This is a genomic window from Streptomyces sp. NPDC028910, from assembly GCF_055564955.1.
The window spans coordinates 55,677-166,915 of sequence record NZ_JBVHVF010000014.1; the positions used below are offsets into that span (position 1 = coordinate 55,677).

A 111,239-nucleotide genomic window follows, 5' to 3' on the forward strand; every position below is an offset into this window, starting at 1 on the left:
CTCCACCGCCTCACATGCGCCGCGTCACCACCGACAGCCGGTCCCGCGCCTCGAACAGCGCCGCCTTGATGACCTGTTCGTGCCCCGCCGTCAGCCGGGCCACCGGCACCGAGCAGCTCACCGCGTCCCGGGCCGGCGTCCGGTACGGCACGGACACCCCGAAGCAGCGCAGCCCGAGCGTGTTCTCCTCCCGGTCCACCGCGTACCCCTGCTCCCGCACCAGCGCCAGCTCCTCGATGAGCTGCTCCCGGTCGGTGATGGTGTGCTCGGTCACCGCCTCCAACCGCCGCGGCAGCAGCCCCCGTACCTCCTCGTCCGTGTGCGTGGCCAGCAGCGCCTTGCCGAGCGCGGTCGAGTGCACGGGCAGCCGCCGCCCGACCCTGGTGAAGGGCCGCAGGTAGTGCTGGGACTGCCGGGTGGCGAGGTACACCACGCTCGTGCCGTCCATCCGGGCCAGGTGGATGGTCTCGGTCGTGTCGTCGGAGAGCCGGTCCAGGGTGGGCCGGGCGGCGGCGACCACCTCGTCGCCGTCGATGTACGAGCTGCCGACCAGCAGGGCCCGTACGCCGATGCCGTACCGCGTGCCCGTCCCGTCCGTCTCCACCCACCCCAGGTTCACCAGCGTCCGCAGCAGCATGTAGAGGCTGGACTTGGGCAGGGAGAGGTCGTTCTGGATGTCGGCCAGGCTGTGCAGCCCCGGCCGCGCCGCGAAGTGCTCCAGCAACAGGACGGTCCGCACCGCCGATTTGACCGGCGCCGCCGCAACCGGGCTCCCCGACTCGGTCGTCGTCATACGCCTGCTTCCCCTCTGGTCGCCTCTTGTCACGCGGAGGACGCGGAAATAGAGTCCACAGCAGATGTGATCATTCATCCACCGGAACCGCGTTCAGAATACTGAACGATCCAGGAGGCAGTGGGCCATGACAACGACACCAGTCTGGAGTGTGGACCCCCGCACCGGGAAGCAGCGCGAGCAGGTTGCGGTGGAGGCCACGTCCCAGGAGGTGGACGAAGCCGTACGGGCGGCCCACGCGGCCCGTGGCCCGCTCGCCGACGCCGCCGCCCGCGCCGCCTTCCTGCGCGCCGCCGCCGCCCTGCTCGACGAGGCCGCCGCCCACATCATCGAGGCCGCGGACGCCGAGACCGCGCTCGGCCCGGGCCGGCTCACCGGCGAACTGGCTCGCACCACCGGCCAGTTGCGCGCCTTCGCCGATGCCGTGGACGAGGGGGCCTACCTCGACATCCGGATCGACCGCGCCGATCCCTCCCTCAGCCCGCCGCGTCCCGAACTGCGCCGTTACAAGGTCCCGCTCGGCGTGGTCGCCGTGTACGCCGCCTCCAACTTCCCGCTCGCCTTCTCCGTTCCCGGCGGGGACACCGCGAGCGCGCTGGCCGCCGGCTGCCCGGTGGTCGTCAAGGCGCACCCCGACCACCCGGCCACCTCCGAGCTGTGCGCCTCACTGCTGCGCCGCGCGGCGCTCGCCGTCGGACTCCCGGCCGAAGTCGTCGGCGTGGTCCACGGGTTCGACGCCGGCCTGGAGCTGATCCGCCACCCGCTCGTGGCAGCCGCCGGATTCACCGGCTCCATCCGGGGCGGGCGGGCCCTGTTCGACGCGGCGGCCGCCCGGCCCGTGCCCATCCCCTTCCACGGCGAACTGGGATCCCTCAACCCCGTCGTGATCACTCCGGCCGCGGCCGCCGAGCGCGCCGAGGAGATCGGCAGCGGGCTCGCGGGCGCGGTCACCCTCGGCGTCGGCCAGTTCTGCGTGAAGCCCGGCCTGGTGCTGGTCCCCCAGGGCCGGGACGGCGACCGGGTCACCGACGAGCTCACCAAGGCGCTCGGTGAGACCGAGCCGGGGGTGCTGCTCGACCACCGGATGCGGGAGAACTTCATCTCCGGGGTACGCGAGCGGGCCGCGCTGCCCGGGGTCGACGCGCCCGTCACCCCCGGTTCCGGCGGGGAGCACACCGTCGGCGCGGGCTACCTGACCGTGCGGGCCGGGGACCTCCTCGACGGCGGCGCGTACGACGTCCTGCTGGAGGAGTGCTTCGGCCCGGTCACCGTCGTCGTGCGGTACGCCGACCAGCGCGAGGCGAGCGCGGTCCTCGGGCGGCTCCCCGGGAACCTGAGCGCCACCCTCCAGCTGTCGGCCGCCGAGAGCGACGGCGCGCCGGGCCCGGCCACCGAGCTGATCGGGCAGGTCACGGGGCTGGCGGGGCGGATCGTGGTCAACGGCTGGCCGACCGGGGTCGCGGTGGCCCCGGCCCAGCACCACGGCGGCCCGTACCCGGCCGCGACCTCGCATTCGACCTCGGTGGGCGGGACCGCGATCGAGCGCTGGCTGCGGCCGGTGGCCTACCAGTCGGTACCGGACGCGCTCCTTCCGGCGGAGCTGCGCGAGGCCAACCCGCTGGGGCTGCCGCGCCGGGTGACGGGCGGCTGAGGGGGGACCCCGGAGCTGAAACTGGGCCGAGGTGGAGTCCGGCGACCCGCAGCCGGCGCTGAAATATCGCGGCAGGGCAGGGAACGGCACGGCACCTCCGGTCGTTCTCCGGGCATGACCGCTATGACCCCTGGATCCAACCTGCCGCTCAATGCCGTCCGTGTGACGGTGGACGTGGCTGCGCCGGTACGGCTCGACGTATCGGCCCTGCTCCTGACGGCGGACGGCAAGGTGCGCTCCGACGCCGACTTCATCTTCTTCAACCAGCCCTCCGGGCCCGGTGTCAGCTACCGGTCCGGCGGGGGGTCGGCGCCGGACTCGATCACCGTGGACACCGGCGCGCTGCCGCCCGGCATCGAGCGGATCGTGGTCACGGCCAGCCCCGACGCCGCCGGGCAGACCTTCCAGGGCATCGAGCCCACCGCCACCGTGCGCAACGCCGACGGCGGGGCGGTGATCGCCGCCTTCACCCCGCCGCAGCTGGGCTCCGAGACCGCGCTCGTCGTCGTGGAGATCTACCAGCGCGGCGGCCAGTGGAAGGTGCGCGCGGTCGGCCAGGGATACGCGAACGGCCTCGCCGGCATCGCCACCGACTTCGGGGTCTCGGTGGAGGAGGAGCCGGCGCCCGCGGTCGGCGCCGTCACCCCGCCGACGCCCCCGGCACCGCCCGCGCCCCCCGCGCCCCCGGCCCCGCCCGTCTCCTACCCGGCCTCCCCCTGGCTCGGCGGCGCCACGACGCCCACCCCGGCCGCGCCGGTCCCCGCGGCGGCGCCCGCCGCGCCCCCGGCCGCCCCGCCGGGCACCGGGAAGATCAACCTCGACAAGGGCCGGGTCACCCTCCAGAAGAACCAGACCGTCTCCCTGGTCAAGGGCGGCCGCCCGCTGCTCTCCCAGGTGAAGATGGGCCTGGGCTGGGAGCCCGCGTTCCGCGGCCGGGACATCGACCTCGACGCCTCCGTCATCGCGTACGGCCCGCAGCGCAACCACATCGACAGCTGCTACTTCGGCAAGCTGACCATCCTCGGCGGCGCCATCAAGCACTCGGGGGACAACCTCACCGGTGAGGGCGCGGGCGACGACGAGGTGATCGTCGTGGACCTCGGCCGGCTCCCCGCCGACGCCACCGGCCTGGTCTTCACGGTCAATTCCTTCTCGGGCCAGAAGTTCACCGAGGTGGCCAAGGCCTACTGCCGCCTGATGGACGCGGCGACCGGCGAGGAGCTGGTGCGCTTCGACCTCACCGGCGCCGAGCCCCAGACGGGCGTGATGATGGCGAAGTTGATCAAGCAGTTCTCGGGCGAATGGGAGATGACGGCCATGGGCGACTTTGTGAAGTCCCGCACAGTGCGCGGCATGGTCAAGCCCGCCTCGCAGGCACTCTGAGCAGGTGGGCGGGCCCGCGCAGCCACCCGGGCACATCCCGGGTGATGGATGCCACGCGTAATGCGGGGGTGGCTGTCCGTGCCCGCCCGTAGCCTTGAAACCATGCACGAGACACTCAGACCCGCGGGGCCCGCCCGCCCGTCCGCCTCCGAGGCGAACGAGGCGATACGGCACCTTGTCGAGACTCGGGTGGACGGCGAGTGGCCCTCGGAGGCGTATGAGTTCCTGCTCGCCGAGTGGGCCGAGGCCTCCCACGAGGAGGCTTCCCCGGCCCCGTCCCAGTGAGGCGCGCGGGCGCCCGTACGCCCCTTCGAGCGATCCCTCGCGCCCCTTCGGGCGGCGGCCGTCAGTGTGCGCGCCGCCACGGCCCGGTGACGGCCAGCATCACGCCCGGGTCCTGGATGCTGACGTACAGCGTGCGCCCGTCCGGGGAGAAGCAGACGCCGGCAAATTCGGAGTACTCCGGCTCCTCGGCCGACCCGATGTTCAGCTCGTTGCGCGCGAGCGGGTAGGTGCGGCCCGATTCGGTCGCGCCGAAGAGGTGCTGCAGCCCCGAGCCGTCCTCCGCCAGGATCAGGCCGCCGTACGGGGACACGGTGATGTTGTCGGGGCCGTCGTAGCCGGATCCCGCCGACGGGTCCGCGTTGACCCCGATGAGGACGGTCAGCCGGATCGTGCGCCGCTTGGGGTCGTAGAACCAGACCTGACCGTCGTGGGCCGCGCCCGGGCTCTCCTCACGGGCGTAGGAGGAGACGAAATACGCGCCGCCGTCGGCCCACCACATGCCCTCCAGCTTGCGTCCGCGCGTCACGACGCCGTCCGCGAACTGCTTGCGCACCGGAACGGTCCGCGCGTCGCGGTCCGCCACGTCCACCCAGTCGACCCCGTAGACGGTGCCGATCTTCGTCGCGCGCGAGAGGTCGTCGACGAACCGGCCGTGGCTGTCGATGCACTTGGCGGCCTGGAGCACGCCGGCGTCGGCCGCGAGCGTACGGAGCTTGCCGCGCCCGTGGCGGAAGCCGCGGGGCGGGGTCCAGCGGTAGAGCAGCCCGTTGGGGCCGGAGGCGTCCTCGGTCAGGTACGCGTGGCCCTGGCGCGGGTCGATGACCACGGCCTCGTGGTCATAGCGACCGAAGGCCTTGACGGGCTGCGGGTCGCGGTTGGCGCGGCGGTCGTGCGGGTCGACCTCGAAGACGTAGCCGTGGTCCTTGGTCATGCCGTTCTTGCCGGCGAGGTCCGAGTTCTCCTCGCAGGTCAGCCACGTGTCCCATGGCGTGGCGCCGCCCGCGCAGTTGGTCGACGTACCGGCGACGCCCACCCATTCGGCGACCTCACCGCCGCGCCGGACCTCGACGACCGTGCAACCGCCGGCCGCGGCCGGATCGTAGACGAGGCCCTCGGCGAGCGGGACGGGGTGGGCCCAGTTCGCCCGCCTGCCCTTGAGCTCGTGGTTGTTGACGAGGAGGGTGACCCCGCGGTGGCCCTCGAAGGCGGCGGTCCCGTCGTGGTTGGACGGGGTGCTCTCGCCGGACTCCAGCGTGGTGACCCCGCTGTGCGTGATCACCCGGTAGCTGAATCCGGCGGGGAGGGCGAGGATCCCGGCCGGGTCGGGGACGAGCGGGCCGTAGCCGGGCTCGCAGGGCCGCCCGTGCTCGTCGCGGTGCGCGCTGTCGTCGGCGGCGAGGGCCCCCGGGGCGGTGGCGAGGGCGCCGACCGTCCCGGTGAGAGCGACTCCCGCGCCGGCGATGACGGTACGGGCGGTGAAGTCTCTGCGGCTGAGCGGCATCGGGTCTCCAGGGGTGGGGAGGTGGCGCGCCTGTCGTGCGGTCGTCGGCGCACACGCTCTCGCCCGCACGTGAACGGCGGCTGAATTACCCACGAAGAGGAACCGTCCCCTTGCGGGGGGACGGAATGGCCAACTCCGGCCCTGGAACGGCGCATTGTCGACGTCGGTCCGCCCCCGGCCGGCTCGCACCTGCGCAGCCGGCCCGGGCCCTGCCCGCCCACCCGGACGGGCAGACGGACAGACGGACAGACGGACAGACGGGCAGACGGACAGGCGGACAGGCGGACAGGCGGGCAGGCGGTCCTAGGACCGCCGGGACCGCGCCTTGAACGCGGCCTTGCGGGCCTCCTTCGCTGCCTTCTTGTCAGGGTGCAGCCGTCCCATCGCCTCCAGGACGTACGCCGTCGCCGGGTGCTCCACCCGCCACACCCGGTCGAAGAACCCCGCATGATGAGCGGTCAGGGTCTCCATCAGCAGCGGCAGTTCCTCCGTCTCCCCGTCGGCGGCGAGCTGCGCCGCGATCGTGTCGACCGTCAGCCAGAACACCATCTCCGGGTCGGGCGCCGGTACGTCGCCGACCCCGCGCTCCGCCAGCCAGACCCGGGCGAGCCCGCCGAGCTCCGGGTCGTCCAGCACCGAGCGGACCGCCGGCTCGGCCTCCGGCCCGGCCTGCGCCAGGGCCTGCTGGCACCGCAGCCGGCGCAGCGGGCCGCCCTCGTCGGCCCCGCGCGCGGCGGCCAGCAGTTCGGCGGCCGCGGCGGGCAGTTCACGGCCGGCCAGCCACTGTTCGATCTCGGCCTGGGCGGCGTCCTCGGGGTAGAAGGAGACCGCGTCGAGCAGTGCGTCGGCGCCCTTGTCGGCCAGTTCGCCCACGGCGGGGGCCTCGACCCCGGCCTCCAGCATCCGGGCGCGGACCCCGTACAGGCCGAGCGGGGTCAGGCGGACCATGCCGTAGCGGGTGATGTCCTCGTCGTCCGGGCCGCCCGCCCGCGCACCGGCGGCGACCTCTGATCCGAGCGGGTCCCGGTCCCCGTCCCCGTCCCCGTCCCCATCCTCCGCCATCAGCTCCTCGTCGACGGGCCGGAACTCGACCAGCCCGATCGGCTCCAGCTGCCTGAACTGGACGTCGAGGCGCATCATCGCGTCCGAGACCTGCTCCAGCACGGCGTCGGTCGGCTCGCCCATGTCGTCGGGCACGACCATCGACGCGGCGAGCACCGGCAGCGGAACCGGTCCGTCCGCGGCCCCGCCCTCGGTGACGGTCAAGAGGTAGAGGTTGGCGAGGACCCCGTCGAGGAAGTCCGCCTCGAAGCCCGGGTTCCAGTCCAGCCGGTCGAAGTCGATCTCGCCGCCCGCGTCCAGCGCGTCGACGAGGTCGTCCAGGTCGGGCACCGCCGCGTCGGCGAGCACCGTGTCCAGGGCCGCCAGCCAGAGGTCGAGTACGTCGCCGGGCGCACCGCTCGTCACCAGCGCCAGGTCCTCACCGGGCGCGGCCGTGCCGAACCGCTCCTCGCCGTCCTCCCCGCCGCCCGCACCGTCTCCCGCGTTCTCTCCGTCCTCCTCCGGCTCGGTCACGTCGACCAGCCCGGTGTCCACGGCCACCCGCCAGGCCTGGCTCGCGTATCCGGCCGCGTCCCCGTCGGCGGCGTCGAGCCCGAGCACCGCCGCGGCCTCGGGCAGCTGGTCGGCGGCGAGTTCACCGCCGACGCCGACGCGGGTGTCCGGTCCGGCCCAGCGGGCGAGGCGTACGGCGCGCGCGAACAGCGGGGCGCCGAGGGCGTCGCGGGCCAGTTCCGCATCGGAGTGCAGCCGTACCGGCGGCAGCGTGGGGTGAGACTTCGCGGACATGGGGCGGTTCTCCTCGCGGGCGCGGTGGGACGGGGCGGGCCGGGCCGTGACGGGCGACCGGTCCGTCATGCCCGCCCGGATATCGGCGACATGGCCGACATGCCGGGCAGCGCGGGCATGGCAGATGTGGCGCAGATGACAGCGGTGGCCGTCGTACGGCGCCCCAGCGTAGACGCAATTCGGGCGCCTCCGGCGGGTCATCCCCTTTGGTTCATCCCACAGTCAGCTGCCGTATCCCCTGGAGGGCTTGACAACTTTGCTGGTCACCCAGGAAATTGACGCGCGTAGATGTATCGGGAGCGGCAAGCCTCCCGCAGACCTCGCTGCCGCGTCCCTCCGTACCCCTCTCCCACACCGGAGTTCCTGCCCATGCGCTCCTCGCATCCCCGTTCCGCCGCCGTCGCGGCCCTCGTCGCCACCGCGCTGGCCACCGGCCTGCTCGCGGGCTCCGCCGACGCGGCCGAAGGCGCCGTGTCCGCCGATCCGATACGCATCCACGACATCCAGGGCACCACCCGGATATCCCCGCTCGTCGGCAAGCAGGTCACCGGCGTCGAGGGCATCGTGACGGGCGTGCGTACGTACGGCTCGCGCGGTTTCTGGATTCAGGACCCGGACGCCGACGACAACGCCGCCACCAGCGAGGGCGTGTTCGTCTTCACCGGCTCGGCCCCGACCGTCGCCGTGGGCGACGCGGTCCAGGTCTCCGGCACGGTCGGCGAGTACGTCCCCGGCGGCTCCAACTCCGGCAACCAGTCGGTGACCCAGATCTCCAAGCCCACGGTGACCGTGGTCTCCTCGGGCAACGCGCTGCCCGAGGCCGCCGCGATCAACGAGTACACCGTGCCCGCCGAGTACGCCCCGGCCGGCGACCCGGCCGCCGGCGGCAGCATCAACGGCCTGGCACTGGAGCCCTCCCGTTACGCCCTGGACTTCTACGAGTCCCTGGAGGGCATGGACGTCCGCATCGGCACCTCGCGCGTGGTCGGCGCCACCGACCCGTACGCGGAGCTGTGGGTCACGGTGAAGGGCTGGGAGAACGCCGCCAAGCGCGGTGGCACGGTCTACGGCTCCTACGAGTCGCAGAACACCGGCCGCCTCCAGATCCAGCAGCTCGCGCCCCTCGCGCAGCAGCCCTTCCCGGTGGCCAATGTCGGCGACAAGCTGACCGGCACCACCGAGGGCCCCCTGGACTTCAACCAGTTCGGCGGCTACACGCTGGTGGCCCGCACCCTCGGCACCGTCACGGCGGGCACCCTCGCCCCCGAGAAGACCAAGCCGCAGGGCGAGCACGAGCTCGCGGTGGCCACGTACAACGTCGAGAACCTCGACCCGACGGACCCGCAGGCGAAGTTCGACGCGCTGGCGAAGGCGGTCGTCGAGAACCTGGCCTCCCCCGACATCCTCGCCCTGGAGGAGATCCAGGACGACAACGGCGCCAAGAACGACGGCACCGTCTCGGCCGAGCAGACGCTGACGAAGTTCACCGCGGCGATCACGGCGGCGGGCGGCCCGGCCTACCAGTGGCGCACCATCAACCCGGAGGACAAGAAGGACGGCGGCGAGCCCGGCGGCAACATCCGCCAGGTGTTCCTCTTCAACCCGGCGCGGGTCTCCTTCACCGAGCGCGCCCCGGGTGACGCGGCGACCGCGACCGGCGTGGTCCAGGAGAACGGCAAGGCCGCCCTGACCCACTCCCCGGGGCGCGTCGACCCCGCGAACCCGGCGTGGTCGGACAGCCGCAAGCCCCTCGCGGGCGAGTTCGTCTTCCGCGGCAAGACGGTCTTCGTGATCGCCAACCACTTCGGCTCCAAGGGCGGCGACGAGGGCCTGACCTCGCACCACCAGCCGCCGGTGCGCAAGTCGGAGGAGAAGCGACTGCTCCAGGCGCAGGCCGTGAACGGCTTCGTGAAGGAGATCCTGGCGGCGGAGAAGAACGCCAACGTCCTGGTCCTCGGTGACATCAACGACTTCGAGTTCTCGGCGACGACCAACGCGCTGGCGGACGGCGGGGCGCTGTACCCGGCGATCAAGTCGCTGCCGAAGTCGGAGCGGTACTCGTACGTCTTCCAGGGCAACTCACAGGTGCTGGACCAGATCCTGACCAGCCCGGCGATCAAGAAGTTCACGTACGACAGCGTGCACATCAACGCGGAGTTCGCGGAGCAGAACAGCGATCACGACCCGCAGGTGCTGCGCTTCCGCCCGTAACTCCTCGGGCCGCGAGCCGCAGGGGGGTCCGGCCGCCGTCCCGGCCGGACCCCCCTGCCACAATCCCGGCATGATCTTCCGTGAGGCCACGCGCCAGGACCTGCCCGCCGTACTCGCCCTGCTCGCCGACGAGGACCGGGTGCTGGATCCGGCCTCGATCCCGGTCGGCGAGGCGCACGAGCGCGCCTTCGCCGCCATCGCGTCGGACCCGCGCAACGAGATGCTGGTCCTCACGGACGGCGGGGTCGTCCTCGGCTGCCTCCAGCTGACGTACATCCCGGGGCTGGGCCAGAACGGGCGGGAGCGGGCGCTCGTGGAAGCCGTACGGATACGCGCGGACCGGCGGGGCGGCGGCCTGGGCGCGGAGCTGATGAAGCTGGCCGTGGACCGGGCCCGGGAGCGCGGCTGCGGCCTGGTCCAGCTGACGAGCGGCAAGCGGCGCGCGGGCGCCCACCGCTTCTACGAGCGGCTGGGCTTCGCGCGCAGCCACGAGGGCTTCAAGCTGCACCTGGAGCCGTAGGGGCTTTTCCGGCCAAGGTGGGGACTTTCGACTCTGGCGTGACGCTCGACACATCCCTACCGAATCGACCGCGCGTGGTGTTGAGTGTCCACACGCCCGATCTTGCGCCGTCTTGTACCCCGCACCCCCGGAGGACCGCGTGTTCCCCTCCATCTCGCTCGTCCAGGAAATCGGCCTCGCCGTCCTGCTCGTGGCCGCACTCGTCGGGGTCGTCGGCCTCGGCCACGTGCTGTGGGACAGCCGCTTCCGGCATCCGGACCCGGCCGCCGCCTTCGAGGGCCTGCCGGTGATTCCAGCCCAGCGCAGCGCGGCCTCGCACCCGCTGGAGTCGGTGGAGCTTACCGAGGCGGAGAAGCAGGCCTTCGCGGGCCTGATCCGCACGATCGCCCCGCGCTGATCCGCGCACACCCCAGCCTCCGCCCCTGCCCCGCCCCCTGCCCACGTCAACGCCCCTCACTCCCGTCCGGGAGTGAGGGGCGTTCGCGTGTGACCGGTCCGGAAGGAAGCCGGAGCGGGTCAGTCGTTGCTGTGCAGGACCTCGTTCAGGCCGCCCCAGGTCGCCTTGTACGGGCGGGCCTCGACGGCGCCGGTGACCGAGTTGCGGCGGAAGAGGATGTTGCTGGCGCCGGAGAGCTCCAGGGCCTTGACGATCTGGCCGTCCGGCAGGGTGACGCGGGTGCCCGCGGTCACGTACAGGCCGGCCTCGACGACGCACTCGTCGCCCAGCGCGATGCCGACGCCGGCCTCGGCGCCGACCAGGGTGCGCTCGCCGATCGAGATGATCTGCTTGCCGCCGCCCGACAGGGTGCCCATGGTGGAGGCGCCGCCGCCGATGTCGGAGCCGTCACCGACCACGACGCCCGCGGAGATGCGGCCCTCGACCATGGAGGTGCCGAGGGTGCCCGCGTTGAAGTTGACGAAGCCCTCGTGCATGACGGTGGTGCCCTCGGCGAGGTGCGCGCCGAGGCGGACGCGGTCCGCGTCGGCGATGCGCACGCCCTTGGGGGCGACGTAGTCCGTCATCCGCGGGAACTTGTCGATCGAGGTGACCTGGAGGTGCAGGCCTTCGGCGCGCGCGTTGAGGCGGACGGTCTCGACCTGGTCGACCGCGACCGGGCCCAGCGAGGTCCAGGCGACGTTGGTCAGCAGGCCGAAGACGCCGTCGAGGTTCTGGCCGTGCGGCTTGACCAGGCGGTGGCTGAGCAGGTGCAGGCGCAGGTACGCGTCGTGCGCGTCCAGCGGCTTGTCGTCCAGGGAGGCGATGACCGTGCGGACGGCTACGACCTCGACGCCGCGGACCACGTCCGTACGGATCGCCTTGACCGCGGCGGCGCCGAGGAGCTCCACGGCCTGCTCGGCGGTGAGGCGCTCGGTGCCGGCCGGGCCGGGCTCGGCGACCAGCTCGGGGGCGGGGAACCAGGTGTCGAGGACGGTGCCGTCGGCGGTGAGGGTGGCAAGTCCGGCGGCGACGGCGCCGGTGGTACGCGTAGCAGTCATATCCGAAACCTAACCGGCGACGGCCTTCGGTCGCGAACCGGTCTCATGTGCCGGTCGTGCCGCTCGCGCCGCGTGTCGTCGCTGCCTGGCGTGTACGTGGAGCAACGCCCCGCCGGCCCCCGCCGCGAGCACCGCGCACAGCGGCCACAACAGCCCGGGCGCGGCGGAATACAGCGCTCCGCCCAGCGGCGGACCGAGCACGACACCGCTGATCGAGACCCCCGCGTACAGGCTCTGGAACCGCCCGATGGCGTGCTCGGGCGCCTGGTCGGCCACGTAGGCGGTGGCGGTGGTCTTGTAGAGGATCTCCCCGAGGCTCAGCAGGATCATCATGGCCACGGCGGTCGCGATCCCGGCCCCGAGCAGCAGCGCCCCGTACCCGGCCCCGACCAGCACCAGCCCGGTACCGATGACCGGCAGCGCCGGCCGCTGGCGCAGTGCGACGGCGGCGGGCAGTTCCAGCAGCAGGATCATCCCTCCGTTGAGGGCGATGACGAGCCCGAAGACACGGGCGTCCAGGCCGTGGTCGGCGAGGAAGACGGAGAAGGTGGCGTACTGCTGGCGGTAGACGAGGTCGGTCACCAGGATCGCGCCGAGCAGCACGAGCAGGGCGGGCCGGGCCCGCAGTGCGCGCCAGAGGCCGTGCTCGCCGCGGCCCAGGCCCCCGTCCGGGGCCGCGGCGGGAGTGCGGGAGGCGCCGCGCGGCGGGACGACGCGCGCGGTCCAGAGGGCGAAGAAGAGGGTGCCGACTCCGTCGGCGACGAAGAGCCAGTCGTAGGAGAGCCCCGTCGCCACCAGGGCGCCCAGCGGCGGCCCGAGGGTGAATCCGCCGTTGGAGACGCAGCGTACGACGGCGAAGGCCTGGCGGCGGGCTCCCTCCGGGACGGTGACCGCGACCAGCGCGGCGTTGGCGGCCCGGATCACGCCGGCGGCGTACTCGGCCAGCGGCAGCGCCGCGTAGAGCAGCGGGGTGGGCAGCAGCGGGAGGGCCGTCAGGGCGAGGCCTCCCAGGGTGGCGGCGGCGACGAGCACCCGGCGGTGGCCGAAGCGGTCGCCGTACCAGCCGCCGGTGAAGTTGCCGGCGACCAGGCCGATGCCGCCGATTCCGGTGACGAGGCCGGCCTCGGCGGCGCCGAGGCCGCGCGGGCCGGTCAGGTAGAGGAAGACGAAGACGAAGGTGAAGCTGACGACGGCATTGACGAAGACCCCCGCAGCCAGCAGCCACACGACCCGCGGTATGTCCTTGAACCCCTGCAGCACACCTGTGTCCCCCACATCCTCTGAGTAAGTTCCCTTTGGGAACGGACTATGGCAGCATGACAGCCTTGGGTCAACGGACAAAGGAGCTCCCATGGCCCAGCGCACTCACCTCGGCGACGCGGACTGCGCCATCGCCCAGGCCCTCGACGTGGTGGGCGACTGGTGGACCCTGCTGATCGTGCGCGACGCCGCGCGCGGCCTGCACCGCTTCGACGAGCTCCAGCGCGAGCTGGGGATGTCCCGCAAGGTGCTGGCGGAACGGCTGAAGCTGCTCGTCGACGCCGGGGTGCTGTCGCGCGAGCCGTACCAGGAGCGCCCGGTGCGGCACGAGTACCGGCTGACCCCGCGCGGGCGGGGGCTGCTGCCCGTCCTGGTGGCCCTCCAGGACTGGGGAGACACCTGGGTCCTGGGAGAGGGAGAGATGACGGCGACGACCGAGGAGGCCTCGCGGGAGGCGGAGCGCGTGCACGGGCTGCGCGGCACGCGGGTGCCGGAACTGCTCCTGCCGGACCGTTTCGGCGAGCTCAGCGACCCGGTGGCGGACACCCCGTTCACCGTCCTGTACTGCTTCCCGGGCGCGTACGCGCGCGCCGAGTCCTACCCGCCCGGCTGGGCCGGGATCCCGGGCGCCAAGGGCTGTACGTTCGAGTCGTGCACGTATCGCGACCAGCTCGCGGAGTTCACCGCGGCCGGCGCCACCGTGCACGGGGTGTCGACCCAGCGGCCGGACGAACAGCGGGAGTTCGCGGAGCAGGAGGGGCTGCGGTTCCCGCTCCTCTCGGACGCGGACCTGGCGCTCACGGCCGCGCTGCGCCTGCCGACGTTCCGCGCGGCGGGCGTGAGCCGGATCAAGCGGCTGACCCTGGTCCTGGACCGGGACCGCACGGTGCGCGAGGTGTTCTACCCGATCCGCGACATCGAGGCGAGCGTGACCAGCGCCTTGGCCGCGGTACGCGCCGCGGGCTAGGCCGTCTCTTTCGCAGGCCGCAGCACCCGGCCCAGGATCTCGCGCGCGTACGACTCGTCGTACTCCGCGTCCGTCAGCAGGACCTGCAGGCTGATTCCGTCCATGACCGCCACCAGCGCCCGCGCCGTCACCGGGTCGGTGCGCGGGGTCAGCGCCGCGGTCGCGGCCTCGCACCACTGCGCCGCCACCGGTCGCAGCGCCGGGAGGCGCAGCGCCGCGAGGTAGAGCTCGTACTCCAGCTCCGCCCGGCCCCGGTCCGCCGCGAGGAACTCTCCCAGCAGGCGGGCCAGGGCCCCGGCGAGGTCCGCGTCCGGATCGGCCAGCGCCGCGGAGTCCGTCATCGCCCGCGCGAAGCCCTCGTTGACCTGGCGCAGCGCCGCGACCAGCAGATCGTGCAGCGTCTTGAAGTGGTACGTCGTCGAGCCCAGCGGTACGTCGGCCTCCGCGGCCGCGCTGCGGTGGCTCAGCCCCGCGATGCCCTTGGCGCCCACCACCCTGATCGCCGCGTCGATGATCCGCTGGCGCCGGTCCGGGTCGTAGCGCCGCACGCCCGGGGACATCAGTGCGCCCCGCCGAGGTTCAGCAGGACCACTCCGCCGATCACCAGGGCGATGCCGGCGATCTTCGCGGCGGTGGCCGCCTCGCCCATGAACACCATGCCTATGGCGGCGATGGCAGCCGTACCGACGCCGGCCCATATCGCGCACGCCGTGCCGACCGGCATCGACTTCAGCGTCTGCGAGAGCAGGGTGAAGGCGATGACGTAGCCCAGCACGGTGCCCAGCGAGGGCCACAGCCTGGTGAAGCCGTCGCTGTACTTCATCGCGGTGGTTCCGGCGACTTCGGCGGCGATGGCCGCGGCCAGCATGACGTAGGGCAACATGCGTACAACAGTACACAGCGATGCGTACACCCGTACACAGCGCCCGCAGGAACTGACTGTCATGCCCCTGACTAGGTGAGATACGTTGTGCCTCCCATCGGGGGGACGAAAACGGAGCATGCACATGACGCACAACACAGGGTGGGGACCAGCGGGAGCGCCTGGGCCGGCGGGCCACAGCGGTGGCCGGGGCGGCCCCCCGCCATGGGGTGGCTGGGCGCCCCAGCCCCCGCGGCCGCCCCAGCCCGGGGTGATACCCCTGCGGCCGTTGAACCTGGGAGAGGTACTCGGCGGAGCGTTCTCCACCATCGGCCGCCACCGGAAGCCGCTGGTCGGTGTCATGCTGGCCGTACAGGGCATCTGCCTGCTGGTGATGGCCCTCGTGGCGGGCATCGCCGTGGCCGCGGTGTACGACCACATCGAGCCGGTCCTCGACCCGCCCTACGGGCAGAATCCGGCGTCCGAACACCTCACGCCGTTCCTCGTCGCCGCCGTCACCCTGTTCGTGCTGCTGTTCGCCGTGGGGCTGCTGGCCATGGCGGCGCTCGCCTCGCTCTGCCAGGCGGTTCTCCGGGAGGCCGTCATGGGCCGGCCCACCACCTTCCGCGCGATGTGGCGTACGGCCCTGGGGCGGACGCCCGCCGTCGCCGGAACGCTGGTCCTCACGGGACTGATCGCGGGTTCCCCGGTGTTCGCCGTCATGGCGGTGTGGATTCCGCTGGTGGTCTCCTCCGCCGCCAGCGGCGACCCGTCGCCCACGGCCGTCCTCCTGCTGCCCGCGTTCCTGCTGGTCGCCCTCCCGGTCGCCGTCTGGCTCGGCACCCGGCTCAGCCTGGCGCCCGCCGCGGCGGTCATGGAGGGCGCCGGCCCGATCACCGCGCTGCGCCGCTCGGCCGCGCTGGTCAAGGGCGCGTGGTGGCGCGTCTTCGGCAACACTCTCGTCGGCGGGTTCATCGCGGCGGCGATCTCCTACGTCATCCAGATGCCGTTCCAGTTCGTCGGAATGTTCGCGGTGATCCCGGTGATGGCCGAGCTGCCCGAGGGAGCCGGGCCTTCGGCCGGCGTGATCGTCGGCCTGGTGTTCGCCTTCGTGTGCGTGCTGGTCGGCGGGGTCACCAGCCAGATGTTCCAGATCGGGTACTCGCAGCTGATCAGCGGTGTGCTGTACGTGGACCAGCGGATCCGGCGCGAGGACCTCGCCGCCGGCATCCTCGCCGAACTCCCCGCGGGGACACCCGGCACCAGCACCAGCACCGCGCCCGTTCCCCCGGCTGCGCCGGCGCAGCCGCAGCCGCAGCCGCAAGGGCAGCCGGACAGCTGACGGCCGACGGCGCGACGGCCCACACGCGAAAGGCCCCCGGCACGATGCCGGGGGCCCTTCCTCGTTCACAGCGGCTCAGACGTTGAAGCCGAGCGCGCGAAGCTGCTCGCGACCGTCGTCCGTGATCTTGTCCGGACCCCACGGCGGCATCCAGACCCAGTTGATCCGGAGTTCGTTGACGATGCCGTCCGTCGCCGACTTCGCCTGGTCCTCGATGACGTCCGTCAGCGGGCAGGCCGCCGAGGTCAGCGTCATGTCCAGGGTGGCGATGTTCGCGTCGTCGATGTGGATCCCGTAGATCAGGCCCAGGTTGACGACATCGATGCCCAGCTCCGGGTCGACCACGTCGTAGAGGGCCTCGCGGACCTCTTCCTCGGTGGCCGGCTTGCTCGACGCCTCGGGCGTCGCGTTCTCGGTCATGCCGTCTTCCTCTCCGCGTCGCCCAGAGCCTGGGCCGTCGCGTCCTTCCACGCCATCCAGCTCAGCAGAGCGCACTTCACACGCGCGGGGTACTTGGAGACGCCGGCGAACGCGATCGCGTCCTCCAGCACCTCCTCCATCGCCTCGTCGGGCTCGACCTTGCCCTTGGACTGCATCAGCTCCAGGAACACGCCCTGGATCTTCTGCGCCTCGGCCAGTTCCTTGCCCACGAGCAGCTCGTTCAGTACGGACGCGCTGGCCTGGCTGATGGAGCAGCCCTGGCCCTCGTACGAGACATCGATCAGCGTCTCGCCGTCGTACTTCACGCGCAGCGTGATCTCGTCGCCGCACGTCGGGTTGACGTGGTGCACCTCGGCGTCGCCGTCGCGCAGGCCACGCCCGTGCGGGTGCTTGTAGTGGTCCAGGATCAGTTCCTGGTACATCGAATCGAGCTTCACTGCGTCCTCGTCGCCTCGTCCGTCAGCCGAAGAAGTTCCGTACGTGCTCCAGACCCTCGACGAGCGCGTCGACGTCGGCCGGAGAGGAGTACAGATAGAAAGACGCTCGCGTCGTCGCCGGAATTCCGTAGCGCAGGCAGACGGGGCGCGCGCAGTGGTGTCCCACGCGGACCGCGATGCCCTGCTCGTCCAGCACCTGGCCGACGTCGTGCGGGTGGATGTCGCCAAGTACGAAGGAGATCGCGGCGCCGCGGTCCTCGGCCGTCGTCGGGCCGATGATCCGCAGGTCGGGCACCTCGGCGAGGCGCTTGATCGCGTACTCGGTGATCGCGTGCTCGTGCGCGGCGATCTTGTCCATGCCGATCGCGGTCAGGTAGTCCACGGCCGCGCCGAGGCCGACGGCCTGGGCGATCGGGGGCGTACCCGCCTCGAACTTGTGGGGCGCCGGGGCGTAGGTCGAGGCGTGCATCGACACGGTCTCGATCATCTCGCCGCCGCCGAGGAACGGAGGCAGGTCCTCCAGGAGCTCCTGGCGGCCCCAGAGGACGCCGATGCCCGTCGGACCGCACATCTTGTGGCCGGTGAAGGCCACGAAGTCGGCGCCGAGCGCCTGCACATCCAGGGGCATGTGCGGAGCGGCCTGGGAGGCGTCGATCAGCACCAGGGCGCCGACGTCCTGGGCGCGCCGCACGATCGCCTCGACCGGGTTGACCGTGCCCATGATGTTGGAGACCAGCGTGAAGGAGACGATCTTCGTCTTCTCCGTGATGACCTCTTCGATGTTGGAGAGGTCGAGCCGGCCGTCGTCGGTGAGGCCGAACCACTTCAGCTTCGCGCCGGTGCGCTGCGAGAGCAGCTGCCACGGCACGATGTTGGAGTGGTGCTCCATCTCCGTGATGGCGATCTCGGTGTCCTGGTCGACCCGGTAGGGCTCGTCAGCCCAGCCGAGCATGTTCGCGACCAGGTTGAGCGACTCCGAGGCGTTCTTGGTGAAGATCACCTCGTCGCGGCTCGGCGCGTTGATGAAGGCGGCGACCTTGTCGCGAGCGCCCTCGTACAGCGCCGTGGCCTCCTCGGCGAGCACGTGCACGCCACGGTGGACGTTGGCGTTGTGCTGCTCGTAGTACTCGTTCAGCGCGTCGAGCACCTGGCGCGGCTTCTGCGAAGTCGCCGCGTTGTCCAGGTAAACGATCTTCTTCCCGTCGTGGACCACACGATCCAGCAGGGGGAAGTCCTTGCGGATCGCCTCGGTGTCGAGGAGGCCAGGCAGCTGTGTCACGCGGTCGCGCCACCCTTCACGTACTTGTCGTAACCCTCGGCCTCCAGCTGGTCGGCGAGCTCGGCGCCACCGGACTCGGCGATGCGGCCGTTCGCGAACACGTGCACGAAGTCGGGCTTGATGTAGCGCAGGATGCGCGTGTAGTGCGTGATCAGCAGGGTGCCGACCTCACCGGTCTCGCGGACGCGGTTGACGCCCTCGGAGACGATGCGCAGGGCGTCGACGTCGAGGCCGGAGTCGGTCTCGTCGAGGATCGCGATCTTCGGCTTCAGGAGCTCCAGCTGCAGGATCTCGTGGCGCTTCTTCTCACCGCCGGAGAAGCCCTCGTTGACGTTGCGGTCGGCGAAGGCCGGGTCCATGTGGAGCTGCTCCATCGCGGACTTGACCTCCTTCACCCAGGTACGCAGCTTCGGCGCCTCGCCGCGGATGGCGGTGGCCGAGGTGCGCAGGAAGTTGGAGACCGAGACGCCGGGGACCTCGACCGGGTACTGCATGGCGAGGAAGACGCCGGCGCGGGCACGCTCGTCGACGGACATCTCCAGGACGTCTTCGCCGTCGAGCGTCACGGTGCCACCGGTGATGGTGTACTTCGGGTGACCGGCGAGCGAGTACGCCAGAGTGGACTTGCCGGAGCCGTTCGGACCCATGATGGCGTGCGTCTCACCCTGCTTGACGGTGAGGTCGACGCCCTTGAGGATCTCGCGGGCGCCGTTCTCGGCCTCGACGGAGACGTGCAGGTCGTGGATTTCAAGCGTTGCCATGGATACCTCAGGACTCCTGGGTGAGGGAGACGAGCACGTCGTCCCCTTCGATCTTTACGGGGTATACGGGTACGGGGCGCGTCGCGGGCAGACCGGAGGGCTTGCCGGTGCGCAGGTCGAAGGCCGACCCGTGCAGCCAGCACTCGATCATGCAGTCCTCGACCTCGCCCTCCGAGAGCGAGACGTTCGCGTGCGAGCAGATGTCGTTGATCGCGAACACCTCCCCCTCGGTGGAGACGATGGACACCGGCGTGCCGTCGAGTTCCACCCGCTTCGGGGTGTTCTCCTCCAGCTCGCTCAGCGTGCAGGCCTTGACGTAATTCATCAGACGGAACCCTGGAGCTCGGTCTCGATCTTGCCGAGCAGTCGCTCCTCGATGTCCGGGACACCGATCTGCTGGACGAGCTCGGCGAAGAAGCCGCGGACGACCAGGCGACGGGCCTCGTCGGCGGGGATGCCGCGGGCCTGCAGGTAGAAGAGCTGCTCGTCGTCGAAACGACCGGTCGCGGAGGCGTGTCCGGCGCCGACGATCTCGCCGGTCTCGATCTCCAGGTTCGGCACCGAGTCGACCCGCGCGCCGTCCGTGAGGACGAGGTTGCGGTTCATCTCGTAGGTGTCGGTGCCCTCGGCGGTCTTCTCGATGAGCACGTCACCGATCCACACCGCGTGGGCGTCCTGGCCCTGGAGCGCACCCTTGTAGACCACGTGCGACTTGCAGTGCGGCGCGTCGTGCGTGACCAGGAGGCGGTGCTCCTGGTGCTGGCCTGCGTCCGTGAAGTACAGGCCGAGGAGCTCGGCCTCGCCGCCGGGGCCGGCGTAGCTGACGCGCGGGTGGATGCGGACGACGTCGCCGCCGAAGGTGACCACGATCGACTTGAAGGACGCGTCCCGGCCGAGCAGCGCGTTGTGCTGCGAGCAGTGGACGGCGGTGTCGTCCCAGTCCTGCACGGACACGACGGTGAGCTTGGCGCCGTCGCCGACCAGGAAGTCGACGTTGGCGGCGCGCACGCCGTCACCGGTGTGGTCGATGACGATGACGGCCTCGGCGAAGGCCTGCACGTCGAAGACGGTGTGCCCGAAGGTGGTGCCGCCCTCGCCGTGCAGCGTGACGCGCACCGGCTCGTCCAGGACCGCTTCCTTGGGCACGGTGACGACCGTGGCCTTGGCGAAGGACGAGAACGCCTGGGCGGCGATCCGGTCCACCGGGGTGCCGGCCTTGCCGACGCGCGCGTCCGTGCGCTCCACCGACTCGACCGTGACGCCCTCGGGCGCGTCGACCTGGGCCTTCATCGTGCCGTTGGCGACCGCGGTGCCGTCGTGCAGACCGCGGAGGCGTGCCAGCGGGGTGAACCGCCACTCCTCCTCGCGGCCGTGCGGTACCGGGAAGTCGGCCACGTCGAAGGACGGGGGCGCACTCATGCGGGTGGCGACGGTGGACTCGGCGGCCACCGCGATCGCGCCGGCGGTGGTCGACCCCGCCGGAATGTTCTGAGCCTCAGCCATGGCTGTCGTTTTGCTCACTCTCTTAGTTACGGTCCTCGGTCCGCAGGGCACACGGACCGCGAGCTGGTGGTGGTGGGCGGTCGGGGACTAACCGACCGAACCCTCCATCTGCAGCTCGATCAGCCGGTTGAGCTCCAGGGCGTACTCCATGGGCAACTCACGCGCGATGGGCTCGACGAAGCCGCGCACGATCATGGCCATCGCCTCGAACTCCGTCAGGCCGCGGCTCATCAGGTAGAAGAGCTGGTCGTCGGAGACCTTGGAGACGGTGGCCTCGTGGCCCATGGAGACGTCGTCCTCCCGGACGTCCACGTAGGGGTACGTGTCCGAGCGGGAGATGGTGTCGACCAGGAGCGCGTCACACAGCACGTTGGACTTCGAACCGTGGGCGCCCTCACCGATCTCGACCAGGCCTCGGTACGAGGTGCGGCCGCCGCCCCGGGCCACCGACTTGGAGACGATGTTCGAGGAGGTGTTCGGCGCCATGTGGACCATCTTGGAGCCGGCGTCCTGGTGCTGGCCCTCGCCCGCGAAGGCGATGGACAGGGTCTCGCCCTTGGCGTGCTCGCCCATCAGGTAGACGGCCGGGTACTTCATGGTGACCTTGGAACCGATGTTGCCGTCGATCCACTCCATGGTCGCGCCCTCGTACGCCACGGCGCGCTTGGTGACCAGGTTGTAGACGTTGTTCGACCAGTTCTGGATCGTCGTGTAGCGGCAGCGGCCGCCCTTCTTGACGATGATCTCGACCACGGCGCTGTGCAGCGAGTCCGAGGAGTAGATCGGGGCGGTGCAGCCCTCGACGTAGTGGACATAGGCGTCCTCGTCGACGATGATCAGCGTCCGCTCGAACTGGCCCATGTTCTCCGTGTTGATACGGAAGTAGGCCTGGAGCGGGATGTCGACCTTGACGCCCTTGGGCACGTAGATGAACGACCCGCCGGACCACACCGCGGTGTTCAGCGACGCGAACTTGTTGTCGCCGACCGGGATGACCGTGCCGAAGTACTCCTGGAAGAGCTCCGGGTGCTCCTTGAGCGCGGTGTCCGTGTCGAGGAAGATGACGCCCTGCTCCTCCAGGTCCTCGCGGATCTGGTGGTAGACGACCTCGGACTCGTACTGGGCCGCGACACCGGCGACGAGGCGCTGCTTCTCCGCCTCCGGGATGCCGAGCTTGTCGTACGTGTTCTTGATGTCCTCCGGCAGGTCCTCCCACGAAGCGGCCTGCTTCTCGGTGGAACGCACGAAGTACTTGATGTTGTCGAAGTCGATGCCCGAGAGGTCGGAACCCCAGTTCGGCATGGGCTTCTTGTCGAACAGCTTGAGACCCTTGAGACGGAGCTTCAGCATCCACTCCGGCTCGGACTTCTTCGCCGAGATGTCGCGGACGACATCCTCGGACAGACCCCGCTTGGCAGCGGCGCCGGCCGCGTCGGAGTCGGCCCAGCCGTATTCGTAGGTGCCCAGGCCATCGAGCTCAGGGTGAGCAGTCTCCGTGGTCATGCGGGGTTCCTCCCGGCCGTACTTGCAGATACTGATGTGTCGGTCTGTGTGGTGCTCGCGCTTCGCGGAATGAACGTCGTGCACACCCCGTCGCCGTGGGCGATCGTGGCGAGGCGCTGCACATGGGTCCCGAGCAGGCGCGAGAAGACCTCGGTCTCCGCCTCGCAGAGCTGCGGGAACTGCTCGGCCACATGGGCGACCGGGCAGTGGTGCTGGCAGAGCTGTTCACCGCTGTGCGGACCGGGAGCGCTCTTCGCCGTAGCAGCGTACCCGTCGGCGGTCAACGCCTTGGCGAGGGCCTCCGTACGGTCCCCGGGCGCAGCCGCCTCGACGGCTTCCCGATAGGTCCGCGCCTGCGCTTCCATCCGCGCCCTGGCGAAGGCGGCGACGGCCGCCTCGCCCTGCTCGCCGCCGCCGACCGACTGCGCGATCCAGCGCAGGGCGTCCGCGGCGAGCGTGTCGTAGGACTGGTCGAAGGCGTCGCGGCCGCAGTCGGTGAGCGCGAAGACCTTGGCGGGCCGACCCCGGGTGCGCGCACCGTACACACGCTGCTCACGGGCTTCGACCACGTCGTCGGCGACGAGCGTGTCGAGGTGGCGGCGTACGGCGGCCTGGGTGAGGCCGAGGCGCTGCGCGAGGTCGGCGACGGTGGACGGACCGTGGTCCAGGATCGAGCGCGCCACTCGGTTGCGGGTTGACCGCTCCCCGGTGGCGAGCTCCCCCTGGGGGGCCTCGTTCTGCCGTTCGCCGTATTTCACAACGCCATTGTTGCGTAATTAGTCGAGGGCCGACAAGCCGTGACGGAGGCCACTCCTGGTGGCCTCTATCACTAAGGGTTACCTAATCTGTCGACGCAGAGTTATTCGGAGGGAGACATTCCGCTATCTCGCCGCGCGCCCAGGACGCACCGATAAACGGCTCCCACCAGCACACCTCCACCTGCGGCGGTCCCCAGCGCGGTAATGATCGGGTTCCGGAAAGGATCACTGAAATCGAAGGGGACCTCCAGGACCGCCCGAATGAAAAGAGCCGGATTCCCGCCGCGACGAGCGGGCGCGTAAGCCCTCACCCCGGGACCCGGGACCCCTCCCCGGGCTCCGTAGACTCAACCCCCATGAGCAACGACCCCGCCGTGGAGATCCGCGGACTGGTGAAGCGGTACGGCGCCAAGACCGCGGTGGACGGCCTGGACCTCACCGTCCGCAGGGGCTCCGTCACCGCGGTCCTCGGTCCCAACGGCGCGGGCAAGACGACCACGGTGGAAACCTGCGAGGGCTACCACCGGCCCGACGCCGGAACCGTCCGCGTCCTCGGCCTCGACCCGGTAGCCCGGGCCGAGGCGCTGCGCCCGCGGATCGGCGTGATGCTCCAGTCCGGAGGCGTCTACTCCGGAGCCCGCGCCGTCGAGATGCTGCGCCACATGGCCAAGCTGTACGCCGACCCGCTCGACGTCGACACCCTGGTGGACCGCCTCGGACTCGGCGGCTGCGGCCGCACCGTCTACCGCCGGCTCTCCGGCGGCCAGCAGCAGCGCCTGGCCCTGGCCATGGCCGTGGTGGGCCGCCCCGAGCTGGTCTTCCTGGACGAGCCCACCGCGGGCCTGGACCCGCAGGCCCGCCGCGCGACCTGGGACCTCGTACGGGAGCTGCGCACGGACGGGGTCACCGTCGTCCTCACCACCCACCACATGGACGAGGCCGAGCAGCTCGCCGACGAGGTCGCCATCGTGGACGCGGGCAAGGTCATCGTCCACGGCAGCCCCGAGCAGCTGTGCCGGGGCGGTGCCGAGAACACCCTGCGCTTCACCGGCCGCCCCTCCCTCGACCTCGCCTCGCTGCTGAAGGCGCTGCCCGACGGCACCCAGGCCGCCGAGCTCACCCCGGGCGTCTACCGGGTCACCGGCGACGTCCACCCGCAGCTGCTGGCGACCGTCGCCTCCTGGTGCGCGCAGCACGGCGTGATGCCGGACAGCCTCTCGGTGGAGCGGCACACCCTCGAAGACGTGTTCCTGGAGCTCACCGGTAAGGAGCTGCGCGCATGAGCGCCGGTACGTTCACCCCCAACCCGGGGGCCGCACCCGTGTCCCGCATGATCCTCGCGCAGACGGCACTGGAGACCCGGATGCTGCTGCGCAACGGGGAGCAGCTGCTGCTGACCGTGATCATCCCGGCGCTGCTGCTGACCCTCTTCTCCGCCGTGGACATCGTCACCGTTCCTGTCCGAGAGGACGGCGCGCAGGAGTCCGTGGACTTCCTGGCCCCCGGCATCCTGGCCCTCGCCGTGATGTCCACCGCCTTCACCGGCCAGGCCATCGCCACCGGCTTCGACCGCCGCTACGGAGTCCTCAAGCGGCTCGGGGCCTCCCCGCTGCCGCGCTGGGCCCTGATGGCCGCCAAGACCCTGTCGGTGCTGGTCACCGAGGTGCTCCAGATCGCCCTGCTGACGGTGATCGCCTTCGCGCTGGGCTGGTCCCCGCAGGGGAACCCGCTGTCGGTGGCCGCGCTGATCCTGCTGGGCACCGCCGCGTTCTCCGGGCTGGGCCTGCTGATGGCGGGCACCCTCAAGGCCGAGATGACCCTGGCCGCGGCCAACCTGGTCTTCCTGCTCCTGCTGGTCGGCGGCGGAGTGATCGTGCCGATGGAGAAGTTCCCGGACGCCGTGCAGTCCGTACTGCGGCTGCTGCCCATCTCGGCCCTGTCCGACGGGCTGCGCGAGGTGCTCCAGCACGGCGCCGCGCCGCCGTGGGGCGACGTGGCCGTGCTCGCCGGCTGGGCCGCACTCGGTCTGGGCGCCGCCGCGCGGCTCTTCCGCTGGGAATGAAACTCTTCCCCTCGCGGTGACACAGCCGCGAGGATGGGCGCCTCCACACATGAAGCCGGGGGGCGGACATGGTGCAGCGGGAGGCCGTTCTTCGGCTGGACGATCAATGGGCACGGGTGCGGTCGGGGGCGGCGCACGCGGAGCCGCCGGAGCGCGAGCGGCTCCTCGACGAGCTGATCGGCGCCCTGCGCACCGTTACCGACGACCCCGAGTGCACCGCCCTGCTGGGGCTGCGCCTGGCCGACCGGGCCGCCCTGCGGTTCGCCGCGGGGGACCGCGCGTCCGCCCTCGCCACGATCGAGGAGGGGCTGCGCAGCTCCGAGCGCGCGGCCGGGCACTCCCCCGAGTTCGCCCGCTGGTACGCCCGCGGGCTGATCAACCACGGGGTCTGGCTGGCCTGGCCGCTGAGCGACGCGGACCGGCTGCCGAAGCACCCGCTGGGGCCGGCGGCCGACGCGGGTCCCAGCGCCATGGAGCGGGCGGCCGGTGAGCGCGCCCGGGACCTGACCCGGACCGCGGTGGAGGTGTGGGCGGGACTGGACCAGCAGGATCCGGTCAACCGGCGGGGCCTCGCCCAGGCCAAGGTGTTCCTCGGGGACCGCCTCGCGGAGCTGGGGTTCGCCGAGGACGCGGTCGCCTGGGCCGTGGACGCCGAGTCCGGCTTCCGGCAGCTACTGCTCGCGGACCCCGCGGCGCAGGAGGCCGAGGAGGCGGAGGAGGCCGAGGAGGCCCTGGACCACATCGGCCGCCAGCTGGAACTGCGCCTGCGCTTCCTCACCTTCGACTCCCTGGTCAGCCTGCGCACGCGGGGGCTGCTGCCCGAACGGCTGCTGCCCCAGGCCGTGGTGGCCGCCCGCGTCCAGGGGGTGGAGGAGCCCGAGATCGCGCTCCGGCTGCACCTCGGCGCCGAGCAGGTGCGGACGATGCTGGAGGTCACGCCCTGGCTCGCGGTGTGGCGCGTGGAGGTGCGCGGCCCTGACGGACTGTGGAACGTACTCCCTCATCCGTGGCACAGCGCCACAGAAGTAAGAAACAGGACAGCTGAGGACGTAGCGGGCGAAGTGATACGCGGGTTCACGGGCTCCGCCGACTACCCGGGCGACGGCGCCCCTTGGCGCATCCGCGTGTGGTGGCACGAGGAGGGCGACCCCGCCGGGGCGCGGTTCCGGCTGGCCGTCGGGCCCGACGCGCCGGCGACACGGCAGTGAGGCACCAGTGACCACCCCCTCGTGAAACTTTGCACAAGGGGCCGCCTACGATGGGGGGCGTGTTGAACCCCCTCGCCTCCATCGCCAGCCGCTGGACTCCGTCACCCCGGATCGTCCGGCGGGCCGCGCTCGCCGCGCTCGTCATGAGCGTGGCCATCGTCGTCACCGGCGGCGCGGTGCGGCTGACCGGATCCGGTCTCGGCTGCGACACCTGGCCCAAGTGCACCGACGACAGCCTGATCGCGACGCAGGCCCAGGGCTTCCACGGCGCCATCGAGTTCGGCAACCGGATGCTGACCTACGTGCTGAGCGCGGCCGTCGGCTGGTTCATCATCGCGGCGCGCTCCGCCAAGCCCTGGCGCCACGCGTTGACGAAGCTCGGCTGGATCCAGTTCGTCATCGTGATGGCCAACGCCGTCCTCGGCGGCATCACCGTCATGACGGGCCTCAACCCCTACAGCGTGGCAGGGCACTTCCTGCTCGCCACCTCCCTGATCGCCGTGACGACCATCGCCTGGCAGCGCACCGGCGAGGGCGACACCGCTCCCCGCCCGCGCGTACCGGGCCCGGTGCGCAAGCTGTCGTGGGCACTGATCGCCACCACCCTCGTGCTGATCGCGGCGGGCACGGTGGTCACCGGTTCCGGACCGCACGCCGGCGACAGCAGCGAGATCAGGCGGATGCCGTTCGACTGGTCGGCCACCGCCCATGTGCACGCCGTCGCCGCCTGGCTGGTGTGCGCGCTGGCCGTCGCGATGTGGCTGGTGCTGCGCGTGGTCGACGCCCCCGCCGACACCCGGGCCCGCGCCCGCGACCTGCTGATCGTGCTCCTCGCCCAGGGCGCCATCGGCTACGTGCAGTTCTTCACCGAGCTGCCCGAGGTCCTCGTCGCCGCTCACATGCTGGGCTCCTGCCTGGTGTGGATCGCCGTGCTCCGGGTCGCGCTGAGCCTGCGCGAGCGGCCGGCCGAGCAGGCGCAGATCCCGGCCCAGGGCGACCCGCGGCTCTCCACCGTCTGAGCGGGCCGGGCCGGGCCGTCGGCGCCGGCCGCGCTCAGGTCCTGTCCAGCCGGTAGACGCGGTGGGCGTTGTCCGCCGCGACCAGGGCGGCCACCCGGTCCGCGTCCCGCCAGGACCAGGACCCCTCGGCGACCCAGCCGCCCAGTACCCGGCCCAGCGCCTCCCGGAACACCAGCGCGCCCACCGCGTGCAGTTCGGGCAGTCGCCCACCGCCGCTGGAGAACAGCAGCTTCCCGAACGGCGCGAGCTCCAGCAGCTCGGCCAGGACCGCCGCGGCCCGCGCCCCGCTCTGCCCGAGGGCCGCGCCGGTATCGGCGTACACGTGCGGGAAGAGCGCCGCGAGCCGCGCCGTGTGCCGGTGGTGCGGATATCCGCCGAGCAGCACCAGCCGCGTACCCAGGCCCGCGGTGGCCCGTACGAAGTCGGTCAGCGCCGCCGGATCCCCCGCGCCCGTGTGCAGCTGGAGCGGCAGCCCGGACGCCACCGCGCTCCACAGCAGGTGCCGCAGGAGTACGGGGTCCCGTACGGCTCCGCCCCTGGGCCGCCCGGCCAGCCACCGTCCGGCCGCCCCGCGCACCTCGCCCGGACCGGGCGGCTCGGCCTCGAAGCCCGGGGCGCCGGCGACGTCGAAGGCCGCGGCGCAGGTGAAGGACGTGGCCCCGGACGCGGCGTGGTGGACGGCCTCGGCGAGATTGACGAGGAAGGCGGCCACCGTGCCGGAGGTGTCGGCGACCTGCTCGGCCAGTACCTCCAGCCGGACCGCCTCGAAGGCTTCGGCGTCCGCGGCGAGCGCCAGCTCCTTGGGCGCGGTCAGATCCCCGGCCACCCCGGTGTCGACCAGGTAGGCGGCGACCCCGGAGCCCCTCAGCAGCCGCCGCGCGGACTCGGCCGGGCCCAGCTCGCGCCGCCGGGCCAGATAGCGGACGGGGGTGGCGTGCGGCTCCAGCCCCAGCAGCGGCGGGCACCAGCGGCGCACCGCGAAACCGGTCTGGGTGTCGAAGAAGGTGGTGCCCGCGGCGGGCGGGCCGGCGGAGCGGACCAGCTGGGCCTCGAAGGTGCCCAGGCCCAGCTCCGTACGGAGTACTCCGTGGCAGTACTGGTCCACCAGGGGCGGCGTTTCGATCATCCGGGCATCCCGTTGCGGACGTGAGGAAGGGGCTTCCACACGTCCTAACGGGTGAGCGGTGTGTGAGGTGTTGCTCGGGCTGTTGACCGAGACGGCACCCGGGGGTCCCCGGACGGTGTGCCGGAGGTCAGGCCGCCGGGTTCTCGGGTCCGGCCGTGTTCTGGGGTCCCGCCGGGTTCTCGGGTCCGCCGAGCTGGAGGCCGGCCATCCGCGTCCACTCGTACGGGCCGGTCCGCACGCGCGCGGCGAACTCCCCGTCGAACTCCTCGTGGAGGGTCAGCCCGGCCTTCTCCGCTGCCAGCTGCGCCACCGTGAAGGTCGGTGCCACCAGGTCGCCCCAGGCGCCGTCGGTGCCCACGAGCACGATCCGGGTGCCGGCCTGGCCCATGTGGGCGAGCTGGCCCTCGGCGCCGCCGTGCTGCTTGGCGAACGCGCCGATCTGCTTGGCCAGCTTCGCCGCCGTACGGTCCTGCTTCTTGTCCGCGGCGCCTGCGGGGTCTGCGGCGGCGGTGTCTGCGGTGTCTCCCATGGACAGCATGCTACCGGTGAGTAATCAGCGGAGGAAGGGATCCACGGCCACCGCCACGAACAGCAGCGACACATAGGTGATGGACCAGTGGAACAGGCGCATCTCCTTGAGCTTCGCGCCCGTCACGCCCGCCTTGGCCCGTGCGTGCAGCGTGTGCGCCTCCCACAGCCACCAGCCGCCCGCGACCAGCGCGACCGCGGTGTAGAACCAGCCGGTGTACCCCAGCGGGGTGAGCAGCAGCGAGACGGCCACCATCACCCAGCTGTAGAGGACGATCTGGCGGGCCACGACCCTGTTGCCGGCCACGACCGGGAGCATCGGCACGCCGGCGCGCGCGTAGTCGTCCTTCACCTTCATCGACAGCGGCCAGTAGTGCGGCGGCGTCCAGAAGAAGATGACGAGGAAGAGGATGACCGCGGCCCAGGAGACCTCGTTGGTGACGGACGACCAGCCGATGAGCACCGGCATGCAGCCCGCGATGCCGCCCCAGACGATGTTCTGGGTGGTGCGCCGCTTCAGCAGCATCGTGTAGACCACGACGTAGAAGAGGAGCGCGCCGAGCGACAGCGCCGCTGACAGCCAGTTGACGAGCAGGCCGAAGAACAGCGTCGAGACCACCCCGAGGGTGATGCCGAAGACCAGGCACTCCCGGGGGCTGACCATCCCGGTCACCAGCGGACGCTGCGAGGTGCGGTCCATCAGCGCGTCGATGTCGCGGTCGATGTACATGTTCAGCGCGTTGGCGCCGCCCGCTGACAAGTAGCCGCCGAAGCAGGTCACGAGGACCAGCCACAGGGAGGGCACGCCCTGCTCGGCGAGGAACATCACCGGCACTGTGGTGATCAGCAGAAGTTCGATGATCCGCGGCTTGGTCAATGCCACGAAAGCCATGACGCGGGTCCCGAACGGCCGGTGACCGGGGCTCGTCCCGAGCACCCCCGCTGGACGGGATTCGACGGCCGTCACGCACACCCCTGAGAGAGAATCCAGCAAGCTCCCACTCGGACCGCCCAGAACTTGAAGGCCCGGTAAAGGCTTGCGCGTACCACGCCACTGTAGACGTTGCCCTTCCGTCGCCCCGCGCCGGGGTCGCTTCGTGTTGGGCCGATCGGACCGTGCATACATACGGGGGACAGCACGGAGCGGGCACCCGTGGGCGGGTGAACAGGGGTCGACGGCACGGTGACGGACTGCCTGCACTCGAATAGCTGCACGCCGTCGCGGGGGTAGGCTCGGATGCGCGCCGGTGCACCGTTCGTCACCGGGAACAGACATGTGGAGAGGAGCCCTGACCCACGGTGAGCACCAAGCCGACCACCACAGAGCTCGAGTGGACCGAACTGGACCAGCGGGCCGTCGACACCGCCCGCATCCTGGCCGCTGACGCGGTCCAGAAGGTCGGAAACGGCCACCCGGGTACGGCGATGAGCCTGGCCCCCGCCGCGTACACCCTCTTCCAGAAGGTGATGCGGCACGACCCGGCGGACCATGAGTGGGTCGGCCGCGACCGCTTCGTGCTCTCCGCGGGGCACTCGTCCCTCACCCTTTACACCCAGCTCTACCTCGGTGGCTTCGGCCTGGAGCTGGATGACCTCAAGGCCTTCCGCACCTGGGGCTCCAAGACCCCCGGTCACCCGGAGTACGGCCACACGGCCGCCGTCGAGACCACCACCGGCCCGCTCGGCCAGGGCATCGCCAACGCGGTGGGCATGGCCATGGCCGCCCGCTACGAGCGCGGCCTGTTCGACCCGGAGGCCGCCCCGGGCACCTCCCCGTTCGACCACATGATCTACGCGATCGCGGGCGACGGCTGCCTCCAGGAGGGCATCTCCCACGAGGCGTCCGCGCTGGCCGGCCACCAGAAGCTCGGCAACCTGGTGCTGCTCTGGGACGACAACCACATCTCCATCGAGGGTGACACGGAGACGGCCGTCTCCGAGGACACCCTGAAGCGCTACGAGTCGTACGGCTGGCACGTCCAGCGCGTCGCGCAGCAGGAGAACGGCGACCTCGACCCGAAGGCGCTGTTCGCCGCCCTCCAGGCCGCCAAGGCCGAGACGGAGCGCCCGTCCTTCATCGCGGCCCGCTCGATCATCGCCTGGCCCGCGCCGCACGCCCAGGGCACCGAGGCCTCGCACGGCTCCGCACTCGGCGACGACGAGGTCGCGGCCACCAAGCGCGTCCTCGGCTTCGACCCGGAGCAGACCTTCGAGGTCTCCGACGAGGTCATCGCGCACACCCGCAAGGCGCTCGACCGCGGCCGCGAGGCCAAGGCCGCCTGGGAGAAGGACTTCTCCGCCTGGCGCACCGCCAACCCGGAGCGCGCCGCCGAGTTCGACCGCATCAACGCCAACGAGCTGCCCGCGGGCTGGGAGGACGAGCTCCCCGTCTTCGAGGCCGGCAAGGGCGTCGCCACCCGCGCCGCCTCCGGCAAGGTGCTCCAGGCGCTCGGCGCGGTCATCCCCGAGCTGTGGGGCGGCTCGGCCGACCTGGCCGGCTCCAACAACACCACCATCGACAAGAACTCCTCGTTCCTGCCGAAGGGCAACCCGCTGCCGGAGGCCGACCCGTACGGCCGCACCATCCACTTCGGCATCCGCGAGCACGCCATGGCCGCGACCATGAACGGCATCGCCCTGCACGGCCACACCCGCGTCTACGGCGGCACCTTCCTGGTGTTCTCCGACTACATGCGCAACGCCGTCCGCCTCTCCGCGCTGATGCACGTGCCCGTGACGTACGTGTGGACGCACGACTCCATCGGTCTCGGCGAGGACGGCCCGACCCACCAGCCCGTCGAGCACCTCGCCTCGCTGCGCGCCATCCCGGGCCTGAACCTGGTCCGTCCCGCCGACGCGAACGAGACCGCCATCGCCTGGCGCGAGATCCTCAAGCGCCACACGAAGGTGTTCGGCAAGGGCGCCCCGCACGGCCTCGCGCTCACCCGCCAGGGCGTGCCGACCTACGAGCGCAACGAGGACGCCGCCAAGGGCGGTTACGTGATGTTCGAGGCCGAGGGCGGCCCGGCGCAGGTCGTCCTCATCGGTACCGGCTCCGAGGTGCACCTGGCCGTCGAGGCCCGCGAGCAGCTCCAGGCCGAGGGCATCCCCACCCGGGTCGTCTCCATGCCGTCCGTCGAGTGGTTCGAGGAGCAGGACCAGGAGTACAAGGACAGCGTCCTGCCCTCCTCGGTGAAGGCCCGCGTCGCGGTCGAGGCCGGCATCGGCCTGACCTGGCACCGCTACGTCGGCGACGCCGGCCGGATCGTGTCGCTGGAGCACTTCGGTGCCTCCGCCGACGCGAAGGTGCTGTTCCGGGAGTTCGGCTTCACCGCCGAGGCCGTCACCGCCGCCGCCAAGGCCAGCATCGAATCGGCACGCCCCGCCGCAGCCGCGCGCTGACGCCCACGCCCGTACAAGACCAGTAGGAGATGCAATTCCCATGACAGACGCACTCAAGCGCCTCTCCGACGAGGGCGTGGCGATCTGGCTGGACGACCTGTCCCGCAAGCGCATCACGTCCGGCAACCTGGCCGAGCTCATCGACCAGTCGCACGTGGTCGGTGTCACCACCAACCCGGCGATCTTCCAGAAGGCGATCAGCGGCGGCGAGGGCTACGAGCAGCAGCTCACCGACCTCGCGACCCGCAAGGTCACCGTGGAAGAGGCCCTGCGCATGATCACGACGGCGGACGTCCGCGACGCCGCCGACATCCTGCGCCCGGTCTACGACCGCACCGACGGCCAGGACGGCCGCGTGTCCATCGAGGTCGACCCCCGGCTGGCCCACAACACCCCGGCGACCATCGCCGAGGCCAAGCAGCTGGCCTGGCTGGTGGACCGCCCGAACACGCTCATCAAGATCCCGGCGACCAAGGCCGGCCTGCCGGCGATCACCGAGGTCATCGGCAAGGGCATCAGCGTCAACGTCACGCTGATCTTCTCGCTGGCGCGCTACCGCGAGGTCATGGACGCGTACCTGGCCGGTCTGGAGAAGGCCAAGGCCGCGGGCCTGGACCTCTCCCTGATCCACTCGGTCGCCTCCTTCTTCGTGTCCCGCGTGGACAGCGAGATCGACAAGCGCCTGGACGCGGTGGGCACCGACGAGGCCAAGGGCCTCAAGGGCAAGGCGGCGCTCGCCAACGCCCGTCTGGCGTACGAGGCGTACGAGGAGGTCTTCTCCTCCGACCGGTGGAACGCCCTGGAGCGGGCCGGCGCCAACAAGCAGCGTCCGCTGTGGGCCTCGACGGGCGTCAAGGACCCGGCGTACAAGGACACCCTGTACGTGGACGACCTGGTCGCCCCGAACACGGTGAACACCATGCCGGAGGCCACCCTGGAGGCCACCGCCGACCACGGGAACATCACGGGTGACACCGTGCGCGGCAGCTACGCGCAGGCGCGCGCCGAGCTCGACGCGGTCGCGAAGCTGGGCATCTCGTACGACGATGTGGTGCAGCTGCTCGAGGACGAGGGCGTCGAGAAGTTCGAGGCGTCCTGGAACGACCTGCTGAAGTCGACGGAGGCGGAGCTCGAGCGCCTCGCCCCCACGGAGGCCTGAACACCTTGTCTGTGAACGGAGCGAACCCGCTTCGTGACGCACAGGACCGGCGGCTCCCGCGCATCGCGGGGCCGTCCGGCCTGGTCATTTTCGGCGTTACGGGTGACCTGTCGCGCAAGAAGCTGATGCCTGCCGTCTACGACCTGGCCAACCGCGGCCTGCTCCCGCCGGGCTTCTCGCTGATCGGGTTCGCCCGCCGCGAGTGGGAGCACGAGGACTTCGCCACGGAGGTGTACGAGGCCGTCAAGGAGCACTCGCGCACGCCGTTCCGGGAGGAGGTCTGGCAGCAGCTGGTGCAGGGCTGCCGCTTCGTGCAGGGCGACTTCGACGACGACGCGGCCTTCGAGACCCTGAAGGCGACGATCGAGGAGCTGGACAAGGCGCAGGGCACGGGCGGCAACTTCGCCTTCTACCTGTCCGTCCCGCCGAAGTTCTTCCCCAAGGTGGTCCAGCAGCTCAAGGACCACGGGCTGGCGCAGAAGGAGGGCTCCTGGCGGCGTGCCGTCATCGAGAAGCCCTTCGGACACGACCTGAAGAGCGCCGAGGAGCTCAACAAGGTCGTCCACGAGGTCTTCCCCCGTGACGAGGTCTTCCGGATCGACCACTACCTCGGCAAGGAGACCGTCCAGAACATCCTGGCGCTCCGCTTCGCCAACACGATGTTCGAGCCGATCTGGAACCGGTCGTACGTCGACCACGTGCAGATCACCATGGCCGAGGACATCGGCATCGGCGGCCGGGCCGGGTACTACGACGGCATCGGCGCGGCCCGTGACGTCATCCAGAACCACCTGCTCCAGCTGCTCGCGCTGACCGCGATGGAGGAGCCCGGCTCCTTCCACCCGAAGGCGCTGGTGGCGGAGAAGCTCAAGGTGCTGACCGCCGTGCAGCTGCCCGAGGACCTGGGCAAGCACACCGTGCGCGGCCAGTACGCGGCCGCGTGGCAGGGCGGCGAGAAGGTCGTCGGGTACCTCGAAGAGGAGGGCATCGACCCCAAGTCGAAGACCGACACCTACGCGGCCATCCGGCTGGAGATCAACAACCGCCGCTGGGCGGGCGTCCCGTTCTACCTGCGGACCGGCAAGCGCCTGGGCCGCCGGGTGACCGAGATCGCGGTGGTCTTCAAGCGGGCCCCGTACCTGCCGTTCGAATCGGGCGCGACCGAGGAGCTGGGGCAGAACGCCCTGGTCATCCGGGTCCAGCCGGACGAGGGCGTGACGGTCCGCTTCGGCTCCAAGGTTCCGGGCACCTCCATGGAGGTCCGGGACGTGACGATGGACTTCGCCTACGGCGAGTCCTTCACGGAGTCGAGCCCCGAGGCGTACGAGCGGCTCATCCTCGACGTGCTCCTGGGCGACGCGAACCTCTTCCCGCGTCACCAGGAGGTCGAACTGTCCTGGAACATCCTCGACCCGATCGAGGAGTACTGGGACAAGCACGGCAAGCCCGCTCAGTACCCGTCGGGCACCTGGGGGCCGGTCGAGGCGGACGAGATGCTCGCACGAGACGGACGGAGCTGGCGCCGGCCATGAAGATCGACCTCACGGAGACCAACTCCAGCAAGATCAATGCCGCGATGGTGCAGGCCCGCCGGGACATCGGCACGCCGGCCATCGGCATGGTCCTCACGCTGGTGATCGTGACCGACGAGGAGAACGCGTACGACGCGCTCAAGTCGGCGAACGACGCGTCCCACGAACACCCCTCGCGGATCGTCGTCGTCATCAAGCGGGCCAGCCGCTCGCCACGCAGCCGCCAGGGCGCCCGGCTCGACGCGGAGATCCGCGTCGGGGGGGACTCCGGCAGTGGTGAGACGGTCGTGCTCCGCCTTCACGGCGAACTGGTCGACCACGCCCAGTCGGTGGTTCTCCCCCTGCTCCTGCCGGACGCCCCGGTGGTCGTCTGGTGGCCGGACGGTGCTCCCACGGACCTGGCGGGCGATCCGCTGGGGACGCTGGGACAGCGCCGGATCTCGGACACGTACTCCTGCGAGGACCCGATCAGGGAGCTCGGGGCCCGGGCGGGGGCGTACGCCCCCGGGGACACGGACCTGTCGTGGACCCGGATCACCCCGTGGCGCTCCATGCTGGCGGCCGCGCTGGACCAGCAGTCCTTGTCGGTCGTCTCGGCGACCGTCGAGGGCGAGACCGAGAACCCGAGCTGCGAGCTGCTGGCCATGTGGCTGGCGGACCGGCTGGAGGTCCCGGTCCGGCGCACGCTGTCGTCGGGCCCGGGCCTGACGGCCGTACGCCTGACGACCAAGGACGGCGACATCGTCCTGGACCGGGCCGATGGGGCGCTGGCCACGCTGTGCATGCCGGGGCAGCCCGACCGTGCGGTGGCGCTCAAGCGCCGCGACACGGCCGAGCTCCTGGCGGAGGAGCTGCGCCGGCTGGACCCGGACAACACGTACGAGTCCGCGCTGAAGTTCGGCGTATCGAAGCTGGAGTCCGCCGCGACCGCGCCCGCGCCGGAGCCGGCTCCGACCGAGCCCGAGGTCAAGCCCGAGGCCGAGTCCGAGGCCCCGGCCCCGAAGCCGGCGGCCAAGCCGGCGAAGAAGGCCGCGGCCAAGTAACCGGGCCCTGCGGGGCTTTCCCCCACCCCGCCCCTTCCCGAAACCGGGGGCTCCGCCCCCAGACCCCCGGTCCTCAAACGCCGGACGGGCTGAAGATCCAGCCTCGCCGGCGTTTGAGGCGCGGGGTCCGGGGCGGAGCCCCGGTTTCGGGAAGGGGCGGGGTGGGGAACGGCTCCGCGCAGCGGTCCCGCCCGCACCGGCACCACCCGCATCACCAACGAAGGCGGCAGCATATGGGTATGACGACTCCCCAGGTCGTCGTCCACCGGGACAAGGAACTGATGGCCCAGGCCGCCGCGGCCCGGCTCATCACGAAGATCGTGGACGCGCAGACGGCCCGCGGCACCGCGTCCGTGGTCCTCACCGGCGGACGCAACGGCAACGGCCTGCTCGCGGCACTGGCCGCCGCCCCCGCGCGGGACGCGATCGACTGGTCCCGGCTGGACCTGTGGTGGGGCGACGAGCGGTACGTCCCCGCCGACGACCCCGAGCGCAACCACACCCAGGCCCGCGAGGCCCTCCTGGACTCCGTCCCGGTGGACCCCGCCCGCGTACACGTGATGCCGGCCTCGGACGGCCCGTACGGGGCCGACGTGGACGCGGCGGCAGCCGCCTACGCGGCCGAGCTGGCGAAGGCGGCCGGCCCGGAGGACCACGGCCCCGTCCCCCGCTTCGACGTGCTGATGCTGGGCGTCGGCCCGGACACGCACGTGGCCTCCCTCTTCCCGGAGCACCCGGCGGCCCGCGAGACCGAGCGCACGGTGGTCGGCGTCCACGGCGCCCCGAAGCCCCCGCCCACCCGGATCTCCCTGACGCTCCCGGCGATCCGGGCGGCCCGTGAGGTCTGGCTCCTGGCGGCCGGCGAGGACAAGGCCGGCGCGGTGTCGATCGCCCTCGGCGGCGCGGGCGAGCTCCAGGCCCCGGCCGCGGCCGCCTACGGCCGCTCCCGCACCCTGTGGCTCCTGGACCGCGCGGCGGCGGCCAAACTCCCGGCCGGGATGTATCCCCCGGCCTCCGCCTGACCGGCAGGAACCGCGAAGGGCCCGCTCTCCCGAGGGGAGCGGGCCCTTCGCGTCCCCGTGGTCAGCTCCGGCCGCGCAGCCGCCGGTACGTGGCCACCAGGGCCTTCGTCGAGGCGTCCAGGCCCGGGACGTCCGCGCCCTCGCTCAGTGCGGGCTCGACGCGCTTGGCGAGCACCTTGCCGAGCTCGACGCCCCACTGGTCGAAGGAGTCGATGTTCCACACCGCACCCTGGACGAAGACCTTGTGCTCGTACAGCGCGATCAGCTGGCCCAGCACCGCCGGGGTGAGCTCGCTCGCCAGGATGGTGGTCGTCGGGTGGTTGCCGTGGAAGGTCTTGTGCGGGACCAGCGACTCGGGGGCGCCCTCCGCGCGCACTTCCTCCGCCGTCTTGCCGAAGGCCAGCGCCTGGGTCTGCGCGAAGAAGTTCGCCATCAGCAGGTCGTGCTGGGCCGCCGGCGCCGCTTCCAGATCCGCCACCGGCCGCGCGAAGCCGATGAAGTCGGCGGGGATCATCCGCGTCCCCTGGTGGATCAGCTGGTAGTACGCGTGCTGCCCGTTGGTGCCGGGCGTGCCCCAGACCACCGGGCCCGTCTGCCACTCCACCGGATTGCCGTCCCGGTCCACGGACTTGCCGTTGGACTCCATGTCCAGCTGCTGCAAGTACGCCGTGAAGCGCGAGAGGTAGTGGCTGTACGGGAGCACCGCGTGCGACTGCGCGTCGAAGAAGGCGCCGTACCAGATCCCCAACAGGCCGAGCAGCAGCGGGGCGTTCTCCTCCACCGGGGCCGTGCGGAAGTGCTCGTCCATGGCGTGGAAGCCGCCCAGCAGCTCCCGGAAGGCGTCCGGGCCGATCGCGATCATCACTGAGAGCCCGATGGCCGAGTCGAAGGAGTAGCGTCCGCCGACCCAGTCCCAGAACTCGAACATGTTGGCCGGATCGATGCCGAAGTCGGTGACCTTCTCGGCGTTGGTGGACAGCGCCACGAAGTGCCGTGCCACGGCGGCCTGGTCGGCGCCCAGCCCGGCGAGCAGCCATGCCCGCGCCGAGGTGGCGTTGGTGATGGTTTCGATGGTGGTGAAGGTCTTGGAGGCGATGATGAACAGCGTCTCGGCCGGGTCCAGGTCCCGCACGGCCTCGTGCAGGTCCGCGCCGTCCACGTTGGACACGAAGCGCACCGTCAGATCGCGGTCGGCGAAGGCCCGCAGGGCCTCGTACGCCATCGCGGGGCCCAGGTCGGAGCCGCCGATGCCGATGTTGACGACGTTCCTGATGCGCTTGCCGGTGAAGCCGGTCCACTCCCCCGCCCTGATCTGGCCGGAGAAGGCCGCCATCTTGTCGAGGACGGCGTGCACGCCGGGGACGACGTTCTCGCCGTCGACCTCGACGACGGCGTCGGCGGGCGCGCGCAGGGCGGTGTGCAGCACCGCCCGGCCCTCTGTCGTGTTGATCTTCTCGCCGCGGAACATCGCCTCGCGCAGTTCGGTCACGCCCGTCGCCGCGGCGAGTTCGCGGAGCAGCGCGAGCGTCTCGTCGGTCACGAGGTGCTTCGAGTAGTCGATGTGCAGGTCCCCGACCCGCAGGGTGTAGCCGGCGCCCCGGCCGGGATTCTCCTCGAACAGCTCCCGCAGATGCGTCTGCCCGAACTCCTCCCGGTGCTTGCCGAGTGCGAGCCACTCGGGCATCCGGTTGAGCTTCATGCGGCTGTCTGCGTTCATCTCGGACATCAACCCACTTCTTCCGTCCTGTCGTGCCCCGCCGTTCTCCAACTTAAGGGATCAGAAGCGGCGCAACGCACACAAAGAGGCCCGGCCCCACAGGAGAAGTTCCTGCGGGACCGGGCCTCACGTCACACTCATCGGGCGGTGTCAGATCTCGCCGCGGAGCTTGGCGAGCGCCTCCGCGAGGATCGCCTCGCCGTCGGCGTCCGAGCGCCGCTCCCGTACGTACGCCAGGTGCGTCTTGTACGGTTCGGTGCGCGGCGGCGCGGGCGGGTTGTCCCGGTCCTGGCCGGCCGGGAACCCGCACCGCGGGCAGTCCCAGGTGTCCGGCACCTGTGCGTCGCTGGCGAAGCTCGGCTGCGTCTCGTGCCCGTTCGAGCACCAGAAGGAGATGCGCAGGCGGGGCGCGGACTCGCCGCGCTCCGCCTCACCCATCGGCCCCGCTCCGACCCGGCTACCACGGATCGCGTTGCCACTTGCCACGGTCGTAACTCCCTGCGTGATGGTGCCGCGGAGTGTGAGTGGAATTTCCGCCGCGGAGCGCCCAAGTCTACGTAAGGCCCAACGCACGTCCAGTGAGCGGAGTTACTGATTCCGCGCCACGAACGCCGGACCTCATGATAGGCCGGGCGGTGCCGACCGGACTGCCGGAATGGCCAGAACGGTCAGCTGCTCGTCTTCATCAGCAGGCCGAGCGCCAGGATGCACGCGAACCACAGCAGACCCACGACGACGGTGATGCGGTCCAGGTTTCGCTCCGCGACGGAGGAGCCGCCGACCGACGACTGCATGCCGCCGCCGAACATGTCGGAGAGGCCGCCGCCCTTGCCCTTGTGCATCAGCACGAGCAGCATCAGCAGGGCGCTGAAGACGATCAGGGCGATCGAGAACCCCATAATCACGGCTGATTCCTACTTTCTGGCTTTTTCAGGCTTTCCGGCTTTGCGGGATGTGCGCGGGGGCCAGTGGCTGGTCGTTCAGCCCCTGGCCCCCGCAAGGGTACGACGGATCCGCCCTACCGCATACTCACTGGTCGCGGAAGCGGACGATCTTGACGAACTCGTCCGCGTCCAGCGCCGCGCCGCCGATCAGGGCGCCGTCGACGTCGGGCTGGGCCATGATCGCCGCGATGTTCCCGGACTTCACGGAGCCGCCGTACTGGATGCGGACCTTGTCGGCCAGCTCCTGCGAGTACAGCTCCGCGAGACGGCCGCGGATCGCCCCGCAGACCTCCTGGGCGTCCTCGGGGGTGGCGACCTCGCCGGTCCCGATGGCCCACACGGGCTCGTACGCGATCACGATGGACTCGACCTCATCGGCCGGGACGTCCTTGAGGCCGCCGTCGAGCTGGGCCAGCGTGTACGGGACCTGCTCGCCTGCCTTGCGGATGTCCAGGCCCTCGCCGACGCACAGGATCGGGGTGAGCCCGTGCCGGTAGGCGGCCTTGACCTTGGCGTTGCAGAGCTCGTCGCTCTCGCCGTGGTACTGGCGGCGCTCGCTGTGGCCGACGGCCACGTACGTGCACTTCAGCTTCGCCAGCATCGCGCCGGAGATCTCACCGGTGTAGGCACCGGAGTCGTGCGCGGAGATGTCCTGCGCGCCGTACTTGATCTTCAGCTTGTCGCCGTCGACCAGGGTCTGGACCGAACGCAGGTCGACGAAGGGCGGCAGGACCGCGACCTCGACGGCGTCGTAGTCCTTGTCGGTGAGCGCGAAGGCGAGCTTCTGGACGTGGGCGATGGCCTCGAGGTGGTTGAGGTTCATCTTCCAGTTGCCCGCCATCAGCGGGGTGCGGCCGTTTACAACAGTCATTAGGGGTCAGCCCTCCAGGGCGGCGAGGCCGGGGAGCGTCTTGCCCTCGAGGTATTCGAGGGAGGCGCCGCCACCGGTCGAGATGTGGCCGAATGCATTCTCGTCGAAGCCCAGGATGCGGACCGCGGCGGCACTGTCGCCACCGCCGACGACGGTGAAGGCGCTGCTGTCGAGCAGGGCCTGGGCGATGGCCGTAGTACCGCCGGCGTAGTCGGGGTGCTCGAAGACGCCGACCGGGCCGTTCCAGAAGACGGTCTTGGCATCGGCGATCTTCGACGCGTACAGCTCGCGCGTCCTGGGGCCGATGTCCAGGCCCTCCTTCTCCTTCGGGATCTCCTGCGCGTCCACGGTCTCGAAGGTGGCCGGGGTCTTGCCCTTGAGGTCCGGGAACTCCGCCGAGACCAGCACGTCGACCGGCAGGAGCAGCTCGACGCCGGTCTCCTCGGCGCGCTTCATGTACTCCTTGACCTTGTCCACCTGGTCCTTCTGGAGCAGGGAGATGCCGACCTCGTAGCCCTTGGCGTGGAGGAAGGTGTAGGCCATGCCGCCGCCGATGAGGATGCGGTCGGCCTTGCCGAGCAGCTCGTCGATGACGGCCAGCTTGTCGGAGACCTTGGCGCCGCCGAGGACCACGACGTACGGGCGCTCGACCTCGGCCGTCAGCTTCTTCAGGACGCCGACCTCGGTGGCGATGAGGTAGCCGGCCGCGTGCGGGAGGCGCGCGGGGAGGTCGAAGACCGAGGCGTGCTTGCGGTGGACGGCTCCGAAGCCGTCGCCGACGTAGATGTCGGCGAGCTGCGCGAGCTGGTCCGCGAAGGCGCCGCGCTCGGCGTCGTCCTTGGAGGTCTCACCGGCGTTGAAGCGCAGGTTCTCGATGACGGCCACCCGGCCGTCGGCGAGGGCCGCGACGGTCTCCTTGGCGGAGGCGCCGACGGTGTCGGTGGCGAACGCGACGTCCGCACCGAGCAGTTCGCCGAGGCGTGCGGCGGCCGGGGCCAGCGAGAAGGCCGGTTCCACGCCGGTTCCCTTGGGGCGGCCCAGGTGCGAGGCCACGATGACGCGGGCGCCGGCGGCGGCGAGCTTCGCGATCGTGGGCTGGACGGCGCGGATGCGGCCGTCGTCGGTGATGGCGCCCTCGGCCAGCGGGACGTTCAGGTCCGCGCGGACGAAGACCCGCTTGCCCTTGACGCCTTCGGCGAGCAGTTCATCGATCGTCTTCATGTGTTCCTACTCCTTTGAGCCCTTCACTCGAAGGGCGAGGAAGGGAGAACGAGGCAAGCAACAGGGCCCGTGCGGCGCATCGTCGCGCTGCTCGGACCCTGTGCTCACATCGTGGTGCCTTGCCCTACGTGCTTAGAGCTGACCGCCGACGAAGACGGTGAGGTCGACGAGACGGTTGGAGTAGCCCCACTCGTTGTCGTACCAGCCGACGACCTTGACCTGCGTACCCTCCTGGACCATGGTCAGGGAGGAGTCGAAGGTGCAGGACGCGGGCCAGTTCACGATGTCGGAAGAGACGATCGCGTCCTCGGTGTAGTCGAGGATGCCCTTGAGCTGACCCTCGGAGGCCTTCTGGAAGGCCGTGTTGATCTCTTCCACGGTGGTCTCGCGGGAGAGCTCCAGCACGAGGTCGGTGACCGAGCCGGTCGGGACCGGGACGCGCATGGCGATGCCGTCCAGCTTGCCCTTGAGCTGCGGAAGTACCAGCGCGGTGGCCTTGGCGGCACCGGTGGAGGTCGGGATGATGTTCTCGGCGGCGGCGCGGGCGCGACGCAGGTCCGAGTGCGGGAAGTCCAGGATGCGCTGGTCGTTCGTGTACGCGTGGACCGTCGTCATCATGCCCTTGACGATGCCGAAGTTCTCGTCGAGGACCTTGGCCATCGGCGCCACGCAGTTGGTGGTGCAGGAGGCGTTGGAGATGACGTGGTGGTTGGCCGCGTCGTACTTGTCCTGGTTGACGCCCATCACGATCGTGATGTCCTCGTCCTTGGCCGGAGCCGAGATGAGGACCTTCTTCGCGCCGGCGGCGAGGTGCTTGACGGCGTCGGCCTTCTTGGTGAAGATGCCGGTCGACTCGATGACGATGTCGGCGCCCAGCTCACCCCAGGGAAGGTTCGCGGGGTCACGCTCGGCGAAGGTCTTGAAGGTCTGGCCACCGACGGTGATGCTGTCGGCGGTGTGGCTGACGTCGTCCTTCAGGCGGCCCAGGATGGTGTCGTACTTGAGCAGATGCACCAGGGTCGCGTTGTCAGTCAGGTCGTTGACACCGACGATCTCGATGTCCGCTCCCTGCTCCAGGAGCGCCCGGAAATAGTTGCGGCCAATGCGGCCAAAACCGTTGATGCCTACGCGGATCGTCACGAACCGATCTCCTCGTTGGGTGCGCCGGTAAGTGCGCCGGCGAGCTGTATGGGATGTCCCCGACCGCTTACGACCCTACCTCTCCGTGAGCTTCTGGGTGACATCGGTCGGGGCGTGCCGGACGGGCCGTTGATCAGCGGTTCAGCGCGCGCAGCGCCTTACCGACGAGTACGGTCCGGTCCGCCGCGGCGGGTACGTGTTCCAGGCCGAAGCCCAGCAGCACGGTGTCGCGTGTGGTGACCGCCGCGTAGGACTTGAACAGTTCCCCGGAGCGGCTCCAGTCGCCGGGAACCTGGGGGCTGCCGGCGGGTGCGCCCTGCGCGGTCCAGTCACCGAGGGAGGTCTCGAAGCCCTCGACGGCCCGGTCCGTGCCGCCGACGGACAGGCGCGCCTCGTCCGCGAAGACGCCGCGGCCGCCGGAGCCCGGGTCGGTGATGTAGGACAGCGAGACCTCCACGGTCCTGCCCGCGTACGCGCTCAGGTCGAAGGAGACCTGCTTCCAGCCGCCGGAGGAACCGGTGAAGCTGTTCCACGCGCCGCTGGTGCCCCGCGGGGTGCAGCCGCCGGCGTCCAGGGTGAGGTAGCGGCGCAGGAAGGGGTGGCCGTTCATGAAGAACCCGGCGGCGCACTCCTCCGGAACGCCCGTGCTGCTCAGGCCGCCCGCGTCCGGCAGGGTGGTCCAGTCGTCGCCCCCGGCCGTACGGGCTTCCAGCGCGGCGTGGTCGTAGCCCTCCTCGGTGTGCCAGTTGAGGGCGAGCTTCAGCTGGGGCCGGTCGGCCGCGGTGACGCCGGTGAGGTCGATCGTGCGGACCAGGCGCTTCCAGTCGTCGTCGGCGTGCAGGGCCGAGGCCATGCCGGCGCCGGCGTAGGGGGCGTACGGGTTCACGACCCCGGTGAATCCGCCCGCCCGGGCGCTCTCGAACTGCGGGAACTGCGCGGGCGCCAGGGTCTCGGAGGTCACCGTGTAGGCGCCGGGGGCGTTCAGCGGGTTGCCCGCGGCGTCGCCGAGGCCGCCCTTCGCCCCGTCGAGGGCGCCGGTGCCCGCGAAGCCGGTGGCGCCGGCGGCGCTCGTACGGCCGTACGCGCCGAGCCAGTACTGGCTGAAGTCGTTGGTCACGGCCCGGCCGACCTGGGCGTTGCCGCCCGTCAGCTCACCGGCCTCGATCAGCTTGCCGCCCTCGTTCAGGAAGTCGCGCACCGCCAGCTGGGTCTCGCCGCCGGGTGTCTTGGCTCCGGTGTAGTGCACGACCGTACCGAAGTGGGAGAGGACGCCGAGGTGGTGCGGGGCGCCCTGGACGGCGACGTCCCAGACCGCCGCGGACCGGCCGTTGGCGCGCAGGGCGTCGACGTACGTCTGGGCGTGCTGGGCCTTGGCCCCCTCCTCCGCGATCACCAGGACGTCCGCGCGCGGCCGCTCGGCCACCGTGTACGTGAAGTGCTCGCTGGCGACCTTCTTGCCGGAGCGGTCCCGGCCCGTGAACCAGACCTCGACCTCGTCGCCGGGCTTCGCGCCGTCGATCTCGGCGCGGTACTCGTCGAACCAGTTGTTGTCCTCGCCGCCGTAGACGTCGCCGCCCTCCCAGGCTTCGAGGTCCTCGTCGTGCGTGCGGCCGCCGTTGATCCGGTACTGGAGCTCCTTGTCCTTCAGCGCCTTGCGGGCCGTGACGGAGACCGTCTGCTCCTCGCCGCGGGCGGCGTAGGAGGTGGTGAAGGGGTCCGGGGTGAAGTCCGCGGCGCTCAGCCCCACGGAGGACGCCGGGCGGTCCGGGTGCGCGGCGCTCTCGCCGACCGAGAGGGCGAAGGGGACGTTCTTGGCGAACTCCGCCTGGATGAGCTTCTCGTTGTCCGGGAAGTTGAAGCCGGAGGCGCAGTCCTCGGGCTTCCACTGGTCGTTCGGGTCGCTCGCCGAGGCGGTCTGGCAGGTGGTCATCTCCGGCGTGAACATCATGATGCCGTTGACGTTGGAGGCGTGACCGTCGGCCTCGCCGTTGGTGGTGTAGAGCTCGGAGGAGACCTGCGGGTAGTAGCCCGGGACCGCCGGGTTCTCCGGGGTGCCGGCGAGCGCCTTGTAGGCGACGTCGTCCGGGGTGGGCGTGGCCACCTGCCAGCCCACGCCGTAGAGGATCAGCTCGGCCGCGGAATGGTAGTTGACGGCGTACTCGAAGCCGATGCGCTTCTGGAAGGCGTCGAGGGCGACGGTCTCGGGCTCGGAGGAGGGGCTCGGGCCGCGGTAGGTCTCGCTCGCCTGGTTCGGCGAGGAACCCTCGTTGTCGTAGCCCCACTTGAAGGCGAAGTTGCGGTTGAGGTCGACGCCGTCGCCGGCGGCGGTCCTGCCGTCGCCGTTGTTGTCGCGCAGGTTCTTGCGCCACAGCCGCCGGCCGTCGGGCGCGTGCGTGTAGTCGTACCCGTCGGGGTTGGCGCTGAGCAGGAACCACAGCTCGCTGGAGTCCACCAGCCTGGTGATCCGCGGGTCCTTGCCGTAGTTGTCGAGCGTGTGGTGCATCAGCCGCCGGGTCATCTCGGGGGTGATCCACTCGCGGGCGTGCTGGTTGGACATGTAGAGGACGGACGGTTTGTCGCCGTCCTTGGTCTTCTTGGCGTTCTTGGTGACCTTGAGGGCGAGGATGTCCTTGCCCTGGACGGTCTTGCCGAGGGAGACGACCTTGGTGAGCCCGGGGTTCTCCTGGGCGGTCCGCAGGATCTCCTCCTGGAGGCCGCCCTTGCCGCTGTACGGGCGGAACACCCCCTCGCCGGCGGCCTTGGCACGGGCCAGGCCCTGGGCCGGGACCTTGCGCTCGGTGAGCTCGACGCCCTGGGCGGCGAGCTCCTCGGCCTGGCCGCCGGTGAGGAAGAGCTCGACGTGGGCGGTCCCGGTCTCGGGGGCGCGCTCGCTGAGCTCGTGGGCGTCCTGGCCGGCGGCGAGGACGAGCGGGACCTGTTCCCGGGTGATGTCGGCGTCGTAGACCCGCACCTCGTCGGCGCCGGGTGCGCCGGCGGATGCGGGGCCGGGCTGGTTCTGGGCCGCCGCGGGCAGGGCGGCGAGTGTGGTTGCGAAGACGAGTGCGCTTGCGGCGAGGATCGATCTCGCGCGGTGACTCATGTGCCCCCCTGGGCGTCGTCTGCCACGAAAGCGTTCGGACGACAGACTCAAGACCGGCCCATGCTCATGTCAATGGGGCGTGCCGCGCCGGGGCGCGAAGGGGCCCGCACGAGTGATCGTGCGGGCCCCTTCGGCCGTACATGACTAACCGGCCATGTTGTCGGCCATCTCCTCGCTGAGGTCGAGGTTCGACTCGGTGCCCGGGATGCCGAGATCCTGGGCCCGCTTGTCGGCCATCGCCAGCAGGCGGCGGATCCGGCCCGCGACCGCGTCCTTGGTCAGCGGCGGGTCGGCGAGCGCGCCCAGCTCCTCCAGGGAGGCCTGCTTGTGCTCCATGCGCAGCCGGCCGGCCGCGGCGAGGTGCTCGGGGACCTCCTCGCCGAGGATCTCCAGCGCGCGCTGCACCCGGGCCCCGGCGGCCACCGCGGCCCGCGCCGAGCGGCGCAGGTTGGCGTCGTCGAAGTTGGCGAGGCGGTTGGCGGTGGCGCGCACCTCCCGCCGCATCCGGCGCTCCTCCCAGGCCAGTACCGACTCGTGCGCGCCGAGGCGGGTCAGCAGGGCGCCGATCGCGTCGCCGTCGCGGACCACGACCCGGTCGACCCCGCGCACCTCGCGCGCCTTCGCCGCGATGGAGAGCCTGCGGGCGGCGCCCACCAGGGCCAGGGCGGCCTCCGGGCCGGGGCAGGTGACCTCCAGGGAGGAGGACCGGCCCGGCTCGGTGAGCGAGCCGTGAGCCAGGAAGGCGCCGCGCCAGGCCGCCTCGGCGTCACAGGTGGCCCCGGAGACCACCTGCGGCGGAAGACCCCGGATCGGCCGTCCGCGACCGTCCACGAGGCCGGTCTGGCGCGCGAGCTGGTCACCGCCGGCCACGACGCGGACCACGTAGCGGCTGCCGCGGCGCAGTCCGCCGGGGGCCATCACCACCAGGTCCGAGGAATGGCCGAAGATCTCCAGGATGTCCTTGCGCAGGCGCCGGGCGGCGATCCCCGTGTCCAGCTCCGCCTCGATGACGATCCGTCCGCTCACCAGGTGCAACCCGCCCGCGAACCGAAGAATCGCCGAGACCTCCGCCTTCCTGCAGCAGGTCCGGGTGACGGGCAGGCGGGAGATCTCATCCTTCACCGCGGGCGTCATCGCCATGGGCCGATCCTTCCATGCATCCGAAAAATACGGTCGTACGCGGCGGCAAGCAGCTCCGGGTCGTGCTTCGGAGAGCCGTCCTGCCTGGCCACGGGCGCCAGCTCGACCGCGGCACCGAACCGTTTCGCGGCATCGGCAAGGGACTCGCGGTCGGGCACGGCGGCCTGATCGGCCAGCACCACGTCCAGGGCGAGTTTAGGGGCGTGTCGGGCCAAAACCTCCAAATGACGCTGCGGAGAGAAGCCCTCTGTTTCGCCGGGCTGCGGCGCGAGGTTCAACGAGAGGACCCGGCGGGCCTTCGTCTCGACCAGCGCGTCGAGCAGTTCCGGCACCAGCAGGTGCGGAATGACGGAGGAGAACCAGGACCCCGGACCGAGCACCACCCAGTCGGCGTCCAGGACCGCCCGGGCGGCCTCCGGCACGGCCGGCGGGTCGCTCGGCACGACCTGTACGGAGAGCACCTCGCCCGGGGTCAGCGCCACCGTGGCCTGCCCGCGGACGGTGTCCACGTCCTCGGGACGGGCCGGGTCGTGCCCCCTGACCAGGGCCTGGAGCTCCAGCGGCACCGCCGACATCGGCAGCACCCGGCCCTGCGCCCCGAGCAGCCTGCCCACCAGGTCCAGGGCCTGGACGGGGTCGCCGAGCTGTTCCCACAGGGCGACGATCAGCAGGTTGCCGACGGCGTGCCCGTGCAGGTCGCCCTCGGACTGGAAGCGGTGCTGGATGACCCGGGCCCAGGTCTGGCCCCAGTCGTCGTCCCCGCACAGCGCGGCCAGCGCCTTGCGCAGATCGCCGGGCGGCAGCACGCCGAGCTCCTCCCGGAGCCGGCCGCTGGAGCCGCCGTCGTCGGCGACGGTGACCACGGCGGTGAGGTCACCGGTGATCCGGCGCAGGGCGGCGAGGGAGGCCGACAGGCCCTGGCCGCCGCCGAGCGCGACCACCTTGGGCGCGGCGCCGCGCCGGCGGCCGGAGCGGCCCGCGCCGTCCTCGCCCCTTCCCGGGGTGAGGCGGCGCAGGCGGCTCAGTCGCGGGGTCCGAGCGATCACTCGCGCCCCATGTCCCGGTGGACTACGACGGTCTCGACTCCCTCGGAGGCGAGGCGGGCGGCGAGCTTCTCGGACATGGCCACGCTGCGGTGCTTGCCGCCCGTGCACCCGACCGCGATGGTCACGTACCGCTTGCCCTCGCGGCGGTAGCCGGTGGCGATGAGCTGGAGCAGCTCGGTGTAGCGGTCGAGGAACTCCTTGGCGCCGGGCTGGCTGAAGACGTACCCCGACACCTCCTCGTTGAGCCCGGTGAAGGGGCGCAGCTCCGGGACCCAGTGCGGGTTCGGGATGAAGCGGCAGTCGACGACGAGGTCGGCGTCGACGGGGAGGCCGTACTTGTAGCCGAAGGACATGACGGTGGCCCGCAGCTCGGGCTCCTCGTCCCCGGCGAACTGGGCGTCCATCTTGGCGCGCAGCTCGTGCACGTTCAGGCTGGAGGTGTCGATCACCAGGTCGGCGTCGCCGCGCAGCTCGCGCAGCAGGTCCCGCTCGGCGGCGATGCCGTCGGTGATGCGCCCGTCGCCCTGGAGCGGGTGCGGGCGGCGGACCGATTCGAAGCGGCGGACCAGCGCGTCGTCGGAGGACTCCAGGAAGACGATGCGGCGGGTGACGCCCTTGCTGTCGAGGTCGGCGAGGGACTCACGCAGGGCGTCGAAGAACTGCCGGCCCCGGACGTCGACGACGACCGCGATGCGCGCCACGTTGCCCTGGGAACGGGCACCGAGCTCCACCATGGTGGGGATCAGCGCCGGCGGGAGGTTGTCGACGACGAACCAGCCGAGGTCCTCCAGACACTTGGCCGCCGTACTACGGCCGGCCCCGGACATCCCGGAGATGATCACCAGCTCGGGGATGGCCGCCTCGGCGCTCTCGCCGGGCTCCACTGTCGTGCCCGTACTCACCTGTGCTCCGTCTCGGTCGTGCGTCGTCTCGTGCTCGGTCATTGCTCGGTCCCCCGTTCGGACGATGCTCCCGCTGGCGCGGGGTTCTCGTCCTCAATGATCTCTCCTGTGGCCATGTTGACGGCAGGACCGGCGGGAACAGCCCGGGCGAGGGCCGCCACCACCGTCTCCGCCGTCTTGCGGCCTATGCCGGGGACCTCGCAGATCTGGTCGATTGTCGCCTGTCTCAGCTTCTTCACCGAACCGAAGTGCTTGATCAGGGCCTGCTTGCGGCTCTCGCCGAGGCCGGGCACGGCGTCGAGCGGACCTGCCTTCAGACGCTTTCCCCGCTTGTTGCGCTGGTACTGGATGGCGAAGCGGTGGGCTTCGTCACGCACCCGCTGGAGCAGGTAGAGGCCCTCGCTGGTACGGGGTAGGACGACCGGATCGTCCTCGCCGGGCAGCCAGACCTCCTCCAGCCGCTTGGCCAGGCCGCACACGGCCACGTCGTCGACCCCGAGCTCCTCCAGGGCCCGCTTGGCGGCGGCGACCTGCGGCTGCCCGCCGTCGACCACGACGAGCTGGGGCGGGTACGCGAAGCGCTTGGCCCGCCCGTCGTCCTCGGGCACCTCGCCGTCCCCTTCCTCCGCCTCCCACTCGCCCGTCCTCAGCTTCTCCTGGAGGTAGCGGCGGAAGCGCCGGGAGACCACCTCGTGCATGGAGCGGACGTCGTCCTGCCCCTCGAACGACTTGATCTGGAAGCGCCGGTACTCGCTCTTGCGGGCCAGCCCGTCCTCGAAGACGACCATCGACGCGACGACGTCGTCTCCCTGGAGGTGGGAGATGTCGAAGCACTCGATGCGCAGCGGGGCGCCGTCGAGGTCCAGGGCCTCGGCGATCTCCTCCAGGGCCCGGGAGCGGGTCGTGAGATCGCTGGCGCGCTTGGTCTTGTGCAGGGCGAGGGACTGCTGCGCGTTGCGGTGGACGGTCTCCATGAGGGCCTTCTTGTCGCCGCGCTGCGGTATCCGCAGGCTGACCTGGGACCCGCGGCGCTCGGCGAGCCACTGGCTCAGCGCGGGCGTGTCCTCCGGGAGCGCCGGGACCAGCACCTCCTTGGGGACGGCCTCGCCCTTCTCCTCGCCGTACAGCTGCTGGAGGGCGTGCTCGACGAGCCCGGCCGTGTCGACGGCCTCGACCTTGTCGGTGACCCAGCCGCGCTGGCCGCGGACCCGGCCGCCCCGGACGTGGAAGATCTGCACCGCGGCTTCGAGCTCGTCCTCGGCGACCGCGATCAGGTCGGCGTCGGTGGCGTCGGCGAGGACGACCGCGTTCTTCTCCATGGCGCGGCGCAGCGCCCCGATGTCGTCGCGCAGCCGGGCGGCCTTCTCGTACTCCATCTCCTCGGCCGCCTCGTGCATCTCCTTCTCCAGGCGGGAGAGGTAGGCGCCGGTGCGGCCGGCCATGAAGTCACAGAAGTCCTCGGCCAGTTCGCGGTGCTCCTCGGGGGTGACCCGGCCGACGCAGGGCGCGGAGCACTTGCCGATGTAGCCGAGCAGGCAGGGGCGGCCGATCTGGGCGGAGCGCTTGAACACTCCTGCGGAGCACGTCCGCACCGGGAACACCCGCAGCATCAGGTCGACGGTCTCACGGATCGCCCAGGCGTGCCCGTACGGACCGAAGTAGCGCACGCCCTTCTTCTTGGGCCCCCGCATGACCTGGACCCGCGGGTACTCCTCGTTGAGGGTGACGGCGAGGGAGGGGTAGCTCTTGTCGTCCCGGTACTTGACGTTGAACCGGGGGTCGAACTCCTTGATCCACGAGTACTCCAGCTGGAGCGCCTCCACCTCGGTGGACACCACGGTCCACTCGACGGAGGCGGCCGTGGTCACCATGGTGGCGGTACGGGGGTGCAGGCCGGCGACGTCCTGGAAGTAGCTGGCCAGGCGCTGGCGCAGGCTCTTGGCCTTCCCGACGTAGATCACCCGGCGGTGCTCGTCGCGGAACCTGTAGACCCCCGGGGAGTCGGGGATCTGTCCCGGCTTGGGGCGGTAACTGGAAGGGTCGGCCATGCCAACCACCCTACTTGCGCCCGCCGACAACCGACCCGCCCCCAGCCCGGGGCGGAGCCCCGATCTTTCAGCCTCGCCAGGGGGTCCCCCCGGACGGAGTCTGGGGGAGTTTGAGGCGCGGGGTCTGGGGCGGAGCCCCGGGACGCGGCGGGGCGGGAGACGACGCACCGCGGGGCCCGGCCCCTGACGGAGACCGGGCCCTGCGGGCGAGGAGCTACGCCTCGGCGGTGGTACGGCGCGCACGGCGAAGGACAAGGAACCCCAACCCCGCCCAGCGCGAGCACACCGCCGGCCACCAGCCCGACCGACACGGCCCCGGCCTCCGCCTCGGCGGCGCCGGGAGCGTACCCACCCGCCATCCCGCCCTCGGCATACGCGGACCCCGGCAGCTTGTCCCCGTACGCCCGGGCCACCCGCGCCCGGTACGCCCCGAGCGTGGTGCCCCCGGCACCCACGGCCCGTACGGCGTCCTCGTCCAGCGGCAGCACCCGACTGCCCCCGGCCACGTACCACGCGTCGATCTGCGGCTCCCGGAACACCGTCCCGCCGGGCAGCTTCGCGGCGCCGAGCCGCGCGTAGCGGAATTCGTCGTCGCCGGTGGCGATGTTCACCACCTGCCACCCGGCCTCGGTCCGCGCCGTCCACAGCGCGGCCTGCTGCCCGTCGGAGGCGACCGCCTTGCTGGCGAGGAACTCCAGGCGGGCGACGGACGCGCCGGCCTTGCCCGCGACGAAGTCCGGGGAGAGGTGGTTGACCGGTATCGCCTCGCCTTCGATCCGGGGTCGCGCGGCGGCCTGGGAGACCTTGCCCTCCCGGGCGAAGAAGCGGGAGAGGGTGGCCAGGGTGCCGGGCTCGGCGGCCGCCTGCGCGGCGGCGGCCCTGTGCTCGGCGGTGGCGGCCTCGGGCTGCGGCACGGGGGCCGCGGCGGCCTGCGGGGCGAGCCCGAGGAGGCCGGTGGCGGCGAGGACCGCGGCGGCGGCGGTGGCGCGCAGGGTCATGGCGTTCACGCCCCGATCCGGTAGAGCGAGTGGGTCCAGGAGAAGGTGCTGTTGTTCACGTACCAGGCGTGGGAGGCCCAGTTGTAGCGGTCGCTGGAGGGCCAGGGATCGCCCCAGTAGACCCAGCTGTTGGCGGTGTCGTAGCCGTAGACGACGTGCATGTGGCCGCCGCCGCCCGACCACTGGATCCGGGTCTCGATCGGGCGGTTGGCGTTGATCTCGGTCTGGACGGTGGAGTACTGGAGCCAGCCGTTGACGTACGAGCCGGGGTTGATGCCCGCCCAGCGCAGTCCGGTCTGGACGTTGCCGAGGGTGGCCTGGTTGTTCGGGCAGTCGTAGCCCTGCTGGCGGTTGAAGGCGGCGTTGCAGAACTGGTTCTGGGTGTAGTTGCGGCCGAACCAGGTGGCGATGGTGTTGCCGCCCGCGGCCCAGCACCAGTTGGTCTTCTGCTGGGCCTGCATGGTGATGTTCAGGCGCTTGGTGCCGAGGGTGGAGTCGGTACCGGCCTCGGCGGCGGTGGCGGCGGCGGCGGGCAGGGCGAACAGCAGGGCGGTGAGGAAGGCGGCCAGGGAAAGCCGCCGGTTTCGGTTGCGCATCGCGTTCCTCCCGAGGTGGGGAGTGGGGGGTGGAGGAGCGCGTCCGGACGCTGTGGAGGAGCATCAGGGAGTTGTCGCGATCAGGTCAACAGGCTTCAATACGCCGTGACATTGCAGTGTGAACGGTGGGGCTGTGGTGTGAACGGTTGCTGTCGTTTCACCTGGTCCCCCGGCACCACCGTCGCCCTCCCCCACGGCGGCGCGCGTGAACGTTCACAGAGGAGTGGCCATGCGGACGACCGCGGACCCGGCAGAACTCGGCCAGTTGCTGCGCGGCGGCCCCTTCCACCTCGCCCTCCGCGCCGCCCTCGCCGCGCGCGGCCTGCCCCTGCACCGGATACAGCACCGGCTCGCGGCGCAGGGCATCAAGGTCGGCGTCACCAGCCTCAGCTACTGGCAGCAGGGCGCCCGTCGGCCGCGCCGCGCGGAGTCGCTGCGGGCCGTCACCGCGCTGGAGCGGATCCTGGAGCTGCCCGACGGCGCCCTCCTGCGCCTGCTGGCCACCCCGGAGTCCGACCCCGGCCCCGCCCGCCCGGCCACCCGCTCCTACCGGGCCCTCTTCGCCATGGGCGGGGCCGTGGAGCGGCTGCTCAACGGGATGGAGCTCCCCCCGGACGGCGGGCTGCACTCGCTCGGCCACCACGAGCGGGTCCGCATCGGACCGGCGGGCGAGATGCAGGCGCGCGAGTCGCAGCAGATCGTCCGGGCGCATCGCGACGGGGTGGACCGCTATCTCGCCGTCCACCACGGCGACCCGGGCTGCGACGTGTCCCGGACGCGCGTGACGGCGTACGAGAACTGCCGCACGGGCCGCGTACGGTGCCACCCGCAGGCCGGGGTGGTGGTCGCGGAGCTGCTCTTCGACGCGCGGCTGCGGCGCGGGGACACGTACGTCTTCGGCTACGGCATCGAGGACGGCACGGGAGCCCGCAGCAGCGAGTACGTGCGCGGCTTCAGCTACGCGGGCGGCCAGTACATGCTCCAGGTCCGCTTCGACGAGGCGGCCCTGCCGGTGCGCTGCCGGCGCTTCGCCCGCGCCGGGCCCGAGGCCCCGCGCACCGGACTCGTGGACCTGACGCCGAGCGGCCGGCACCGGGCGGTGCACCTGGTGGAGCAGGGGGTGCGGCGCGGGATCCTCGGGATCGCCTGGGACTGGGACTGATTCCCCGCCCCCGGCGGCTCAGCCCGCGATGAGCTTGCCGTTCTCCGCCCTGACCGGGACGGCGGGCAGCGGGTCGGTGGCCGGGCCGCGCAGGACCTTGCCCGTCGCCACGTCGAAGCGGCTGCCGTGGCAGGGGCAGTTCCCCTCCCCTTCGACGATCTTGTCCAGGACGCAGCCGGCGTGCGTGCACTGGGCGCTGAACGCCTTGTACTGGCCCTGCGCCGGACAGCTGACGATCAGCTTCCGCTCCCGGTACAGCTTCGCGCCGCCCACCGGGACGTCGGCCTCGGCGCCCAGCTCCACCGGCGCGGTGGGGGTGGCCGGGGTGTTGCCTCCGCTGTTGGTCGCGGTGGAGCAGGCCGCGAGCGTCGCTCCGGCGCCGGCGGCCCCGGCGAGCGCGGCGGCGCCCTTGAGGACGGTACGGCGGGCGGCTGACTGCGGCGCGGGCATGCGGATCTCCAGAGATGAGGGCGCGAGGGGGGCGGGGCGCCGGGGCCCGGTCGGGGCACCGGCCCACCCGACGATACCGCCGTGCCATGAGGTAGCTTCCCCCGCGTGATCGTCGTCGGCGGAGAAGCCCTCATCGACCTGGTGCCCGTGGCGCGGCCGCCGGGCGCGCTGCTGCCCCGGCCGGGCGGTGGACCGTACAACACCGCGCTCGCGCTCGGGCGGCTCGGCGCCGAAGTGGCCTTCTGCTCGCGCGTCTCGGCGGACGGCTTCGGCGAGAGCCTGCTGGCCGGGCTGCGGGCCGCCGGGGTGGACGTGTCGCTGGTCCAGCGCGGACCGGAGCCGACCGCTCTCGCCGTGCCCTCGCTGGCCCCGGACGGCTCGGCCTCGTACGGCTTCTACGTAGAGGGCACGGCGGACCGGCTGTTCACCCTGCCGCCCGCCCTGCCGGAGGGGGTACGGGCCCTCGCGCTCGGCACCTGCTCGCTGGTCCTGGAACCGGGCGCGAGCGCGTACGAGTCCCTGCTGCGCCGGGAGTCCCGGCGCGGGCTGCTGACCCTGCTGGATCCGAACATCCGGCCGGCGCTGATCGCGGACCCGGCGGCGTACCGCGCGCGCTTCCTGGACCGGCTGCTGCCGCACACGACCGTCCTCAAGCTGTCGGAGGAGGACGCGGCCTGGCTGGGCGGCCGGGTCGGCGACTGGCTGGCGGCCGGACCCTCGGCGGTGGTGCTGACCCGGGGCGCGGCGGGCCTGACGGTCTGGACGCGGGAGGGCGCGGAGCACTCGGTCGCGGCCCGCCGGGTCGAGGTCGCGGACACGATCGGGGCGGGCGACACCGTCAATGCCGCCCTCCTGCACCGGCTCGCCGGTGCGCCGGACCGCTCGGTGGACTGGCCGGACGTCCTGGCCTACGCCGCCCACGCAGCCGCCCTGACCTGCACCCGGCCTGGCGCGGAGCCGCCGTACGCGGCGGAGCTCAGCCGATAGCGGCCGGGCCGCCCCACCAGCCCCGCCGGTGTGTGAGGCGCGGGGGTCCGGGGCGGAGCCCCGATCTTTCAGCCCCGCCGGGCAAATCCAGCCCCGCCGGCGTTTGAGGCGCGGGGGTCCGGGGGCGGAGCCCCGATCTTTCAGCCCCGCCGGCGTTTGAGGCGCGGGGGTCCGGGGGCGGAGCCCCCCGGCAGCGGCGGCGCGGACCGGAAAGGGGCCCGGCCATCGGCCGGGCCCCTCTTCGGCTGAGCTCAGCGCAGCGGCTACGCCTTGGGGGCCCGCGCCGCCGTCTTCTTGGCCGCAGCCGCCTTCTTGGCCGGGGCCTTCTTCGCGACCGCGGTCCGCTGCGGCGGCACCGCGTCCGAGACCCGGTCCGCGCCCAGGATGTCCCGCAGGAACTTGCCCGTGTGGCTCGCGCCCACCGAGGCCACCGCTTCCGGCGTGCCCTCGGCCACCACCAGGCCGCCGCCGTAACCGCCCTCCGGTCCCATGTCGATGACCCAGTCCGCGGTCTTGATGACGTCCAGGTTGTGCTCGATGACGATCACCGAGTTGCCCTTGTCCACCAGCCCCGACAGCACCTTGATCAGCTTCGAGATGTCCTCGAAGTGCAGACCCGTCGTCGGCTCGTCCAGCACGTACACCGTCCGGCCCGTCGAGCGCTTCTGGAGCTCGGAGGCCAGCTTCACGCGCTGCGCCTCACCGCCCGACAGCGTCGGCGCGGACTGCCCGAGGCGGACGTAGCCCAGCCCGACCTCGTTCAGCGTCTTCAGGTGACGCGCGATCGTCGGCACCGCCTCGAAGAAGCCCAGCGCCTCCTCGATCGGCATGTTCAGGACTTCGGCGATGGACTTGCCCTTGTAGTGGACCTCCAGCGTCTCCCGGTTGTACCGGGCGCCGTGGCACACCTCGCACGGGACGTAGACGTCCGGCAGGAAGTTCATCTCGATCTTGATCGTGCCGTCGCCGGAGCAGTTCTCGCACCGGCCGCCCTTCACGTTGAAGGAGAAGCGGCCCGGCAGATAGCCGCGCACCTTCGCCTCCATCGTCTCCGCGAAGAGCTTGCGCACGTGGTCGAAGACGCCGGTGTACGTCGCCGGATTCGACCGCGGGGTCCGGCCGATCGGGGACTGGTCGACGTGCACGACCTTGTCGACGAGCTCGTCCCCGTCCACCCGCGTGTGCCGCCCCGGCACCGAGCGGGCGCCGTTCAGCTCGCGCGCCAGGTGCGTGTAGAGGATGTCGTTGACCAGCGTCGACTTGCCCGAGCCCGACACACCGGTCACGGCCGTGAGCACGCCCAGCGGGAAGGACACGTCGATGTCCCGCAGGTTGTTCTCCTTGGCTCCGTGGACGGTCAGCCTGCGCTCCCCGTTCACGGGCCGGCGCACGTCCGGGATCGCGATGGACTTCTTGCCGGCCAGGTACTGCCCGGTCATCGACTCGGTGTTCTTCAGCAGGTCCTTCAGCGAACCGCTGTGCACCACCTTGCCGCCGTGCTCGCCCGCCCCCGGACCGATGTCCACGACCCAGTCGGCCACCTTGATGGTGTCCTCGTCGTGCTCGACCACGATGAGCGTGTTGCCCATGTCCCGCAGCCGCACCAGAGTCTCGATCAGCCGGTGGTTGTCCCGCTGGTGCAGGCCGATGGAGGGCTCGTCCAGCACGTAGAGCACGCCGACCAGGCCGGAGCCGATCTGCGTGGCGAGCCGGATGCGCTGGGCCTCGCCGCCGGACAGGGTGCCGGCGGCCCGGTTGAGCGAGAGGTAGTCGAGGCCGACGTCCACGAGGAAGCGGAGGCGCTCGTTGACCTCCTTCAGGACCCGCTCGGCGATCTTCTTGTCGCGGGCGTCGAGGCGCATCCGCCCCAGGAAGTCCGCGCACTCGCTGATCGACATGGCGGCGACCTCGGCGATGGACTTCTCCATCACCGTCACGGCGAGCACGATCGGCTTGAGGCGGGTGCCCTCACAGGTCGGGCACGGCACCTCGCGCATGTAGCCCTCGAAGCGCTCGCGACTGGCGTCGCTCTCCGACTCCGCGTGCCGCCGCTTGACGAACGGCACGGCGCCCTCGAAGGCCGTCGTGTACGCCCGCTCCCGCCCGTACCGGTTGCGGTAGCGGACCTCGATCTGCGTCTTGTGCCCGTAGAGCAGGGCCTTCTTCGCGCGCGCCGGCAGCCCGGCCCAGGCGATGTCGGTCCGGAAGCCGAGCTCCTCGGCGAGCGCGCCGACCAGCCGCTGGAAGTAGTCCTTGGTGTGACCGAGCGACCACGGAGAGACCGCTCCCTCGTCCAGGGACTTGTCCTCGTCCGGAATGATCAGCTCCGGGTCCACCTCCATGCGCGTGCCGATGCCGGTGCACTCGGGGCAGGCGCCGAAGGGCGAGTTGAAGGAGAAGGAGCGCGGCTCCAGCTCCTCGAAGGACAGGTCGTCGTAGGGGCAGTAGAGGTGCTCGGAATACATCCGCTCACGCTCGGGGTCGTCCTCCGCGAGGTCGACGAAGTCCAGGATCACCATGCCGCCGGAGAGGCCGAGGGCCGTCTCCACGGAGTCGGTGAGCCGGCGCTTGGCGCTCTCCTTGACGGTGAGGCGGTCGATGACCACCTCGATGGTGTGCTTCTCCTGCTTCTTCAGCGTGGGCGGCTCGGAGAGCTGGATGGTCTGCCCGTCCACCCGCGCCCGGCTGTAGCCCTTGGTCTGGAGGTCGGAGAAGAGGTCGACGAACTCGCCCTTGCGCTCGCGCACCAGCGGCGAGAGCACCTGGAAGCGGCTGCCTTCGGGGAGCGCGAGCACCTTGTCGACGATCGCCTGCGGCGACTGGCGCGAGATGGGGCGGCGGCATTCCGGACAGTGCGGCTTGCCGATGCGGGCGAAGAGGAGGCGGAGGTAGTCGTAGACCTCGGTGATGGTGCCCACGGTCGAGCGCGGGTTGCGCGAGGTCGACTTCTGGTCGATCGAGACGGCCGGGGAGAGGCCCTCGATGAAGTCGACGTCGGGCTTGTCCATCTGCCCGAGGAACTGGCGGGCGTACGACGAGAGCGACTCGACGTAGCGGCGCTGACCCTCGGCGAAGATCGTGTCGAAGGCCAGGGAGGACTTGCCCGACCCGGAGAGTCCGGTGAAGACGATGAGTGAGTCGCGGGGCAGGTCGAGCGAGACGTTCTTGAGATTGTGCTCGCGAGCGCCACGAACGATGAGACGGTCGGTCACGCCGGTCCGCACCTTTCTTGAGAGAGCGGGGGGCACGGGGCCCCCGTCCCAGGGTATGGGGGGCGCCTCTGCGATGGGCTTGCTGTGTGGACTTCCGAGCGTATAGCACGCACATTCGATTTACGGCACTCCGCAGACCTCTTCACCCGATCGTGTGGCCGCGGGCCCGCGGCCACTAGGCTCGCTCTCATGACTGATCATGTGCACGACCTGCGATCTGTACGTGAAGCGACCGACCGGCTCCTGACCGCGGCCGCGAAGCTGGACGACGCCGCCCTGGCCGGGGAGTCACTGCTCCCAGGCTGGAGCCGCGGCCACGTCCTGGCCCACCTCGCGCGCAACGCGGACGCCCTCGTCAACGTCTTCGAGGGGCGCCCCATGTACGAGAGCGCCGCCGCGCGCGACGCGGACATCGAGCGCGACGCCGGCCGGCCCCTGGAAGAACACCTGGCGGACCTCCGTGATTCCGGGGCCCGCTTCCTCGCCACCACGGAGGCCGACCAGGACTGGTCCCGCACCGTCGAGCTGCGCAACGGCGTCACGGACCTGGCCGCCAACGTGCCGTTCCGCCGGCTCGTCGAGGTCGAGCTGCACCACGTCGACCTGAACATCGGCTACGGCCTCGAAGACCTCCCCGAGGAGTTCACCGACCGCGAGATCGCCTTCCTCGCCGACCGCTGGTCCGGTCGCCCGGAGGTCCCGCCGGTGACCCTGAAGACCTACCACGGCGACCGGGTCTGGCACACCGGCGGCTCCGAGGGCTCCCCCGTGACCGTCAGCGGCACCCCGGACGAGCTGCTCGGCTGGCTCGCCGGGCGCGGCCTCAAGGGCGCCCACCTCACCGTCGAAGCCGCCGAGGGCCAGGGCCTCCCCGAGCTCCCGCCGCTCTAGGTCCAACCCCTCTAGGATCAAGTCATGACGTACACCGGAGAGGTCAAGGTCGGCGGTCCGGCCGACGTGCACGAGCTCGCGGACCTGATGATTTCCAAGGTCGCGGTGGGCGCGATGAACAACAACGCCTACCTGCTGCGCTGCCGGGCCACCGACGAGCAGCTGCTCATCGACGCGGCCGCCGACGCGGACACGCTGCTGAGCCTGATCGGGGACGACGGCATCGCGTCCGTCGTCACCACCCACCGGCACGGCGACCACTGGGGCGCCCTCCAGGCCGTGGTCGACGCGACCGGGGCGACCACCTACGCGGGTGCCCACGACGCCGAGGGCATCCCCGTGACGACCGACGTCCCGGTGGCGGACGGGGACACCGTGCGCGTCGGACGGGTCGAGCTGACCGCCCGCCACCTGGTGGGCCACACCCCCGGTTCGATCGCCCTGATCTACGACGACCCGCACGGCCACCCGCACCTCTTCACCGGGGACTGCCTCTTCCCGGGCGGCGTCGGCAACACCGGGGGCGACCCCAAGGCCTTCGCGCGGCTGATCGACGACGTCCAGCACAAGCTCTTCGAGCAGTTGCCGGACGAGACCTGGGTCTACCCGGGACACGGCAACGACACCACGCTCGGCGCGGAGCGTCCGCACCTGGGCGAGTGGCGCGAGCGCGGCTGGTAGGCACCGCATCGCGTCAACTTCGGTACGCGGCGCACTCCTTCCGGTCGTTGACGACCGAACTCACGTCCCGAGGGGCGGGGAACGGGTATTTGGTGCGGCATGCAACAAGACCCCTCCCCGTCCCTCGCCTCCTCCCCCACCCCCACCGCGGCCCCCACCTCCCCGCCCGCCGAAGCCGACGGCACCCCCCGGCCCGGCATGCTGCGGCTCGCCTCGGCCTCGCTCGCCGGGACCGCGATCGAGTTCTACGACTTCTTCGTCTACGGAACGGCCGCCGCCCTCGTGCTCGGCCCGCTCTTCTTCCCCTCCTTCTCCCCGCTCGCCGGGACCCTCGCCGCCTTCGGCACCTTCGGCGTCGGTTTCCTCGCCCGCCCCCTGGGCTCGGCGGTGTTCGGCCACATCGGCGACCGCTACGGCCGGCGCCCGGTCCTGCTCGGTTCCCTGCTGCTCACCGGCCTGGCCACGGTCGCGGTCGGCTGCGTGCCGACGTACGGCTCGATCGGCATGGCCGCGCCGGTCCTGCTCCTCCTGCTGCGCTTCCTGCAGGGCCTCGGGCTGGGCGGCGAGTGGGGCGGCGCCGTGCTGCTGACCGCCGAACACGCCCCCGAGCGGCGGCGCGGACTGTGGTCGAGCTTCCCGCAGATCGGCCCTGCGGTCGGCTTCCTGCTGGCCAACGGAATCGTCCTGACCCTGTCGGCGACCCTGACCGACGCCCAGTTCACCTCCTGGGGGTGGCGGGTGCCGTTCTGGGCGGCCGGGCTGCTGGCGCTGGCCGGGCTGTGGTTGCGCCGCGCGGTGGAGGAGACCCCGCAGTTCCGGACGCTGGCCGAGACCGGCCGGCGGGCCGAGGCCCCGCTGGCCGAGGTGGTACGGGGCCACTGGCGGCTGCTCCTGCTGACCGGCGGGGCGCTCGCCGTGGGGTACGCCGTCTTCTACGCGGTCACCACCTGGTCCCTCGCGTACGCCACCGAGCACCTGGCGGTGAGCCGCACGGTGATGCTGGCCTGCATCATGGCCGCGGTCGCGCTCAAGGGTCTGGTGACCCCGCTGATGGCGGTGCTCGGCGACCGCTACGGGCGTCGGCCGCTGTGCCTGGCGGGGTGCGCGGTCTGTGCGCTGTGGATGTTCCCGCTGGTGGCGCTGCTCCGTACGGCCGACCCGCTGCTGATGACGCTGGGCTTCGTCGTGGCGCTGCTGGGCATGGTGACGATGTTCGCGGTGGTGGGCGCGTACCTGCCGGAGCTGTACGCCCCGAGGATCCGCTGCACGGGCGCGGCCGTCGGCTACAACCTGGGCGGCGTGCTGGGCGGGGCGCTGACCCCGATCGTGGCGACGGCGCTGGCGGACGGCTCCGGTCCGCCGTGGGGCGTCGCGGTGTACCTGAGTGGGATCGCCCTGCTCAGCCTGGGCTGTTTCGCGCTGCTGCCGGAGACCAATCCGGGGGTCGTACGGAAGCGGGCGGGCGCGGGCGGGGGGACGGAAACGGGGGCGGCCGAAGCGGCCGCCCCCGCGTAGATCCGCAGATCCGCAGACCCGCAGATCCGTAGGTCCGTAGGCCCGGTTACGCGTCGATGCTCTCCGGGCGGGCGGCGGTCTCGGCCGCCGCCTGCTTCTTCGAGGCCATCAGGCTGGTGATCGTGGTGATGACCAGGACACCGCAGATGACGCCCAGGGAGACGGGGATCGAGATCACCGGGACGTGCAGCCCGGACTCGTGCAGGGCGTGCAGCACCAGCTTGACGCCGATGAAGCCCAGGATGACCGACAGGCCGTAGCTGAGGTGGACCAGCTTCTTCAGCAGGCCGCCGATGAGGAAGTACAGCTGGCGCAGGCCCATGAGGGCGAAGGCGTTGGCCGTGAAGACGATGTACGGGTCCTGGGTGAGTCCGAAGATCGCGGGGATCGAGTCCAGGGCGAACAGTACGTCGGTGGTACCGATGGCGAGCATGACGACCATCAGGGGGGTCAGGACGCGCTTGCCGTTGTTCTGGATGAAGAGCTTGGTGCCGTGGTACCGGTCGGCGACGCCGAACTTCTTCTCGACGGACTTCAGGAGGCGGTTCTCCTCGAACTCCTCCTCGTCCTCGTCCTTGCGGGCCTCCTGGATCAGCTTCCAGGCGGTGTAGATCAGGAACGCGCCGAAGATGTAGAAGACCCAGGAGAAGCTGGCGATGATCGCGGCGCCGGCCGCGATGAAGATCGCGCGCAGCACGAGGGCGATCAGCACGCCCACGAGCAGCACCCGCTGCTGGAGGTGGGAGGGCACCGCGAACTTCGCCATGATCAGGACGAAGACGAAGAGGTTGTCCACGCTCAACGACTTCTCGGTGATGAAGCCGGCGAAGAACTCCTGGGAAGCCTGGCCGCCGCCGAAGAACCACAGGCCGAGGCCGAAGAGTCCGGCGAGGACGATCCAGACGACCGTCCAGGTGCCCGCTTCCTTGATCGATACGTCGTGCGGTTTGCGGCCGATGAAGAAATCGGCGCCTATGAGGAGGGACAGACCGAGAATGGTCAGGGCCCACAAGGTCCAGGAAACTTCCATGGTGAACACGCCTCCGGCGGATGGCTCAGCACTTCGTCAGCGTCATCGCTGCCGGAGGTCTCTTCCACCCGGGCGGCCTGGAGGCCGTGGGCCGGCGCCCCGGGACCGACTGCGTTCGTGGAGCCGAACTGGTCCGTATTGACGGGTACGCCGTAGCAGGAAAGCAGGAATACTCCCCTCCGCACGCCAGAGCATACCCGTCAGGGGTAGAAAAGGTAAAGGGAATCCCAAAGGATGGTCACGGGCGGGTAGTGCGCCGGGCCTCCGCCACCCGGTCCAGCGCCTGATCGAGGACGCGGCTGCCCCGCGGGGGCAGGTCCGGTTCGAAGGTCCAGGCGTGGTGGACCCAGGGATCGGCGAGGTGGTTGTCCGGAACGGGCGACAGCCGCATCAGGGAGCGCCACAGCGGGTCCAGCAGCGGCCCGTAGGCCGAGGCCTCGTCGCGGTCGGCGACCATCAGCAGGTGTACGCCGACCGCCGCGCCCTCGTCGGCGAGGTAGCGCAGCTGCGTGACGGCCCGGTCGTCGAAGCCGTGCGGGAAGTCGTGCACGATCAGCAGCTGCTCGGCCGTGTCCACGTCCGGGGGCAGGTCCTCGGGAGCACCGGCCCGCAGCGCCATCTGTACGAGGTCCACCCGCCGGGTCAGCCGCGCCAGCGTCTGCGTGACCCCGGCGGCCCCGGCGGCCGGCGGCCCGGCCAGCACCCTGGCCCGTACGAGGGGCGCCAGGGAGGCGGTCCCCGCCCCGGCCGCGTCGATGACGTGGACGGAGAACCGGTCGGCGGGGTGGACGGCGAGCAGCCGCACCGCGTACGCGACGGCCATGTCCATGGCGGCCCGGCGCAGCTGGTCGGTGTCCATGGTCATGGCGGCCTCGGAACCGGTCCGGCCGTTGTCGATCCAGAGTCCGCGCTCCAGCGGGACCCGGACCAGCATGGGGATGCGCAGATCGGGCCGCTCGGGCAGGTGCAGGTCCCCCAGGCGCAGGGCCAGCGGGCTCTCCTCGGGCGTCCGGTGACCGTGCCAGACGGGATTGTCCCAGCGGGCGTACGAGGCCGGCAGCGCGGGCTCGACCACCTCGCACTCGGCGATCAGCTGGGCGAGGTCCCGGTCGAGGACGGCCTGGGCCTGGGCGACGAGCTCCTCGCGGCGGGCCCGTGCGGTGTCGCGGGCTGCGTTCCCGGACCCGCCGAGACGGTGGCGCGGGTCGGACAGGGCCTCGTCGAGCTCGCGGTCCATGCGGGAGTCGGCGAACTCGACGGCGCCGCGGTAGGCGGCGACCGCGCGGGCCAGGTCCTCGAACATTCCCCAGACCTGGTTGTAGAGCCGCTCCTCCATGGACCAGCCGCTGGCGTCACCGGCGACGGGCCGCGGGGGCTGTCCGGGCTCCTGCGGCGCGGTGGCCCGCGGCGCCGGCTCGGGCGGCTCGGTGCTGGTACGGCGCCGGCGCGGGTGCGCGTAGCTGATGGTGGGCGGCGCGTCCCCGCCGCCGGGGCCGGGTCCGGGCGCGGTGGCGGCCCCGGGCGTACCGGCGTACGGGACTCCGGAAACGGGAGCCGGGTCCGGCGGCTCGGGAGCGGGCGCGGGGGCCTGGGCCGGGGTCCGCGGGGCGCGCAGGTCGCCGACCAGGCTCGGCACGGCGGCGAGCGTGCCGCCGGCCTCCGCGGCCGGGGCGGCCGTGCGCAGGGCGGCGGCGGCCAGCGCCGCGGCGTCCGGGGCGGGCAGCCCGCCATCGGTCAGCAGGGCGCCGAGGCCGTCGGCGTAGCCCTGGCCCACGGCGCGGACCTTCCAGGCGCCCTGGCGCCGGTACAGCTCCAGCGCGACCACGGCGGTCTCGACGTCCAGCCCGGTCAGCGTGTATCCGGCGAGCTCGGCGCCCTCCGGGTCGGCCACGGCCACGTAGGAGGCCGGGACCGCGCCGAAGCGCACCGGGCCGCCGGGCGGCAGGACGAGCAGCACGCCGACCCGGTGTACGTCCGCCGCGACCGCGTCGAGGTCGACGGCGAAGGTGTGCCGGTCGGCGAGCTCACCCGGCGCATCGACGCCGGGGAGGGACCTGGCGCCCGGGTGGGCCAGTATCCCGTTGCCGGAGAACCGGCCCTGTTCGTCGGCGAGCGAGGCCAGGGCGAGCACGGGCGTGCCCGCCGAGACCCTGATCTCCACCCGGCTCTGGGACACGGGGTGGTTCTGCCCCCGGACCAGTTCGGCCGTCATCGTGCAGCCCTCCCCCGTGCCTTCTTCTCTTGTCCGGTACTGCTACAGGTGCGGCAGGATCGCCGGCATCAGGTCCTGGAAGGTACGGCCGTTGGCCGGGTTCCCGAGGGCCGTCATCTGCCAGCCGGTGCCCGCGCGGGACACCTTCGCCATGATCTGCGCGGTGTACTGACCGCCGCCGTCGAGGGTGTAACGGGCCAGCTCCTGGCCGTTGGTCTCGTCGACGATGCGGCAGAACGCGTTCTGCACCTCCTGGAACGTCTGGCCGGTGAAGGAGTTCACCGTGAAGACGATCTGGTCGATGTGCACCGGCACGCGCTGGAGGTCGACGAGGATCGCCTCGTCGTCCCCGCCCTGGCCGACGCCGCCGACGAGGTTGTCACCGGTGTGCCGCACCGAGCCGTCGTCGCTCTGCAGGTGGCGGAAGAAGACGACGTCCACGGGCTGCTTGTCGGCGAAGAGCACCGCCGACGCGTCGAGGTCGATCTCCCGCGTCCGCGAGCCGAACAGTCCGCGGCGCTTCGCCGCCTGCCAGCCGAGGCCCATCCGGACCGCGGTCAGCGTGCCCCCGTCCGCCTTCTGCAGACTGATGGCCTGACCCTTGGTCATGTTGACCGTCACGCGCTGTCCCCTCTCCATAGCCCGCCCCATTAACGAGCGCGCAGCGTGTACCTGCCGCTGTGACCCAACCCTACTGACAGGCCCCCGGTCAGGCGAGGCCAGCTTCCTTCATCTGCCGCAACTCCTTCTTCAGCTCGCCCACCTCGTCCCGGATCCGGGCCGCGACCTCGAACTGCAGCTCCGCGGCCGCCGCGCGCATCCGCTCGGTCATCTGCTCGATGAGCGAGGCCAGTTCCGCGGCGGGCCGGTCGGTGAGCACCTCGGCGCCCTTGGCCGCCTTCCCGCCCTTGCCGCCGGCCTTGGCCTTGACCAGCGCCGTCTTGCCGCCGAGGTCCGGCACCGGGGCCTTGGCCCCCTTGCCGTCCTTCCCCTGCCGGTATCCGGTACTCAGGAGCTGCTCGGTGTCGAGCTCCTCGCGGGCGATGGTGGCGACGATGTCGTTGATCTTCTTGCGCAGCGGCTGCGGGTCGATCCCGTTGGCCGTGTTGTAGGCGACCTGCTTCTCCCGGCGGCGGTTCGTCTCGTCGATCGCCTGGGCCATCGCCGGGGTGATGGTGTCCGCGTACATGTGGACCTGGCCGGAGACGTTGCGCGCGGCGCGGCCGATGGTCTGGATCAGCGAGGTGCCGGAGCGCAGGAAGCCCTGCTTGTCGGCGTCGAGGATCGCCACCAGGGAGACCTCGGGCAGGTCCAGGCCCTCGCGCAGCAGGTTGATGCCGACGAGGACGTCGAACTCGCCGGACCGCAGCTCGCGCAGCAGCTCGATGCGGCGCAGGGTGTCCACGTCGCTGTGCAGGTAGCGGACCTGGATGCCGAGCTCCAGGAAGTAGTCCGTGAGGTCCTCGGCCATCTTCTTGGTGAGGGTGGTGACCAGGACCCGCTCGTCCTTCTCGACGCGCTGGCGGATCTCGTGCACCAGGTCGTCGATCTGGCCCTCGGTCGGCTTGACCACGACCTCGGGGTCGATGAGGCCGGTGGGGCGGATGATCTGCTCGACGAAGCCGTCGCCGCGCGAGAGCTCGTACTTCCCCGGGGTCGCGGACAGGTAGACGGTCTGGCCGATGCGCTCCTGGAACTCCTCCCACTTCAGCGGCCGGTTGTCCAGGGCGGACGGCAGCCGGAAGCCGTGGTCGACCAGGGTCCGCTTGCGGGAGGCGTCGCCCTCGTACATGGCGCCGATCTGCGGCACGGTGACGTGCGACTCGTCGATGACCAGGAGGAAGTCCTCCGGGAAGTAGTCGATGAGCGTGTTGGGCGCGGAGCCCCGCTCGCGGTCGTCCATGTGCAGCGAGTAGTTCTCGATGCCGGAACAGGACCCGATCTGCCGCATCATCTCAAGGTCGTACGTGGTGCGCATGCGCAGCCGCTGCGCCTCCAGCATCTTGCCCTGCTTCTCCAGCTCGGCGAGGCGCTCGGCCAGCTCGGCCTCGATGCCGGCGATCGCCTTCTCCATGCGCTCGGGGCCGGCGACGTAGTGGCTGGCGGGGAAGACGTACAGCTCGCGGTCCTCGCTGATGACCTCTCCGGTCAGCGGGTGCAGGGTCGAGAGGGCCTCGATCTCGTCGCCGAACATCTCGATGCGGACGGCCAGTTCCTCGTAGACCGGGAAGATCTCGATGGTGTCGCCGCGCACCCGGAAGGTGCCGCGCGTGAAGGCCACGTCATTGCGCGTGTACTGGATGTCCACGAAGCGGCGCAGCAGCTGGTCCCGGTCGATCTCCTCGCCGACCTTGAGGGAGACCATCCGGTCGACGTACTCCTGCGGGGTGCCGAGGCCGTAGATGCAGGAGACGGAGGCGACGACGATCACGTCTCGCCTGGTCAGCAGCGAGTTCGTCGCGGAGTGGCGCAGCCGCTCCACCTCCTCGTTGATCGAGGAGTCCTTCTCGATGTAGGTGTCCGACTGCGGTACGTACGCCTCGGGCTGGTAGTAGTCGTAGTACGAGACGAAGTACTCGACGGCGTTGTTCGGCAGGAGCTCACGGAACTCGTTCGCCAGCTGGGCGGCGAGCGTCTTGTTCGGCGCCATGACCAAGGTGGGGCGCTGGAGCTTCTCGATCATCCAGGCCGTGGTCGCCGACTTGCCGGTGCCGGTCGCACCCAGCAGGACGACATCCTTCTCACCTGCACGGATGCGCTTCTCCAGCTCGGCGATGGCCGCCGGCTGGTCGCCGCTGGGCTGGTAGGGGCTGACGACCTCGAAAGGTGCCACCGTGCGTTCGATCTTCGATACGGGCCGCATGAGTCAACCGTACGACCCCCCACTGACAGCCACGCGTCCGCGCCGGTCCTCGCCGGTCCGCGGCGCGCTCCGGCCGCCCCGCCGGCCCGGGCCCACGGTCATTCGTTCTGGTCCGTTTGTCGTAGTTCGGTGGCGGCTCGGTGATCTTCAACCGCATGATCTCCATGAAGTGCATCGCCACAACGTCTGCCGCTCCGCACCCGTCTGACGCAGGAACAGGGCTCACGACCCGAGGAGAACGCACATGTACGTCCGACCCGCCGCCGCGGCAGCCGCCGCATTCCTGGGATTCACCCTCACCCTGCTGGGCGGGACGGCCTCGTGCGCCGCCACCGGCCCCGGATCCCCCACCGACCGGGCAGGGCTGGGGGGCCCCGTCGTGTACGCCCACCGGGGGGCTTCGGCGTACGCCCCGGAGAACACCCTCGACGCGATCGACCTGGCGATGCGGCTGGGCTTCGAGTGGGTCGAGAACGACGTGCAGCGCACCAAGGACGGAGTGCTGGTGGTGATCCACGACGAGACCCTGGCCCGGACCACCGACGTCGAGCAGGTCTTCCCGGACCGCAAGCCCTGGAGGGTCCGGGACTTCACCGCGGCGGAGATCGCCCAGCTGGACGCGGGCAGCTGGTTCGGCGCCGAGTACGCGGGGGCCTTCGTGCCGACCCTGCGGGAGTACCTCGACCGGGTAAGGCGCAACCATCAGCGGCTGCTGCTGGAGATCAAGAAGCCGGAGCTCAACCCGGGGATCGAGGAGCAGACCCTGGCGGTGCTGGGCGAGGCCGGCTGGCTCGACGAGCGCCACGTGTCGCAGCGCCTGGTGGTGCAGAGCTTCAGCACCGACTGCGTGCGCATCGTGCACGCGCTGCGGCCGGACCTGGTGACGGCCTTCCTGGGCACGCCGAAGGTGGAGGACCTGCCCCGGTACGCGGAGTTCACCGACCGGATCAACCCGTGGCACACCACGCTCTCGGCCGACTGGGTCGAGGCGGTGCACGGCCTGCGTGGCCCGCACGGCAGGGCCATGGAGGTGGACACCTGGACCGTGGACGACGCGGCGACCGCCCGGAAGGTACGGGACATGGGCGTGGACGGGATCATCACCAACGCCCCGGACGTGGTCCGGGAGGCGGTCGGCGGGTTCTGAGCCGGCGCGGACGGCTTTGCCCGCGGTGGCGGCGTTGCCCGGGGTGCCGGCGTTGCCCGGGGTGCCGGTGTTGTCAGCGGGGAGCCGTACCGTGGACGCGTGGACAGCACCGAGCGGCCCCGCGGGCCGCACCTCGAATGGACGGTCGTCGCCAGCGACATCGGCCCCCTGCTCCTGGCCGCGACCCCGGCGGGTCTGGTCCGGGTCGAGTTCCATGCCGGGCCGGACCGGATCGACCGGATGATCGGCCCGCTCGTCTCCCGGCTCGGCGCCGACGCCCGGCGGCCGGCGCCGGGCGAGGAAGTGCTGCTGGCCGAGCCGATACGTCAGCTCGACGCGTACTTCGCCGGTACGCTGCGGCGCTTCGAGCTGCCACTGGACTGGCGCCTGAGCTCCGGCTTCAACCGGCAGGTGCTCCAGGAGCTCGACCGTTCCGTGCCGTACGGATCGGTCGTCGGCTACGGGGAACTGGCCGCCCGCGCCGGACAGCCCGGCGCCGCCCAGGCCGTGGGCAACGCCATGGGCTCGAATCCGCTGCCGGTGGTCGTGGCCTGCCACCGGGTCGTGGAGAACGACGGGGGCATCGGGGGGTTCGGCGGCGGAGTGGAGACCAAGCGACAGCTGCTCGCCCTGGAGGGCGTGCTCCCGCAGCCGCTGTTCTGAGCAGGCCTGGCCGGTGCCCCGGCCGGGGCACCGGCACGGTTCCGCCGGGCGGCGAGGGGTGGGACACTGCGGCGGTGACTCCTCCTGCCGCCGCACCCGGCCTCGCCGCGCCCCCCGCGTCCCGCGTCACACCTCCGCGATCGCGGTGTACGGCGTGAGCGCCCCGCCCGGCACGGACCGGCCGGCTCCGCCGCTCGGCCTCCCGGAGCTGGCCCGGCTGCAGCGGCGCACCTCCTGGGTCCTCATCGCCGGCCAGATACTCGGCGGCCTCGGCGTGCCCATCAGCATCGCCCTGGCCCCCGTGCTCGCCACCGAGGTCAGCGGCACCGAGGCCCTGTCCGGATTCGCCTCCACCGCCTCGGTGATCGGCACCGCCCTGGTCTCGCTGCCGCTCGCCGCCCTGATGACCGCGCGCGGCCGCCGCCCCGGGCTGGTCCTTGCCTACGGGGTCGGCGCCGCCGGCGCGGGTCTCGTCGTCCTGGCCGCCGTGATCAAGAACTTCCCGCTGCTGCTGCTCGGCATGGCCGCCTTCGGCGCCGCCTCCTCCGCCAACCTGCAGGCCCGGTTCGCCGCCGCGGACCTCGCGGCCCCCGACCGCCGGGCCCGGGCGATCTCCGTCGTCGTGTGGGCGTCCACCATCGGCGCGGTGCTCGGTCCCAATCTGTCCGCCCCGGCCAGCCACAGCTTCGCCGGGACCGCGATACCCCAGACGGCGGGCCCCTTCGTCTGGGCCGCCGTCGTCTTCCTGCTCACCGGCACGCTGATCGGCGTGCTCCTGCGCCCGGACCCGCTGCTGACGGCCCGGGCGCTCGCCGCGCCCGAGGAGCAGACCCGCGAGGGCCGCTCGCTGCGTGCCGGGTTCGCCGCGGTGAGGTCCTCGCCGCGGGCCCGGCTCGCCCTCGTCACCGTCGCCGTGTCACACACCACCATGGTCTCGATCATGGTGATGACCCCGATGGACCTGACCCACCACGGCGCCGGCCTGGAGCTCGTCGGACTGGTGATCAGCGGCCACATCGCCGGCATGTTCGCCTTCTCGCCCCTGATGGGGTGGCTCGCGGACCGGCTCGGACGGCTGTCCGTGATCGGGCTGGCCGCCGGGCTCCTGTCGGTCGCCGCGCTGCTCGCCGGGACGGCCGGCCCCCACCACGGGCAGAGTGCGCTCGGCCTCTTCCTGCTCGGCCTCGGCTGGTCCGCCGGGATGGTCGCCGGCTCGGCCCTGCTGACCGACTCGGTGTCGCAGCCGGCACGGGCCGCCGTACAGGGCCTGAGCGACCTCACGATGAACACGGCCGCGGGCGTGGGCGGCGCGGCGGCCGGGCTGATCATGTCCCAGGCGAGCTACGGCTGGCTGAACGCCGTGGGCGCCGCGCTGCTGCTGCCGTTGGCGGCGCTCGCGCTCTTCACGGCGCGCCGCCACCCCGCGCCCGTTCTCGCGGCCGGCCCCGCTTCCGCTTCCGCCCCCGCCGCCCCCGCTCCCGCTCCCGCTCCCGCGAAGGACGTCAGTAGCTGATGTGGTAGGCCTTGCGGAGCGTCTCGTGCACGGTCCAGGTCGTCCTGTCGCCCTCCCGGAGCACGCAGGCGGAGCCGGGGCCCAGCTCCAGGGTCCCGCCGCCCTCGACCTCGACGGTGGCGCGGCCGCTGACCACCACGAAGAGCTCGTCGGCCTCGATGTCGGTGACGACACCGGGCGTGATCTGCCAGATACCGCGCACTTGCTTGCCGTCCGCCGACTCCCAGAGCACCTTGCCCGTCACGACGGGCTCGCCGGAGACGATCTGCCCGGGGTCGAGGTCCTCGGCCTCCAGTTCGGCCTCCGCGACGGAGACCGAGAACGAGGCGGGGGCGGCGGAGTGATCACTGGGGCTCATGGCGCGCCAGCCTAGTCCGGCGGGCCCGCGCGGTGCGGTGACCACAGCGTCCAGCAACGGCCCGGCGGACGCGTCACCCTGTCCAGCGCCCCGGTCGGGCAGGTGCGGCAGAGCCACGGAGCAACGCTACTCGGACAGGTTGGGACGGGTGTGGCGGGAGTGCGTTTGGGGGTGTCCCTCCCGTGCCATGGATGGGGACATGTCACAGCACAGAGCATCTGAGGTCCCGGTCCTGTCGGAAGAGGTACGCGAGGCACTCGCCCGGGGCAAGCCCGTGGTGGCCCTGGAATCGACGATCATCGCCCACGGCCTGCCCCGCCCCCGCAACCTGGCGGTGGGCCTCGAACTGGAGGCGCTGGTCCGCACGGAGGGCGCGGTTCCGGCGACGATCGCGGTCGTGGACGGGGTGGCGTACGCGGGCCTGGACAAGGCCCAGCTGGAGCGGGTCGCGGGCGGCGACGACGTGCGCAAGCTCGGCCACCGGGATCTGGCGCCCGCGCTGGCGACGGGGGCGACCGGGGCGACGACCGTGTCCGCGACGGCCTTCCTGGCCGCCCGGGCGGGTCTGCGGGTCTTCGCCACGGGCGGGCTGGGCGGCGTACACCGGGAGTGGGCGCAGACGCAGGACGAGTCGGCGGACCTCGCGCTGCTGGCGCGGACGCGGATCACCGTGGTGTGCGCGGGGGTGAAGTCGATCCTGGACGTGCCGGCCACGCTCCAGCGGCTGGAGACGCTGGGGGTGGGAGTGCTCGGGTACGGGACCGACCGTTTCCCCGGCTTCTACCTGGCCGATTCCGGCGAGCCGGTGGACTGGACCGTGCACCGGCCCGAGGAGGTCGCGGCGGTGATGGCCGCCCAGGACGCGCTGGGCGGCCCGGAATCGGCGCTGCTGGTGGCCAATCCGGTGGCGGAGGCCGAGCAGCTGGATCCGGAACTGCACGACCGGGTGCTGGCCGAGGCGCTCGCCGAATGCCGCGAGCGGGGGATCACGGGGCAGGCGGTGACTCCGTTCCTGCTGGGGTACCTGGTACGGGCGACGGGCGGGGCCTCGCTGGAGGCGAATCTGGCGGCGGTACGCGGCAACGTGCGGCTCGCAGCCGGGATCTCGGGGGCCCGGGCGGCGCGGGCATGACCGCGGCGGGGGCGCTGCTCGTCGTCGGGGACGTGGTGACGGACGTGGTGGCGATACATCCGGAGCCACTCGCTCCGGCCACCGACACCGCCGCCCGCATCCGCACCCTGCCGGGCGGCGCGGGGGCCAACGCGGCCTGCTGGGCGGCCCGGTCGGGGGCCGCGGAGGTACGCCTCCTGGCGCGGGTGGGCGCGGAATCGGCGCGGTGGCACGAGCGGGCACTGGTGGACGCGGGGGTGCGGCCGCGGCTGGTGATCGACCCGGAGGAGCCGACGGGGACGGTGGTCGCGCTGGTCGCCAAGGACGCGGAGCGGACCTTCCTGACCGACAGCGGGGCCTCGCTGCGGCTGTGTCCCGCCGACTGGGCTCCGTCCCTGCTGGACGGGGCGGCCCATCTCCACCTGTCGGGTTATCTGTTCTTCGCCGACAGCAGCCGGGCCCTGGCCATGGTCGCCCTGCGCGCGGCCCGGACGCGGGGCGTGCCGGTGAGCGTGGACCCGGCCTCGGCCGGATTCCTGGTCACTCTGGGGCCGCAGCGCTTCCTCGACGCCGTGGCGGGGGCCGAGGTACTGCTGCCCAACGAGGACGAGGCCCGGCTGCTGGCCGGGCTGCCGGAGGCGACGGGGGTGGCCCGGGCGGCGGCGGAGCTGAGCCGTCGGGTGCCGCTGGTGGTGGTGACCCGGGGCTCGGCCGGGGCGCTGGTCGCCGAGCGGGGCCGGATCACCGCCGAGGTCGCCGCGGAGCCGGCCGTGGCGGTGGACTCCACGGGCGCCGGCGACGCCTTCACCGGCGGCTTCCTCGCGGCCCGCCTGCAGGGCGCCGACCCGGCGGAGGCAGCCCGCGCGGGATGCCACTCCGCCGCCCAGGCGATAACCCGCCCGGGCGGCCGCCCGTAGCCCTCGCCCCCACCGGCCAAATCCACCCCGGCCGCCCAATCCACCCCGGCCGCCCAATCCAGCCCCGCCGGCACAAATCCAGCCCCGCCGGCGTTTGAGGCGCGGGGCCCGGGGCGGAGCCCCGCTCTCTCAGCCTCGCCGGCGTTTGAGGCGCGGGGTCCGGGGCGGAGCCCGGGAAACGGCGAAAGGGCGGGGCGGGGACAGGCTCCGCGCAGCGCCCACCCGCCCCACCCACCGCAGGCCCCGTCACCGGCTCCGGATACCCGTCCAGGCCGGACGGCGCGGATCATCGGCCCGCACGACCACATCGGCGGCCCCCACCGGGTCCGTATCGGCCTCGTAGCGCGCGAAGGCCACCAACGTCCACCGCGCCCATTCCTCGGTGCGGCGGGCGAGCGCCCCCGGCGACAGCCGGATGTGGACGCTCAGGTCGAAGGGGAACCACTGCCCCAGCAGCAGCGGACCGTGCACGATCACCACACCGCCGGGCGGGAGCTCGACGTACGGACTGCGCGTCGCCCGGTCGGTCACCGGGTCCCAGAGGTCCGGCAGCACCCGTCCGGTCCCGCCGGGATCCGTCGGGCCGAACACCTCCCGCCAGAGCGCGGCCGTGTCGTACCAGCCGTCGAGGTACGCGTCCACGTCCTCCCGGCCGAACTCGAAGCGGAGGGAGGCCGGCCGCAGAAAGCCGTCGGCCGCCACCACCAGGACCGGGCGTGCGCGCCGCCGCAGCGCGTCGGCGAGCTGCCCGGCGAGCACGCCGGTCTCGGCGGCGGGCGCTCCGTCAATGCCCACCCGATGCCAACTGCCCTGCTCAAGCGCGTTCTGGGGGTCGTCGAGGTGACCGGCGAGCCGCTCGGCCATCCGCTGCCATGTGATCGCTTCCCACTGCACCGGCCCATTGTCAGTGGTGGGCCTCAGCCTTTTTGACGAGGGATCACCGGCGGAAAGGAAGTCGGCGGCCCGGCCTTTGGGGAGGGGTTCGGCGGCTACGACCCCACGCGCCCTCAGGGGCTTGTACCGGGTCCGCCGGGGAGATACGCCGACCGGTGTGAGCGGGGCCGGCTCTCCGGGCGGGTTCAGTGGCTGTGCTCCCGGCAGACCTCCGGCGTGACGCCGGGCGGGGCGGGCGTGGGTATGGAGAAGGGGTTCCCCTCGGGGAGCGCGGGGGTCACGTAGAGCACGACCGGCTCGGTACCGAGGTTGTGGCCGAGGTGGATGTGCCGGATCCCCGCGGGTTCCACGAAGGTGGTCCCGGCCGGATGCACCTCGACGGTGCGGTCGTGCAGGACCCTGGTCAGGATCCCTGAAAGGACCACGGCGTCCAGCCGGACCCGGTGGAAGTGCCAGCCGGTGCAGCCGCCCGGCGGGATGACGATCTCCCGGCCCAAGGGGGCCGTGGCGACGCGCGCCCGGCCGGGCCGCACCGTCGTCATCTGCCGTCCGCTCATGTACCCCTCCTCGGTGGACCAGCCAGTCCACCGCCCCACCGTAGAAGGGCGGCACGACATCCAGGAAGAGTCGGTGAAACCTCAACCTCCGCTCCCCACCAGGTGATATGAGGCCCCTACGGCGGTATCACACCTGTATGAGCCTGGTGGTGTTCGAGTCTCTGAAGCAGATCCACTGCGCGGAGTGCCGGCAGGGCCCGCTGCGGCACCTCGTGCGCGATTCCGGCGTACCGCGCTGCCTGGACTGCGCGGATCTCGGACATCTGGTCTACCTCCCGCGCGGGGACGCGGCGCTCACCCGCCGTTCACGTGAGGCCAGTTCGCTGTCCGCCGTCGTCGTCCGCTTCAACAAGCGCCGCCGCCGCTACGAGCGCCTGGGGCTGCTCGTCGAGGATGCCGCCCTGGCGCGCGCGGAGCGCGCCTGTCTCGCGGACTCCGAGGCACGGGCGCGCCGCCGGGAGCGCGACCGGCTGCGCCGCGCGGCCGAGGACACCCGGTTCACGGCGGCCTTCGCCGCCGAGATAGTGCGGCTGTTTCCCGGGTGCCCGGCCGATCGGGCGGTGGCGATCGCCACGCACGCCTCGGTGCGCGGCAGCGGCCGGGTGGGCCGCACCGCCGCCGGCCGGGCCCTCGACGAACTGGCGGTCTCGGTCGCCGTACGAGCGGCCGTGCGGCACACCGACACCGAGTACGACGCCCTGCTGATGGCGGGCGTCCCCCGGTTCGCGGCCCGCGCCCGGCTGGCGGCGCGGATCGACGCCATCCTGGACGGGTGGCGCGCGAACGCCCCTACTCGCCAGCCTAGTTGAGGCGGAAACGGCGGTAGAGGAGCACCCCGCCGAGCAGCAGCGCTCCCCCGCCGGGTAGCAGGTAGCCGACACCGTCGGCCCCGGTGCGGGCGAGCGCCTCGGTGTGCCGCGGCGGCGGCGCCGACGGGGTCACCGGCCTTTCGACGACGGGCGGCTGGACGGGCCCGGGGCCGCTGGGCTCCTGGCCGTTGACGGAGGTGTTGCCGTGCGAGGAGTTGCCGACGCCGACCACGCTCACGGCATTGCCGCTGACGTTCAGCGGCAGGTCGAGCGGAAGCTGGAGTCCGTTGCCGGACAGCACCCCGGGCGAATCCTTTCCTCGCGCGTCGGCCACGGCCCCTCCGCCGTTTCCGGCCCCGGGTTTCGACGGATCCGAGGGCCTTGGTCCGGGTTGCCCGCCGCCGCTCTCCGGCGCCTCGTTGACACAGCGGTTGCCGGCGGCCGAATTGAGCACGCCCACCACGCTCACGGTGTTCCCGCACACGTTCACCGGGACGTGCACGGGCAGCTGTACCAGGTTCCCGGACAACAGCCCCGGCGAACGCTCGGTCCGGCCACCCGCGTCCGCATCGGCGTGGGCGAACCCGCTCACGCCCGCGACCGCCAGTCCACCTCCCGCAACCACCGCCGCGATCAAGCCATTCCGACGACTGTGACGCATCAGTTTCCCTGCCTTCCGGAGGAGTTCGCGGGTGTTGTCCCGCACCGGAAACAACGCCCTGAACCCATTCGGGTTATAGAGCCGGTAGGCATTTCACTCAATCGTGTACTGGGTACTGCCTACTTCATGACTGATCGCCCGCTGCTCCTCCTCGACGTGGACGGCCCCCTCAACCCGTTCCGGTCACTCCTCGCCGGCCTGCGCGGATACCGGAGCCACCGGATGCGACCCGACATCTGGCTCTCCTACCGCGACCCGGAATCCCGCAGCGCCCGACGCGGCGCGCTGGTCCGCCTCCACCCCTCCCACGGCGCCCGGCTGCAGGCGCTGCCCTTCGAACTCGCCTGGGCCACCGCGTGGACGCACCAGGCCAACACGCTGATCGCCCCGCACATCGGACTACCCGGCGATCTGTCCGTCGTCGAATGGCCCGAACTCTTCGCCGAAGACCCCGACGGCCTCTCGTGGAAGACCCGGCACCTCCTCGACTGGGCGGCCGGCCGCCCCTTCGCGTGGGTCGACGACATGATCAACTCCCGCGACCGCGCCTGGGTCGCCGCCCACCACCCGGCCCCGGCCCTCCTCCTGCGCATCCACCCCCGCCACGGCTTGCGGGACCGCGACTTCACCACGTTGACCCGCTGGGCGGCCGGGCTCAGCGCAGCAGAGCGGTGACCGGGTCCGGCGAGGGGCGGCCCGTGGGCCACCAGTCGTCGGCGTCCGGGCGGGACTCGTAGGCGTACCAGAGGGCGTCGCGGCCGAGGCGGAGCTGGCGGGTGTGGGCCGTGAGGCGGTTGCGGTCGGGCCGGAAGGAGCCCTGTGAGGCCGCGAGCAGCGCCGGCCGGGCCCGGTCGAAGGGGCCGGCCGGCGGATCCCAGGGCTCTTCCAGGGCGGCCAGGGCGGCGCGGCCGCCCTGGCGCCAGGCCGCCGCCGCCCGGGCGAGGTCGGTGGTGGTCCGGCCGGTGGCGCGGGCCAGGTCCCGGTAGAGGGTGCGGGCCGCGCCCGTCAGCCCTGACGTGGGGTGCGCGGAGGCCAGCCGAACGGCGTCCTGCCAGAGGGTGAGCCCGGCGATCGGGTCCTCGCCGGTGGTCAGGAGGACGAGGGCGCGGGCCGCCGCGTCGGAGGCGAGCAGGTCGAGGGCCAGCGGATCCGGGGCCGCCGGGTCGGCCGGATAGGCGGGCGGAAGACCCGCGGCGGCGGGCGCGGGGAGCGGCGCGGGCAGCAGCGGCAGGGTGGTGCGGGCGAGCGCCGCCCGGGCCGGGACGCCGGGGAAGTCCGGCGCCGAACCGGGCCGTTCGCGCGCGGCGTGGGCGGCATTGCGGCGGCTGAGCTCGTCGAGGAGCTCCCGCTCCCCCCGGCCGCGCAGGAGCAGCAGGACGAACGGGTCCTCATCGAGCAGGCGGGCCGCCCGGTAGCACAGGGCCGCCGCGTGCTTGCACGGCGGACGCCCTGTGTCCGGGCAGGAGCAGTGCGGGAGGAGCTCGCCCGCGCCGGGCAGGACGCTCTGCGCCAGCGACTGCGGAACCTCCCGCTCCAGCAGGGCGGCGAGCGCCGCCGGGTCGGCCGCGACGCTCTCCAGGAGTTCGTCCCACTCCGCGTCCGCGAAGGCGGGCAGGATCAGCTCGGTGCGGTACGGGCGGGGCCGGCTGCCCCGGACGTACGCCACGATCCGGCCGGGGGTGACGGTCACGGCGTCGACGTGCCCTCCCTCGGCGTACGTACGGCCCCGGGCCAGACGGGCCGCGTCGTGGGAAACCTCCTCCAGCGCCGTCACCCAGGCCCGGCCCCACCAGCTCACGGCCTCCGCGCCGGCGGGCACGGTCTCGAAGGTGCGGCGGCGGTCGTCCCGCGCGGTGATCATTCGGGCCTCCGCAGGGAGACGAGATCGGCCAGCTCGCGGTCGGTCAGCTCGGTCAGCGCCGACTCGCCGGAGCCGAGGACGGCGTCGGCCAGGGCGCGCTTCGCCTCCAGCATCTCGGCGATCCGGTCCTCGACGGTGCCTTCGGCGATGATCCGGTGGACCTGCACGGGCTGGGTCTGGCCGATCCGGTAGGCGCGGTCGGTGGCCTGTTCCTCGACGGCCGGGTTCCACCAGCGGTCGAAGTGGACGACATGGCCGGCCCGGGTGAGGTTCAGCCCCGTGCCCGCCGCCTTCAGGGACAGCAGGAAGACCGGGATCTCGCCCGCCTGGAAGCGGTCGACGAGCTCCTCGCGGCGCGGCACCGGCGTCCCGCCGTGCAGCAACTGCGAGCCGATCCCCCGGGCCGACAGGTGCCGTTCGATGAGGCGGGCCATCGTCACGTACTGGGTGAAGACCAGCACCGAGCCGCCCTCGGCCAGGATCGTGTCCAGCAGCTCGTCCAGCAGGGCGAGCTTCCCCGAGCGGTGCGCGATCCGGGGCTGCTCCTCCTTCAGGTACTGCGCCGGGTGGTTGCAGATCTGCTTGAGCGAGGCGAGCAACTTCATGATCATGCCGCGTCTTTCCATGCCCTCGCTCGACTCGATCACGGCCATCGCCTCGTCCACCGCGGCCTGGTAGAGCGAGGCCTGCTCCCGGGTCAGGGAGACCGGATGGTCGGTCTCCGTCTTCGGCGGCAGCTCGGGCGCGATGCCGGGGTCCGACTTCTTGCGCCGCAGCAGGAACGGCCGTACGAGCGCGGACAGTCGGGCGACCGCCGCCTCATTGCCGCCGTCCTCCTCCTGCTGGTGCTCCACCGGGCGGGCGTGGCGGGCCCGGAAGGCGGTGAGCGGACCCAGCAGTCCGGGCGTGGTCCAGTCGAGCAGCGCCCACAGCTCGGAGAGGTTGTTCTCCACCGGGGTACCGGTCAGCGCCACCCTGGCCGGCGCCGGAACGGTGCGCAGCGCCTTCGCGGTCGCCGAATGCGGGTTCTTGACGTGCTGCGCCTCATCGGCGACGACCATGCCCCAGCGCTGTTCGGCCAGCAGGGGGGCACTGGCGCGCATCGTCCCGTACGTGGTGAGGACGAAGCCCCCCGCGCAGGACGTCAGGTCCTCCACGCTGCGGCTGCCGCCGTGGAAGCGGCGCACGGGCGTGCCGGGCGCGAACTTCTCGATCTCCCGCTGCCAGTTGCCCAGGAGGGACGCGGGGCACACCACGAGCGTCGGCTCGCGGCGGCCTCGGTGCAGGTGCAGCGCGATCAGCGTCACCGTCTTGCCCAGACCCATGTCGTCGGCGAGGCAGCCGCCGAGACCGAGGGAGGTCATCAGGTCCAGCCAGGCCAGGCCGCGCGCCTGGTAGTCGCGCAGGGTGGCCTTGAGGGCGGCGGGCTGCGGCAGCGGGGCCAGCTCCCCCGTCAGCCGCTCCCGCAGGGCGGCCAGCGCCCCCACCGGCACGGCCTCGACGGGCTCGCCGCCGACCTCGACCGTCCCCGACAGTGCGGCGGCCAGCGCGTCCACCGGGTCCAGCACGCCCAGTTCGCGCTTGCGCGCCTTGCGCACGAGCTCCGGATCGACCCGCACCCACTGGTCCCGCAGCCGCACGACGGGCCGGTGGGCCTGCGCCAGCGCGTCCATCTCCCCGGGGGTGAGCCGGTCGCCGCCCAGCGCCAGCTCCCACGAGAAGGCGAAGAGGTGCTCGGCGTCGAAGAAGGCGGTCCCGTCGGTCGCGGAACCGGGCGCGGTGGACCGTACGACGGCGGTCGCGGACAGCGTACGGGCCAGCTCGCGCGGCCAGTGGACCAGGACCCCGGCGGCCGCCAGCCGGCTCGCGGCCACCCCCAGCAGGTCCTCTAGCTCCGGGTCGGACAGTGCGAGGACGTCCGGCACGGGCTGGTCCAGCAGGCGCAGCAGGGGCGGCCAGACCCGCGCGGCCCGGCGCAGCGCGAGCACGGCGTCGATCCGGGCGCGGGGACCGAACCCGGCCGCCGCCGTGCCCGCCCACAGCTGTCCGGCATCGGTGACCAGGGTCGGATCGGCGAGGCTGTGCACCTGCACGACGGCCCCGCCGGCCCGCCTGATGTCCTCGTCCTCGGCCTCGTCGAAGAGGCGGAAGGAGGACAGGTCGAGCCGGAGCGATATCCCGACGCCGGTGTCGGCTCCGGCCGCGACCTGCGCGGCCCAGTCCTGTATCCCGGGCACCCGCTGCGCCTCCCGCGCGGCGAACGGCCGCCCGGCGGCCCCGGCCGCGGCCGGGGTCCGGGGCAGGCTGTCTGCGACGGCGTCGAGGAACGCGCGGACCAGTGCCTCCGGTTCCGGCAGCTGGAGCGGCCGGCGGCCGGCCAGGGGGGTCGCGTACCCCTCGAACGGGAGCGCGGCGGCGACCGCGCGCAGGTGGTCGACGTCGGCGGCGTCGAGCGGCCCGGCGCGCCAGGCGTCGACGTCCTCGGGGGTGAGCCCGGGGAGCAGCCGGCCACGGGCGACGAGGGTGAGCGCCTGCGTGGCGGCGGTGCCCCAGGCACGGGTGGCGGGATGCGCGGCGGGGCTGCGGGGCGCCCCCGCGAGCAGGGGCAGGGCGGAGGCGACGGAGAAGGTCACCGCGGGCACGGTCCGGCTGCGGACCCCATCGCCGTGCGGGCGTACGACGGTGAGCGGCCCGGGCGTACCCGCCTCGGGCAGGGCGTCCCCGTCGGGCGCCCAGAAGGCCACCCGCCCCTCGCGGGGAACGGCGGCGGGCAGGAAGACGGCGGCGTGGCGCAGCAGCGCGGATGCCTGCGGCTGCGGCTGCGGCTGCGGTGTCACGGTGTCCCCCTCCCACGTCGATGCCCCTGCTGTCTTGCGGACCCGCGGGCCTGCGGGCCTGCGGGCCTGCGGGCCTGCGGGCCTGCGGGACCAGCGGGCCTGCGGGACCAGCGGGCCTGCGGGACCAGCGGGCCTGCGGGACCAGCGGGCCTGCGGGACCAGCGGGCCTGCGGGCCTGCGGACCGCGGGACTCGCGGACCCGCGGGCCTGCGGATCCACTGGTCCCCTGCCGACGAGTCTAGGCGCGACCACCGACAACGCCCCTGACCTGCGGAGCAGCGGGCAGCGGGCGAGCGGTCAGCGGGCCCAGCGGCTGGGGCGGCCCGCAGCCCCCGGACGTCGACGGGTGTTCCCCCAGGTGACAGCCCGTACGGCCGTTCCAGTGTCCCGAATTCGCCGCAATCCGTGGCCCGTCGGCCCATCCGGGGAACAGGCTCAGCAGCACACCGAAGCAACCACGGGGAGACCGACCATGTTCCGACGCTCCGACACCGCCTTCACGCTCGCCACCGCCGTCGTCGCGGCGGCGGCGGCCCTCGTCCTCACCACCTCGGCCTCCGCCACGGCCGCCACCGCGCCCGGGTTCCTCGACGGCACCGATCTGCCGCCCCACCCCACCTCGCCCTGGTACGCCGGCAAGGTCACCAAGGGGCTGCCCGAGTTCGCGCCGTTCTGCCTGGAGGGCGTGCTTCCGGCGGCGGGCAGCTGGCACCGCGACTTCGGCACCGAGTACGACACCGGCGCCGTGCAGATCTCCGTACGGTCCGCCTCGCCCGCCGCGGCCGCCACGCTCGTCGGCACCCTGGAGCGCAAGGTCGCGGCCTGCGCCGCCGACTGGCTGCTGACGAACCCGGGCGGTACGGCCTCCTGGCAGGACTACGGGACGCTCCCCGTCGAGGAGGGCGCGCACGTCTACGGGGTCCACACCTCGGTCCCCGACTCCGAGCCCGGCGTGCACCTCTACGGGATCGGGCGGGACGGCTCCACCGTGACCGTCGTGCGGTGGGGCGAGATGGGCAACCTGTCCCACGCCCCGGTCGCCGACTTCAAGCGGACGACCACCAGGGCCGTGAACAAGCTCAACCCCTGACCTCTCCTGGTGGGACCATGGACATGAGGCGATGTCCATGCGTTCCGGAAACGAGCCGGTGACCGCCCGCAGTCCGCTGCGGCTGCGGTTCTGGCTGAGTCTGTGGGGGCTGATCTGGGCCGCCGCGGGGACGGCCGCCTTCTCGCTGGCCGGTCGTACCGGGTGGGCGGCGGCCTGCGGGGCGGTCGCGCTGCTGGCAGCCGTGGACTTGGCCGTGGTCGTCCACCACATCCACCAGGGCCCTCACTACCAGCCCGGCCCGGACATCCCCCCGTACGAGCCGCCGCGCCATTGACGGGCTATTGCTCGAAGCGGGCCGCCTCCAGGTACTCCGGCTGCGGATCGAGGGCGGCGGCCAGCCGGAAGTGTTTGCGCGCCTGCTCGGGCCGGCCCGAGCGCTGATGGGTACGGGCCAGCGCGAAGTGGGCGAAGGCGTTGTCCGGCTCCCGTTCCAGCACCAGCTCGAACTCCAGCTCCGCCGGGCGCAGTTGGGCGGATGCGAAGAAGGCCCGGGCGCGCAGCAGCCGCGCCGCCGTGTTCTCCGGGTGGGCGGCTATGACCGAGTCGAGCAGCTTGACGGCACCGCGCGGGTCGCGCGCGGCGAGCAGCTGCTCGGCGGCCCGGTAGTCGATGACGTGTGTTTCCGGGCTGGACGGCGTGGGTCGCGTGGTCTCGGGCACGGTCGGAATCCTTCCCTCTACGGGCGCGTTCAACGCCCCCGCCCCGCCCGCTATTCCATGCACACGTCAGGCCCAGCACACGTCAGGCAGCACAGCTCAGCGTCAGCCAGCACAGGTCAGGTAGACCCGTCGGGCAGCACCCGTAACGCAACGCTCTCCTCAGCCGGCGCACACCTCAGGCGCCGCCGCCCGCCGCCCGCACCGTGAGCTCTTGCCACACCTTGCGCACCTGCGGCTCCAACGCCTCCAGCGGCCCGTCGTTGTCGATCACGATGGTCGCCACAGCGAGTCGCTGCTCCCGCGTGGCCTGCGCGGCCATCCGGGCCCGCGCCTCCTCCTCGGCCATCCCGCGCAGCGCGGTCAGTCGCGCCAGCTGCGTCTCGGGCGCCGCGTCCACCACGACCACCAGGTCGTAGAGCGGCGCCAGGCCGTTCTCCGCGAGCAGCGGTACGTCGTGCACGACGATCGCGTCGGCCCCCGCGGCCGCTTCCAGCTCGGCCGAACGGGCCCCGACCAGGGGGTGCACGATCGCGTTGAGCGTCTGGAGCTTCGCCGGGTCCGCGAACACGATGGACCCCAGCTTCGGCCGGTCCAGCTTGCCCTCGGGGGTCAGCACCGATTCCCCGAAGGCCGCCACGACGGCCGCGAGCCCCGGCGTGCCGGGCTCCACGACCTCGCGCGCGATCCGATCGGCATCGACGACGATCGCCCCGTACCCCGCCAGCAGTCGCGAGACCTCGCTCTTGCCGGCACCGATTCCGCCCGTCAGGCCTACTTTCAGCATGTCCGCAGCTTAGGGGGTCGACCGCGAGCCTTGGCCTTGGCTTCAGCCTCAGCCCTCGCCCTCGCGCTCCGCCAGGAACCGCTCGAACTCGCGGCCGATCTCGTCCGCCGACGGAAGCTCCGCCGGCTCGGCCATCATGTTGCCCCGGGTCTCGGCTCCGGCGGCCGCGTCGTACTGGTGCTCCAGCCCCTGCACCAGGCTGACCAGCTCCTCGTCGCCCTCCCGGATCTGCCGGTCGATCTCCGTCTGCGTGCGGTGCGCCTCGGTGCGCAGCGCGTGCGCCACGGCCGGCAGCACCAGACCGGTCGCCGCCGTGATCGCCTCCAGCACCGTCAGCGCGGCGTCCGGGTACGGGGAGCGCGCGACGTAGTGCGGTACGTGCGCGGCGACGCCCAGCACGTCGTGCCCGGCCTGGGACAGGCGGAACTCCACCAGGGACTCCGCGCTGCCCGGCACCTGCGCCTCGTCGAAGGGGCTGCGGTGGCCCGGCATGAGGTCGGTCCGGTTGCCGTGCGGGGTGATGCCCACGGGGCGGGTGTGCGGGACCCCCATCGGAATGCCGTGGAAGTTGACCGAGAGCCGGACCCCGAGCCGCTCGACGATCTGCCGGACGGCGACGGAGAAGCGCTCCCACTCCACGTCCGGCTCCGGGCCGGACAACAGCAGGAAGGGCGCTCCGGTGGCGTCCTGGACCAGCCGGACCTCCAGCCGGGGCTCCTCGAACTCCGCCCAGTGGTCGCGCTGGAAGGTCAGCAGCGGGCGGCGCGCCCGGTAGTCCACCAGCCGGTCCGCGTCGAAGCGGGCGACCACCTGGTGGGGCAGGGTGTCCAGGAGCCGCTCGACGATCTGCTCCCCGGCCTCACCCGCGTCGATGTACCCCTCGAAGTGGTACAGCATGACCAGCCCGGCCGAGTCCTGGGCGACCGCCAGGTCGGCCACCGCCAGACCCTTGGCATCCCATTCGTACAAACCCTGTGGATCAAGCACCGTCACCACTCCTCCTCGCCGCGTCCTCTGCGAAGAACGTGCAAGAGGGCGCCACCATTCCCCAGTTGGCAGCATTCACCGGAAGCAAATCGATCACGGGGGTAACGCGGTAAGGCCCGTCCCCCTAGGGGGACGGGCCTTACCGTTCAACTCAGCTCAGCTCGGCTCACACCGGAGTGTGATGCGCGCTGCGATCAGCTCTGGCCGCCGGCCAGCTTCTCGCGGAGCGCGGCCAGGGCCTCGTCCGACGCCAGGGCGCCAGAGGTCTCGTCCGACTCCGAGGAGTACGAACCACCCGAGATGCCCGCACCGGCGCTGGCACCGGCGGCCGGGGCGGCAGCACCCTCGGCAGCGGCGGCCTCGTCGGCCTCGCGGCTCTTGATGACCTGCGCCTGGTGCTGCTCGAAGCGCTGCTGCGCCTCGGCGTACTGGGTCTCCCAGGCCTCGCGCTGCTTGTCGAAGCCCTCGAGCCAGTCGTTGGTCTCGGGGTCGAAGCCCTCGGGGTAGATGTAGTTCCCCTGGTCGTCGTACGACGCGGCCATGCCGTACAGGGTCGGGTCGAACTCGACCGACGCCGGGTCGGCACCGAAGGACTCGTTGGCCTGCTTCAGCGACAGCGAGATCCGGCGACGCTCGAGGTCGATGTCGATGACCTTGACGAAGATCTCGTCGTTGACCTGGACGACCTGCTCCGGGATCTCCACGTGGCGCTCGGCCAGCTCGGAGATGTGGACCAGACCCTCGATGCCCTCGTCCACGCGGACGAACGCACCGAACGGAACCAGCTTGGTGACCTTACCCGGGACGACCTGACCGATCTGGTGGGTCCGGGCGAACTGCTGCCACGGGTCCTCCTGCGTCGCCTTCAGCGACAGGGAGACACGCTCGCGGTCCATGTCGACGTCGAGGACCTCGACGGTGACTTCCTGGCCGACCTCGACAACCTCGGACGGGTGGTCGATGTGCTTCCAGGACAGCTCGGAGACGTGGACGAGACCGTCGACGCCACCCAGGTCCACGAAGGCACCGAAGTTGACGATCGAGGAAACGACGCCGGAGCGGACCTGACCCTTCTGCAGGGTGGTGAGGAACGTCTGGCGGACCTCGGACTGGGTCTGCTCCAGCCAGGCACGGCGGGACAGGACCACGTTGTTGCGGTTCTTGTCCAGCTCGATGATCTTCGCCTCGAGCTCCTTGCCCACGTAGGGCTGGAGGTCGCGGACACGACGCATCTCGACGAGAGAGGCCGGCAGGAAGCCGCGGAGGCCGATGTCGAGGATGAGACCACCCTTGACGACCTCGATGACGGTACCGGTGACGATGCCGTCTTCTTCCTTGATCTTCTCGATCGTGCCCCAGGCACGCTCGTACTGAGCGCGCTTCTTGGACAGGATCAGACGGCCTTCCTTGTCCTCCTTCTGGAGAACCAGGGCCTCGATCTCGTCGCCGACCTTGACGACCTCGTTCGGGTCGACGTCGTGCTTGATCGAGAGCTCGCGGCTCGGGATCACGCCTTCGGTCTTGTAACCGATGTCGAGCAGGACCTCGTCCCGGTCGACCTTCACGATGACGCCGTCGACGATGTCGCCGTCGTTGAAGTACTTGATCGTCTCGTCGATCGCGGCGAGGAAGGCTTCCTCGTTACCGATGTCGTTGACCGCTACCTGCGGAGTGGTAGAGGTGGTCTCGGTGCTGCTCGTCATGTGGGAAAGGGCTCCGGTTACGGACAGAAAGTCGTAGGTACTGCTACGCCGGGAGCCCTTATCGGCATCTGCCGAAGCCGGACAGCCAAGGAGACCCCCTTCCGCGGAGAGCGGCGGGGCCTCGAAAACCGAGGGGACATCAACAGATGCAAGCGCAGCCTGCTAGGTCTGAGGAGCACAGGCTCGCAGCGCAACTTGTAGCATACGGGGACGGCCGGACAGGGTCAATGCGCGAAGGCGCACACCCCGGGCGGATCACCGCATAACCGGCACAATTCGTGGGCGGGAAGGCCTTCCTGACGCCTCCTGCCACATTTCGAAGACATTCGCAGACTACGACGACGGGCCCCATGAACCAAGAGGACTACGCCTCCGAAGACGCGTACGAAGCCGATCCGGGCTCCGTGGAGAACGCCGAGGCCACACGGCGTGACGCGGGCGAGGCGGAGAGCAGCCGGGCGAGCCGTGGCTGGTGGGACCGCAACGCCGACGAGTACCAGAACGAGCACGGCACCTTCCTCGGCGACGACCGCTTCGTATGGGGACCCGAGGGGCTGGACGAGGCCGACGCGGCCCTCCTCGGCCCCGCCGCCTCCCTCAAGAACAAGGACGTCCTGGAGATCGGCGCCGGCGCCGCCCAGTGCTCGCGCTGGCTGGCCGCCCAGGGCGCCCGCCCGGTGGCCCTCGACCTCTCCCACCGCCAGCTCCAGCACGCCCTGCGCATCGGCGCCGGCGACGTACCGGGGGTCCTGCTGGTCGAGGCCGACGCCGGAAAGCTGCCCTTCCGCGACGGCTCCTTCGACCTCGCCTGCTCCGCCTACGGGGCCGTCCCCTTCGTCGCCGACCCGGTCAACGTGATGCGCGAGGTGCGCCGCGTGCTGCGCCCCGGCGGCCGCTGGGTCTTCTCCGTGACCCACCCCCTCCGCTGGGCCTTCCCCGACGAGCCCGGCCCCGAGGGGCTGTCCGTCGCCGCCTCCTACTTCGACCGGACCCCGTACGTGGAACAGGACGAGCAGGGCCGCGCGGTCTACGTCGAGCACCACCGCACCCTCGGCGACCGGGTCCGCGACGTGGTGGCGGGCGGCTTCCGCCTGATCGACCTGGTCGAGCCGGAGTGGCCCGCCTGGAACACCCAGGAGTGGGGCGGCTGGTCCCCGCTGCGCGGCAACCTGATCCCGGGCACGGCGATCTTCGTGTGCGAGAGGGACTGACACCTTGATCCGCCAGGCCGCCCTCGACGCCCTTCCCGTACGGGAGGCCGTGCCCGCGCTCGTCTCCGCGCTGGACGGCCACGGCACCGCGGTGCTCTGCGCCCCGCCCGGCACCGGCAAGACCACCCTGGTGCCGCTGGTGCTCGCGGGTCTCGTGGGCGGCGGGCCGCGCCGCCGGGTCCTCGTCGCCGAGCCCCGGCGGATCGCCGCCCGGGCGGCGGCGCGGCGGATGGCCTGGCTGCTGGGCGAGCAGGCCGGCGGCTCGGTGGGGTTCACGGTCCGCGGGGAGCGGGTGGCGGGCCCCGGCACGGTGGTGGAGGTGGTGACCACCGGAGTGCTGCTCCAGCGGCTCCAGCGCGACCAGGAGCTGTCCGGCGTGGACGTGGTGATCCTGGACGAGTGCCACGAGCGGCACCTGGACGCCGATACGGTCGCCGCCTTCCTCCTCGACGTACGGGAAACCCTGCGCCCGGAGCTGAGGCTCGTGGCGGCTTCGGCGACGACCGACGCGGCCGGCTGGGCCCGGGTCCTCGGTTACGGCCGTCCGGGCGGCGCCCCGGTCATGGAGGCCGCGGGGGTCTCCTACCCGGTGGAGACCGTCTGGGCCCCGCCGTCCCGGCCGGTGAAGCCCCCGCACGGTATGCGCGTGGATCCGGCGCAGCTGACGCACGTGGCCTCGGTGGTGCGGCGGGCGCTGGCGGAACGTTCCGGCGACGTCCTGTGCTTCCTGCCAGGCATCGGGGAGATCGCCCGGGTCGCCGGGCAGCTGGGCGGGGTGGACGCGGAGGTGCTCCAGGTCCACGGACGGGCCCCGGCCGCCGTGCAGGACGCGGCGCTGACGGCCTCGGACCACCGTCGGGTGATCCTCGCGACGGCGGTCGCCGAGTCGAGTCTGACCGTGCCCGGGGTGCGCGTGGTGGTGGATTCCGGGCTGGCCCGCGAGCCCCGGGTGGACCATGCGCGCGGGCTGGGCGCGCTGGCGACCGTACGGGCGTCCCGCGCGGCCGGGCGGCAGCGGGCGGGCCGGGCCGGGCGCGAGGCGCCGGGCACGGTGTACCGCTGCTGGGCCGAGGCGGAGAACGGCCGGCTGCCCGCGTTCCCGTCGCCGGAGATCCGCATCGCCGACCTGGCGCAGTTCGCCCTGCAGGCGGCGTGCTGGGGCGACCCGGACGCGACCGGGCTGGCGCTGCTGGACCCGCCGCCGGCCGGGGCGATGGCCGCGGCGCGGGAGGTGCTGGTGGCCGTCGGCGCGGTGGACGCGGCCGGCCGGCCGACCCCGCGCGGCCTGCGGATGGCCCGGCTCGGGCTGCACCCGCGGCTGGCCCGGGCCCTGCTGGACGGCTCCGCCGCGCTCGGTGCCCGGCGGGCGGCGGAGGTGGTGGCCCTGCTCAGCGAGGAGCCGCCGCGCGAGTACGGCGACGACCTGGCCGCGGCCTGGCGCCAGGCCCGCCGGGCTTCGGACGGCTACGCCTCACGCTGGCGCGCCGAGGTCCGCCGGCTGGAGCGGGCCGCGGGGCCTGTTGCCGGGGGCCCCGACGCCGGTGCGGCTGCGGCTGCCGCTGCGCGGGCTTCCTTCCCCACCCCGCCCCTTCCCGAAACCGGGGGCTCCGCCCCGGACCCCCGCGCCTCAAACGCCGGCGAGGCTGGATGGGCGGACGGCATCAGCCAAAATCCAGCCCCGCCGGCGTTTGAGGCGCGGGGTCCGGGGCGGAGCCCCAGCAGCGGAGCTGCACACGATGACCTCGCCGCCGGGCTCGTCGCCGCGCTCGCGTTCCCCGAGCGGGTGGCCAGGGCCAAGGGGCAGGGGGCCTTCCTCATGGCCTCCGGAACCGCGGCCGAGCTCCCCGAGGGGTCACCGCTGCGCCGCGCTCCCTGGCTCGCGGTCGCCGTCGCCGACAGGCCCCCACACTCCGCCTCCGCCCGCATCCGGCTGGCCGCCGTCATCGACGAGGACACCGCTCTGGCCGCCGCCGCCCATCTGCGGACCGAGGGCGAAGAGGTGCACTGGGAGAACGGGGACGTCGTCGCCCGCGCGGCGCAGCGCCTCGGCGCGATCGAGCTCGCCGTCCGCCCGCTGCGGAGCCCCGACCCGGGCCTCGTGGGGGCCGCCCTCCTCGACGGGCTCCGGGCCGAGGGCCTCGGCCTGCTGCGCTGGTCGCCGGACGCGCAGGCGCTCCGGGCCCGGCTGGGCTTCCTGCACCGGACGCTCGGCGGCGCGTGGCCCGACGTAGCGGACGACGGCGCGCTGCTGGACCGGGCCGACGACTGGCTGGAGCCCGAGCTGTCCCGGGCCCGGCGCCGCGCGGACCTCGGACGGATCGACGCCGGGCAGGCCCTGAACCGGCTGCTGCCGTGGGCCACCGGCGAGGCCGCCCGGCTCGACGAGCTGGCTCCGGAACGGCTCGAGGTACCCAGCGGATCCCGGATCCGGGTGGACTACTCCGCCGAGCAGCCGGTGCTCGCGGTGAAGCTCCAGGAGCTGTTCGGGCTGGCCGAGACCCCGCGGGTGGCGGGCGTACCGGTGCTGGTGCACCTGCTGTCGCCCGCCGGCAGGCCCGCCGCCGTCACCGCCGACCTCGCGTCCTTCTGGCAGGGCGGCTACCGCGCGGTCCGCGCCGAGCTGCGCGGCCGCTACCCCAAGCACCCCTGGCCCGAGGACCCGGCCACCGCCGAGCCCACCCGCCACACCAACGCCCGGCTCAGGCGCTGACCTCTTCCGCTTCCTCCCGCTCGTTCCGCTCTTCCCGCTCCTCCCGCTCCTCCCGCGCCCGGCGGCCGCGGGCCTCCAGCCAGAGCGCCAGCCCCAGCAGCGCGAGCCCGCCGGCCGTCAGGCCGATCGGCGCGTAGGTGTGCAGCGCGAGGACCTTCGTACGGTTCGACTTGACCAGCTCGACCGTGAAGTCGGAGTAGTCCTCGCGCATCGTCACGTGTCCGGCGAAGGCGGTGAGCTTGCCGTCGGGGCCGCCCGCCGCGATGCCGCCGCGCATCTCCTGCTGGATGTCCTGCTCGGCGTTGACCGGCGCCCCGGTCACCGGGTCGACCCAGAACCTGACCTTGGCCGTGTACCAGAGGCTGGTGCCGGTGCTCGCCTCGATCGTTGCCGGGTCGATGCCCTCGATCGGCATCTTCTTCGGCATGGCGACCTTGGTCCACGGGATGGTCTGCTCGAAGAGGTAGACGTCCATGCCTTTGAAGGTGCGCGGTCCGACGTAGTGGATCGGCGAGGAGGTGCGGGTCTGCGCGTCGAAGTAGAGGTAGTCGCGCGGCTCGGTGAAGAACGGCCACTTGAACTCGATGCCCTCGCGCTTGACGGCGTCCCCGTCGACCATCTCCCCGGTGGCGTGCACCGGGTCCTGGGTGTGCGCGTCGAAGATGTAGCGCTCGGGGATCTGGGAGACCATCTTCCCGTCCGGGCCGATGATGTAGGACAGCGTGTCCCAGACCACGACGTCCTTGCCCGCGCTCGACTCGATCTCCTTCGACGCCTCCACGTTGCCCTTGAGGGTCTGGACGATGGTGACCTTGTCGACCTTCTTCGGCTGCATGCCGCCGGTGTAGTCGAGGAGGGTCGCGTCCTTCGCCTCCAGGACCATCTCCTGGTACTGGTTCGGCGGGATCTTGGCGAGGCGGGGGTACGCGTACCAGCGCAGCAGCGGCGCGAGGGCTGCGCAGAACACGGCTAGGGCCAGCAGGACAAGGCTCGCTCTGCGTCGCACGGCCGGGCCCTCCTCTACTTTCCGGGCGCGGGGGGCGCGGTGGTGAGCAGGGGCTTGGGTGAGGTCTTGCCCTCGGGCGCCCCGAGCGCCGTGATGGCGAGGACGAGGAGCACGGCGAGGGCGAGCCCGCTGGCGGCGGCGATGAATGCGCGCATGCCGGGGCCTCCGGAATCTGATTGGGCGTCAGGGCGGAGGCACCGTAGCAACGCTGAGGCGAGATGAGAACCGCGGGAACCGTTTGACTACGGGGTTTGACTACGGGGTCTCCCCCGGGGCCGGCCGGGTCGCCTCCGGCGCGCAGGACGGCGACGGCGACGGCGACGCGGACGGCGTGGGCTTCGGCACGGGGGTGGCCGCCGGGGGCGAGACCGGCGTGCGCGTGGCCGTGGGCTTGGGAGCCGGCGTCGGCGTGGGTGAAGGGGTGGGTGAAGGGGTGGGCGTGGGGCTCGGCGTGGGAGTGGGAGTGGGCGTCGGTGTCGGCGTAGGGGTGGGAGTCGGCTCGGGATCCGGCGTCGGCGTCGGCGTCGGGCTCGGCGACGGCGTGGGCTTCGGATCCGGCGTCGGCGACGGCGACGGTTTCGGGACCGGCGTCGGCGACGGCTTCGGGGTCGGAGTGGGCTTCGGCGCCGTCGCCGCAGGCGCCCCCGCACCCGCGCCCGTACCCGCTCCTCCGCTGTCCGGGACCTCGTGCGTGCCCCTGAGGTAGTACGTGAACCAGGACCGCACCGTCCGCAGGTACTCCGTGGACCGGTTGTACGAGAGCACGGCCCGGTCCAGGTCCGCGTCCACCCGGAGGTCCCGGCTTCCCGCGCACAGGTAGCGCCCGGCCGCGAGGGCCGCGTCGTACACGTTGTTCGGGTTGCGCCGCCCGTCGCCGTCCGCGTCCTGGCCCCAGGCCGCCCACGTGGAGGGGATGAACTGCATCGGCCCGACCGCCCGGTCGTAGCGGGCGTCCCCGTCGTAGGTCCCGCCGTCCGTGTCCGGGATGTTCGCGAACCCGTTGCCGTCGAGCACGGGCCCCAGGATCGGCCGCAGCGTGGTCCCGGCCGCGTCCACCCGCCCGCCGCGCGCCTGCCCGGACTCCACCTTCCCGATCGCCGCGAGGAGCTGCCAGCGCAACCCGCAGCCGGCGTCGCTCTGCCCCACCGTCTTCTCCGCACGCAGGTACGCCGCCAGCACGCTCGCCGGTATCCCCTGCGCCCCTTCCGCCGGTCCGGTCCCGACCAGCGCGGGCACCGTCTCGGGCTGCGCCGGCGCCTGCGGCCGCGTCGGCGGCGTTCCGTCCGGCAGTACCGCGGCCGGCGGCTCCGGGCTGACCAGCGGCGGCAGTTCGGTGAAGTAGGAGGAGTCCCCGCCGGTCGCGTCCGCCGGGAGGGGCTGCGCGCCGCCCGCGCCGGTCGCGGACGTGCGGTCCGCCCGTCCGACCGCCGGGCCCTGGGACGCGGTCACCGCGGCGACCACCAGGGCGGAGACCAGGGCCGCCGCCGCCCCCCTGCGCACCCTGCGTCCGATTATTCGAGCCGACATGAGCCGGACCCCTCCCCCTCGACGTCCGCGCGACCCTACGTCAACTCCCTGCAAGGGGCACGCACCACGGGCCGGAATTCACCACATCCCCACGACCCCGCGCAGCTCACGCATACTGTCCGGACCCTTCGGCCCGCATCGGCCCGGAGGGAGGAACATCCACGAGAACGTCCAGGAGAGACGCCATGCCGTTCACTCTCAGCCATGCGGCCGCCGCACTTCCGGCCATCCGCCGGACCGGGCGCGCGCGGGGGCCTCTCGTCGCCTCGGCCCTGGTCCTCGGGTCGTTCGCGCCGGACACCTTCTACTTCACGGACGCGGTCGTCGAGGGCGTCATGGCCTACGGGAGCTTCACCCACTCGCTGCCGGGGGTGTTCACCCTGAACGCCGTGCTCACCGCGGCCCTCGCGGCGTTCTGGCTCCTGTTGCGCGAACCGCTGATCGCGCTGCTGCCGCACGGCTGGCGGGGCCGCGTCCACGCTTTCGTACGGGGCGAGGAGTGGCGCGGGCGGCAACTCCCCTCGCTGGCCCTCTGGTTCTACCTCTCGTCGGTCGCCGGGTCCCTCACGCACGTCGTGTGGGACAGCTTCACCCACATGGACCGGTGGGGGACGAACGCGCTGCCGCAGCTCGGTGAGCCGCTCGCCTTCGGCCTGCCCCTCTACTCGTACCTGCAGTACGGCACTTCGGCCCTCGCGGCCTGCGCTCTCCTCTGGTTCACGGTGAGCGCCCTGCGGCGGCTGCCGGCCTCCCCGGCCCCCGCGTCCGTGCCGGTGCTGGGCCGTGGGGAGATCTGGGGCGCGCTCGCGCTGGTCGTGGTGTGCGTGGCGGCCGGGGTCACGATGCGCGTGATCCGTTTCTTCACCTTCTTCGACCGGATCCGTACGCCGTTCGACATCATCCCGACGGTCTGCTTCGGCGCGGGCGGCGGCCTCGCCGTGGACCTGCTGCTGTACGGGGTCCTCGTACGCCTGCGCCACCGCCGAGACGGCGACCGCGACCGCGACCGGCACCGTACGGACGAAACGCGGACGCCCGTCCCCACCGCGTGAGCGGGGACGGGCGCTGCCCGGGAGGTACGCGGGTCAGTGGGCGGCGGACTCCCAGTCCGGGCCGACGCCCACGGACACGTCCAGCGGGGCCCGGAGGTCGACGGCGGCGGCCATCTCCCGCCGCACCAGCTCCTCGACCTGCTCCCGCTCACCGGGGGCGATCTCCAGCACGATTTCGTCGTGGACCTGGAGCAGCATCCGCGAGCGCAGGCCGGCCTCGGTGATCGCCTTGTCCACGCGCAGCATCGCGACCTTGACGATGTCGGCGGCGGTGCCCTGGATCGGCGCGTTGAGCGCCATCCGCTCCGCGGCCTCGCGGCGCTGGCGGTTGTCGCTGTTGAGGTCGGGCAGGTACCGGCGGCGGCCGAAGATCGTCGCCGTGTATCCGGTGGCCCTGGCCTCGTCCACGACGCGCTGCAGGTACTCGCGGACCCCGCCGAACCGCTCGAAGAAGGTCTCCATCAGGCCGCGCGCCTCGGCGGGCTCGATGTTCAGCTGCTGGGCGAGACCGAAGGCGGAGAGCCCGTACGCCAGGCCGTACGACATGGCCTTGATCTTGCGGCGCATCTCGGCGTCGACCGCGGACCGCTCCACCCCGAACACCTGGGAGGCGACGGTGGTGTGCAGGTCCTCGCCGGTCGCGAACGCCTCGATCAGGCCCTCGTCCTCGGAGAGGTGGGCCATGACGCGCAGCTCGATCTGGCTGTAGTCGGCCGTCATCAGGGACTCGAAGCCCTCGCCGACGATAAAGCCGCGGCGGATGGCGCGGCCCTCGTCGGTACGGACCGGCACGTTCTGCAGGTTCGGGTCGGTGGAGGACAGGCGGCCGGTCGCGGCGACGGTCTGGCTGAAGCTGGTGTGCACCCGGCCGTCGGCGCCGATGGTCTTGACGAGGCCCTCGACGGTGACGCGCAGCTTGGCCTGCTCCCGGTGGCGGAGCATGATCACCGGCAGCTCGTGGTCGGTCTGCGTGGCCAGCCAGGCCAGCGCGTCCGCGTCCGTCGTGTAGCCGGTCTTGGTCTTCTTCGTCTTCGGCAGGTCCAGCTCGCCGAAGAAGACCTCCTGGAGCTGCTTGGGCGAGCCGAGGTTGAACTCGTGGCCGACCGCCGCGTGCGCCTCCTTTATCGCCTGCTGCACCGCTCCGGCGAACTGCTGCTCCATGGCCTCCAGGTGGTCCCGGTCGGCGGCGATGCCGGACCGCTCCATCCGGGCGAGGAGCTCGGAGGTCGGCAGCTCCATGTCGTGCAGCAGCTCCGCCGCACCCACCTCGGCGAGCTTGTCGGTGAAGGCGTCGCCCAGGTCCAGGACCGCGCGGGCCTGCGCCATCAGCGCCTCGGCCTCGGCCGTGTCGTCGGCGCCGAAGGCCAGCTGGCCGTCGGCGGCGGCGGGCGCCAGCTCACGGTGCAGGTACTCCATGGACAGGGCGTCCAGGGCGAAGGACCGGCGGCCCGGCTTGACCAGGTAGGCGGCGAGCGCGGTGTCCATGGTGACGCCCGCGAGGCTCCAGCCGTGCTCGGGGAAGACCCGCATCAGGCCCTTGGCGTTGTGCACCACCTTGGGCTTGGCCGGGTCGGCGGCCCAGGCGGCGAAGGCCCGCTCGTCGGCCTCGTCGAGCTCGGACGGCTCGAACCAGGCGGCGGCGCCCCCGGCCGCGGCCAGCGCGATCTCGCTGACATTGCCCTGGCCCAGCGCCCAGCTGTCCACGGTCGCGATGCCCAGCGGCCCGCCCGCGTGGCTCTCCAGCCACGGCGCCAGCTCCCCCGCGTCCAGCACGGAGGCGTCCAGCTCCACGCCCGCGGCCACCGGAGCCGGCGCCTCCTGCGTCGCCGCGCCCGGGTCCACGGCGAGCAGCCGCTCGCGCAGGGAGGCATTGCGGATCTCCAGCACGTCCAGCACGCCGAGCAGGGCGGAGCGGTCGTACGGGGCGCGGACCAGGTCCGCCGGAGACCTGGGCAGCTCCACGTCCTTGACCATCTCGGTCAGGACCCGGTTGAGCTTGACGGCCTCCAGGTGGTCCCGGAAGTTCTGCCCGGCCTTGCCCTTGACCTCCTCGGCGCGCTCGACGAGCTGCGCGAACGACCCGAACTGGGTGATCCACTTGGCCGCGGTCTTCTCGCCGACGCCCGGGATGCCCGGGAGGTTGTCGGACGGGTCGCCGCGCAGCGCCGCGAAGTCCGGATACTGCTGCGGGCTGAGCCCGTACTTCTCCAGGACCTTCTCCGGGGTGAACCGGGTGAGCTCGGAGACGCCCTTGGTCGGGTAGAGCACGGTGGTGTGCTCGGACACGAGCTGGAAGGAGTCACGGTCGCCGGTGACGATCAGCACGTCGAAGCCGAGGGCCTCCGCCTGCGTCGCCAGCGTCGCGATCACGTCGTCGGCCTCGAAGCCGTCGATCGCGAACCGCGGCACGTGCATCGCGTCGAGCAGCTCGCCGATCAGCTCGACCTGCCCCTTGAACTCGTCGGGGGTCTTGGAGCGGTTCGCCTTGTACTCCGGGAACTCCGTCGAGCGCCACGTCTTGCGGGAGACGTCGAACGCCACCGCGAAATGCGTGGGCGCCTCGTCGCGCAGCGTGTTCGCCAGCATCGACGCGAAGCCGTAGATGGCGTTGGTCGGCTGGCCGGTCGCGGTCGTGAAGTTCTCCGCGGGCAGCGCGAAGAACGCCCGGTACGCCAGGGAGTGCCCGTCCATGAGCATCAGGCGGGGGCGGTCCGCTGCGGTCGTCTGGTCGGTCTTCTTCGATGCTGAATCTGCCACGCCCCCGATCCTAGGCGCCCCCACTGACAATTCCGGCGTCGGTGATGTCGGCGGAGCGTGACAGGATCGATGTGTACGCGAAGACTGCTCAAAGGGGAGCGACATGGCCACCAAGCCGCCCGCAGGTGATCCGGTACAGGACGCGCCGCAGGTCGCGCCCCCGAAACACGCGGCCGCCGGCCTGCCCGCGATCGGCCACACCCTGAAGATCGCGCAGCAGCAGATGGGTCTGGCCCGCACCGCCCGCACCCTGCTCAAGGTCAATCAGAAGGACGGCTTCGACTGTCCCGGCTGCGCCTGGCCCGAGGGCGACAAGCGGCACACCGCCGAATTCTGCGAGAACGGCGCCAAGGCCGTCGCGGAGGAGGCCACCCTGCGCCGGGTCACCCCGGAGTTCTTCGCCGCGCACCCGCTGTCCGACCTGGCCGGGCGCTCCGGGTACTGGCTGGGGCAGCAGGGCCGGATCACCCAGCCCATGCTGCTGGAAAGAGGGGCCCTTCCCGAGGGGGACGACCGGTACGAGGCGGTCAGCTGGGAGCGGGCCTTCGCGATCATCGCGGAGGAACTGACCGCCCTCGACTCCCCCGACGAGGCCCTCTTCTACACCTCGGGCCGCACCAGCAACGAGGCCGCGTTCCTCTTCCAGCTCTTCGCCCGCGAGTTCGGCACCAACAACCTGCCCGACTGCTCCAACATGTGCCACGAGTCCTCGGGCTCCGCGCTGAACGAGACCATCGGCATCGGCAAGGGCAGCGTCTCCCTCGAAGACCTCCACCAGGCCGATCTGATCATCGTCGCCGGGCAGAACCCGGGCACCAATCACCCGCGCATGCTCTCCGCCCTCGAACAGGCCAAGTCCGCCGGCGCGAAGATCATCTCGGTGAATCCGCTGCCCGAGGCCGGCATGGAGCGGTTCAAGAACCCGCAGAGCCCCCTCGGCATGCTCAAGGGCACCGCCCTCAACGACCTGTTCCTGCAGATCCGCATCGGCGGCGACCAGGCCCTCTTCCGCCTCCTGAACAAGCTGGTCATCGAGGCGGGCGGCGCCACCGACGAGGCGTTCATCCGCGAGCACACCCACGGCTACGAGGAGTTCGCGGCCGCCGCCAAGGAGGCCGACTGGGAGGAGACCCTCACCGCGACCGGCCTGACCCGGCCCGAGATCGAGCGCGCCCTCGCCATGATCCTGGCCTCCGAGCGCACCATCGTCTGCTGGGCCATGGGCCTGACCCAGCACAAACACGCCGTCGCCACCATCCGCGAGGTCGTCAACTTCCTGCTGCTGCGCGGCAACATCGGCCGGCCGGGCGCCGGCGTCTGCCCGGTCCGCGGCCACTCCAACGTGCAGGGCGACCGCACCATGGGGATCTTCGAGCGCCCCGCCCCGGCCTTCCTCGACGCCCTCGACAAGGAATTCGGCATCACCTCGCCGCGCGAGCACGGCTTCGACGTGGTCCGCTCCATCCAGGCCCTGCGCGACGGCCGGGCCAAGGTCCTCTTCGCCATGGGCGGCAACTTCGTCGGCGCCACCCCCGACACCGAGGTCACCGAGGCGGCGATCCGCCGCGCCTCCCTGACCGTGCACGTGTCCACCAAGCTCAACCGCTCCCACGTGGTCACCGGCCGGCGGGCCCTGATCCTGCCCACCCTCGGCCGCAGCGACAAGGACGTCCGAGCGGGCGCGCCCGGGAAAAAGGGCACGGCGCAGTTCGTGACCGTCGAGGACTCCATGGGCATGGTCCACGCCTCCCGCGGCAACCTCCCTCCGGCGAGCCCCCACCTGCTCTCCGAGCCCGCGATCGTGGCCCGGCTGGCCCGCGCGGTCCTCGGCCCCGCCTCCACCACCCCGTGGGAGGAGTTCGAGCGGGACTACGCCTCGATCCGCGACCGGATCTCCCGCGTGGTCCCCGGCTTCGAGGACTTCAACACCAAGGTGGCCCGCCCCGGCGGCTTCCAGCTCCCGCACGCCCCGCGCGACGAGCGCCGCTTCCCCACGAAGACCGGCAAGGCCAATTTCACCGCCGCGCCCGTGGAGTACCCCAGGGTTCCGCAGGGACGGCTGCTCCTGCAGACCCTGCGCAGCCACGACCAGTACAACACCACGATCTACGGCCTCGACGACCGCTACCGCGGCATCACCGGAGGCCGCCGCGTCGTCATGGTCAACCCCGCGGACGCGGCGGAGCTGGGCCTGGCCGACGGTGCGTACACGGACCTGGTGAGCGAGTGGAAGGACGGCGTGGAGCGGCGCGCGCCCGGCTTCCGCGTCGTGCACTACCCGACCGCCCGCGGCTGCGCGGCCGCGTACTACCCCGAGACCAATGTGCTGGTTCCGCTCGACTCCACCGCGGACACCAGCAACACCCCGGCGAGCAAGTCCGTCGTCGTGCGCTTCGAACCGGCCTGATAGAACGACCTCAGTACGGATAGGTTAACGAGCGTTGACGAACGGAGCCGGCCCATGGGTCAGCAGCACGCTGTGAAGTTCCCGCAGGAAGTACTCGACGAGTACGCGGCCCTGGGCATCGACCTGCCCGCGCTGTTCTCGGCGGGCGACCTCGGTGAGCGGATGGACATCCGCATACTGGAGGCCTCGGCCGAGCGGGTCGTGGCGACCATGCCCGTCAAGGGCAACACCCAGCCCTACGGACTGCTGCACGGCGGGGCCTCGGCCGTACTGGCCGAAACCCTCGGCTCCATCGGCGCGATGATGCACGGCGGTATCACCAAGATCGCCGTCGGTGTGGACCTGAACTGCACCCACCACCGCGGTGTCCGCTCCGGCACGGTCACCGGCGTCGCCACCCCCGTCCACCGCGGCCGCTCCACCACCACCTACGAGGTCGTGATCAGCGACGAGCAGGACCGGCGGGTGTGCACCGCCCGGCTGACCTGCCTGCTGCGCGACGCCGACCAGGCCGCCGGGGCACCCGCCGAGGCCCCCGCGGGAGCCTGAGCCGCCGCGCGGCACCAGCCGACAGGCCCGGACCCCGCCCCTCACGGCGGCGGATCCGGGCCTGCGCCGTTATCGGACCGGGCCGGCCCCGGCAACCGCCCGGAATCCGCCACTCCGCGCACTTCCTGGCGACATCTGTTGTGTCACCGATGGTGACCGCCTACCTTCCCCTCATGGGGACCTCGCCACGCACGGCCCGGTACGCCGCCCGCACCCTCCTCGCGGCGCTCGCCCTGACCGGCTGCTCACCTGCCACGACCACCCCCGCGGCGAACTTCGAGAGCCCCTCACCCAGCCCTTCCTCGCCCGCGCAGATCTGCACGAGCCTCGTCTCCTACTGGGCGAAGGAGACCCTCCTGGGCACCACGTGGTCCGGCCTCGACTGGGAGCAGAAGGGGCTGTCGAACGACCAGTACGCGATCCACGAGGACGCCGTCGCCGCGGCGCGAGCCGAAGAGCGAACTGGCGGGCGGGCCAAGGCACTTGAGCTGATCGACCGGTTCGTGGCCCAGCGCTGCGCCGAAGAGGACGGCGCGACCCGCAGCTCGGAGAACTGGCGGCCTGCGACGTGACCCGGGTCACCGGATTCCCGCGTGCGCTGTCCGCCTTCCGGGCACGTGGCGCCGTACGACCGAACCGCAGGTGGGAGGCCCGCGCGCCCACCGGAGCAAGATCGACCCGCCGGAAGGACACCATTCTCCACGTCACTCAGCGTCACGGTCACGCCGTACGCAATCCGCCTTTTCCCTCGGGAATGACCGCCCGGGGGATTCTTTCGGACACGCACCGCCACATTCGGCTGAATTTGATCTAAGACAGGTGCATGAAGGCCTCAAGCCCCTTAGGGGAACAGGTATTTCTCACCATGCGGACAATCTTCACCGTCGCTAAACGCCCGATCTGTCCACACTCCCACCACGCATTCTTGGCCTTGGCATAACAAGAGCGTCACATCCTCCTTTCCCGCCTCCCCGCGCTCGCCACCTCGGGCCTAGAGTCACGGCCAGTCACCGCGCCCTCAGAGCGCGAATCAGCACGGCCGTGGACCTCCCAGTGCGGCCCGGCGACCTAACGGCACCTCGACAGAGGACGCCGCGCCAGGGAAAGGAAGAATCGTGCGACACCGTTCTTTGCTCGTCCTCACCACCGTGATCACCACGGGAGCACTGACCCTCACCGCTTGCGGATCGCGCGACGGAGGCACCAAGGACAACAGCGACGGCAAGAAGACCGTCGTCGTCATCGGCGTGGACGCCCCCCTCACCGGTTCGCTCTCCGCGCTCGGACAGGGCATCAAGAACTCCGTCGACCTCGCGGCCAAGACGGCCAACAAGAACAACGAGGTCCCGGGCATCGAGTTCAAGGTCGAGGCCCTCGACGACCAGGCGGTCCCCGCCTCCGGTCAGGCCAACGCCACCAAGCTCGTCGGCAACAAGGACGTCATCGGCGTCGTCGGCCCGCTGAACTCCGGCGTCGCCCAGCAGATGCAGGGCGTCTTCGCCTCCGCCAAGCTGGCTCAGGTCTCGCCCGCCAACACCAACCCGTCGCTCAGCCAGGGCGACAACTGGGGCAAGGGCGAGTTCAAGCGCCCCTTCGACACCTACTTCCGCACCGCCGCCACCGACGTGGTCCAGGGCAAGTTCGCCGCCCAGTACCTCTTCAAGGACGCCGGCAAGAAGAAGGTCTTCGTCGTCGACGACAAGCAGACCTACGGCGCCGGCCTCGCCGCGATCTTCTCCGACGAGTTCAAGAAGCTCGGCGGCGAGATCGTCGGCACCGACCACGTCACCGTGAAGGAGACCGACTTCTCCTCCACCGCCGACAAGGTCAAGTCCTCCGGTGCCGACTCCGTCTACTTCGGCGGCCAGTACCCCGAGGGCGGCCTGCTCGCCGACCAGATCAAGAAGACCGGCGCCAACGTCCCCCTCATGGGCGGCGACGGCATCCAGGACCCCGCCTTCATCAGCGCCTCCGGTGAGGCCAACGAGGGCGACCTCTCCACCTCCATCGGCTTCCCGGTCGAGAAGCTCCCCACCGCCAAGAAGTTCATCGAGGACTACAAGGCCGGCGGCTACAAGGACCCCTACGCCGCCTACGGTGGCTACTCCTACGACGCCGGCTGGGCCCTGATCCAGGCCGTCAAGGCCGTCGCCGCCGCCAACGGAGGCAAGCTCCCCGACAACGGCCGCGCCGCGGTCGTCGAGGCGCTCGGCAAGGTCTCCTTCGAGGGCGTGACCGGCAAGGTCGCCTTCGACCAGTACGGCGACACCACCAACAAGCAGCTCACGGTCTACAAGGTCGAGGGCGGCAAGTGGATCGACGTCAAGAGCGACACCTTCAACGAGTAAGCCCGTAGTCCCCAGCACCACCCGCACCACCCGCAACACCTGAACCACGCCGCGCGAGGGCGCAAACAGCGCCCTCGCGCGGAGTCTTATCCGACACGCTCATCGGAGGCCCTGCGGTGCACGAACTGCCGCAACAGCTGGCCAACGGCCTGGCCCTCGGTGCTCTCTATGGCCTCATCGCCATCGGGTACACCATGGTCTACGGCATCGTCCAGCTCATCAACTTCGCCCACGGCGAGATCTTCATGATCGGCGGCTTCGGCGCGCTCACCGCCTACGCCATCCTCCCGACCGGCACCTCCCTGCTGATCGCGATACCCATCATGATCATCGGAGGCGCACTCGCCTCCGTCGCCGTAGCCACCGCAGCCGAACGCTTCGCCTACCGCCCCCTGCGCAGCGCCCCCCGGCTCGCCCCCCTCATCACCGCAATCGGCCTCTCGATCGCGCTCCAGCAACTGGTCTGGCAGTTCTACCCGGACGCCAAGAAGGCCGTCAGCTTCCCCGAGTTCACGGGCCCGTCCTTCAAGATCACCGACAGCCTCGCGATCCAGCGCGCGGACGCCTTCGTCCTCATCCTCGCCCCGCTGTGCATGCTCGCCCTCGGCGTCTTCGTCTCCAAGAGCCGCAGCGGCCGCGCCATGCAGGCCACCGCGCAGGACCCCGACACCGCGAAGCTGATGGGCATCAACACCGACCGCATCATCGTCATGGCCTTCGCCATCGGTGCCGCGTTCGCCGCCGTCGCCGCCGTCGCCTACGGCGTCGACAAGGGCCAGATCAACTTCGAAATGGGCTTCATCCTCGGCCTCAAGGCCTTCACCGCAGCCGTCCTCGGCGGCATCGGCAACATCTACGGCGCCATGGTCGGCGGCGTCGTCCTCGGACTCGCCGAAGCACTCTCGATCGCCTACATCGAAGAGATCCCCGGCATGCAGCAGCTCGGCGGTGGAGCCTGGTCCAACGTCTGGGCGTTCGTACTCCTCATCGTCGTCCTCCTCGTGCGGCCACAAGGCCTGCTCGGCGAGCGCGTCGCGGATCGGGCGTGAGAACCATGACCACCAACACCACCCCGCAGACCGACACCGCGAAGCAGGGCCCCGCCCCCACCACGCTCCTGTACGCGGTCATCGGCGGCAGCCTCCTCACCATCGTCAGCGTCTTCCTCGCATGGACCTGGACCTCCGAATTCCCGGGTGACCTCACCTACTACGGCAGCCCGGCACCCATCCAGTTCCTCAGCCTCGTCAGCGCCGCCCTCACCCTCGCCTACGCGCTCTCCGCACTCGGCATCAAGGGCCTGCGCTGGCTCACCCCCACCGGCGCCCGCAAGCCCCTGTGGATCCTCTCGCTCGGCACCCTCGCCGGCACCTGGTTCACCGTCCTCTCCATCATTTGGGTCCTCGAAGGAGCCGTCCACCTCGAACCCGGCGCCATCGTCGCCCTCGTCGGCTCGCTCATCCCGGTCGCCGCCGCGTCCAAGCTCCCCGACGACAGCCACAAGGCGGCCCCCGCCAAGAAGCTGCCCTCCTGGGCCGAGATCCTCATCATCACCGGCGTCTTCGCCCTCGGCCTCTACGTCGTCACCTTCGGCATCGACACCGACGACAAAGAACCGCAGCTCTTCGTCACCTACCTGATCATCGTCGGCTTCGCGGCCTTCGCCCTCCTCAAGGCCGGCCTCTTCGACCGACTCGGCACCCTCACCGCGAACAACCGCCAGGTCACCCTCATCGGGACCGCCGCCGCCGCGATCGCCTTCCCCTTCATCCAGCAGAGCGGCGACACCTACACGCTCATCGCGGTCAACATCCTGATCTTCGCGACCGTCGCCCTCGGCCTCAACGTCGTCGTCGGCCTCGCCGGCCTCCTCGACCTCGGCTACGTCGCCTTCCTCGGCGTCGGCGCCTACGCCGCCGCCCTGGTCTCCGGAAGCACCGCCTCCGCCTTCGGGATCCACCTCCCCTTCTGGGCAGCGGTCATCGTCGGCGCCCTCGCCTCGCTCATCTTCGGCGTGGTCATCGGCGCACCGACCCTCCGCCTGCGCGGCGACTACCTCGCCATCGTCACCCTCGGCTTCGGAGAAATCTTCCGCATCGCCATGGGCAACCTCGACGGCACCTCCGGCCCGGACATCACCAACGGCCCCAACGGCATCCCCAACATCCCCCACCTCGACCTCTTCGGGTGGAACTTCGGGGAATCCCACGACGTCCTCGGCATCACCCTCGGCGCCTACGCCAACTACTACTTCCTGATGCTGCTCGTCATGGCCCTGGTCGTCCTGGTCTTCGCCCGAGCCGGCAACAGCCGCATCGGCCGCGCCTGGGTCGCCATCCGCGAAGACGAGACCGCCGCCGAAGCCATGGGCATCAACGGCTTCAAGGTCAAGCTCATCGCCTTCGCCCTCGGCGCCACCCTCGCCGGCCTCGCCGGCACCGTCCAGGCACACGTCAACACCACGGTCGTCCCCGAGAACTACGTCTTCGCCGGGCCCGTCCCGCCGAACTCCGCGTTCCTCCTCGCCGCCGTCATCCTCGGCGGCATGGGCACCATCCGCGGCCCCATCCTCGGCGCCGCACTCCTCTTCCTGATCCCGGCGAAGCTGGCCTTCCTCCAGGACTTCCAGCTCCTCGCCTTCGGCATCGCCCTCATCCTGCTCATGCGCTTCCGCCCCGAAGGCCTCATCGCCAACAAGCGGGCGCAGCTCGAGTACCACGACGACACCGCTGACCAGGCCCCCACGGACCTGGCCACCGCCAAGGCGGGGGCGTGAACACCATGACCACCACAGACACCACCACCACGACCACCGTCCTCGAAGCCAGCGGCGTCACCATGCGCTTCGGCGGCCTCACCGCCGTCAAGGGCGTCGACCTCAAGGTCAACGCCGGCGAGATCGTCGGCCTCATCGGCCCCAACGGCGCCGGCAAGACCACCTTCTTCAACTGCCTCACCGGGCTGTACGTCCCCACCGAGGGAACCGTCAGCTACAAGGGCACCGTCCTGCCGCCCACACCCCACAAGGTCACCGCAGCAGGCGTCGCCCGCACCTTCCAGAACATCCGGCTCTTCCACAACATGACCGTGCTGGAAAACGTCCTCGTCGGACGCCACACCCGCACCAAGGAAGGCCTCTGGTCCGCCCTCCTGCGCGGCCCCGGCTTCAAGAAGGCCGAAGCCGCCAGCGAAGCACGCGCCATGGAACTCCTCGAGTTCATCGGCCTCCAGCACAAGGCCGGCCACCTCGCGAAGAACCTCCCCTACGGCGAACAGCGCAAGCTCGAAATCGCCCGCGCCCTCGCCAGCGACCCCGGCCTCATCCTCCTGGACGAGCCCACCGCCGGCATGAACCCGCAGGAGACCCGGGCGGCCGAAGAACTCATCTTCGCCATCCGCGACATGGGCATCGCCGTCCTCGTCATCGAGCACGACATGCGCTTCATCTTCAACCTCTGCGACCGCGTCGCCTGCCTCGTCCAGGGCGAAAAGCTCATCGAAGGCACCGCCGCGGAAGTCCAGGGCGACGAACGCGTCATCGCCGCCTACCTCGGCACCCCCTTCGAAGGCGCCCCCGGCGACGAAGAAGTCGCCGAGGTCGAAGCCGCCGAAGCCCACGCGGAAGCGAACGCGGAAGCGGACGCAGAAGCGGACGCGGACGGGGACGGGGACGGGGAAACGGACGCGGACGCGGAAACGGACGCGGACGCGGACGCGGACAGCACCACCAGCACGGACGGAGAGGCCAAGTGACCGCACTGCTCAAGGTCGAAGACCTCAAAGTCGCCTACGGCAAGATCGAAGCCGTCAAGGGAATCTCCTTCGAAGTCAACGAAGGCGAAATCGTCTGCCTCGTCGGCACCAACGGCGCCGGCAAGACGACCACCCTGCGCACCCTCTCCGGGCTCCTCAAGCCCACCGCGGGCAGCATCACCTTCGACGGCAAGCCCCTCGTCGGCGTCCCCGCCCACAAGATCGTCTCCATGAAGCTGGCCCACTCCCCCGAGGGACGCCACATCTTCCCCCGGCTGACGATCGCCGAAAACCTCCAGCTCGGAGCATTCCTGCGCTCCGACAAGGAAGGCATCGAGAAGGACATCCAGCGCGCCTACGACCTCTTCCCCATCCTGGGCGAACGTCGCAAGCAGGCCGCCGGCACCCTCTCGGGCGGCGAACAGCAGATGCTCGCCATGGGCCGCGCCCTCATGTGCCAGCCCAAGCTGCTCATGCTGGACGAGCCCTCCATGGGCCTCTCCCCGCTGATGATGCAGAAGATCATGGCCACCATCGCCGAACTCAAGGCGACCGGCACCACCATCCTGCTCGTCGAGCAGAACGCCCAGGCCGCGCTCTCGCTGGCCGACCAGGCGCACGTGATGGAGATCGGCAAGATCGTGCTCTCCGGCACCGGCCAGGAACTCCTCCACAACGAGGACGTCCGCAAGGCCTACCTCGGCGAGGACTGACAGAACGTGTGAGGCCCGCCTCCCCTCGGGGGGAGGCGGGCCTCACGCATGCGCCCGGCGCTTACTTGGCGCTGTCCTTCTTCTTCGCCTCGGCGTCCTCGATGACCACCTCGGCAACCTGCTGCATGGACATCCGGCGGTCCATGGAGGACTTCTGGATCCACCGGAAGGCAGCCGGCTCGGTCAGCCCGTACTGCGTCTGCAGAATGCTCTTCGCCCGGTCCACCAGCTTGCGGGTCTCCAGCCGCTGCGAGAGGTCCGCGACCTCCTGCTCCAGCGCGCGCAGCTCCGCGAAGCGGGAGACGGCCATCTCGATGGCGGGCACCACGTCGCTCTTGCTGAACGGCTTCACGAGGTACGCCATGGCCCCGGCGTCCCGGGCCCGCTCGACGAGGTCGCGCTGCGAGAACGCGGTGAGCATGAGGACGGGGGCGATGGACTCCTCCGCGATCTTCTCGGCCGCGGAGATCCCGTCCAGGACCGGCATCTTCACGTCGAGGATCACCAGGTCGGGCCGGTGCTCGCGCGCGAGCTCCACGGCCGTCTGCCCGTCCCCGGCCTCACCGACGACGGCGTAGCCCTCTTCCTCGAGCATCTCTTTCAGGTCGAGACGGATGAGCGCCTCGTCCTCGGCGATGACGACACGGGTCGTCAGCGGCGGAACGTGCGACTGGTCGGCGTCGGGCATGGGCGTCGACTCGTGCTCGGCGGTCACGGGGGGCTCCTTGTTGCAAGGCGATTCAGCTGCCCCGAGCCTACCTAGCTCCTGTATGTTTGTGACACGGAGGGTCTTAGGTATCCTTTGTTTCGAAGGGGCCCCGGTAGCCCAGCGGTAGAGGCCATGGATTCAAAACCCATTCAGCGTCGGTTCGAATCCGACCCGGGGCACTTCTCCTTCGATTTCAAGGTCGCCAAGCAAATTTAGCGATCTTCACTCGTCACGGTGAACGAAGCTTCGAATTACGGCCAACCGGACGAATGGCGGCGAAGCTCCCGAGTGTGGAGCACAATCCTTCGATACGCGAAGAAGCAGTCCTACTGTTACGCCGAGGCGTGACCAACCGGGTAGTGGCCGAGCACCTCGGCGTGCCGCGCGGCACCATCGGGTGGTGGCGTCATGAGGACCGAAAACACCGCGGCGAGACCTGCATCCAGCCGACCGACTGTCCGAAGTGCACGGGCCGGGAATTCGACCAGCGGGCCTACGGCTATCTTTTGGGCCTCTACCTCGGCGACGGCCACATCATCTCGAAGTACAAGCAGCACCATCTGTCCGTCTTCTGCGACGCGTCACGATCAGGCCTCATTGACGCCGCCGAGGAAGCCATGCACCTCGTCATGCCCCAGCCCAGGGTGGGGCGCCGGCAGAGAGGGGGCTGCGTGGAGGTCAAGTCCTACACACGGCACTGGGTCTGCCTGTTCCCGCAGCACGGGCCCGGCAAGAAGCACGACCGCCGCATCACCCTTGAGGACTGGCAGCAGGAGATCGTCGACGCCCACCCCTGGGAGTTCATCCGGGGGCTCATCCATTCGGACGGGTGTCGGATCACCAACTGGACCACCCGGATGGTCGGCGGTGTGAAGAAGCGCTACGAGTACCCGCGGTACTTCTTCACCAACAAGTCGGACGACATCCGGAAGCTCTGTACGGACACGCTCACCAAGGTCGGCGTCCGGTGGACCATCCTGGCCCGGGGCAGCGACCCGTTCAACGTGTCCGTCGCCCGCAAGGAATCCGTGGCCCTCATGGACGCCCACATCGGGCCGAAGCACTAGGCAGGCCTCCGGGGCGGGGCCCATCGGCTGAAGCCGGCCTGGGAGGCGTGGACCGTGACGGTGCCTCCGCCGAGCGTGTCGGCCTTGTGGCGGAGCTGGTCGAGGACCGACGGGCTCGGGCGGCCGTACACGTCGATGGACCTCATACGGATGAACGCGGCGAACGCGGCGAATTTCGGTCCGCCGAGCTCCATGTGGAGTTCCATCGAGGCCGAATCGGGGTGGACGGCGACCACCGTCATGGTGGACTCGGTCTCGTCGAGGTAGAAGTGGTAGGCGATCACCCGTGGTTCGTGCGCTTCGACGAAGGCGGCCAGGTCCAGCATCCCGTGCCTGACGTCCGCGAGTTTGCCGGGGCGGATGTCCGAGTGGTCCACGTAGAAGATGGGTTCCGTCATGGCGCCCGAACCTAGCGGCGGACGGCTGGGGGAGGTCGTCGGACCCGCCGAGGATGTGTGCTCGGTAGCCGATGGGTTGTGCGGCGAAGTGTTCCGGGGGGTATTCCTTGGTCGTCATGCTGTGACCGTGTGACCTCGGGTTCCGTCGAGGTCAAGGTCAAACGATGAGGGGACTCTGTGATGAGCGAGAAGGCCCGGGAGCTGTTCGACGCGTTGGATCTCAACCAGGACGGGCAGCTGACGCGCGCGGAGGTGATCTCGGCGCTGCGGTCGAAGGGGCCGACGTTGGCTGCGCGGGGGGTTCTGCCGTTTTGGGCGTTGGGGGATGCGGATGTGTCGTCGGCGCTTTTTGATGCGGCTGATGCGAACGGGGATGCGGTGTTGACGTTTGAGGAGTTCGCCGCGGTGGTTGATCGTCGTTTCGGCTGGTAGCTGGGGCTGGGGGTCATGGGCGGGGGGTGAGGCCGTTGAGGACGGTGGCGACGTGGGTTTTGGCGTCGGTGGGGTCGAGGGGGGCGTGGGCGATGAGGAGGCGGTACCAGAAGGGGCCGAAGATCAGGTCGGTGGCGTGGTCGAGGTCGGTGGTGGTGGGGAGTTCTTCGCGGGTGATGGCGCGGCGGAGGAGGGTGGCGACGAGTTCGCGGCGGGTGTGGACCCAGGCGCGGAAGGGTTCGGCGAGGGCGGGGTCGAGTTGGGCTTCGGCCATGAGGCCGGTGAGGGCTTTGGTGTGGAGGGGGTCGTCGCCGATGCGGTAGAGGTCGGTGACGAAGGCGGTGAGGTCGCCGGTGAGGGTGCCGGTGTCGGGTTCGGGGACGCGGGTGGCGGTTTCGTGGGCGTAGGCGTCCATGACGAGGGCGGGTTTTGACTTCCACCAGCGGTAGATGGTGCTTTTGGCGACGTTGGCGCGTTTGGCGACGCCTTCGATGGTGAGGGCGCCGTAGCCGTTTTCGACGAGGAGGGCGGCGGTGGCTTCGAGGACGGAGTGGTGGGCGTCTTCGTTGCGGAGGCGGCCGCCGGTGCGGGGGGTGGGGTTTTGGGGTGTGGTTGACACGGCATCACGATAGCCCTACCTTTAATCGAAACGCTGCGTAGCGTTTCGATAGGTCGGGATGTTTCGGGGGGACAGTCATGAGCAGGATCGTGATCGCGCACGGGTACGGGATGAGCAGTGGTGAGCACTGGTACCGCTCCGTGGCGGAGGAGTTGTCCGGCGAGGGGCACGTGGTGCGTATGCCGGACTTCCCGGAGCCGTTCGCGCCGGAGGCGGGGGCGTGGTTGAAGGCTTTGCGGGCTGAGACGGAGGGGTTCGCGGCGGGCGAGACCGTGTTGGTGGGTCACAGCCTGGGTGGGGTGAATGTGCTGCGTCTGCTGCAGGAGCACGACACCGGGGCCGAGGGGGCTTTCGCGGGGGTGGTGTTCGTGGCGTCGATGTCGGGCGAGGTGGGTTATGAGGCGCTGGCGCCGTTCTTCTCGCCGGAGTTCGACTGGGTGAGGATCCGTGGGGCGGCGCGGGGTTTTCGGGTGTTGCATGCCGCTGATGACCCGGTGACGGGGGTGAGGACGGGTGAGCACGTCATGCGGTTCGTGACGGAGCTGGGGGCTTCGGCGTGGGTGACCGCGTCGGGCGGGCATTTTCCCAGTACGGGTGAGAGCCGGTTGGAGCTGCCCGACGCGGTGCGTCTCATACGTGAGGTGCTGTAGCCGCGGCTGCCGCGGCGGGCGGTTGCGTGGTGGGTTAGCGGACTGCGTCGCCGATGTGGTGGATGCGGACGAGGTTGGTGGATCCGGTGACGCCGGGGGGTGAGCCGGCGGTGATGACGACGACGTCGCCGGGTACGCAGCGGCCGATGCGCAGGAGTTCTTCCTCGACTTGGGCGACCATGGCGTCGGTGGAGTCGACGTGGGGGCCGAGGAAGGTTTCCACGCCCCAGGTGAGGTTGAGTTGGGAGCGTGTGGCGGGGTCGGGGGTGAAGGCGAGGAGGGGGATGGGTGAGCGGTAGCGGGAGAGCCGGCGGACGGTGTCTCCGCTTTGGGTGAAGGCGACGAGGAATTTGGCGTCGAGGAAGTCGCCCATTTCGGCGGCGGCTCGGGCGACGGCTCCGCCTTGGGTGCGGGGCTTGTTCCGGTCGGTCAGGGGCGGGAGGCCCTTGGCGAGGATGTCTTCTTCGGCTGCTTCGACGATGCGGGACATGGTGCGTACGGTTTCGACGGGGTATTTGCCGACGCTGGTTTCGCCGGAGAGCATGACGGCGTCGGTTCCGTCGATGACGGCGTTGGCGACGTCGGAGGCTTCGGCGCGGGTGGGCCGGGAGTTGTCGATCATCGAGTCGAGCATTTGGGTCGCGACGATGACGGGCTTGGCGTTGCGCTTGGCGAGTTTGACGGCTCGTTTCTGGACGATCGGGACTTGTTCCAGGGGCATTTCGACGCCGAGGTCGCCGCGGGCGACCATGATGCCGTCGAAGGCGGCGACGATGTCGTCGATGTTTTCGACGGCCTGGGGCTTTTCGATCTTGGCGATGACGGGGAGGCGTCGGTCTTCTTCGTTCATGATGCGGTGGACGTCTTCGATGTCTCGGCCGCTGCGGACGAAGGAGAGGGCGATGATGTCGGCGCCGGTGCGCAGGGCCCAGCGGAGGTCTTCGATGTCTTTTTCGGAGAGGGCGGGGACGGAGACGGCTACGCCGGGGAGGTTGAGGCCTTTGTGGTCGGAGACCATGCCGCCTTCGATGACGCGGGTGTGGACGCGGGGGCCGTCGATTGCGGTGACTTCGAGGGTGACGCGGCCGTCGTCGACGAGGATGCGTTCGCCGGTGGTGACGTCGGTGGCG

The 111,239-nt window shown here is 71.5% G+C and carries 100 protein-coding genes and 1 tRNA gene (1 of these 101 only partly in view); 46 read left to right on the plus strand and 55 right to left on the minus strand.

Features of this window, described 5'->3' with window-relative positions; translation table 11 throughout:
• Nucleotides 1-10 precede the first annotated feature (10 nt).
• Nucleotides 11-793 (minus strand): IclR family transcriptional regulator, encoded by a 783-nt coding sequence (locus ACZ4TV_RS18575; RefSeq protein ID WP_468135742.1) that lies wholly within the window; start codon nucleotides 791-793, stop codon nucleotides 11-13.
• A gap of 127 nt (nucleotides 794-920) precedes the next feature.
• On the opposite strand from ACZ4TV_RS18575, the gene ACZ4TV_RS18580 reads away from it, so the two are divergent.
• The 3 genes from ACZ4TV_RS18580 to ACZ4TV_RS18590 all read left to right on the plus strand — a co-directional run bounded on the left by ACZ4TV_RS18580 (nucleotide 921) and on the right by ACZ4TV_RS18590 (nucleotide 4,112).
• Nucleotides 921-2,444: an aldehyde dehydrogenase (NADP(+)) gene (locus tag ACZ4TV_RS18580; RefSeq protein ID WP_468135743.1), complete on the plus strand. Its 1,524-nt coding sequence runs from the start codon at nucleotides 921-923 to the stop codon at nucleotides 2,442-2,444.
• Nucleotides 2,445-2,567: 123 nt separating this feature from the next.
• Nucleotides 2,568-3,827 carry a TerD family protein gene (locus ACZ4TV_RS18585; RefSeq protein ID WP_468135744.1) on the plus strand — a complete coding sequence of 420 codons (1,260 nt, stop codon included), beginning with the start codon at nucleotides 2,568-2,570 and terminating at the stop codon, nucleotides 3,825-3,827.
• A gap of 102 nt (nucleotides 3,828-3,929) precedes the next feature.
• Nucleotides 3,930-4,112 (plus strand): hypothetical protein, encoded by a 183-nt coding sequence (locus ACZ4TV_RS18590; RefSeq protein ID WP_468135745.1) that lies wholly within the window; start codon nucleotides 3,930-3,932, stop codon nucleotides 4,110-4,112.
• A 61-nt stretch (nucleotides 4,113-4,173) separates the two neighbouring features.
• Here ACZ4TV_RS18590 and ACZ4TV_RS18595 read toward each other — a convergent pair whose 3' ends face one another.
• Together ACZ4TV_RS18595 and ACZ4TV_RS18600 are read right to left on the minus strand one after the other, a co-directional pair.
• Nucleotides 4,174-5,613, minus strand: coding sequence for an alkaline phosphatase PhoX (locus tag ACZ4TV_RS18595; RefSeq protein ID WP_468135746.1), 1,440 nt, complete (start codon nucleotides 5,611-5,613; stop codon nucleotides 4,174-4,176).
• A 303-nt stretch (nucleotides 5,614-5,916) separates the two neighbouring features.
• Complete coding sequence (locus tag ACZ4TV_RS18600) at nucleotides 5,917-7,461, minus strand: hypothetical protein (protein WP_468135747.1); 1,545 nt, start codon at nucleotides 7,459-7,461, stop codon at nucleotides 5,917-5,919.
• A gap of 369 nt (nucleotides 7,462-7,830) precedes the next feature.
• Here ACZ4TV_RS18600 and ACZ4TV_RS18605 point away from each other — a divergent pair, with 369 nt between their 5' ends.
• The 3 genes from ACZ4TV_RS18605 (at nucleotide 7,831) to ACZ4TV_RS18615 (ending at nucleotide 10,589) form a co-directional block, all read left to right on the plus strand.
• Entirely contained in the window at nucleotides 7,831-9,672 is a 1,842-nt protein-coding gene (locus ACZ4TV_RS18605; protein WP_468135748.1) for an endonuclease/exonuclease/phosphatase family protein, read from the plus strand.
• A gap of 70 nt (nucleotides 9,673-9,742) precedes the next feature.
• Complete coding sequence (locus ACZ4TV_RS18610) at nucleotides 9,743-10,192, plus strand: GNAT family N-acetyltransferase (protein ID WP_468135749.1); 450 nt, start codon at nucleotides 9,743-9,745, stop codon at nucleotides 10,190-10,192.
• A gap of 139 nt (nucleotides 10,193-10,331) precedes the next feature.
• Nucleotides 10,332-10,589, plus strand: coding sequence for a hypothetical protein (locus ACZ4TV_RS18615; protein ID WP_468135750.1), 258 nt, complete (start codon nucleotides 10,332-10,334; stop codon nucleotides 10,587-10,589).
• 119 nt (nucleotides 10,590-10,708) lie between these two features.
• Here the strand turns inward: ACZ4TV_RS18615 and dapD are convergent, their stop codons facing one another.
• Nucleotides 10,709-11,689 carry a 2,3,4,5-tetrahydropyridine-2,6-dicarboxylate N-succinyltransferase gene (dapD, locus tag ACZ4TV_RS18620; RefSeq protein ID WP_468135751.1) on the minus strand — a complete coding sequence of 327 codons (981 nt, stop codon included), beginning with the start codon at nucleotides 11,687-11,689 and terminating at the stop codon, nucleotides 10,709-10,711.
• A gap of 9 nt (nucleotides 11,690-11,698) precedes the next feature.
• Complete coding sequence (locus tag ACZ4TV_RS18625; RefSeq protein WP_468135752.1) at nucleotides 11,699-12,964, minus strand: MFS transporter; 1,266 nt, start codon at nucleotides 12,962-12,964, stop codon at nucleotides 11,699-11,701.
• A gap of 76 nt (nucleotides 12,965-13,040) precedes the next feature.
• Between ACZ4TV_RS18625 and ACZ4TV_RS18630 the strand changes: the two genes are divergently transcribed.
• Entirely contained in the window at nucleotides 13,041-13,916 is an 876-nt protein-coding gene (locus tag ACZ4TV_RS18630) for a winged helix-turn-helix transcriptional regulator (protein ID WP_468135753.1), read from the plus strand.
• On the opposite strand, the gene ACZ4TV_RS18635 is transcribed toward ACZ4TV_RS18630, so the two are convergent.
• Both ACZ4TV_RS18635 and ACZ4TV_RS18640 read right to left on the minus strand, forming a co-directional pair.
• Nucleotides 13,913-14,476 carry a TetR/AcrR family transcriptional regulator gene (locus ACZ4TV_RS18635; protein ID WP_468135754.1) on the minus strand — a complete coding sequence of 188 codons (564 nt, stop codon included), beginning with the start codon at nucleotides 14,474-14,476 and terminating at the stop codon, nucleotides 13,913-13,915. The genes ACZ4TV_RS18630 and ACZ4TV_RS18635 overlap by 4 nt on opposite strands.
• On the minus strand, nucleotides 14,476-14,796 hold the full coding sequence (locus ACZ4TV_RS18640) for a DMT family transporter (protein WP_468135851.1): 321 nt from the start codon (nucleotides 14,794-14,796) through the stop codon (nucleotides 14,476-14,478). Before ACZ4TV_RS18640 ends, ACZ4TV_RS18635 begins: the two co-directional genes overlap by 1 nt.
• 271 nt (nucleotides 14,797-15,067) lie before the next feature.
• Here ACZ4TV_RS18640 and ACZ4TV_RS18645 point away from each other — a divergent pair, with 271 nt between their 5' ends.
• Nucleotides 15,068-16,120: a DUF7847 domain-containing protein gene (locus ACZ4TV_RS18645; protein ID WP_468135755.1), complete on the plus strand. Its 1,053-nt coding sequence runs from the start codon at nucleotides 15,068-15,070 to the stop codon at nucleotides 16,118-16,120.
• A 75-nt stretch (nucleotides 16,121-16,195) separates the two neighbouring features.
• On the opposite strand, the gene ACZ4TV_RS18650 is transcribed toward ACZ4TV_RS18645, so the two are convergent.
• The 8 genes from ACZ4TV_RS18650 to ACZ4TV_RS18685 all read right to left on the minus strand — a co-directional run bounded on the left by ACZ4TV_RS18650 (nucleotide 16,196) and on the right by ACZ4TV_RS18685 (nucleotide 22,802).
• Nucleotides 16,196-16,540, minus strand: a complete 345-nt coding sequence (locus ACZ4TV_RS18650; RefSeq protein ID WP_468135756.1) for a metal-sulfur cluster assembly factor — start codon at nucleotides 16,538-16,540, stop codon at nucleotides 16,196-16,198.
• The gene (sufU, locus tag ACZ4TV_RS18655) at nucleotides 16,537-16,998 is read right to left on the minus strand and encodes a Fe-S cluster assembly sulfur transfer protein SufU (RefSeq protein ID WP_468135757.1); all 462 of its coding nucleotides are present in this window, start codon (nucleotides 16,996-16,998) and stop codon (nucleotides 16,537-16,539) included. Before sufU ends, ACZ4TV_RS18650 begins: the two co-directional genes overlap by 4 nt.
• A gap of 22 nt (nucleotides 16,999-17,020) precedes the next feature.
• Nucleotides 17,021-18,277, minus strand: a complete 1,257-nt coding sequence (locus tag ACZ4TV_RS18660; protein WP_468135758.1) for a cysteine desulfurase — start codon at nucleotides 18,275-18,277, stop codon at nucleotides 17,021-17,023.
• Entirely contained in the window at nucleotides 18,274-19,038 is a 765-nt protein-coding gene (sufC, locus tag ACZ4TV_RS18665; RefSeq protein WP_468135759.1) for a Fe-S cluster assembly ATPase SufC, read from the minus strand. Before sufC ends, ACZ4TV_RS18660 begins: the two co-directional genes overlap by 4 nt.
• Before the next feature lie 7 nt (nucleotides 19,039-19,045).
• Nucleotides 19,046-19,363, minus strand: a complete 318-nt coding sequence (locus tag ACZ4TV_RS18670) for a bifunctional 3-phenylpropionate/cinnamic acid dioxygenase ferredoxin subunit (protein ID WP_362302161.1) — start codon at nucleotides 19,361-19,363, stop codon at nucleotides 19,046-19,048.
• Complete coding sequence (gene sufD / locus ACZ4TV_RS18675) at nucleotides 19,363-20,541, minus strand: Fe-S cluster assembly protein SufD (protein WP_468135760.1); 1,179 nt, start codon at nucleotides 20,539-20,541, stop codon at nucleotides 19,363-19,365. The genes ACZ4TV_RS18670 and sufD overlap by 1 nt, the downstream gene beginning before the upstream one ends.
• Nucleotides 20,542-20,628: 87 nt before the next feature.
• A complete protein-coding gene (gene sufB / locus ACZ4TV_RS18680; RefSeq protein WP_214930288.1) occupies nucleotides 20,629-22,044 on the minus strand; it encodes a Fe-S cluster assembly protein SufB in 1,416 nt (471 codons plus the stop codon).
• Nucleotides 22,041-22,802 (minus strand): helix-turn-helix transcriptional regulator, encoded by a 762-nt coding sequence (locus ACZ4TV_RS18685; RefSeq protein ID WP_468135761.1) that lies wholly within the window; start codon nucleotides 22,800-22,802, stop codon nucleotides 22,041-22,043. Before ACZ4TV_RS18685 ends, sufB begins: the two co-directional genes overlap by 4 nt.
• A 356-nt stretch (nucleotides 22,803-23,158) precedes the next feature.
• Between ACZ4TV_RS18685 and ACZ4TV_RS18690 the strand changes: the two genes are divergently transcribed.
• The 4 genes from ACZ4TV_RS18690 (at nucleotide 23,159) to ACZ4TV_RS18705 (ending at nucleotide 27,091) form a co-directional block, all read left to right on the plus strand.
• Nucleotides 23,159-24,085 carry an ABC transporter ATP-binding protein gene (locus ACZ4TV_RS18690; protein ID WP_468135762.1) on the plus strand — a complete coding sequence of 309 codons (927 nt, stop codon included), beginning with the start codon at nucleotides 23,159-23,161 and terminating at the stop codon, nucleotides 24,083-24,085.
• A complete protein-coding gene (locus ACZ4TV_RS18695) occupies nucleotides 24,082-24,864 on the plus strand; it encodes an ABC transporter permease (protein WP_468135763.1) in 783 nt (260 codons plus the stop codon). The genes ACZ4TV_RS18690 and ACZ4TV_RS18695 overlap by 4 nt, the downstream gene beginning before the upstream one ends.
• A gap of 68 nt (nucleotides 24,865-24,932) precedes the next feature.
• The gene (locus ACZ4TV_RS18700) at nucleotides 24,933-26,072 is read left to right on the plus strand and encodes a hypothetical protein (protein ID WP_468135764.1); all 1,140 of its coding nucleotides are present in this window, start codon (nucleotides 24,933-24,935) and stop codon (nucleotides 26,070-26,072) included.
• A gap of 50 nt (nucleotides 26,073-26,122) precedes the next feature.
• On the plus strand, nucleotides 26,123-27,091 hold the full coding sequence (locus tag ACZ4TV_RS18705; RefSeq protein ID WP_468135765.1) for a COX15/CtaA family protein: 969 nt from the start codon (nucleotides 26,123-26,125) through the stop codon (nucleotides 27,089-27,091).
• 34 nt (nucleotides 27,092-27,125) lie between these two features.
• Here the strand turns inward: ACZ4TV_RS18705 and ACZ4TV_RS18710 are convergent, their stop codons facing one another.
• The 3 genes from ACZ4TV_RS18710 to ACZ4TV_RS18720 all read right to left on the minus strand — a co-directional run bounded on the left by ACZ4TV_RS18710 (nucleotide 27,126) and on the right by ACZ4TV_RS18720 (nucleotide 29,718).
• Nucleotides 27,126-28,217, minus strand: coding sequence for an amidohydrolase family protein (locus ACZ4TV_RS18710; protein WP_468135766.1), 1,092 nt, complete (start codon nucleotides 28,215-28,217; stop codon nucleotides 27,126-27,128).
• Nucleotides 28,218-28,344: 127 nt separating this feature from the next.
• Nucleotides 28,345-28,746, minus strand: coding sequence for a hypothetical protein (locus ACZ4TV_RS18715; RefSeq protein ID WP_468135767.1), 402 nt, complete (start codon nucleotides 28,744-28,746; stop codon nucleotides 28,345-28,347).
• A gap of 24 nt (nucleotides 28,747-28,770) precedes the next feature.
• Nucleotides 28,771-29,718, minus strand: coding sequence for a heme o synthase (locus tag ACZ4TV_RS18720; protein WP_468135852.1), 948 nt, complete (start codon nucleotides 29,716-29,718; stop codon nucleotides 28,771-28,773).
• A 326-nt stretch (nucleotides 29,719-30,044) separates the two neighbouring features.
• On the opposite strand from ACZ4TV_RS18720, the gene tkt reads away from it, so the two are divergent.
• The 5 genes from tkt to pgl all read left to right on the plus strand — a co-directional run bounded on the left by tkt (nucleotide 30,045) and on the right by pgl (nucleotide 36,903).
• Entirely contained in the window at nucleotides 30,045-32,147 is a 2,103-nt protein-coding gene (gene tkt / locus ACZ4TV_RS18725) for a transketolase (RefSeq protein ID WP_468135768.1), read from the plus strand.
• 40 nt (nucleotides 32,148-32,187) lie between these two features.
• A complete protein-coding gene (gene tal / locus ACZ4TV_RS18730; RefSeq protein WP_468135769.1) occupies nucleotides 32,188-33,306 on the plus strand; it encodes a transaldolase in 1,119 nt (372 codons plus the stop codon).
• Between the two features lie 5 nt (nucleotides 33,307-33,311).
• A complete protein-coding gene (gene zwf, locus ACZ4TV_RS18735; RefSeq protein ID WP_468135770.1) occupies nucleotides 33,312-34,838 on the plus strand; it encodes a glucose-6-phosphate dehydrogenase in 1,527 nt (508 codons plus the stop codon).
• Nucleotides 34,835-35,881 carry a glucose-6-phosphate dehydrogenase assembly protein OpcA gene (gene opcA, locus ACZ4TV_RS18740; RefSeq protein WP_468135771.1) on the plus strand — a complete coding sequence of 349 codons (1,047 nt, stop codon included), beginning with the start codon at nucleotides 34,835-34,837 and terminating at the stop codon, nucleotides 35,879-35,881. Before zwf ends, opcA begins: the two co-directional genes overlap by 4 nt.
• A gap of 239 nt (nucleotides 35,882-36,120) precedes the next feature.
• Nucleotides 36,121-36,903 carry a 6-phosphogluconolactonase gene (pgl, locus tag ACZ4TV_RS18745; RefSeq protein ID WP_468135772.1) on the plus strand — a complete coding sequence of 261 codons (783 nt, stop codon included), beginning with the start codon at nucleotides 36,121-36,123 and terminating at the stop codon, nucleotides 36,901-36,903.
• A gap of 61 nt (nucleotides 36,904-36,964) precedes the next feature.
• On the opposite strand, the gene pgi is transcribed toward pgl, so the two are convergent.
• The 13 genes from pgi to ACZ4TV_RS18810 form a co-directional block, all read right to left on the minus strand.
• On the minus strand, nucleotides 36,965-38,620 hold the full coding sequence (pgi, locus tag ACZ4TV_RS18750; RefSeq protein ID WP_468135853.1) for a glucose-6-phosphate isomerase: 1,656 nt from the start codon (nucleotides 38,618-38,620) through the stop codon (nucleotides 36,965-36,967).
• Between the two features lie 150 nt (nucleotides 38,621-38,770).
• Nucleotides 38,771-39,106 (minus strand): RNA polymerase-binding protein RbpA, encoded by a 336-nt coding sequence (locus tag ACZ4TV_RS18755; RefSeq protein ID WP_010352468.1) that lies wholly within the window; start codon nucleotides 39,104-39,106, stop codon nucleotides 38,771-38,773.
• A gap of 182 nt (nucleotides 39,107-39,288) precedes the next feature.
• Entirely contained in the window at nucleotides 39,289-39,519 is a 231-nt protein-coding gene (gene secG / locus ACZ4TV_RS18760; protein WP_468135773.1) for a preprotein translocase subunit SecG, read from the minus strand.
• Nucleotides 39,520-39,649: 130 nt separating this feature from the next.
• The gene (gene tpiA / locus ACZ4TV_RS18765; protein WP_468135774.1) at nucleotides 39,650-40,435 is read right to left on the minus strand and encodes a triose-phosphate isomerase; all 786 of its coding nucleotides are present in this window, start codon (nucleotides 40,433-40,435) and stop codon (nucleotides 39,650-39,652) included.
• A gap of 6 nt (nucleotides 40,436-40,441) precedes the next feature.
• Nucleotides 40,442-41,656 (minus strand): phosphoglycerate kinase, encoded by a 1,215-nt coding sequence (locus tag ACZ4TV_RS18770; protein ID WP_468135775.1) that lies wholly within the window; start codon nucleotides 41,654-41,656, stop codon nucleotides 40,442-40,444.
• A gap of 132 nt (nucleotides 41,657-41,788) precedes the next feature.
• Entirely contained in the window at nucleotides 41,789-42,796 is a 1,008-nt protein-coding gene (gene gap / locus ACZ4TV_RS18775) for a type I glyceraldehyde-3-phosphate dehydrogenase (protein WP_468135776.1), read from the minus strand.
• A 133-nt stretch (nucleotides 42,797-42,929) separates the two neighbouring features.
• Complete coding sequence (locus ACZ4TV_RS18780; RefSeq protein WP_468135777.1) at nucleotides 42,930-45,896, minus strand: M14 family metallopeptidase; 2,967 nt, start codon at nucleotides 45,894-45,896, stop codon at nucleotides 42,930-42,932.
• 144 nt (nucleotides 45,897-46,040) lie between these two features.
• Nucleotides 46,041-47,036, minus strand: coding sequence for a DNA-binding protein WhiA (gene whiA / locus ACZ4TV_RS18785; protein WP_030009075.1), 996 nt, complete (start codon nucleotides 47,034-47,036; stop codon nucleotides 46,041-46,043).
• Nucleotides 47,027-48,082: a gluconeogenesis factor YvcK family protein gene (locus ACZ4TV_RS18790; RefSeq protein ID WP_468135778.1), complete on the minus strand. Its 1,056-nt coding sequence runs from the start codon at nucleotides 48,080-48,082 to the stop codon at nucleotides 47,027-47,029. The genes whiA and ACZ4TV_RS18790 overlap by 10 nt, the downstream gene beginning before the upstream one ends.
• Nucleotides 48,079-49,026: an RNase adapter RapZ gene (rapZ, locus tag ACZ4TV_RS18795; protein WP_468135779.1), complete on the minus strand. Its 948-nt coding sequence runs from the start codon at nucleotides 49,024-49,026 to the stop codon at nucleotides 48,079-48,081. The genes ACZ4TV_RS18790 and rapZ overlap by 4 nt, the downstream gene beginning before the upstream one ends.
• The gene (uvrC, locus tag ACZ4TV_RS18800) at nucleotides 49,023-51,032 is read right to left on the minus strand and encodes an excinuclease ABC subunit UvrC (protein WP_468135780.1); all 2,010 of its coding nucleotides are present in this window, start codon (nucleotides 51,030-51,032) and stop codon (nucleotides 49,023-49,025) included. Before uvrC ends, rapZ begins: the two co-directional genes overlap by 4 nt.
• Nucleotides 50,942-52,039: a hypothetical protein gene (locus tag ACZ4TV_RS18805; protein WP_468135781.1), complete on the minus strand. Its 1,098-nt coding sequence runs from the start codon at nucleotides 52,037-52,039 to the stop codon at nucleotides 50,942-50,944. Before ACZ4TV_RS18805 ends, uvrC begins: the two co-directional genes overlap by 91 nt.
• Nucleotides 52,036-52,626, minus strand: coding sequence for a papain-like cysteine protease family protein (locus tag ACZ4TV_RS18810; RefSeq protein ID WP_468135782.1), 591 nt, complete (start codon nucleotides 52,624-52,626; stop codon nucleotides 52,036-52,038). Before ACZ4TV_RS18810 ends, ACZ4TV_RS18805 begins: the two co-directional genes overlap by 4 nt.
• A 229-nt stretch (nucleotides 52,627-52,855) precedes the next feature.
• Here ACZ4TV_RS18810 and ACZ4TV_RS18815 point away from each other — a divergent pair, with 229 nt between their 5' ends.
• Entirely contained in the window at nucleotides 52,856-53,788 is a 933-nt protein-coding gene (locus ACZ4TV_RS18815) for a hypothetical protein (RefSeq protein WP_468135783.1), read from the plus strand.
• An 18-nt stretch (nucleotides 53,789-53,806) separates the two neighbouring features.
• On the opposite strand, the gene ACZ4TV_RS18820 is transcribed toward ACZ4TV_RS18815, so the two are convergent.
• A complete protein-coding gene (locus ACZ4TV_RS18820; RefSeq protein ID WP_468135784.1) occupies nucleotides 53,807-54,238 on the minus strand; it encodes a Rieske (2Fe-2S) protein in 432 nt (143 codons plus the stop codon).
• A 105-nt stretch (nucleotides 54,239-54,343) separates the two neighbouring features.
• On the opposite strand from ACZ4TV_RS18820, the gene ACZ4TV_RS18825 reads away from it, so the two are divergent.
• A complete protein-coding gene (locus ACZ4TV_RS18825) occupies nucleotides 54,344-55,225 on the plus strand; it encodes a carbohydrate kinase family protein (RefSeq protein ID WP_468135785.1) in 882 nt (293 codons plus the stop codon).
• A gap of 263 nt (nucleotides 55,226-55,488) precedes the next feature.
• Here the strand turns inward: ACZ4TV_RS18825 and uvrA are convergent, their stop codons facing one another.
• Nucleotides 55,489-58,437 carry an excinuclease ABC subunit UvrA gene (gene uvrA / locus ACZ4TV_RS18830; RefSeq protein WP_468135786.1) on the minus strand — a complete coding sequence of 983 codons (2,949 nt, stop codon included), beginning with the start codon at nucleotides 58,435-58,437 and terminating at the stop codon, nucleotides 55,489-55,491.
• Between the two features lie 189 nt (nucleotides 58,438-58,626).
• Between uvrA and ACZ4TV_RS18835 the strand changes: the two genes are divergently transcribed.
• The 3 genes from ACZ4TV_RS18835 (at nucleotide 58,627) to ACZ4TV_RS18845 (ending at nucleotide 61,524) form a co-directional block, all read left to right on the plus strand.
• A complete protein-coding gene (locus ACZ4TV_RS18835; RefSeq protein WP_468135787.1) occupies nucleotides 58,627-59,328 on the plus strand; it encodes a maleylpyruvate isomerase family mycothiol-dependent enzyme in 702 nt (233 codons plus the stop codon).
• A 24-nt stretch (nucleotides 59,329-59,352) separates the two neighbouring features.
• Nucleotides 59,353-60,009, plus strand: coding sequence for an MBL fold metallo-hydrolase (locus ACZ4TV_RS18840; RefSeq protein WP_468135788.1), 657 nt, complete (start codon nucleotides 59,353-59,355; stop codon nucleotides 60,007-60,009).
• Nucleotides 60,010-60,207: 198 nt separating this feature from the next.
• Nucleotides 60,208-61,524, plus strand: a complete 1,317-nt coding sequence (locus ACZ4TV_RS18845; RefSeq protein ID WP_468135854.1) for an MFS transporter — start codon at nucleotides 60,208-60,210, stop codon at nucleotides 61,522-61,524.
• A 46-nt stretch (nucleotides 61,525-61,570) separates the two neighbouring features.
• Here the strand turns inward: ACZ4TV_RS18845 and ACZ4TV_RS18850 are convergent, their stop codons facing one another.
• The 4 genes from ACZ4TV_RS18850 to uvrB all read right to left on the minus strand — a co-directional run bounded on the left by ACZ4TV_RS18850 (nucleotide 61,571) and on the right by uvrB (nucleotide 67,629).
• Nucleotides 61,571-62,554 carry a TerC/Alx family metal homeostasis membrane protein gene (locus ACZ4TV_RS18850; protein ID WP_468135789.1) on the minus strand — a complete coding sequence of 328 codons (984 nt, stop codon included), beginning with the start codon at nucleotides 62,552-62,554 and terminating at the stop codon, nucleotides 61,571-61,573.
• Between the two features lie 238 nt (nucleotides 62,555-62,792).
• Nucleotides 62,793-64,766, minus strand: a complete 1,974-nt coding sequence (locus ACZ4TV_RS18855; protein ID WP_468135790.1) for a TerD family protein — start codon at nucleotides 64,764-64,766, stop codon at nucleotides 62,793-62,795.
• A 42-nt stretch (nucleotides 64,767-64,808) separates the two neighbouring features.
• The gene (locus ACZ4TV_RS18860) at nucleotides 64,809-65,387 is read right to left on the minus strand and encodes a TerD family protein (RefSeq protein WP_281208937.1); all 579 of its coding nucleotides are present in this window, start codon (nucleotides 65,385-65,387) and stop codon (nucleotides 64,809-64,811) included.
• A gap of 88 nt (nucleotides 65,388-65,475) precedes the next feature.
• Nucleotides 65,476-67,629, minus strand: a complete 2,154-nt coding sequence (gene uvrB / locus ACZ4TV_RS18865) for an excinuclease ABC subunit UvrB (RefSeq protein ID WP_468135791.1) — start codon at nucleotides 67,627-67,629, stop codon at nucleotides 65,476-65,478.
• Between the two features lie 244 nt (nucleotides 67,630-67,873).
• On the opposite strand from uvrB, the gene ACZ4TV_RS18870 reads away from it, so the two are divergent.
• From ACZ4TV_RS18870 to ACZ4TV_RS18880, 3 genes are all read left to right on the plus strand, one after another.
• Entirely contained in the window at nucleotides 67,874-68,776 is a 903-nt protein-coding gene (locus ACZ4TV_RS18870) for a glycerophosphodiester phosphodiesterase (protein ID WP_468135792.1), read from the plus strand.
• Between the two features lie 99 nt (nucleotides 68,777-68,875).
• Nucleotides 68,876-69,439, plus strand: a complete 564-nt coding sequence (locus tag ACZ4TV_RS18875) for a methylated-DNA--[protein]-cysteine S-methyltransferase (protein ID WP_468135793.1) — start codon at nucleotides 68,876-68,878, stop codon at nucleotides 69,437-69,439.
• 154 nt (nucleotides 69,440-69,593) lie between these two features.
• Entirely contained in the window at nucleotides 69,594-70,952 is a 1,359-nt protein-coding gene (locus ACZ4TV_RS18880) for an MFS transporter (RefSeq protein WP_468135794.1), read from the plus strand.
• Here ACZ4TV_RS18880 and ACZ4TV_RS18885 read toward each other — a convergent pair.
• Nucleotides 70,942-71,310 carry a cupin domain-containing protein gene (locus tag ACZ4TV_RS18885; RefSeq protein ID WP_468135795.1) on the minus strand — a complete coding sequence of 123 codons (369 nt, stop codon included), beginning with the start codon at nucleotides 71,308-71,310 and terminating at the stop codon, nucleotides 70,942-70,944. The genes ACZ4TV_RS18880 and ACZ4TV_RS18885 overlap by 11 nt on opposite strands.
• Nucleotides 71,311-71,509: 199 nt before the next feature.
• On the opposite strand from ACZ4TV_RS18885, the gene ACZ4TV_RS18890 reads away from it, so the two are divergent.
• Both ACZ4TV_RS18890 and ACZ4TV_RS18895 read left to right on the plus strand, forming a co-directional pair.
• A complete protein-coding gene (locus tag ACZ4TV_RS18890; protein WP_468135796.1) occupies nucleotides 71,510-72,442 on the plus strand; it encodes a pseudouridine-5'-phosphate glycosidase in 933 nt (310 codons plus the stop codon).
• Nucleotides 72,439-73,338 (plus strand): carbohydrate kinase family protein, encoded by a 900-nt coding sequence (locus tag ACZ4TV_RS18895; protein WP_468135797.1) that lies wholly within the window; start codon nucleotides 72,439-72,441, stop codon nucleotides 73,336-73,338. The genes ACZ4TV_RS18890 and ACZ4TV_RS18895 overlap by 4 nt, the downstream gene beginning before the upstream one ends.
• A gap of 246 nt (nucleotides 73,339-73,584) precedes the next feature.
• Here the strand turns inward: ACZ4TV_RS18895 and ACZ4TV_RS18900 are convergent, their stop codons facing one another.
• Together ACZ4TV_RS18900 and ACZ4TV_RS18905 are read right to left on the minus strand one after the other, a co-directional pair.
• Entirely contained in the window at nucleotides 73,585-74,232 is a 648-nt protein-coding gene (locus tag ACZ4TV_RS18900; protein ID WP_468135798.1) for a nucleoside/nucleotide kinase family protein, read from the minus strand.
• A 185-nt stretch (nucleotides 74,233-74,417) separates the two neighbouring features.
• Entirely contained in the window at nucleotides 74,418-74,789 is a 372-nt protein-coding gene (locus ACZ4TV_RS18905; protein ID WP_468135799.1) for a cupin domain-containing protein, read from the minus strand.
• 137 nt (nucleotides 74,790-74,926) lie between these two features.
• Here ACZ4TV_RS18905 and ACZ4TV_RS18910 point away from each other — a divergent pair, with 137 nt between their 5' ends.
• Nucleotides 74,927-75,598: a DUF2293 domain-containing protein gene (locus ACZ4TV_RS18910; protein WP_468135800.1), complete on the plus strand. Its 672-nt coding sequence runs from the start codon at nucleotides 74,927-74,929 to the stop codon at nucleotides 75,596-75,598.
• Here ACZ4TV_RS18910 and ACZ4TV_RS18915 read toward each other — a convergent pair.
• Nucleotides 75,591-76,190 carry a chaplin gene (locus ACZ4TV_RS18915; protein WP_468135801.1) on the minus strand — a complete coding sequence of 200 codons (600 nt, stop codon included), beginning with the start codon at nucleotides 76,188-76,190 and terminating at the stop codon, nucleotides 75,591-75,593. The genes ACZ4TV_RS18910 and ACZ4TV_RS18915 overlap by 8 nt on opposite strands.
• A 195-nt stretch (nucleotides 76,191-76,385) precedes the next feature.
• Here ACZ4TV_RS18915 and ACZ4TV_RS18920 point away from each other — a divergent pair, with 195 nt between their 5' ends.
• Entirely contained in the window at nucleotides 76,386-76,934 is a 549-nt protein-coding gene (locus ACZ4TV_RS18920) for an HAD domain-containing protein (RefSeq protein ID WP_468135802.1), read from the plus strand.
• Here the strand turns inward: ACZ4TV_RS18920 and ACZ4TV_RS18925 are convergent.
• Entirely contained in the window at nucleotides 76,915-78,120 is a 1,206-nt protein-coding gene (locus ACZ4TV_RS18925; RefSeq protein WP_468135803.1) for an SWIM zinc finger family protein, read from the minus strand. The genes ACZ4TV_RS18920 and ACZ4TV_RS18925 overlap by 20 nt on opposite strands.
• The gene (locus ACZ4TV_RS18930; RefSeq protein WP_468135804.1) at nucleotides 78,117-80,957 is read right to left on the minus strand and encodes a DEAD/DEAH box helicase; all 2,841 of its coding nucleotides are present in this window, start codon (nucleotides 80,955-80,957) and stop codon (nucleotides 78,117-78,119) included. The genes ACZ4TV_RS18925 and ACZ4TV_RS18930 overlap by 4 nt, the downstream gene beginning before the upstream one ends.
• 472 nt (nucleotides 80,958-81,429) lie before the next feature.
• On the opposite strand from ACZ4TV_RS18930, the gene ACZ4TV_RS18935 reads away from it, so the two are divergent.
• A complete protein-coding gene (locus tag ACZ4TV_RS18935) occupies nucleotides 81,430-82,047 on the plus strand; it encodes a hypothetical protein (protein ID WP_468135805.1) in 618 nt (205 codons plus the stop codon).
• A gap of 37 nt (nucleotides 82,048-82,084) precedes the next feature.
• On the plus strand, nucleotides 82,085-82,342 hold the full coding sequence (locus tag ACZ4TV_RS18940; RefSeq protein ID WP_468135806.1) for a DUF6343 family protein: 258 nt from the start codon (nucleotides 82,085-82,087) through the stop codon (nucleotides 82,340-82,342).
• A gap of 4 nt (nucleotides 82,343-82,346) precedes the next feature.
• Here the strand turns inward: ACZ4TV_RS18940 and ACZ4TV_RS18945 are convergent, their stop codons facing one another.
• The 4 genes from ACZ4TV_RS18945 to rpsA form a co-directional block, all read right to left on the minus strand.
• Nucleotides 82,347-82,727 carry a tetratricopeptide repeat protein gene (locus tag ACZ4TV_RS18945; protein ID WP_468135807.1) on the minus strand — a complete coding sequence of 127 codons (381 nt, stop codon included), beginning with the start codon at nucleotides 82,725-82,727 and terminating at the stop codon, nucleotides 82,347-82,349.
• A gap of 175 nt (nucleotides 82,728-82,902) precedes the next feature.
• Nucleotides 82,903-83,511 carry a dephospho-CoA kinase gene (gene coaE, locus ACZ4TV_RS18950; protein ID WP_468135808.1) on the minus strand — a complete coding sequence of 203 codons (609 nt, stop codon included), beginning with the start codon at nucleotides 83,509-83,511 and terminating at the stop codon, nucleotides 82,903-82,905.
• A gap of 48 nt (nucleotides 83,512-83,559) precedes the next feature.
• The gene (locus ACZ4TV_RS18955) at nucleotides 83,560-84,498 is read right to left on the minus strand and encodes a PAC2 family protein (protein ID WP_468135809.1); all 939 of its coding nucleotides are present in this window, start codon (nucleotides 84,496-84,498) and stop codon (nucleotides 83,560-83,562) included.
• A gap of 194 nt (nucleotides 84,499-84,692) precedes the next feature.
• Nucleotides 84,693-86,201 (minus strand): 30S ribosomal protein S1, encoded by a 1,509-nt coding sequence (gene rpsA / locus ACZ4TV_RS18960; protein ID WP_468135810.1) that lies wholly within the window; start codon nucleotides 86,199-86,201, stop codon nucleotides 84,693-84,695.
• Nucleotides 86,202-86,551: 350 nt separating this feature from the next.
• On the opposite strand from rpsA, the gene ACZ4TV_RS18965 reads away from it, so the two are divergent.
• Both ACZ4TV_RS18965 and ACZ4TV_RS18970 read left to right on the plus strand, forming a co-directional pair.
• Nucleotides 86,552-87,412, plus strand: coding sequence for a class I SAM-dependent methyltransferase (locus tag ACZ4TV_RS18965; protein ID WP_468135811.1), 861 nt, complete (start codon nucleotides 86,552-86,554; stop codon nucleotides 87,410-87,412).
• A gap of 4 nt (nucleotides 87,413-87,416) precedes the next feature.
• Nucleotides 87,417-90,122, plus strand: coding sequence for an ATP-dependent RNA helicase (locus ACZ4TV_RS18970; protein ID WP_468135812.1), 2,706 nt, complete (start codon nucleotides 87,417-87,419; stop codon nucleotides 90,120-90,122).
• Here the strand turns inward: ACZ4TV_RS18970 and pgfA are convergent.
• From pgfA to ACZ4TV_RS18985, 3 genes are all read right to left on the minus strand, one after another.
• On the minus strand, nucleotides 90,112-91,128 hold the full coding sequence (gene pgfA / locus ACZ4TV_RS18975; protein ID WP_468135813.1) for a cell envelope lipid trafficking protein PgfA: 1,017 nt from the start codon (nucleotides 91,126-91,128) through the stop codon (nucleotides 90,112-90,114). The two genes, ACZ4TV_RS18970 and pgfA, sit on opposite strands and share 11 nt — an antisense overlap.
• A 14-nt stretch (nucleotides 91,129-91,142) precedes the next feature.
• Nucleotides 91,143-91,283, minus strand: coding sequence for an SPW_0924 family protein (locus ACZ4TV_RS18980; protein ID WP_468135814.1), 141 nt, complete (start codon nucleotides 91,281-91,283; stop codon nucleotides 91,143-91,145).
• A gap of 100 nt (nucleotides 91,284-91,383) precedes the next feature.
• Nucleotides 91,384-92,655, minus strand: a complete 1,272-nt coding sequence (locus ACZ4TV_RS18985) for a lytic transglycosylase domain-containing protein (protein WP_468135815.1) — start codon at nucleotides 92,653-92,655, stop codon at nucleotides 91,384-91,386.
• 185 nt (nucleotides 92,656-92,840) lie between these two features.
• Here ACZ4TV_RS18985 and ACZ4TV_RS18990 point away from each other — a divergent pair, with 185 nt between their 5' ends.
• Entirely contained in the window at nucleotides 92,841-93,707 is an 867-nt protein-coding gene (locus tag ACZ4TV_RS18990; RefSeq protein ID WP_468135816.1) for a DUF4184 family protein, read from the plus strand.
• Between the two features lie 33 nt (nucleotides 93,708-93,740).
• On the opposite strand, the gene polA is transcribed toward ACZ4TV_RS18990, so the two are convergent.
• Nucleotides 93,741-96,464, minus strand: coding sequence for a DNA polymerase I (gene polA / locus ACZ4TV_RS18995; protein ID WP_468135817.1), 2,724 nt, complete (start codon nucleotides 96,462-96,464; stop codon nucleotides 93,741-93,743).
• A 103-nt stretch (nucleotides 96,465-96,567) separates the two neighbouring features.
• On the opposite strand from polA, the gene ACZ4TV_RS19000 reads away from it, so the two are divergent.
• The 8 genes from ACZ4TV_RS19000 to ACZ4TV_RS19035 all read left to right on the plus strand — a co-directional run bounded on the left by ACZ4TV_RS19000 (nucleotide 96,568) and on the right by ACZ4TV_RS19035 (nucleotide 106,234).
• A complete protein-coding gene (locus tag ACZ4TV_RS19000) occupies nucleotides 96,568-98,871 on the plus strand; it encodes an FdhF/YdeP family oxidoreductase (RefSeq protein WP_468135818.1) in 2,304 nt (767 codons plus the stop codon).
• Between the two features lie 54 nt (nucleotides 98,872-98,925).
• The gene (locus tag ACZ4TV_RS19005) at nucleotides 98,926-99,420 is read left to right on the plus strand and encodes a PaaI family thioesterase (protein WP_468135819.1); all 495 of its coding nucleotides are present in this window, start codon (nucleotides 98,926-98,928) and stop codon (nucleotides 99,418-99,420) included.
• A 173-nt stretch (nucleotides 99,421-99,593) separates the two neighbouring features.
• Nucleotides 99,594-99,992, plus strand: coding sequence for a hypothetical protein (locus tag ACZ4TV_RS19010; RefSeq protein ID WP_468135820.1), 399 nt, complete (start codon nucleotides 99,594-99,596; stop codon nucleotides 99,990-99,992).
• A gap of 543 nt (nucleotides 99,993-100,535) precedes the next feature.
• On the plus strand, nucleotides 100,536-101,768 hold the full coding sequence (locus ACZ4TV_RS19015; protein ID WP_468135821.1) for a branched-chain amino acid ABC transporter substrate-binding protein: 1,233 nt from the start codon (nucleotides 100,536-100,538) through the stop codon (nucleotides 101,766-101,768).
• A 116-nt stretch (nucleotides 101,769-101,884) separates the two neighbouring features.
• A complete protein-coding gene (locus tag ACZ4TV_RS19020) occupies nucleotides 101,885-102,817 on the plus strand; it encodes a branched-chain amino acid ABC transporter permease (RefSeq protein ID WP_468135822.1) in 933 nt (310 codons plus the stop codon).
• A 5-nt stretch (nucleotides 102,818-102,822) separates the two neighbouring features.
• Nucleotides 102,823-104,544, plus strand: a complete 1,722-nt coding sequence (locus tag ACZ4TV_RS19025; RefSeq protein ID WP_468135855.1) for a branched-chain amino acid ABC transporter permease — start codon at nucleotides 102,823-102,825, stop codon at nucleotides 104,542-104,544.
• Between the two features lie 5 nt (nucleotides 104,545-104,549).
• Entirely contained in the window at nucleotides 104,550-105,521 is a 972-nt protein-coding gene (locus tag ACZ4TV_RS19030) for an ABC transporter ATP-binding protein (RefSeq protein ID WP_468135823.1), read from the plus strand.
• A complete protein-coding gene (locus ACZ4TV_RS19035) occupies nucleotides 105,518-106,234 on the plus strand; it encodes an ABC transporter ATP-binding protein (protein WP_468135824.1) in 717 nt (238 codons plus the stop codon). The genes ACZ4TV_RS19030 and ACZ4TV_RS19035 overlap by 4 nt, the downstream gene beginning before the upstream one ends.
• A 61-nt stretch (nucleotides 106,235-106,295) precedes the next feature.
• Here ACZ4TV_RS19035 and ACZ4TV_RS19040 read toward each other — a convergent pair whose 3' ends face one another.
• Nucleotides 106,296-106,922 carry an ANTAR domain-containing response regulator gene (locus tag ACZ4TV_RS19040; protein ID WP_468135856.1) on the minus strand — a complete coding sequence of 209 codons (627 nt, stop codon included), beginning with the start codon at nucleotides 106,920-106,922 and terminating at the stop codon, nucleotides 106,296-106,298.
• A 127-nt stretch (nucleotides 106,923-107,049) separates the two neighbouring features.
• Here ACZ4TV_RS19040 and ACZ4TV_RS19045 point away from each other — a divergent pair.
• A tRNA-Leu gene (locus ACZ4TV_RS19045) sits at nucleotides 107,050-107,122 on the plus strand.
• Between the two features lie 90 nt (nucleotides 107,123-107,212).
• Nucleotides 107,213-108,010: a helix-turn-helix domain-containing protein gene (locus tag ACZ4TV_RS19050; protein WP_468135825.1), complete on the plus strand. Its 798-nt coding sequence runs from the start codon at nucleotides 107,213-107,215 to the stop codon at nucleotides 108,008-108,010.
• On the opposite strand, the gene ACZ4TV_RS19055 is transcribed toward ACZ4TV_RS19050, so the two are convergent.
• Nucleotides 108,007-108,408, minus strand: coding sequence for a hypothetical protein (locus ACZ4TV_RS19055; RefSeq protein WP_468135826.1), 402 nt, complete (start codon nucleotides 108,406-108,408; stop codon nucleotides 108,007-108,009). The two genes, ACZ4TV_RS19050 and ACZ4TV_RS19055, sit on opposite strands and share 4 nt — an antisense overlap.
• A gap of 180 nt (nucleotides 108,409-108,588) precedes the next feature.
• On the opposite strand from ACZ4TV_RS19055, the gene ACZ4TV_RS19060 reads away from it, so the two are divergent.
• The gene (locus ACZ4TV_RS19060) at nucleotides 108,589-108,840 is read left to right on the plus strand and encodes an EF-hand domain-containing protein (RefSeq protein WP_468135827.1); all 252 of its coding nucleotides are present in this window, start codon (nucleotides 108,589-108,591) and stop codon (nucleotides 108,838-108,840) included.
• Between the two features lie 13 nt (nucleotides 108,841-108,853).
• Here ACZ4TV_RS19060 and ACZ4TV_RS19065 read toward each other — a convergent pair whose 3' ends face one another.
• Entirely contained in the window at nucleotides 108,854-109,459 is a 606-nt protein-coding gene (locus ACZ4TV_RS19065; RefSeq protein ID WP_468135828.1) for a TetR/AcrR family transcriptional regulator, read from the minus strand.
• A 77-nt stretch (nucleotides 109,460-109,536) separates the two neighbouring features.
• Between ACZ4TV_RS19065 and ACZ4TV_RS19070 the strand changes: the two genes are divergently transcribed.
• Complete coding sequence (locus ACZ4TV_RS19070; RefSeq protein WP_468135829.1) at nucleotides 109,537-110,109, plus strand: RBBP9/YdeN family alpha/beta hydrolase; 573 nt, start codon at nucleotides 109,537-109,539, stop codon at nucleotides 110,107-110,109.
• Between the two features lie 34 nt (nucleotides 110,110-110,143).
• Here the strand turns inward: ACZ4TV_RS19070 and pyk are convergent, their stop codons facing one another.
• Nucleotides 110,144-111,239, minus strand: partial view of a pyruvate kinase gene (gene pyk / locus ACZ4TV_RS19075; RefSeq protein WP_468135830.1) — the 3' portion only. Its footprint extends 332 nt past the window's final position; only the last 1,096 of its 1,428 coding nucleotides appear in the window; its start codon lies beyond the right edge, outside the window — the gene reads right to left on this strand; its stop codon occupies nucleotides 110,144-110,146.

What these genes read in the sequence shown, in the direction of transcription:
- ACZ4TV_RS18935 (WP_468135805.1), top strand. Translation starts at nt 81,430, where the DNA reads ATGTTCCGACGCTCCGACACCGCCTTCACGCTCGCCACCGCCGTCGTC.
- ACZ4TV_RS18630 (WP_468135753.1), top strand. Translation starts at nt 13,041, where the DNA reads ATGGCCCAGCGCACTCACCTCGGCGACGCGGACTGCGCCATCGCCCAG.
- ACZ4TV_RS19000 (WP_468135818.1), top strand. Translation starts at nt 96,568, where the DNA reads ATGGCCACCAAGCCGCCCGCAGGTGATCCGGTACAGGACGCGCCGCAG.
- ACZ4TV_RS18835 (WP_468135787.1), top strand. Translation starts at nt 58,627, where the DNA reads ATGACTGATCATGTGCACGACCTGCGATCTGTACGTGAAGCGACCGAC.
- ACZ4TV_RS18670 (WP_362302161.1), bottom strand. Translation starts at nt 19,363, where the DNA reads ATGAATTACGTCAAGGCCTGCACGCTGAGCGAGCTGGAGGAGAACACC.
- ACZ4TV_RS18850 (WP_468135789.1), bottom strand. Translation starts at nt 62,554, where the DNA reads ATGGAAGTTTCCTGGACCTTGTGGGCCCTGACCATTCTCGGTCTGTCC.
- ACZ4TV_RS18820 (WP_468135784.1), bottom strand. Translation starts at nt 54,238, where the DNA reads ATGCCCGCGCCGCAGTCAGCCGCCCGCCGTACCGTCCTCAAGGGCGCC.
- ACZ4TV_RS18940 (WP_468135806.1), top strand. Translation starts at nt 82,085, where the DNA reads ATGCGTTCCGGAAACGAGCCGGTGACCGCCCGCAGTCCGCTGCGGCTG.
- tpiA (WP_468135774.1), bottom strand. Translation starts at nt 40,435, where the DNA reads ATGACTGTTGTAAACGGCCGCACCCCGCTGATGGCGGGCAACTGGAAG.
- tal (WP_468135769.1), top strand. Translation starts at nt 32,188, where the DNA reads ATGACAGACGCACTCAAGCGCCTCTCCGACGAGGGCGTGGCGATCTGG.
- ACZ4TV_RS18585 (WP_468135744.1), top strand. Translation starts at nt 2,568, where the DNA reads ATGACCCCTGGATCCAACCTGCCGCTCAATGCCGTCCGTGTGACGGTG.
- ACZ4TV_RS18925 (WP_468135803.1), bottom strand. Translation starts at nt 78,120, where the DNA reads ATGATCACCGCGCGGGACGACCGCCGCCGCACCTTCGAGACCGTGCCC.
- ACZ4TV_RS19030 (WP_468135823.1), top strand. Translation starts at nt 104,550, where the DNA reads ATGACCACCACAGACACCACCACCACGACCACCGTCCTCGAAGCCAGC.
- ACZ4TV_RS18715 (WP_468135767.1), bottom strand. Translation starts at nt 28,746, where the DNA reads ATGGGAGACACCGCAGACACCGCCGCCGCAGACCCCGCAGGCGCCGCG.
- coaE (WP_468135808.1), bottom strand. Translation starts at nt 83,511, where the DNA reads ATGCTGAAAGTAGGCCTGACGGGCGGAATCGGTGCCGGCAAGAGCGAG.
- ACZ4TV_RS18580 (WP_468135743.1), top strand. Translation starts at nt 921, where the DNA reads ATGACAACGACACCAGTCTGGAGTGTGGACCCCCGCACCGGGAAGCAG.
- ACZ4TV_RS18920 (WP_468135802.1), top strand. Translation starts at nt 76,386, where the DNA reads ATGACTGATCGCCCGCTGCTCCTCCTCGACGTGGACGGCCCCCTCAAC.
- ACZ4TV_RS18605 (WP_468135748.1), top strand. Translation starts at nt 7,831, where the DNA reads ATGCGCTCCTCGCATCCCCGTTCCGCCGCCGTCGCGGCCCTCGTCGCC.
- ACZ4TV_RS18855 (WP_468135790.1), bottom strand. Translation starts at nt 64,766, where the DNA reads ATGACGGCCGAACTGGTCCGGGGGCAGAACCACCCCGTGTCCCAGAGC.
- whiA (WP_030009075.1), bottom strand. Translation starts at nt 47,036, where the DNA reads ATGGCGATGACGCCCGCGGTGAAGGATGAGATCTCCCGCCTGCCCGTC.
- dapD (WP_468135751.1), bottom strand. Translation starts at nt 11,689, where the DNA reads ATGACTGCTACGCGTACCACCGGCGCCGTCGCCGCCGGACTTGCCACC.
- rpsA (WP_468135810.1), bottom strand. Translation starts at nt 86,201, where the DNA reads ATGACGAGCAGCACCGAGACCACCTCTACCACTCCGCAGGTAGCGGTC.
- ACZ4TV_RS18600 (WP_468135747.1), bottom strand. Translation starts at nt 7,461, where the DNA reads ATGTCCGCGAAGTCTCACCCCACGCTGCCGCCGGTACGGCTGCACTCC.
- ACZ4TV_RS19050 (WP_468135825.1), top strand. Translation starts at nt 107,213, where the DNA reads ATGGCGGCGAAGCTCCCGAGTGTGGAGCACAATCCTTCGATACGCGAA.
- ACZ4TV_RS18810 (WP_468135782.1), bottom strand. Translation starts at nt 52,626, where the DNA reads ATGCGCAACCGAAACCGGCGGCTTTCCCTGGCCGCCTTCCTCACCGCC.
- secG (WP_468135773.1), bottom strand. Translation starts at nt 39,519, where the DNA reads ATGGGGTTCTCGATCGCCCTGATCGTCTTCAGCGCCCTGCTGATGCTG.
- ACZ4TV_RS18985 (WP_468135815.1), bottom strand. Translation starts at nt 92,655, where the DNA reads ATGTCGGCTCGAATAATCGGACGCAGGGTGCGCAGGGGGGCGGCGGCG.
- ACZ4TV_RS18840 (WP_468135788.1), top strand. Translation starts at nt 59,353, where the DNA reads ATGACGTACACCGGAGAGGTCAAGGTCGGCGGTCCGGCCGACGTGCAC.
- ACZ4TV_RS18770 (WP_468135775.1), bottom strand. Translation starts at nt 41,656, where the DNA reads ATGAAGACGATCGATGAACTGCTCGCCGAAGGCGTCAAGGGCAAGCGG.
- ACZ4TV_RS19055 (WP_468135826.1), bottom strand. Translation starts at nt 108,408, where the DNA reads ATGACGGAACCCATCTTCTACGTGGACCACTCGGACATCCGCCCCGGC.
- pgl (WP_468135772.1), top strand. Translation starts at nt 36,121, where the DNA reads ATGACGACTCCCCAGGTCGTCGTCCACCGGGACAAGGAACTGATGGCC.
- opcA (WP_468135771.1), top strand. Translation starts at nt 34,835, where the DNA reads ATGAAGATCGACCTCACGGAGACCAACTCCAGCAAGATCAATGCCGCG.
- ACZ4TV_RS18710 (WP_468135766.1), bottom strand. Translation starts at nt 28,217, where the DNA reads ATGATCGAAACGCCGCCCCTGGTGGACCAGTACTGCCACGGAGTACTC.
- ACZ4TV_RS18845 (WP_468135854.1), top strand. Translation starts at nt 60,208, where the DNA reads ATGCTGCGGCTCGCCTCGGCCTCGCTCGCCGGGACCGCGATCGAGTTC.
- ACZ4TV_RS18705 (WP_468135765.1), top strand. Translation starts at nt 26,123, where the DNA reads ATGGGGGGCGTGTTGAACCCCCTCGCCTCCATCGCCAGCCGCTGGACT.
- ACZ4TV_RS18590 (WP_468135745.1), top strand. Translation starts at nt 3,930, where the DNA reads ATGCACGAGACACTCAGACCCGCGGGGCCCGCCCGCCCGTCCGCCTCC.
- sufD (WP_468135760.1), bottom strand. Translation starts at nt 20,541, where the DNA reads ATGGCTGAGGCTCAGAACATTCCGGCGGGGTCGACCACCGCCGGCGCG.
- ACZ4TV_RS18780 (WP_468135777.1), bottom strand. Translation starts at nt 45,896, where the DNA reads ATGAGTCACCGCGCGAGATCGATCCTCGCCGCAAGCGCACTCGTCTTC.
- ACZ4TV_RS18965 (WP_468135811.1), top strand. Translation starts at nt 86,552, where the DNA reads ATGAACCAAGAGGACTACGCCTCCGAAGACGCGTACGAAGCCGATCCG.
- sufB (WP_214930288.1), bottom strand. Translation starts at nt 22,044, where the DNA reads ATGACCACGGAGACTGCTCACCCTGAGCTCGATGGCCTGGGCACCTAC.
- ACZ4TV_RS19060 (WP_468135827.1), top strand. Translation starts at nt 108,589, where the DNA reads ATGAGCGAGAAGGCCCGGGAGCTGTTCGACGCGTTGGATCTCAACCAG.
- ACZ4TV_RS18610 (WP_468135749.1), top strand. Translation starts at nt 9,743, where the DNA reads ATGATCTTCCGTGAGGCCACGCGCCAGGACCTGCCCGCCGTACTCGCC.
- ACZ4TV_RS18885 (WP_468135795.1), bottom strand. Translation starts at nt 71,310, where the DNA reads ATGAGCCCCAGTGATCACTCCGCCGCCCCCGCCTCGTTCTCGGTCTCC.
- ACZ4TV_RS18895 (WP_468135797.1), top strand. Translation starts at nt 72,439, where the DNA reads ATGACCGCGGCGGGGGCGCTGCTCGTCGTCGGGGACGTGGTGACGGAC.
- ACZ4TV_RS19005 (WP_468135819.1), top strand. Translation starts at nt 98,926, where the DNA reads ATGGGTCAGCAGCACGCTGTGAAGTTCCCGCAGGAAGTACTCGACGAG.
- ACZ4TV_RS18700 (WP_468135764.1), top strand. Translation starts at nt 24,933, where the DNA reads ATGGTGCAGCGGGAGGCCGTTCTTCGGCTGGACGATCAATGGGCACGG.
- ACZ4TV_RS18695 (WP_468135763.1), top strand. Translation starts at nt 24,082, where the DNA reads ATGAGCGCCGGTACGTTCACCCCCAACCCGGGGGCCGCACCCGTGTCC.
- ACZ4TV_RS19070 (WP_468135829.1), top strand. Translation starts at nt 109,537, where the DNA reads ATGAGCAGGATCGTGATCGCGCACGGGTACGGGATGAGCAGTGGTGAG.
- ACZ4TV_RS18690 (WP_468135762.1), top strand. Translation starts at nt 23,159, where the DNA reads ATGAGCAACGACCCCGCCGTGGAGATCCGCGGACTGGTGAAGCGGTAC.
- ACZ4TV_RS18595 (WP_468135746.1), bottom strand. Translation starts at nt 5,613, where the DNA reads ATGCCGCTCAGCCGCAGAGACTTCACCGCCCGTACCGTCATCGCCGGC.
- ACZ4TV_RS18990 (WP_468135816.1), top strand. Translation starts at nt 92,841, where the DNA reads ATGCCGTTCACTCTCAGCCATGCGGCCGCCGCACTTCCGGCCATCCGC.
- ACZ4TV_RS19025 (WP_468135855.1), top strand. Translation starts at nt 102,823, where the DNA reads ATGACCACCAACACCACCCCGCAGACCGACACCGCGAAGCAGGGCCCC.
- ACZ4TV_RS18635 (WP_468135754.1), bottom strand. Translation starts at nt 14,476, where the DNA reads ATGTCCCCGGGCGTGCGGCGCTACGACCCGGACCGGCGCCAGCGGATC.
- uvrC (WP_468135780.1), bottom strand. Translation starts at nt 51,032, where the DNA reads ATGGCCGACCCTTCCAGTTACCGCCCCAAGCCGGGACAGATCCCCGAC.
- rapZ (WP_468135779.1), bottom strand. Translation starts at nt 49,026, where the DNA reads ATGACCGAGCACGAGACGACGCACGACCGAGACGGAGCACAGGTGAGT.
- ACZ4TV_RS19040 (WP_468135856.1), bottom strand. Translation starts at nt 106,922, where the DNA reads ATGCCCGACGCCGACCAGTCGCACGTTCCGCCGCTGACGACCCGTGTC.
- ACZ4TV_RS18905 (WP_468135799.1), bottom strand. Translation starts at nt 74,789, where the DNA reads ATGAGCGGACGGCAGATGACGACGGTGCGGCCCGGCCGGGCGCGCGTC.
- ACZ4TV_RS18575 (WP_468135742.1), bottom strand. Translation starts at nt 793, where the DNA reads ATGACGACGACCGAGTCGGGGAGCCCGGTTGCGGCGGCGCCGGTCAAA.
- ACZ4TV_RS19010 (WP_468135820.1), top strand. Translation starts at nt 99,594, where the DNA reads ATGGGGACCTCGCCACGCACGGCCCGGTACGCCGCCCGCACCCTCCTC.
- ACZ4TV_RS18890 (WP_468135796.1), top strand. Translation starts at nt 71,510, where the DNA reads ATGTCACAGCACAGAGCATCTGAGGTCCCGGTCCTGTCGGAAGAGGTA.
- ACZ4TV_RS18815 (WP_468135783.1), top strand. Translation starts at nt 52,856, where the DNA reads ATGCGGACGACCGCGGACCCGGCAGAACTCGGCCAGTTGCTGCGCGGC.
- ACZ4TV_RS18980 (WP_468135814.1), bottom strand. Translation starts at nt 91,283, where the DNA reads ATGCGCGCATTCATCGCCGCCGCCAGCGGGCTCGCCCTCGCCGTGCTC.
- ACZ4TV_RS18910 (WP_468135800.1), top strand. Translation starts at nt 74,927, where the DNA reads ATGAGCCTGGTGGTGTTCGAGTCTCTGAAGCAGATCCACTGCGCGGAG.
- ACZ4TV_RS18650 (WP_468135756.1), bottom strand. Translation starts at nt 16,540, where the DNA reads ATGACCGAGAACGCGACGCCCGAGGCGTCGAGCAAGCCGGCCACCGAG.
- pgi (WP_468135853.1), bottom strand. Translation starts at nt 38,620, where the DNA reads ATGAACGCAGACAGCCGCATGAAGCTCAACCGGATGCCCGAGTGGCTC.
- sufC (WP_468135759.1), bottom strand. Translation starts at nt 19,038, where the DNA reads ATGGCAACGCTTGAAATCCACGACCTGCACGTCTCCGTCGAGGCCGAG.
- ACZ4TV_RS18870 (WP_468135792.1), top strand. Translation starts at nt 67,874, where the DNA reads ATGTACGTCCGACCCGCCGCCGCGGCAGCCGCCGCATTCCTGGGATTC.
- uvrB (WP_468135791.1), bottom strand. Translation starts at nt 67,629, where the DNA reads ATGCGGCCCGTATCGAAGATCGAACGCACGGTGGCACCTTTCGAGGTC.